At 51.7% G+C, this 112855-nt stretch carries 118 protein-coding genes, 2 tRNA genes and 2 pseudogenes (2 of these 122 only partly in view); 50 read left to right on the forward strand and 72 right to left on the reverse strand.

All coding sequences use genetic code 11. The features are described 5' to 3' along the window. Positions 1–1656, forward strand: partial view of a ferric-rhodotorulic acid/ferric-coprogen receptor FhuE gene (fhuE, locus tag ACLJPQ_RS00910; RefSeq protein ID WP_080184894.1) — the 3' portion only. It extends 519 nt beyond the left edge of the window; 1656 of the gene's 2175 nt are visible here — the last part of the coding sequence; its start codon lies off the left edge, out of view; the stop codon is at positions 1654–1656. An 84-nt stretch (positions 1657–1740) separates the two neighbouring features. Here fhuE and ptsG read toward each other — a convergent pair whose 3' ends face one another. From ptsG to yceD, 14 genes are all read right to left on the reverse strand, one after another. Beyond that, positions 1741–3174: a PTS glucose transporter subunit IIBC gene (gene ptsG / locus ACLJPQ_RS00915; protein WP_000475705.1), complete on the reverse strand. Its 1434-nt coding sequence runs from the start codon at positions 3172–3174 to the stop codon at positions 1741–1743. Between the two features lie 294 nt (positions 3175–3468). Continuing rightward, positions 3469–4266 (reverse strand): metal-dependent hydrolase, encoded by a 798-nt coding sequence (locus tag ACLJPQ_RS00920; RefSeq protein WP_000480268.1) that lies wholly within the window; start codon positions 4264–4266, stop codon positions 3469–3471. Positions 4267–4276: 10 nt separating this feature from the next. Then, positions 4277–5281: a DNA polymerase III subunit delta' gene (gene holB / locus ACLJPQ_RS00925; RefSeq protein ID WP_000872450.1), complete on the reverse strand. Its 1005-nt coding sequence runs from the start codon at positions 5279–5281 to the stop codon at positions 4277–4279. Continuing rightward, positions 5278–5919 (reverse strand): dTMP kinase, encoded by a 642-nt coding sequence (gene tmk / locus ACLJPQ_RS00930; protein WP_000535399.1) that lies wholly within the window; start codon positions 5917–5919, stop codon positions 5278–5280. The genes holB and tmk overlap by 4 nt, the downstream gene beginning before the upstream one ends. Then, positions 5909–6931: a cell division protein YceG gene (gene yceG, locus ACLJPQ_RS00935; RefSeq protein WP_024157353.1), complete on the reverse strand. Its 1023-nt coding sequence runs from the start codon at positions 6929–6931 to the stop codon at positions 5909–5911. Before yceG ends, tmk begins: the two co-directional genes overlap by 11 nt. Before the next feature lie 2 nt (positions 6932–6933). Next, positions 6934–7743, reverse strand: a complete 810-nt coding sequence (gene pabC, locus ACLJPQ_RS00940; RefSeq protein WP_080184893.1) for an aminodeoxychorismate lyase — start codon at positions 7741–7743, stop codon at positions 6934–6936. A gap of 123 nt (positions 7744–7866) precedes the next feature. Further along, positions 7867–9108 (reverse strand): beta-ketoacyl-ACP synthase II, encoded by a 1242-nt coding sequence (fabF, locus tag ACLJPQ_RS00945; protein WP_000044664.1) that lies wholly within the window; start codon positions 9106–9108, stop codon positions 7867–7869. Between the two features lie 85 nt (positions 9109–9193). Beyond that, positions 9194–9430 carry an acyl carrier protein gene (gene acpP, locus ACLJPQ_RS00950; RefSeq protein ID WP_000103754.1) on the reverse strand — a complete coding sequence of 79 codons (237 nt, stop codon included), beginning with the start codon at positions 9428–9430 and terminating at the stop codon, positions 9194–9196. A gap of 155 nt (positions 9431–9585) precedes the next feature. Beyond that, positions 9586–10320 (reverse strand): 3-oxoacyl-ACP reductase FabG, encoded by a 735-nt coding sequence (gene fabG, locus ACLJPQ_RS00955; protein WP_000007236.1) that lies wholly within the window; start codon positions 10318–10320, stop codon positions 9586–9588. Between the two features lie 12 nt (positions 10321–10332). Continuing rightward, positions 10333–11262: an ACP S-malonyltransferase gene (gene fabD, locus ACLJPQ_RS00960; RefSeq protein ID WP_000191343.1), complete on the reverse strand. Its 930-nt coding sequence runs from the start codon at positions 11260–11262 to the stop codon at positions 10333–10335. A 15-nt stretch (positions 11263–11277) separates the two neighbouring features. Then, entirely contained in the window at positions 11278–12231 is a 954-nt protein-coding gene (fabH, locus tag ACLJPQ_RS00965; protein WP_000288148.1) for a beta-ketoacyl-ACP synthase III, read from the reverse strand. A 79-nt stretch (positions 12232–12310) separates the two neighbouring features. After that, positions 12311–13390 (reverse strand): phosphate acyltransferase PlsX, encoded by a 1080-nt coding sequence (gene plsX / locus ACLJPQ_RS00970; RefSeq protein WP_001518286.1) that lies wholly within the window; start codon positions 13388–13390, stop codon positions 12311–12313. A 133-nt stretch (positions 13391–13523) separates the two neighbouring features. Then, positions 13524–13697, reverse strand: a complete 174-nt coding sequence (gene rpmF / locus ACLJPQ_RS00975) for a 50S ribosomal protein L32 (RefSeq protein WP_000290727.1) — start codon at positions 13695–13697, stop codon at positions 13524–13526. A 51-nt stretch (positions 13698–13748) separates the two neighbouring features. Continuing rightward, positions 13749–14270 (reverse strand): 23S rRNA accumulation protein YceD, encoded by a 522-nt coding sequence (gene yceD / locus ACLJPQ_RS00980; RefSeq protein WP_080184892.1) that lies wholly within the window; start codon positions 14268–14270, stop codon positions 13749–13751. A gap of 197 nt (positions 14271–14467) precedes the next feature. On the opposite strand from yceD, the gene ACLJPQ_RS00985 reads away from it, so the two are divergent. Beyond that, a complete protein-coding gene (locus ACLJPQ_RS00985) occupies positions 14468–15052 on the forward strand; it encodes a Maf family protein (RefSeq protein ID WP_001137605.1) in 585 nt (194 codons plus the stop codon). A 70-nt stretch (positions 15053–15122) separates the two neighbouring features. Here ACLJPQ_RS00985 and ACLJPQ_RS00990 read toward each other — a convergent pair whose 3' ends face one another. The 3 genes from ACLJPQ_RS00990 to rluC form a co-directional block, all read right to left on the reverse strand. Next, on the reverse strand, positions 15123–15347 hold the full coding sequence (locus ACLJPQ_RS00990; protein ID WP_000528431.1) for a hypothetical protein: 225 nt from the start codon (positions 15345–15347) through the stop codon (positions 15123–15125). Between the two features lie 203 nt (positions 15348–15550). Continuing rightward, positions 15551–16294: a DUF3053 domain-containing protein gene (locus ACLJPQ_RS00995; RefSeq protein WP_077908724.1), complete on the reverse strand. Its 744-nt coding sequence runs from the start codon at positions 16292–16294 to the stop codon at positions 15551–15553. A gap of 155 nt (positions 16295–16449) precedes the next feature. Next, positions 16450–17409 (reverse strand): 23S rRNA pseudouridine(955/2504/2580) synthase RluC, encoded by a 960-nt coding sequence (gene rluC / locus ACLJPQ_RS01000; protein WP_000846319.1) that lies wholly within the window; start codon positions 17407–17409, stop codon positions 16450–16452. A 573-nt stretch (positions 17410–17982) separates the two neighbouring features. On the opposite strand from rluC, the gene rne reads away from it, so the two are divergent. Next, positions 17983–21189, forward strand: coding sequence for a ribonuclease E (gene rne, locus ACLJPQ_RS01005; protein ID WP_052894948.1), 3207 nt, complete (start codon positions 17983–17985; stop codon positions 21187–21189). A gap of 256 nt (positions 21190–21445) precedes the next feature. Here rne and flgL read toward each other — a convergent pair whose 3' ends face one another. The 11 genes from flgL to flgB form a co-directional block, all read right to left on the reverse strand. Beyond that, a complete protein-coding gene (gene flgL, locus ACLJPQ_RS01010; protein ID WP_001223032.1) occupies positions 21446–22399 on the reverse strand; it encodes a flagellar hook-associated protein FlgL in 954 nt (317 codons plus the stop codon). 14 nt (positions 22400–22413) lie between these two features. Next, positions 22414–24075, reverse strand: coding sequence for a flagellar hook-associated protein FlgK (gene flgK, locus ACLJPQ_RS01015; RefSeq protein WP_000096425.1), 1662 nt, complete (start codon positions 24073–24075; stop codon positions 22414–22416). A 64-nt stretch (positions 24076–24139) separates the two neighbouring features. Beyond that, positions 24140–25090: a flagellar assembly peptidoglycan hydrolase FlgJ gene (flgJ, locus tag ACLJPQ_RS01020; protein WP_000578680.1), complete on the reverse strand. Its 951-nt coding sequence runs from the start codon at positions 25088–25090 to the stop codon at positions 24140–24142. Continuing rightward, positions 25090–26187: a flagellar basal body P-ring protein FlgI gene (locus tag ACLJPQ_RS01025; RefSeq protein ID WP_001518955.1), complete on the reverse strand. Its 1098-nt coding sequence runs from the start codon at positions 26185–26187 to the stop codon at positions 25090–25092. The genes flgJ and ACLJPQ_RS01025 overlap by 1 nt, the downstream gene beginning before the upstream one ends. Positions 26188–26198: 11 nt before the next feature. Next, complete coding sequence (flgH, locus tag ACLJPQ_RS01030) at positions 26199–26897, reverse strand: flagellar basal body L-ring protein FlgH (RefSeq protein WP_001174897.1); 699 nt, start codon at positions 26895–26897, stop codon at positions 26199–26201. A gap of 54 nt (positions 26898–26951) precedes the next feature. After that, complete coding sequence (gene flgG, locus ACLJPQ_RS01035; protein ID WP_000625851.1) at positions 26952–27734, reverse strand: flagellar basal-body rod protein FlgG; 783 nt, start codon at positions 27732–27734, stop codon at positions 26952–26954. A gap of 13 nt (positions 27735–27747) precedes the next feature. Next, positions 27748–28503, reverse strand: a complete 756-nt coding sequence (locus ACLJPQ_RS01040) for a flagellar basal body rod protein FlgF (RefSeq protein ID WP_000349278.1) — start codon at positions 28501–28503, stop codon at positions 27748–27750. A 20-nt stretch (positions 28504–28523) separates the two neighbouring features. Then, entirely contained in the window at positions 28524–29735 is a 1212-nt protein-coding gene (gene flgE / locus ACLJPQ_RS01045; RefSeq protein ID WP_000010567.1) for a flagellar hook protein FlgE, read from the reverse strand. 26 nt (positions 29736–29761) lie between these two features. Next, positions 29762–30460, reverse strand: coding sequence for a flagellar hook assembly protein FlgD (gene flgD / locus ACLJPQ_RS01050; RefSeq protein ID WP_000020450.1), 699 nt, complete (start codon positions 30458–30460; stop codon positions 29762–29764). Positions 30461–30471: 11 nt separating this feature from the next. Continuing rightward, positions 30472–30876 (reverse strand): flagellar basal body rod protein FlgC, encoded by a 405-nt coding sequence (gene flgC, locus ACLJPQ_RS01055; protein WP_001196448.1) that lies wholly within the window; start codon positions 30874–30876, stop codon positions 30472–30474. A 3-nt stretch (positions 30877–30879) separates the two neighbouring features. After that, entirely contained in the window at positions 30880–31296 is a 417-nt protein-coding gene (gene flgB, locus ACLJPQ_RS01060; RefSeq protein WP_000887043.1) for a flagellar basal body rod protein FlgB, read from the reverse strand. Positions 31297–31452: 156 nt separating this feature from the next. On the opposite strand from flgB, the gene flgA reads away from it, so the two are divergent. The 3 genes from flgA (at position 31453) to flgN (ending at position 32924) form a co-directional block, all read left to right on the forward strand. After that, positions 31453–32112, forward strand: a complete 660-nt coding sequence (flgA, locus tag ACLJPQ_RS01065; RefSeq protein WP_001194086.1) for a flagellar basal body P-ring formation chaperone FlgA — start codon at positions 31453–31455, stop codon at positions 32110–32112. A gap of 91 nt (positions 32113–32203) precedes the next feature. Continuing rightward, positions 32204–32497, forward strand: a complete 294-nt coding sequence (gene flgM / locus ACLJPQ_RS01070) for a flagellar biosynthesis anti-sigma factor FlgM (RefSeq protein WP_000020893.1) — start codon at positions 32204–32206, stop codon at positions 32495–32497. A 4-nt stretch (positions 32498–32501) separates the two neighbouring features. Continuing rightward, positions 32502–32924, forward strand: a complete 423-nt coding sequence (gene flgN, locus ACLJPQ_RS01075) for a flagella biosynthesis chaperone FlgN (RefSeq protein WP_000197547.1) — start codon at positions 32502–32504, stop codon at positions 32922–32924. An 81-nt stretch (positions 32925–33005) separates the two neighbouring features. On the opposite strand, the gene murJ is transcribed toward flgN, so the two are convergent. The 4 genes from murJ to rimJ form a co-directional block, all read right to left on the reverse strand. Next, positions 33006–34541 (reverse strand): murein biosynthesis integral membrane protein MurJ, encoded by a 1536-nt coding sequence (murJ, locus tag ACLJPQ_RS01080; protein ID WP_001537775.1) that lies wholly within the window; start codon positions 34539–34541, stop codon positions 33006–33008. 303 nt (positions 34542–34844) lie between these two features. After that, positions 34845–35768, reverse strand: coding sequence for a Gfo/Idh/MocA family protein (locus tag ACLJPQ_RS01085; protein WP_001259728.1), 924 nt, complete (start codon positions 35766–35768; stop codon positions 34845–34847). A gap of 1 nt (position 35769) precedes the next feature. Beyond that, on the reverse strand, positions 35770–36417 hold the full coding sequence (locus ACLJPQ_RS01090; RefSeq protein ID WP_080184891.1) for a YceH family protein: 648 nt from the start codon (positions 36415–36417) through the stop codon (positions 35770–35772). 35 nt (positions 36418–36452) lie between these two features. After that, complete coding sequence (gene rimJ, locus ACLJPQ_RS01095) at positions 36453–37037, reverse strand: ribosomal protein S5-alanine N-acetyltransferase (RefSeq protein WP_000468204.1); 585 nt, start codon at positions 37035–37037, stop codon at positions 36453–36455. Between the two features lie 236 nt (positions 37038–37273). Between rimJ and mdtH the strand changes: the two genes are divergently transcribed. From mdtH to ACLJPQ_RS01145, 10 genes are all read left to right on the forward strand, one after another. Beyond that, on the forward strand, positions 37274–38482 hold the full coding sequence (gene mdtH / locus ACLJPQ_RS01100; RefSeq protein ID WP_000092178.1) for a multidrug efflux MFS transporter MdtH: 1209 nt from the start codon (positions 37274–37276) through the stop codon (positions 38480–38482). 63 nt (positions 38483–38545) lie between these two features. After that, a complete protein-coding gene (gene grxB / locus ACLJPQ_RS01105; protein WP_000780893.1) occupies positions 38546–39193 on the forward strand; it encodes a glutaredoxin 2 in 648 nt (215 codons plus the stop codon). A gap of 124 nt (positions 39194–39317) precedes the next feature. Beyond that, positions 39318–39878: a lipoprotein gene (locus tag ACLJPQ_RS01110; RefSeq protein ID WP_000713054.1), complete on the forward strand. Its 561-nt coding sequence runs from the start codon at positions 39318–39320 to the stop codon at positions 39876–39878. A 103-nt stretch (positions 39879–39981) separates the two neighbouring features. After that, positions 39982–41028 carry a dihydroorotase gene (gene pyrC, locus ACLJPQ_RS01115; protein WP_000126595.1) on the forward strand — a complete coding sequence of 349 codons (1047 nt, stop codon included), beginning with the start codon at positions 39982–39984 and terminating at the stop codon, positions 41026–41028. 73 nt (positions 41029–41101) lie between these two features. Then, on the forward strand, positions 41102–41347 hold the full coding sequence (dinI, locus tag ACLJPQ_RS01120) for a DNA damage-inducible protein I (protein WP_001217763.1): 246 nt from the start codon (positions 41102–41104) through the stop codon (positions 41345–41347). A 289-nt stretch (positions 41348–41636) separates the two neighbouring features. Continuing rightward, entirely contained in the window at positions 41637–41891 is a 255-nt protein-coding gene (gene bssS / locus ACLJPQ_RS01125; RefSeq protein WP_000414441.1) for a biofilm formation regulator BssS, read from the forward strand. A 112-nt stretch (positions 41892–42003) separates the two neighbouring features. Then, positions 42004–43122, forward strand: a complete 1119-nt coding sequence (gene solA, locus ACLJPQ_RS01130; RefSeq protein ID WP_000872776.1) for an N-methyl-L-tryptophan oxidase — start codon at positions 42004–42006, stop codon at positions 43120–43122. Positions 43123–43162: 40 nt separating this feature from the next. Then, a complete protein-coding gene (locus ACLJPQ_RS01135; protein WP_001253282.1) occupies positions 43163–43276 on the forward strand; it encodes a YceO family protein in 114 nt (37 codons plus the stop codon). A 262-nt stretch (positions 43277–43538) separates the two neighbouring features. Next, positions 43539–44111 (forward strand): cytochrome b, encoded by a 573-nt coding sequence (locus ACLJPQ_RS01140; protein WP_001159786.1) that lies wholly within the window; start codon positions 43539–43541, stop codon positions 44109–44111. Further along, the gene (locus ACLJPQ_RS01145) at positions 44108–44683 is read left to right on the forward strand and encodes a YceI family protein (RefSeq protein ID WP_000739886.1); all 576 of its coding nucleotides are present in this window, start codon (positions 44108–44110) and stop codon (positions 44681–44683) included. The genes ACLJPQ_RS01140 and ACLJPQ_RS01145 overlap by 4 nt, the downstream gene beginning before the upstream one ends. A gap of 51 nt (positions 44684–44734) precedes the next feature. Here the strand turns inward: ACLJPQ_RS01145 and ACLJPQ_RS01150 are convergent, their stop codons facing one another. Continuing rightward, a complete protein-coding gene (locus tag ACLJPQ_RS01150; protein ID WP_001144625.1) occupies positions 44735–45787 on the reverse strand; it encodes a rhodanese-related sulfurtransferase in 1053 nt (350 codons plus the stop codon). Between the two features lie 219 nt (positions 45788–46006). On the opposite strand from ACLJPQ_RS01150, the gene ACLJPQ_RS01155 reads away from it, so the two are divergent. The 3 genes from ACLJPQ_RS01155 to ACLJPQ_RS01165 all read left to right on the forward strand — a co-directional run bounded on the left by ACLJPQ_RS01155 (position 46007) and on the right by ACLJPQ_RS01165 (position 48751). Beyond that, entirely contained in the window at positions 46007–46927 is a 921-nt protein-coding gene (locus ACLJPQ_RS01155) for a Kdo(2)-lipid IV(A) acyltransferase (RefSeq protein ID WP_000163972.1), read from the forward strand. Between the two features lie 153 nt (positions 46928–47080). After that, positions 47081–48295 carry a multidrug efflux MFS transporter MdtG gene (gene mdtG / locus ACLJPQ_RS01160; RefSeq protein ID WP_000075054.1) on the forward strand — a complete coding sequence of 405 codons (1215 nt, stop codon included), beginning with the start codon at positions 47081–47083 and terminating at the stop codon, positions 48293–48295. 81 nt (positions 48296–48376) lie between these two features. Beyond that, the gene (locus tag ACLJPQ_RS01165) at positions 48377–48751 is read left to right on the forward strand and encodes a MysB family protein (protein WP_000180050.1); all 375 of its coding nucleotides are present in this window, start codon (positions 48377–48379) and stop codon (positions 48749–48751) included. Here ACLJPQ_RS01165 and ACLJPQ_RS01170 read toward each other — a convergent pair whose 3' ends face one another. The 3 genes from ACLJPQ_RS01170 to mdoG all read right to left on the reverse strand — a co-directional run bounded on the left by ACLJPQ_RS01170 (position 48752) and on the right by mdoG (position 53116). Continuing rightward, positions 48752–48979, reverse strand: a complete 228-nt coding sequence (locus tag ACLJPQ_RS01170) for a YceK/YidQ family lipoprotein (protein WP_001217832.1) — start codon at positions 48977–48979, stop codon at positions 48752–48754. Positions 48980–49044: 65 nt separating this feature from the next. After that, a complete protein-coding gene (mdoH, locus tag ACLJPQ_RS01175) occupies positions 49045–51588 on the reverse strand; it encodes a glucans biosynthesis glucosyltransferase MdoH (protein WP_080185139.1) in 2544 nt (847 codons plus the stop codon). Continuing rightward, positions 51581–53116 carry a glucans biosynthesis protein MdoG gene (mdoG, locus tag ACLJPQ_RS01180; RefSeq protein WP_001562609.1) on the reverse strand — a complete coding sequence of 512 codons (1536 nt, stop codon included), beginning with the start codon at positions 53114–53116 and terminating at the stop codon, positions 51581–51583. Before mdoG ends, mdoH begins: the two co-directional genes overlap by 8 nt. Before the next feature lie 271 nt (positions 53117–53387). Here mdoG and mdoC point away from each other — a divergent pair, with 271 nt between their 5' ends. Next, entirely contained in the window at positions 53388–54542 is a 1155-nt protein-coding gene (gene mdoC, locus ACLJPQ_RS01185; protein ID WP_052934784.1) for a glucans biosynthesis protein MdoC, read from the forward strand. 16 nt (positions 54543–54558) lie between these two features. Here the strand turns inward: mdoC and ACLJPQ_RS01190 are convergent, their stop codons facing one another. The 6 genes from ACLJPQ_RS01190 to csgB form a co-directional block, all read right to left on the reverse strand. Then, positions 54559–56046, reverse strand: a complete 1488-nt coding sequence (locus tag ACLJPQ_RS01190; RefSeq protein WP_000976323.1) for a phospholipase D family protein — start codon at positions 56044–56046, stop codon at positions 54559–54561. Further along, positions 55982–56521, reverse strand: a complete 540-nt coding sequence (gene ymdB / locus ACLJPQ_RS01195) for an O-acetyl-ADP-ribose deacetylase (RefSeq protein WP_000203939.1) — start codon at positions 56519–56521, stop codon at positions 55982–55984. The genes ACLJPQ_RS01190 and ymdB overlap by 65 nt, the downstream gene beginning before the upstream one ends. 87 nt (positions 56522–56608) lie before the next feature. Further along, entirely contained in the window at positions 56609–56929 is a 321-nt protein-coding gene (locus ACLJPQ_RS01200; protein ID WP_000111254.1) for a type 1 fimbrial protein, read from the reverse strand. A gap of 131 nt (positions 56930–57060) precedes the next feature. Continuing rightward, on the reverse strand, positions 57061–57387 hold the full coding sequence (gene csgC, locus ACLJPQ_RS01205; RefSeq protein WP_000557256.1) for a curli assembly chaperone CsgC: 327 nt from the start codon (positions 57385–57387) through the stop codon (positions 57061–57063). A gap of 61 nt (positions 57388–57448) precedes the next feature. Then, complete coding sequence (csgA, locus tag ACLJPQ_RS01210) at positions 57449–57904, reverse strand: curli major subunit CsgA (protein WP_000771416.1); 456 nt, start codon at positions 57902–57904, stop codon at positions 57449–57451. Positions 57905–57945: 41 nt separating this feature from the next. Continuing rightward, the gene (gene csgB / locus ACLJPQ_RS01215) at positions 57946–58401 is read right to left on the reverse strand and encodes a curli minor subunit CsgB (RefSeq protein ID WP_000791655.1); all 456 of its coding nucleotides are present in this window, start codon (positions 58399–58401) and stop codon (positions 57946–57948) included. A gap of 754 nt (positions 58402–59155) precedes the next feature. Between csgB and csgD the strand changes: the two genes are divergently transcribed. From csgD to csgG, 4 genes are read left to right on the forward strand one after another with little or no spacing between them, the layout of a single operon-like run. Then, a complete protein-coding gene (csgD, locus tag ACLJPQ_RS01220; protein ID WP_000481517.1) occupies positions 59156–59806 on the forward strand; it encodes a biofilm master transcriptional regulator CsgD in 651 nt (216 codons plus the stop codon). Positions 59807–59810: 4 nt separating this feature from the next. Then, complete coding sequence (gene csgE / locus ACLJPQ_RS01225; protein WP_000833307.1) at positions 59811–60206, forward strand: curli production assembly/transport protein CsgE; 396 nt, start codon at positions 59811–59813, stop codon at positions 60204–60206. 26 nt (positions 60207–60232) lie between these two features. Continuing rightward, entirely contained in the window at positions 60233–60649 is a 417-nt protein-coding gene (gene csgF / locus ACLJPQ_RS01230; protein ID WP_001264073.1) for a curli production assembly/transport protein CsgF, read from the forward strand. 26 nt (positions 60650–60675) lie between these two features. Beyond that, the gene (gene csgG, locus ACLJPQ_RS01235; RefSeq protein WP_001137620.1) at positions 60676–61509 is read left to right on the forward strand and encodes a curli production assembly/transport protein CsgG; all 834 of its coding nucleotides are present in this window, start codon (positions 60676–60678) and stop codon (positions 61507–61509) included. Between the two features lie 38 nt (positions 61510–61547). On the opposite strand, the gene ACLJPQ_RS01240 is transcribed toward csgG, so the two are convergent. The 4 genes from ACLJPQ_RS01240 to ghrA form a co-directional block, all read right to left on the reverse strand. Then, the gene (locus tag ACLJPQ_RS01240) at positions 61548–62030 is read right to left on the reverse strand and encodes a DUF1097 domain-containing protein (RefSeq protein ID WP_001546652.1); all 483 of its coding nucleotides are present in this window, start codon (positions 62028–62030) and stop codon (positions 61548–61550) included. A 100-nt stretch (positions 62031–62130) separates the two neighbouring features. Further along, the gene (locus ACLJPQ_RS01245) at positions 62131–62685 is read right to left on the reverse strand and encodes a molecular chaperone (RefSeq protein WP_001001883.1); all 555 of its coding nucleotides are present in this window, start codon (positions 62683–62685) and stop codon (positions 62131–62133) included. A gap of 23 nt (positions 62686–62708) precedes the next feature. Beyond that, the gene (locus tag ACLJPQ_RS01250; RefSeq protein ID WP_000283643.1) at positions 62709–63446 is read right to left on the reverse strand and encodes a phosphatase; all 738 of its coding nucleotides are present in this window, start codon (positions 63444–63446) and stop codon (positions 62709–62711) included. Positions 63447–63530: 84 nt separating this feature from the next. After that, positions 63531–64469: a glyoxylate/hydroxypyruvate reductase GhrA gene (gene ghrA, locus ACLJPQ_RS01255; RefSeq protein ID WP_000402552.1), complete on the reverse strand. Its 939-nt coding sequence runs from the start codon at positions 64467–64469 to the stop codon at positions 63531–63533. Between the two features lie 235 nt (positions 64470–64704). Here ghrA and ACLJPQ_RS01260 point away from each other — a divergent pair. The 4 genes from ACLJPQ_RS01260 (at position 64705) to ACLJPQ_RS01275 (ending at position 67733) form a co-directional block, all read left to right on the forward strand. Next, positions 64705–64792 (forward strand) — tRNA-Ser (locus ACLJPQ_RS01260). A 1284-nt stretch (positions 64793–66076) separates the two neighbouring features. Then, positions 66077–66712 carry a GAD-like domain-containing protein gene (locus tag ACLJPQ_RS01265; protein WP_001205572.1) on the forward strand — a complete coding sequence of 212 codons (636 nt, stop codon included), beginning with the start codon at positions 66077–66079 and terminating at the stop codon, positions 66710–66712. Positions 66713–66854: 142 nt separating this feature from the next. After that, a complete protein-coding gene (locus tag ACLJPQ_RS01270) occupies positions 66855–67133 on the forward strand; it encodes a hypothetical protein (RefSeq protein ID WP_125011029.1) in 279 nt (92 codons plus the stop codon). 117 nt (positions 67134–67250) lie between these two features. After that, a complete protein-coding gene (locus ACLJPQ_RS01275; RefSeq protein WP_001027751.1) occupies positions 67251–67733 on the forward strand; it encodes a hypothetical protein in 483 nt (160 codons plus the stop codon). Positions 67734–68653: 920 nt separating this feature from the next. Here ACLJPQ_RS01275 and ACLJPQ_RS01280 read toward each other — a convergent pair. The 3 genes and pseudogenes from ACLJPQ_RS01280 to putP form a co-directional block, all read right to left on the reverse strand. Continuing rightward, a pseudogene (locus ACLJPQ_RS01280) lies at positions 68654–68782 on the reverse strand (integrase); the annotation flags it as partial. A 279-nt stretch (positions 68783–69061) separates the two neighbouring features. Beyond that, complete coding sequence (phoH, locus tag ACLJPQ_RS01285; protein WP_000533525.1) at positions 69062–69850, reverse strand: phosphate starvation-inducible protein PhoH; 789 nt, start codon at positions 69848–69850, stop codon at positions 69062–69064. An 892-nt stretch (positions 69851–70742) separates the two neighbouring features. Continuing rightward, entirely contained in the window at positions 70743–72251 is a 1509-nt protein-coding gene (putP, locus tag ACLJPQ_RS01290) for a sodium/proline symporter PutP (protein ID WP_001018467.1), read from the reverse strand. A 421-nt stretch (positions 72252–72672) separates the two neighbouring features. On the opposite strand from putP, the gene putA reads away from it, so the two are divergent. Further along, complete coding sequence (putA, locus tag ACLJPQ_RS01295) at positions 72673–76635, forward strand: trifunctional transcriptional regulator/proline dehydrogenase/L-glutamate gamma-semialdehyde dehydrogenase (RefSeq protein ID WP_061425031.1); 3963 nt, start codon at positions 72673–72675, stop codon at positions 76633–76635. A gap of 58 nt (positions 76636–76693) precedes the next feature. Further along, the gene (locus ACLJPQ_RS01300) at positions 76694–77089 is read left to right on the forward strand and encodes a lysozyme inhibitor LprI family protein (protein WP_000821064.1); all 396 of its coding nucleotides are present in this window, start codon (positions 76694–76696) and stop codon (positions 77087–77089) included. Here ACLJPQ_RS01300 and rutR read toward each other — a convergent pair. After that, complete coding sequence (gene rutR, locus ACLJPQ_RS01305) at positions 77086–77724, reverse strand: HTH-type transcriptional regulator RutR (RefSeq protein WP_000083128.1); 639 nt, start codon at positions 77722–77724, stop codon at positions 77086–77088. The genes ACLJPQ_RS01300 and rutR overlap by 4 nt on opposite strands. A gap of 136 nt (positions 77725–77860) precedes the next feature. Next, positions 77861–78028 carry a general stress protein gene (locus tag ACLJPQ_RS01310; RefSeq protein WP_001273663.1) on the reverse strand — a complete coding sequence of 56 codons (168 nt, stop codon included), beginning with the start codon at positions 78026–78028 and terminating at the stop codon, positions 77861–77863. Between the two features lie 384 nt (positions 78029–78412). On the opposite strand from ACLJPQ_RS01310, the gene wrbA reads away from it, so the two are divergent. Continuing rightward, a complete protein-coding gene (wrbA, locus tag ACLJPQ_RS01315) occupies positions 78413–79009 on the forward strand; it encodes an NAD(P)H:quinone oxidoreductase (RefSeq protein WP_001062898.1) in 597 nt (198 codons plus the stop codon). A gap of 20 nt (positions 79010–79029) precedes the next feature. Continuing rightward, positions 79030–79257, forward strand: coding sequence for a YccJ family protein (locus ACLJPQ_RS01320; protein ID WP_001143125.1), 228 nt, complete (start codon positions 79030–79032; stop codon positions 79255–79257). A gap of 33 nt (positions 79258–79290) precedes the next feature. On the opposite strand, the gene agp is transcribed toward ACLJPQ_RS01320, so the two are convergent. From agp to ACLJPQ_RS01345, 5 genes are all read right to left on the reverse strand, one after another. Further along, positions 79291–80532, reverse strand: coding sequence for a bifunctional glucose-1-phosphatase/inositol phosphatase (agp, locus tag ACLJPQ_RS01325; protein WP_000749201.1), 1242 nt, complete (start codon positions 80530–80532; stop codon positions 79291–79293). Between the two features lie 132 nt (positions 80533–80664). After that, the gene (locus ACLJPQ_RS01330; protein WP_061425029.1) at positions 80665–81171 is read right to left on the reverse strand and encodes a protein disulfide oxidoreductase; all 507 of its coding nucleotides are present in this window, start codon (positions 81169–81171) and stop codon (positions 80665–80667) included. Beyond that, positions 81161–81784, reverse strand: a complete 624-nt coding sequence (locus ACLJPQ_RS01335) for a DsbA family protein (RefSeq protein WP_017440946.1) — start codon at positions 81782–81784, stop codon at positions 81161–81163. Before ACLJPQ_RS01335 ends, ACLJPQ_RS01330 begins: the two co-directional genes overlap by 11 nt. Next, the gene (locus tag ACLJPQ_RS01340) at positions 81781–83667 is read right to left on the reverse strand and encodes a protein-disulfide reductase DsbD family protein (protein WP_023261105.1); all 1887 of its coding nucleotides are present in this window, start codon (positions 83665–83667) and stop codon (positions 81781–81783) included. Before ACLJPQ_RS01340 ends, ACLJPQ_RS01335 begins: the two co-directional genes overlap by 4 nt. 48 nt (positions 83668–83715) lie before the next feature. Then, positions 83716–84078, reverse strand: coding sequence for a copper resistance protein (locus tag ACLJPQ_RS01345; protein ID WP_001118902.1), 363 nt, complete (start codon positions 84076–84078; stop codon positions 83716–83718). Positions 84079–84313: 235 nt separating this feature from the next. Here ACLJPQ_RS01345 and cbpA point away from each other — a divergent pair, with 235 nt between their 5' ends. The 3 genes from cbpA (at position 84314) to ACLJPQ_RS01360 (ending at position 86555) form a co-directional block, all read left to right on the forward strand. Continuing rightward, complete coding sequence (gene cbpA, locus ACLJPQ_RS01350; RefSeq protein ID WP_000420603.1) at positions 84314–85234, forward strand: curved DNA-binding protein; 921 nt, start codon at positions 84314–84316, stop codon at positions 85232–85234. Beyond that, positions 85234–85539: a chaperone modulator CbpM gene (cbpM, locus tag ACLJPQ_RS01355; RefSeq protein ID WP_001284251.1), complete on the forward strand. Its 306-nt coding sequence runs from the start codon at positions 85234–85236 to the stop codon at positions 85537–85539. The genes cbpA and cbpM overlap by 1 nt, the downstream gene beginning before the upstream one ends. A 653-nt stretch (positions 85540–86192) precedes the next feature. After that, positions 86193–86555: an anti-adapter protein IraM gene (locus ACLJPQ_RS01360; protein ID WP_001537781.1), complete on the forward strand. Its 363-nt coding sequence runs from the start codon at positions 86193–86195 to the stop codon at positions 86553–86555. A gap of 407 nt (positions 86556–86962) precedes the next feature. Here ACLJPQ_RS01360 and ACLJPQ_RS01365 read toward each other — a convergent pair whose 3' ends face one another. The 9 genes from ACLJPQ_RS01365 to hpaG form a co-directional block, all read right to left on the reverse strand. Beyond that, positions 86963–87901, reverse strand: a complete 939-nt coding sequence (locus ACLJPQ_RS01365; protein WP_000976561.1) for an MBL fold metallo-hydrolase — start codon at positions 87899–87901, stop codon at positions 86963–86965. Between the two features lie 13 nt (positions 87902–87914). After that, complete coding sequence (gene hpaA / locus ACLJPQ_RS01370; RefSeq protein ID WP_000336602.1) at positions 87915–88811, reverse strand: 4-hydroxyphenylacetate catabolism regulatory protein HpaA; 897 nt, start codon at positions 88809–88811, stop codon at positions 87915–87917. A 9-nt stretch (positions 88812–88820) separates the two neighbouring features. Beyond that, the gene (gene hpaX / locus ACLJPQ_RS01375) at positions 88821–90197 is read right to left on the reverse strand and encodes a 4-hydroxyphenylacetate permease (protein WP_001285806.1); all 1377 of its coding nucleotides are present in this window, start codon (positions 90195–90197) and stop codon (positions 88821–88823) included. 72 nt (positions 90198–90269) lie between these two features. After that, positions 90270–91061: a 4-hydroxy-2-oxoheptanedioate aldolase gene (gene hpaI, locus ACLJPQ_RS01380; protein WP_000785062.1), complete on the reverse strand. Its 792-nt coding sequence runs from the start codon at positions 91059–91061 to the stop codon at positions 90270–90272. 10 nt (positions 91062–91071) lie between these two features. Next, complete coding sequence (gene hpaH / locus ACLJPQ_RS01385) at positions 91072–91875, reverse strand: 2-oxo-hept-4-ene-1,7-dioate hydratase (protein ID WP_000884795.1); 804 nt, start codon at positions 91873–91875, stop codon at positions 91072–91074. 142 nt (positions 91876–92017) lie between these two features. After that, positions 92018–92398, reverse strand: coding sequence for a 5-carboxymethyl-2-hydroxymuconate Delta-isomerase (locus ACLJPQ_RS01390; protein ID WP_001119849.1), 381 nt, complete (start codon positions 92396–92398; stop codon positions 92018–92020). A 9-nt stretch (positions 92399–92407) separates the two neighbouring features. Continuing rightward, on the reverse strand, positions 92408–93259 hold the full coding sequence (gene hpaD / locus ACLJPQ_RS01395) for a 3,4-dihydroxyphenylacetate 2,3-dioxygenase (RefSeq protein WP_000517001.1): 852 nt from the start codon (positions 93257–93259) through the stop codon (positions 92408–92410). Between the two features lies 1 nt (position 93260). Continuing rightward, complete coding sequence (gene hpaE, locus ACLJPQ_RS01400; protein ID WP_000723524.1) at positions 93261–94727, reverse strand: 5-carboxymethyl-2-hydroxymuconate semialdehyde dehydrogenase; 1467 nt, start codon at positions 94725–94727, stop codon at positions 93261–93263. Then, complete coding sequence (gene hpaG / locus ACLJPQ_RS01405) at positions 94724–96013, reverse strand: 4-hydroxyphenylacetate degradation bifunctional isomerase/decarboxylase (protein WP_000679210.1); 1290 nt, start codon at positions 96011–96013, stop codon at positions 94724–94726. The genes hpaE and hpaG overlap by 4 nt, the downstream gene beginning before the upstream one ends. Before the next feature lie 274 nt (positions 96014–96287). Here hpaG and hpaR point away from each other — a divergent pair, with 274 nt between their 5' ends. The 3 genes from hpaR to ACLJPQ_RS01420 all read left to right on the forward strand — a co-directional run bounded on the left by hpaR (position 96288) and on the right by ACLJPQ_RS01420 (position 99038). Next, the gene (hpaR, locus tag ACLJPQ_RS01410; RefSeq protein ID WP_000543922.1) at positions 96288–96728 is read left to right on the forward strand and encodes a homoprotocatechuate degradation operon regulator HpaR; all 441 of its coding nucleotides are present in this window, start codon (positions 96288–96290) and stop codon (positions 96726–96728) included. A 217-nt stretch (positions 96729–96945) separates the two neighbouring features. Then, complete coding sequence (hpaB, locus tag ACLJPQ_RS01415) at positions 96946–98508, forward strand: 4-hydroxyphenylacetate 3-monooxygenase, oxygenase component (RefSeq protein ID WP_000801496.1); 1563 nt, start codon at positions 96946–96948, stop codon at positions 98506–98508. A gap of 17 nt (positions 98509–98525) precedes the next feature. Then, complete coding sequence (locus tag ACLJPQ_RS01420) at positions 98526–99038, forward strand: 4-hydroxyphenylacetate 3-monooxygenase reductase subunit (protein ID WP_001195556.1); 513 nt, start codon at positions 98526–98528, stop codon at positions 99036–99038. A gap of 332 nt (positions 99039–99370) precedes the next feature. Here ACLJPQ_RS01420 and hiuH read toward each other — a convergent pair whose 3' ends face one another. Beyond that, positions 99371–99781 carry a hydroxyisourate hydrolase gene (hiuH, locus tag ACLJPQ_RS01425; protein ID WP_000833188.1) on the reverse strand — a complete coding sequence of 137 codons (411 nt, stop codon included), beginning with the start codon at positions 99779–99781 and terminating at the stop codon, positions 99371–99373. 135 nt (positions 99782–99916) lie between these two features. Between hiuH and hprR the strand changes: the two genes are divergently transcribed. The 4 genes from hprR (at position 99917) to ACLJPQ_RS01445 (ending at position 103815) form a co-directional block, all read left to right on the forward strand. Beyond that, positions 99917–100597, forward strand: a complete 681-nt coding sequence (gene hprR / locus ACLJPQ_RS01430) for a response regulator transcription factor HprR (RefSeq protein WP_000698207.1) — start codon at positions 99917–99919, stop codon at positions 100595–100597. Beyond that, positions 100590–101954: a heavy metal sensor histidine kinase gene (locus ACLJPQ_RS01435; protein ID WP_080184685.1), complete on the forward strand. Its 1365-nt coding sequence runs from the start codon at positions 100590–100592 to the stop codon at positions 101952–101954. The genes hprR and ACLJPQ_RS01435 overlap by 8 nt, the downstream gene beginning before the upstream one ends. Before the next feature lie 172 nt (positions 101955–102126). Next, positions 102127–103596 (forward strand): C69 family dipeptidase, encoded by a 1470-nt coding sequence (locus tag ACLJPQ_RS01440; protein ID WP_080184686.1) that lies wholly within the window; start codon positions 102127–102129, stop codon positions 103594–103596. 108 nt (positions 103597–103704) lie between these two features. Next, a complete protein-coding gene (locus ACLJPQ_RS01445) occupies positions 103705–103815 on the forward strand; it encodes a hypothetical protein (protein WP_079821324.1) in 111 nt (36 codons plus the stop codon). Here ACLJPQ_RS01445 and ACLJPQ_RS01450 read toward each other — a convergent pair whose 3' ends face one another. Beyond that, positions 103816–103986, reverse strand: a complete 171-nt coding sequence (locus ACLJPQ_RS01450) for a YlcI/YnfO family protein (protein ID WP_001111006.1) — start codon at positions 103984–103986, stop codon at positions 103816–103818. 331 nt (positions 103987–104317) lie between these two features. Between ACLJPQ_RS01450 and sopB the strand changes: the two genes are divergently transcribed. Both sopB and sigE read left to right on the forward strand, forming a co-directional pair. Then, positions 104318–106003 carry an SPI-1 type III secretion system effector inositol phosphate phosphatase SopB gene (gene sopB, locus ACLJPQ_RS01455; protein WP_080184687.1) on the forward strand — a complete coding sequence of 562 codons (1686 nt, stop codon included), beginning with the start codon at positions 104318–104320 and terminating at the stop codon, positions 106001–106003. A 16-nt stretch (positions 106004–106019) separates the two neighbouring features. Further along, positions 106020–106361, forward strand: a complete 342-nt coding sequence (sigE, locus tag ACLJPQ_RS01460; RefSeq protein ID WP_000444723.1) for a type III secretion system chaperone SigE — start codon at positions 106020–106022, stop codon at positions 106359–106361. A gap of 9 nt (positions 106362–106370) precedes the next feature. Here sigE and ACLJPQ_RS01465 read toward each other — a convergent pair. Next, positions 106371–106692: pseudogene (locus ACLJPQ_RS01465) on the reverse strand (hypothetical protein). Positions 106693–106793: 101 nt separating this feature from the next. Here ACLJPQ_RS01465 and ACLJPQ_RS01470 point away from each other — a divergent pair. The 3 genes from ACLJPQ_RS01470 (at position 106794) to pipA (ending at position 109119) form a co-directional block, all read left to right on the forward strand. Next, a complete protein-coding gene (locus tag ACLJPQ_RS01470) occupies positions 106794–106952 on the forward strand; it encodes a hypothetical protein (RefSeq protein ID WP_353511665.1) in 159 nt (52 codons plus the stop codon). A gap of 389 nt (positions 106953–107341) precedes the next feature. Continuing rightward, positions 107342–108217: an SPI-2 type III secretion system effector PipB gene (gene pipB, locus ACLJPQ_RS01475; RefSeq protein WP_080184688.1), complete on the forward strand. Its 876-nt coding sequence runs from the start codon at positions 107342–107344 to the stop codon at positions 108215–108217. A 221-nt stretch (positions 108218–108438) separates the two neighbouring features. Beyond that, positions 108439–109119 carry a type III secretion system effector protease PipA gene (pipA, locus tag ACLJPQ_RS01480; protein WP_000938180.1) on the forward strand — a complete coding sequence of 227 codons (681 nt, stop codon included), beginning with the start codon at positions 108439–108441 and terminating at the stop codon, positions 109117–109119. 135 nt (positions 109120–109254) lie between these two features. Here pipA and ACLJPQ_RS01485 read toward each other — a convergent pair. After that, positions 109255–109342 (reverse strand) — tRNA-Ser (locus tag ACLJPQ_RS01485). Positions 109343–109741: 399 nt separating this feature from the next. Between ACLJPQ_RS01485 and yccA the strand changes: the two genes are divergently transcribed. Together yccA and tusE are read left to right on the forward strand one after the other, a co-directional pair. Beyond that, positions 109742–110401, forward strand: coding sequence for an FtsH protease modulator YccA (gene yccA / locus ACLJPQ_RS01490; protein ID WP_000374046.1), 660 nt, complete (start codon positions 109742–109744; stop codon positions 110399–110401). An 86-nt stretch (positions 110402–110487) separates the two neighbouring features. Continuing rightward, complete coding sequence (gene tusE / locus ACLJPQ_RS01495) at positions 110488–110817, forward strand: sulfurtransferase TusE (protein ID WP_000904449.1); 330 nt, start codon at positions 110488–110490, stop codon at positions 110815–110817. Here the strand turns inward: tusE and yccX are convergent. From yccX to ACLJPQ_RS01510, 3 genes are read right to left on the reverse strand one after another with little or no spacing between them, the layout of a single operon-like run. Beyond that, positions 110814–111095 (reverse strand): acylphosphatase, encoded by a 282-nt coding sequence (yccX, locus tag ACLJPQ_RS01500; RefSeq protein ID WP_000072880.1) that lies wholly within the window; start codon positions 111093–111095, stop codon positions 110814–110816. The two genes, tusE and yccX, sit on opposite strands and share 4 nt — an antisense overlap. A gap of 48 nt (positions 111096–111143) precedes the next feature. Continuing rightward, the gene (locus ACLJPQ_RS01505; RefSeq protein WP_023215819.1) at positions 111144–111923 is read right to left on the reverse strand and encodes an AraC family transcriptional regulator; all 780 of its coding nucleotides are present in this window, start codon (positions 111921–111923) and stop codon (positions 111144–111146) included. A 25-nt stretch (positions 111924–111948) separates the two neighbouring features. After that, positions 111949–112497: a YbhB/YbcL family Raf kinase inhibitor-like protein gene (locus tag ACLJPQ_RS01510; RefSeq protein ID WP_000859417.1), complete on the reverse strand. Its 549-nt coding sequence runs from the start codon at positions 112495–112497 to the stop codon at positions 111949–111951. Positions 112498–112711: 214 nt separating this feature from the next. Between ACLJPQ_RS01510 and rlmI the strand changes: the two genes are divergently transcribed. Continuing rightward, positions 112712–112855 carry the 5' portion of a 23S rRNA (cytosine(1962)-C(5))-methyltransferase RlmI gene (rlmI, locus tag ACLJPQ_RS01515; RefSeq protein WP_000140480.1) on the forward strand. It continues 1068 nt past the right edge of the window, so only the first 144 of its 1212 coding nucleotides appear in the window; it begins with the start codon at positions 112712–112714; its stop codon lies beyond the right edge, outside the window.

Consider the following 112855-nt stretch of genomic DNA (forward strand, 5'->3'; position numbering starts at 1 on the left):
GCCTCAATTAATATGATCCGTAAACACGCCACCAGTCGGGAGTTCAAAGGTAACGTCTCCACAGAATACGGTAGCTGGAATAAGCAGCGTTACGTCATGGATCTGCAAAGTCCGCTCACCGCAGACGGTAATGTCCGTGGGCGCATCGTGGCGGGTTATCAGAATAATGATTCCTGGCTGGACCGCTATAACAGTGAGAAAGCGTTCTTTTCCGGAATTATCGATGCCGATCTGGGTGCAACTACCAGCCTTTCAGCCGGTTATGAATATCAAAAAATTGATGTCAACAGCCCGACCTGGGGCGGTCTGCCGCGCTGGAACACCGATGGCAGCAAAAATAGCTATGACCGCGCACGTAGTACCGCCCCGGACTGGGCTTATAACAACAAAGAGATAAATAAATTCTTCGTCACGCTTAAACAGCGTTTTGCCGAAAGCTGGCAGGCGACCCTGAATGCGACCCATACTGAGGTCAAATTCGACAGTAAAATGATGTATATCGATGCGTTAGTCGATAAAGAGACAGGTACGCTGGTGAGTCCTTATGGCGCAAGCTACCCCGTGGTCGGCGGTACGGGCTGGAACAGCGGCAAGCGCAAAGTAGATGCCATAGATCTCTTTGCCGATGGCGCTTATGAGCTGTTTGGCCGTCAGCACAATATGATGTTTGGCGGCAGTTATAGTAAACAGAATAACCGCTATTTTAGCGCCTGGGCGAACGTCTTTCCGGACGACATTGGCAACTTCAGCGCCTTTAACGGTAATTTCCCCCAAACCCACTGGGCGCCACAAAATCTGGCGCAGGACGATACCACGCATATGAAATCGCTGTATGCCGCTACGCGCATTTCGCTGGCCGACCCGCTGCATCTGATTCTTGGCGCTCGTTATACCAACTGGCGTGTTGATACACTGACCTACAGCATGGAGAAAAACCATACCACGCCGTATGCCGGGCTGATTTATGATATCAACGACAACTGGTCCGCTTATGCCAGTTATACCTCTATCTTTCAGCCGCAGAATAAACGCGACAAAGCGGGTCAATATCTGGCTCCGATTACCGGTAATAACTATGAAGCGGGTCTGAAGTCCGACTGGATGAACAGCCGCCTCACCACCACGTTGTCCGTGTTCCGCATTGAGCAGAATAACGTCGCTCAGGCAACCACTATTCCCATCCCTGGCAGTAATGGGGAGTTTGCCTGGAAGTCTACTGACGGAACGGTGAGCAAAGGCGTCGAATTTGAAGTAAACGGCGCAATTACCGATAACTGGCAGATGACTTTCGGGGCTACCCGGTATGTTGCCGAGGACAATGAAGGTAACGCCGTGAACCCTAATCTCCCGCGCACCAGCGTGAAGTTATTCACCCGCTATCGTCTGCCGGCGATACCGGAGCTGACGGTCGGCGGCGGTGTAAACTGGCAGAATCGGGTTTACAAAGATACCACGACGCCGTACGGCACTTTCCGCGCCGAACAGGGCAGCTATGCGCTGGTCGATCTGTTTACCCGCTATCAGGTGACGAAAAATTTCTCCGTACAGGGAAACATCAACAACCTGTTTGATAAAACCTACGACACCAATATTGATGGTTCCATTGTTTACGGCGCGCCGCGTAACGTCAGCCTCACCGCCAATTATCAGTTCTGACAGACTGTCGGAGAGCGGCATGTAAAGCGCCATTAAAAAAGGCAGCCGAATGGCTGCCTTAATTCTCCCCAACATCATTACTGCTTAGCTGTTACGGATGTACTCATCCATTTCCGTTTTCAGGTTATCGGATTTCGTACCGAAAATAGCCTGAACGCCGGAACCCGCGACGACAACGCCTGCCGCGCCCAGTTTCTTCAGGCCAGCCTGATCCACTTTCGCTACATCGGCTACGCTCACGCGCAGACGCGTGATACAGGCATCCAGGTTAGTGATGTTCTCTTTACCGCCAAACGCCGCAACCAAAGCCGGCGCCATTTCGCTGGTCGCGCCCGCTTTTGCGTCATCAGTAGTGTCTTCACGACCCGGCGTTTTCAGATCCAGCGCTTTGATCAGCACGCGGAACACGGTGTAGTACACAATCGCATAACCGGCGCCAACAATTGGGAACAGCCACAATTTGCTGCTGTTACCGGACAGCACGATAAAGTCGATCAGACCGTGGGAGAACGACGTACCGTCACGCATCCCCAGCAGGATACAGATCGGGAATGCCAGACCTGCCAGAATCGCGTGAATGATGTACAGGATCGGCGCCACGAACATGAAGGAGAACTCGATAGGCTCGGTAATACCCGTCAAAAACGAGGTCAGCGCGGCGGAAATCATGATACCGCCCACTTTTGCGCGGTTTTCCGGTTTAGCAGAGTGCCAGATAGCAATGGCCGCAGCCGGCAGACCGTACATTTTGAACAGGAAGCCGCCAGACAACATACCCGCCGTCGGGTCGCCCGCCATATAGCGCGGAATGTCGCCGTGGAATACCTGACCCGCTGCGTTGGTGTATTCGCCGATCTGCATCTGGAAAGGAACGTTCCAGATATGATGCAGACCAAACGGCACCAGGCAACGCTCGATAAAACCGTAAATACCAAACGCGACAACCGGGTTCTGATAAGCCGCCCACTGCGAGAACGCCTGGATAGCCGTACCGATTGGCGGCCATACGAAAGACAGCACCACACCGGTAAAAATAGCGGCCAGACCCGAAATGATCGGCACGAAGCGTTTGCCCGCAAAGAAGCCCAGATACTCAGGCAGTTTGATACGGTAGAAGCGGTTAAACATATACGCTGCGATCGCACCGGAGATAATCCCCCCGAGAACACCCGTATCAGCAAGGTGTTTAGCGGCGATCTCTTCAGCAGGTAAATGCAGAACCAGCGGCGCAACCACAGCCATGGTTTTCACCATGATGCCATACGCTACTACCGCCGCCAGAGCCGAAACGCCGTCGTTGTTGGTGAAGCCCAACGCCACGCCGATAGCGAAAATCAGCGGCATATTGGCAAAAACAGATCCGCCCGCTTCTGCCATAACGTGCGATACAACGGCTGGCAGCCAGCTGAAGTTAGCGGAACCGACACCCAGCAGGATACCTGCGATAGGGAGTACGGATACCGGCAGCATCAGCGATTTACCGACCTTTTGCAGGTTAGCAAATGCATTCTTAAACATAATTGAGAGTGCTCCTGAGTATTTGTGCTTTTCTACGTTCTCACGCATTGGCGAGGGGGGAGAACCCCGCCGTGGACAGGACATCTAAGTGCCCTTTTATTTATTACACAGAGTAAAATAAATACGTCTGATTTTGTTTGACGGCTATCACGTTTCAGCGCCAGATAGCCTAAAAAGTATCACATTCTGCCAAAATGAGTTTCCGAATGTTTCCATAAGCTCGCTCACCGCCCCTTTTGTGGCGGTGAACTTTACGCGCTTTGTTTATTAATTACGAGCTTTAAAAAAACTCGTTTAACGGATTGATGACAGGCGAGACGCGTCAATATGGAACAGGCGAGCAAAGTTATCGGTGGTGATCTGCGCCAGTTCTTCAACGGCAACCCCTTTCAATACCGCCATATATTCTGCGACGTCGCGTACCATCGCAGGCTGGTTCTCTTTACCGCGATGCGGCACCGGCGCCAGATAAGGAGAATCGGTCTCGACTAATAACCGATCCAGCGGCACATAGCGCGCCGCATCACGCAACTGTTCAGCGTTACGGAACGTTACGATGCCGGAAAAAGAGATATAAAACCCCAGATCCAGCAATTTGCCGGCCGTTTCTCTGTCTTCTGTAAAACAGTGTAGTACGCCGCCGCAATCCGTCACTTTTTCTTCGCGCAGGATAGCCAGCGTATCGGCACGCGCGTCGCGAGTATGGACAATCACCGGTTTATGCAATTCGCGGCCAATCTGGATATGATGAATAAAAGACGCCTGCTGGCGGATTTTGGTCTCAGGCGTGTAAAAGTAATCAAGCCCGGTCTCGCCCATCGCCACCACATCGTCTTCTGCAGCAAGGAGGCGCAGTTCTTCTACGTCATATGCTTCATCCTGATTTAACGGATGCACGCCGCAGGAAAAGACCACATTATCGCGCTTGCCCACCAGCTCGCGCATATGGCGATACCCCGGCAGCGTCGTCGCCACCGCTAAACAGAACTTCACATCGCGCGCGGCGGCTTTTGCCAGCACATCGTCCACGTCCTTATGCAAAGATTGATAATCCAGACCATCAAGATGGCAGTGTGAGTCGACTAAAAACATAATGTCTCTCTCAAAGATGAGGAACAGGCAACAAGGTGCCTGGTTGCAGGTAATGCTCGATGCGGAGAATGAGATCGGTTAATACCAGTTCGCGGTTTAATCCGGTCACATGAAGTAATTGATCACGACAATGACAAACATCGTTCAGGATTGCCTGAATACGCGCCGGGGATAGCGGCCCCGCCAGCGCGGCAACAACCGCGTCCGCATCAACGTTTGTCAGGTACGACGCGCCGTGCTGACGTTTCAGCGCGTCTACCAGCAGCGTCGCCAGCCAATGCAGGCGCGCCGGGGCTTGCTCATGATTGAGCGCCGTTAATAACGCATACCAGTCGCCCGTATGTAAACTGTCCATCAACGCCTGACACAGCGCCTCACGCTGCGCCCAGCGTTCAGACTGCAACAGCGCCAGCGCGGCGCCGGGCGACCCCGCATTCAGACGTAGCGCCGTGAGCAATGCTTCTTGTGACGCCGTCACTTCTCGCGACAGCCATGACATCGCATACGATTCGGACGGCGGCGCCAGATGATGCAGCCGGCAGCGGCTGCGTAATGTCGCCAACAGACGAGCAGGCTCCGGGCTGGCAAGGAAAAACCAGGTTTGCTCCGGCGGCTCTTCCAGCGTTTTGAGCAACGCATTGGCAGCGGCGTCGGTTAATAGCGCCGCATCCGCAATCCACACCACCTTCGCGCCGCCCAGACGGGAGTGCTCGTACAATTTCTCGCTGACCTCGCGTACCGCATCTACGCCGAGGCTGCTTTTGCCTTTATCCGGCGTCAGCGTGTAATAGTCCGGATGCGTGCCAGCCTGCATAAGCTGACAACCACGGCAATGCCCACAGCTTTTGTGGCCCTCAGGCTGCTGGCATAACAGATAACGGCTCAGCGCATAGCACAGCGCCTCGTCGCCCATGCCAGGTAAGGCCTGAATCAGTAGCGCATGGTGCCCACGTCCCGCCTGGTAACTTTCTACCAGTTTTTCATAGGCGGGCCGTAACCATGGATACCATTTCATGCCGCTTGCTCCTGCACCCACTTCGTCACCGTGGCGCGAATGTCGCGCATGACGGCATCCAGCGGCTGGGTCGCGTCAATGGTGCGGATACGCGAGTCTTGCGCCGCCAGTTCCAGATAGCGCGCGCGAGTCCGGTTAAAGAAATCAAAAGATTCCTGCTCAATGCGATCCAAATCGCCGCGCGCTCTGGCGCGTTTTAGCCCGACTTCCGGCGTGACATCCAGATACAGCGTCAGGTCAGGGCGAAAATCGCCCAGCACGGCATCGCGTAGTGTCGCCAGCATGGTTTGATCAATGCCGCGCCCTCCCCCCTGATACGCCTGGGTTGAGAGATCGTGGCGATCGCCGATCACCCATACGCCTTGCGCCAGCGCGGGTTTGATTACCGTTTCGACGAGCTGTACGCGAGCGGCATAAAACATCAGCACTTCCGCTTTATCGGTAATCACTTCGTCGCCTACCGATCGGATATCCAGCACCAGACTTCGTAGTTTTTCGGCAAGTTGCGTACCGCCCGGCTCACGGGTAAAAATCATGTTACGAATACCCAGTTGCTCAAGGGTCTCCACCACCACGTCGCGCGCAGTGGTTTTTCCGGCGCCTTCCAGGCCCTCGATGACGATATAATTACTGCCCATTTTTTTCCTTAAGCACTTTCAGGTACTCCTGCACTGACCGATTATGGCTGGCAAGATTGGTGTTAAATGTGTGACCGCCTTTACCGTCGGCCACAAAATAGAGATACGGCGTTTTCGCCGGATGCGCCGCCGCCTGCAATGACGCTTCGCTGGGCGATGCAATCGGTCCTGGCGGCAGCCCGGTTATGGTATACGTGTTATAAGCCGTCGGCTTTTCCAGATCCGCACGCGACAAGTTACCATTATAACTCGTCCCCATCCCGTAAATCACGGTGGGATCGGTCTGAAGGCGCATACCGATTCTCAGGCGATTAATAAAGACTGAGGCCACCTGATCGCGTTCGCTGGCGACAGCCGTCTCTTTTTCAATAATCGAGGCCATTGTCACCAGTTGGTTCTGATCTTTATAAGGCAGCCCCTCGGCCCGGCCTTTCCAGACAGTATCGACAGCTTTCACCATCTTTTGGTGCGCTCGCTTGAGAATAGCGACATCGCTGGTGTTGGCGGTATACATCCAGGTATCGGGCCAGAACCACCCTTCTACCCATTCCGGGTGCGCAAGCTTTAATGCCTGAGCGACAGTGGCGTAGTCATCATCCGGCAATGTATGGCGAATATACGGCGCCTCTCGTAGCTGTTTCAGGTAATCGCTAAGGCGCATCCCTTCCACAAACCGCAACGGGAATTGCGCTTCTTTGCCGCTCTCCAGCAACTCAAGCATCTCCCGTACGGTCATCCCGGGCGTAAAACGGTAAGTTCCCGCTTTAAAGTGCGATAACTCAGGCTCCACGCGCAGCAGCCACTGAAATACCCGGGGACGATTAATGATTTTTTCATCATAAAGCTGGTCGCCAAGCGCCAGCCGCCCCGTTCCCGCCTTGAGTGTAAAGATAGTCTCGTTTTTAATAAGTAACGTGCTGTTCGCCAGATGGCGAACTTTCCACAACCCCACGCCCGCGGCAATACCCAGCACAACCAACAGCAGAAGGAAAACGCCTGACAATTTTTTCATAACTAATTCGGATGCTCACAAAATGGGGCTAAAAATTGAAACAGTGTTCGCGAAGAATACGACGTCCCGTGATAGGCGCGTATGGGAATAATCGGCATTAGCGCGTTGCAGATGATAATCTCATCCGCCTGCCTGACTGCCTCCTCTCTCGCCTGTACTTCAAGAACCTGGAAAGGAGATTGCGCCAGTTGGCGTAAACAAAATTGTCGCATAATGCCGTTCACCCCGGCCTGATCCAGACGCGGCGTAAAAACAATGTCGCCTGTACGCCAGAACAAATTAGCCGCACAGCATTCCGTAACCCATCCCTCGCTGTCAAGAACCAGCGCCTCATCGGCGTCCGTCTGCTCAAGATAAGAGCGAATCAACACCTGTTCGAGGCGGTTCAGATGTTTTAATCCGGCAAGATAAGGATTGCGCCCAAGCGGTATGGGACTAAGGGTAAGAGTGATGCCTTGCTTACGCCACTGAGAATAATAAGCGGGATAAGCAGAAACGGAGAGGATTCGGGTAGCTGCCTGACAATTCATGGCGCTGTATCCCCGGCCGCCGCTGCCACGGCTAATGATCACTTTCAACACGCCTGAATCATGCCCTGTGGCCAACATTGTCATCTCTTGCCGAAGGGTCGCCCAATGGCTAAAAGCGATCCGTAATTTTTCACAGGCAACCTGCAAGCGCTGAAGATGCGCTTCCAGATGGCAAATGTTGCCATCAACAATACGTGCGGTCGTAAAACTGCCATCGCCGAACTGCGTCGCCCGGTCGCTTACAGCAAGTTGATCCTGCGCATGGCCATTAATTAAAAACATAGTGGCTCCTTATCCGTCGCCTGCTAGTGTGGCAGGATGAATAACGCAGAACAAGAGGTGATATGCCTGATAAAAAAGGCCCGACAAGCGGACCTTTTTATTAATGTCTGTCTCTGGCTTAACTTAGATCTTTTTAAAAATCAAGGAACCGTTAGTTCCGCCAAAGCCAAAGGAGTTACACAGAGCGTACTCCAGATCGCTGACCTGGCGCGCTTCGTGCGGCACGAAGTCCAGATCGCAACCTTCATCCGGGTTATCCAGATTAATGGTTGGCGGAATGGCCTGATCGCGTAGCGCCAGAATAGAGAAAATAGACTCTACTGCGCCTGCGGCGCCCAACAGATGGCCGGTCATCGATTTGGTCGAGCTCACCATCACTCGGCTTGCAGCATCGCCAAAGACTGACTTAACTGCCTGCGTCTCAGCTTTGTCGCCGGCAGGCGTCGACGTGCCGTGCGCGTTGACGTAGCCAATCTGAGCAGGCTCAATCGCGGCATCACGCAACGCGTTAACCATCGCCAGCGCAGCGCCTGCGCCATTTTCCGGCGGCGACGTCATATGGTAAGCATCGCTGCTCATACCAAAGCCGACGATTTCAGCATAGATTTTCGCACCACGCGCTTTTGCATGTTCGTACTCTTCAAGCACCAACATACCGGCACCGTCGCCCAGTACAAAACCATCGCGTTCTTTATCCCACGGACGGCTCGCCGCCTGTGGGTTATCGTTGCGGGTCGACAGCGCGCGCGCTGCGCCAAAACCACCTACGCCCAGCGGCGTACTGGCTTTTTCTGCGCCACCTGCCACCATCGCGTCCGCATCGCCATAGGCGATGATACGCGCGGCATGGCCGATGTTATGCACGCCTGAAGTACAGGCAGTCGCAATAGAGATGCTTGGCCCACGCAGGCCATACATGATAGTCAGATGGCCTGCTACCATGTTAACAATCGTCGACGGGACAAAGAACGGGCTAATCTTACGCGGTCCGCCTTTTACCAGCGAACTGTGGTTTTCTTCGATCAGACCGAGACCACCGATACCGGAGCCGATAGCGGCGCCAATACGGCTTGCGTTCTCTTCCGTCACTTCAAGGCCAGAATCCTGCATGGCCTGTACGCCAGCGACAATTCCATATTGAATGAAGGCATCCATCTTGCGCTGTTCTTTGCGCGAGATAATGTCATCACAGTTAAAATCCTTTACTAAGCCAGCAAATTTCGTTGCATAGGCGCTAGTATCGAAATGGTCGATCAGGCTGATGCCACTCTGACCGGCAAGGAGAGCTTTCCAGGTAGACTCTACGGTATTGCCGACAGGAGACAACATGCCCAGTCCGGTCACAACTACACGACGCTTAGACACGGTTGTCCTCCAGGGAGGGAAAATGATTCTAGTGGGACAAAAAGATAAAACTCAGGCGGTCGAACGACCGCCTGGAGATGTTCACTTACGCCTGGTGGCCGTTGATGTAATCAATGGCAGCCTGAACGGTGGTGATTTTCTCAGCTTCTTCGTCCGGAATCTCAGTATCAAACTCTTCTTCCAGAGCCATTACCAGCTCAACGGTGTCAAGAGAATCTGCGCCCAGGTCTTCAACGAAAGAAGCATTGTTGGTTACTTCTTCCTGCTTAACGCCCAGCTGTTCGCCGATAATTTTCTTAACGCGTTCTTCGATAGTGCTCATACTCTTAAATTTCCTATCAAAACTCGCTTTCGCGATGGTTTTCGTAGTGTATAAAATGTTGAAAAATTTGCAACTAAATCCCGGCAGGTCTTACCACGATTTTACGTTATTTTGCGGCCTTTCGCCCTAATAACGCAAATATTTTTCAATCGTGATTAAACCATGTACATTCCGCCGTTGACGTGCAGAGTCTCACCAGTGATGTAACTCGCTTCGTCAGAGGCTAAAAATGCAACCGCACTGGCGATTTCCTGAGCGCCGCCGAGGCGACCCGCAGGCACCTGCGCCAGGATACCCGCACGCTGATCGTCAGACAGCGCACGCGTCATGTCCGTTTCAATAAAACCCGGAGCCACAACATTGACAGTAATACCACGGGACGCAACTTCACGCGCCAGTGATTTACTGAAACCGATCAGGCCCGCTTTCGCCGCAGCGTAGTTTGCCTGACCTGCATTTCCCATGGTACCAACCACAGAACCAATAGTGATAATGCGACCACAACGCTTTTTCATCATAGCGCGCATTACCGCTTTTGACAGGCGGAAAACGGATGATAAATTGGTTTCGATAATATCGTTCCACTCATCATCTTTCATTCGCATCAACAGATTATCACGAGTGATACCGGCATTATTAACCAGGATATCCACTTCACCAAATTCTGCGCGAATATTTTCCAGAACAGATTCAATAGATGCAGGATCGGTCACATTCAACATCAAACCTTTCCCGTTAGCACCTAAATAATCGCTAATGTTCTTCGCACCATTTTCACTGGTCGCAGTCCCGATAACTTTCGCGCCGCGGGCAACGAGAGTCTCTGCAATTGCGCGGCCTATGCCACGGCTTGCACCAGTCACCAGCGCAATCTTTCCTTCAAAGCTCATGGTTTTCCTCTTTTATTGCGTAAGTGCCGCAGACAGCGCCGCCGGCTCGTTCAGCGCCGACGCTGTCAGGGTGTCGACAATACGTTTCGTCAGACCAGTGAGGACTTTACCTGGACCCACTTCATAAAGATGTTCAACGCCCTGCGCCGCGATAAATTCCACGCTCTTCGTCCACTGTACCGGATTGTACAACTGGCGAACCAGCGCATCGCGGATAGCGGCGGCATCGGTTTCACATTTCACGTCAACGTTGTTTACTACCGGCACCGTTGGCGCGCTAAAGGTAATTTTGGCTAATTCAACCGCCAGCTTATCTGCCGCTGGTTTCATCAGCGCGCAGTGCGACGGTACGCTCACCGGCAGCGGCAGCGCGCGTTTCGCGCCAGCGGCTTTACAGGCTGCGCCCGCGCGTTCTACCGCCTCTTTATGCCCGGCGATAACCACCTGTCCCGGCGAGTTAAAGTTAACCGGCGAAACAACCTGCCCTTCGGCAGATTCTTCACAGGCTTTAGCAATAGAGGCATCATCCAGCCCGATGATCGCAGACATGCCGCCAGTACCTTCCGGAACCGCTTCCTGCATGAATTTACCACGCATTTCCACCAGACGAACGGCATCAGCAAAGTTGATGACGCCAGCGCAAACCAGCGCGGAATATTCGCCCAGGCTGTGACCCGCCATTAACGCAGGCATTTTACCGCCCTGCTGCTGCCAAACGCGCCAAAGCGCGACGGAAGCGGTTAATAACGCCGGCTGCGTCTGCCAGGTTTTATTCAGTTCTTCCGCTGGACCTTGCTGGGTGAGCGCCCACAGATCATATCCCAGAGCCGCAGAAGCTTCAGCAAACGTTTCTTCTACGATAGGGTAATTTGCCGCCATTTCGGCCAACATCCCAACGCTCTGAGAACCCTGACCGGGGAACACAAATGCAAATTGCGTCATGTTTAAATCCTTATACTAGAAACGAATCAGCGCGGAGCCCCAGGTGAATCCACCCCCGAAGGCTTCAAGCAATACCAGCTGACCGGCTTTAATTCGCCCGTCACGCACGGCTTCATCCAGCGCGCACGGCACAGAAGCCGCGGAGGTATTGCCGTGCCTGTCCAGCGTGACGACGACATTGTCCATCGACATGCCGAGTTTTTTCGCTGTCGCGCTAATGATACGCAGGTTAGCCTGATGCGGCACCAGCCAATCGAGTTCTGAGCGATCCAGGTTATTAGCCGCCAGCGTCTCATCGACAATATGCGCCAGTTCAGTGACCGCCACTTTAAAGACTTCATTGCCCGCCATCGTCAGGTAAATCGGGTTATCCGGATTTACACGATCGGCATTCGGCAGGGTCAGTAATTCACCGTAACGGCCATCGGCATGAAGATGAGTGGAGATAATACCCGGTTCTTCAGAAGCGCTCAGTACGGCCGCGCCTGCGCCATCGCCGAAAATAATGATCGTACCGCGATCGCCAGGATCGCAAGTGCGGGCTAATACATCGGAACCGACCACCAGCGCGTGTTTAACCGCGCCGGATTTAACATACTGGTCGGCGATGCTTAACGCGTAGGTGAAACCTGCGCACGCTGCCGCGACATCAAACGCCGGGCAACCTTTAATACCGAGCATACTTTGAATCTGACATGCCGCGCTTGGAAATGCATGCGTTGCTGATGTGGTAGCCACCACAATCAAGCCAATTTGGTCTTTATCGATCCCCGCCATCTCAATCGCGCGATTCGCAGCGGTAAAGCCCATCGTCGCGACAGTTTCATTAGGCGCGGCGATATGGCGTTCACGAATACCTGTACGAGTGACAATCCACTCGTCAGAGGTCTCAACCATTTTTTCCAGATCGGCGTTAGTCCGCACTTGTTCGGGCAGATAGCTGCCAGTACCAATAATCTTCGTATACATGTACGCTCAGTCACTTTTCGGTTATATACCGTTACCTGTAAACGTCTGGCACGCTGGCGGCGCCGGGGAGACAGCGATATTATCTGTGCGCCCGCAGGTTTACGCCTTTGCCATCGTCCAGCGGTTCAAATCCGGCTGGGTATACAGATTCCAGGCGAGCGGCAATTCGCTGAGGAACTTGTCGCTGCACCGCCTGCACTGCCTGTTCAATCGCGACTGCAAATGCTCGCTGATTGGCCGCACCATGACTTTTTATCACCGTGCCGCGCAATCCTAACAGACAGGCGCCATTATACTGGTCGGGGTTGAGGTGACTGAATCGCCTCGTCAGGCTTTTTTGTAACCAACGTTTTAATAACAGCAGCCACCACGACCGTTTTTTCCCCTCGCCCTGTGATTTCAGCAGTGAAAGGAACATTCTGACAACCCCCTCCATCGTTTTAAGTGTGACATTGCCTGTAAAGCCGTCACACACCAGTACATCGGTTTTTCCCGTCAGTAACTCATTCGCCTCAAGGTAGCCGATGTAATTGATGGTTGGGACTGTTTTTAACATTAAAGAGGCTTCGCGAATACTGTCGAGGCCTTTGGTTTCTTCTTCCCCGATATTGAGTAGCGCCACGCGGGGATTTTTGATCCCGACGACCTCTTCCGCCAAAACGGCGCCCATCACGGCAAACTGCACCAGCATGGTACTGTCACAGTCGACGTTGGCCCCCAAATCAAGCACTACCGTTTTGCCCTTTTGCTGGTGCGGTAATACCGTCACCAACGCCGGACGCTCAATCCCCTCAAGAGGCTTGAGTAATAATTTCGCCAGCCCCATCAGCGCCCCGGTATTACCGGCGCTAACGCAAGCTTCGGCTCGGCCTTCTTTCACAAGCTCCAGGGCCACACGCATGGATGTCCCGCGACTGGCGCGGATCGCCTGCGAAGGCCGGGCATCACTGGCAATAACTGACTGTGCAGGGATAATCTGCAGACGCGAACGTTGTTCAAAGTCAGCTTTGGCAAGTAATGGCGTGATAATATCGGGATTCCCGACTAAAAGAAGAGTGAGCTGCGAATTAGCGTTCAGTGCCTGCAATGCTGCAGGCACCGTCACGGAAGGACCAAAATCGCCCCCCATGACATCTAACGCCAGGGTTAGACGTGTCAAGGTATCGTCGCTGCCTGGTTCGGTGTTCTCCGCTTACGCGGAGAAATCCTCACTAAGCTTTATCACGCTTGTACTCTTCGGCTTTTACACCACAGGCACGCCTGTGATGCAAAAGGCATCGAGTATCGCGCGATTACTTAGCGATGACCTTACGGCCGCGGTAGTAACCGTCGGCAGTGATGTGGTGACGCAGGTGTTTTTCACCAGAAGTTTTGTCTACAGACAGGCTGGTGACTGCGGTCAGAGCGTCATGGGAACGACGCATGCCACGTTTGGAACGGGTTGGTTTATTCTGTTGTACGGCCATGGACCTTACTCCTCAATTACGGTTTATCCCTGCGTCCGCGGGGAAGACCTATTACTTACGCTTTAAGCTGGCTAATACGGCAAATGGGTTTGGCTTTTGCGCTTCATCAGGCAGTTCGCCAAAGACCATGTCCGCCTCGGACACTTCACAGTGTTCAGAATCATGCACCGGAACTACCGGCAAGGCGAGGATGATTTCATCTTCAACCGTCGCCAGCAGATCGATTTCGCCGAATTCGTTTACCTCAATCGGCTCATACGCTTCCGGCAGTGCTTCAGCCTGCTCGTCGGAACGGACAGGGCTAAAACAATACATTGTGTGAACCTGATGGGTAAACGGTTTCCCGCAACGCTGGCATTCGAGCGACACCGTAACGACCGCATCGCCGGTCAAAACGGCGAGACGCTGGTTATCGATAGCGAACGACATGGAGCATTCCACATCACTGTCCACACTGACTACAGATTCGGCAACGCGCTCAACCTGATCGGGGGTATAGATACCCTGGTAATCAAGGCGTTTTTGAGCGGTACGAACCGGATCAAGAGTCAGGGGTAATTTTACCTTTTGCATAGGGCGCGCATATTAACTTCGTAACGTCATATAGTCAAAGAAAAAGGCAGCCTGCGGTTGCCTTTTGCCAATAATTCGCACACATTGCGGGTTACAGACTTATTTTCGCTCAAGACGAGTCAGTATGACAGGCTTGAAGACCGAAGAGCATAGTTTAAGATGGCTCTCATCATTACGCTATATCTGAGGGAAAAAATATGCCCCGTCTCATCCTTGCGTCTACCTCTCCCTGGCGTCGCGCGCTGCTGGAAAAGCTGACGATTCCTTTCGAATGCGCCGCGCCGGATGTTGATGAAACCCCCATGCCGGGCGAAGCGCCGCGTCAGTTGGTGCTGCGGCTGGCGCAGGCGAAGGCGCAATCGCTCGCCGCGCGTTTCCCGAATCATTTGATTATTGGCTCCGACCAAATTTGTGTTCTGGACGGCGAAATCACCGGCAAACCGCTGACGGAAGAAAAAGCGCGTCAGCAATTAGCCAAAGCCAGCGGAAATATTGTGACGTTTTATACCGGACTGGCACTGTATAACTCCGCCTCCGGGCACTTACAAACCGAAGTGGAGCCTTTTGACGTTCATTTTCGCCATTTAAGCGAAGCGGAAATAGACGACTATGTCCGTAAAGAGCATCCGCTGCACTGCGCGGGAAGTTTTAAAAGCGAAGGTTTAGGCATTGCATTATTTGAGCGCCTGGAGGGCCGCGATCCGAACACGCTGATCGGCTTGCCGCTTATTGCCCTGTGCCAGATGCTGCGACGGGAGGGCTTCAACCCGCTACAGCAGTAAACGGATATTCTGTAGGCTTTTCAAATACCGCTAAAAGCCGTTTCTGCACGTGTTGGTAGTTATCTCCCGTTTATTGGGGAGCAGTTTCGACCGCTTCCAGTTCTAACCAACTGGAAAGCGCTTGTTGTGAACAATTTAGCGCCTGCCGATCTTCACTCTCTTCGTGCGGGCCCGTTTCCTGGTCAATCCATTCACCGATCAGAAAAAAAGCATTGGCATTACGAACCGATGTACGGTGCGTTTTATCCCATAGGGTTTCAACAGCGGTGTACGTGCGCGTTAATGAATTCCCCATCTCAGTTCAGTTTTGTAAAAACACATGTTCTCAATACTCGCCTGACGCGCTCTACGGCGTCAAAAGCGGCTTACGAACTTCTTCTCGCGAGCAACTCTCAGGACGTTTACTGTCCTGAAACCTTCCCCTTGCGACTCGTTAAATTTCATCTCGCGATGAGTTTACGCCCCCCCTAACATTGCTTCACCTCACGACACATTCCTTTAATTAACGCCGCCAGCATCAGCCGCATCTTGTTGACTATTTATAAATTCAACCATCTGCTGAGTAAGATGGTTTATATCATTCTGCGTAATGAAAAAATTAAATTGTTGATCCTGAAAGTGTTCTTTTGCTGCCAGGTCGGCAAAAACCGCTTTTCCATTCGTTTCAAAGCGGACTTTATTTCCCTGTTTTTGCAGAAACTCGCCCATTGCGACCAGTTGGTCGAGCCGCTTTCCGCGCAGAAAATAATAGCGAGTCATCGTCTCATCCAGCGGTGTTACGGTTTTATTCCACGCAGCGTCAAAGACAGGCTTCACATCAGAGGGGAGCTTTAAAGCAGAATATTTTTTTCTGTTTTCACTACTCACATTTTTCAACCGAAGGATAAATCGATTGTTTACGTCACGAGCCACACGTAGCTCGTTCAGGAAAACCAGATTATCACGCTCAGACTGGATAACACCGGTGATCTTATCCTCCTGGCCGGTCTCATACACCACAGCAAAGATTTGCCCGTAGGCAGCTAATAGTACATCGTAGTCATCGGCGTAATGACCAAAAGCCTGACGTTGGGCTGGCGTCAACTCACAGACGCCCACCACGGGAGACGTAATGACTTGCGTATTCAAATACTCAACGAAAGCCCGTCGTGAACTATCGCCCTTCCCTTCGCAACCGGCCAACATCGCGATAACGAACGGCACGATAACGTATTTTCCCCAACGCTGAGTAAATGAGCGCATCCAGCTAGTATTGGCCATCTGTTCGTCCTTAAACACGCCGAAATCCGGATCGCAAGAATAAACAGTACACAACGGTAAAAATGCGTCGGATACAGCAAAACAAAAATATTATGAGAAAAGTGAGATTCGGGCAGATAACCTGCCCGAGAGAGGAACTATTTTGCGTTACGCAGCACCTGCAGACAGCGCTTCAGGGCGTTATCCATTGGCGCTTCAATGCGCATGACTTCGCCCGTTCCCGGATGCGTGAACTTCAACGCCGCGGCGTGCAGAAAGAGACGTTTAAGACCGGTTCCCGCTTCGGTAAGCTGTTGATCAAACTCACGGTCGCCGTAGCGATCGTCAAACGCAATAGGGTGACCGGCATATTGGGTATGGACGCGAATCTGATGCGTACGGCCCGTGACCGGGCTACAGCGCACCAGCGTGGCGAAGGCATAGCGCTCTTCCACCTTGAAGCGCGTTTCTGACGGTTTACCTTCCTGGCTCACGCGGACAATGCGTTCGCCGCTTTGCAGAATGTTCTTTAATAATGGCGCCTGTACGGTTTTAACGTGCGATTGCCACTGGCCTCGCACCAGCGCCAGATAATCTTTCTGCATTCCCTTTTCGCGCAGTTGCTCATGCAGCGAACGCAGCGCGGAGCGTTTTTTCGCCACCAACAGCACGCCGGAGGTATCGCGGTCAAGACGATGCACCAGTTCCAGGAATCGCGCTTCCGGACGCAACGCCCGCAGCCCTTCGATGACGCCAAAACTTAACCCGCTCCCGCCGTGTACGGCGGTGCCGGAAGGCTTATTCAGCACCAGAATATGGTCGTCTTCATACAAAATGACGTCCGCCAACGCCGCCACTTTTTGCAAATGCGGCGACACGGCCTCTTCTTCGCGTTCAGCAACGCGAACCGGCGGAATGCGGACTTCATCACCCGCTTCCAGTTTGTATTCCGGTTTAATGCGTTTTTTGTTCACCCGCACCTCGCCTTTACGCAAGATGCGATAAATCATACTTTTTGGTACCCCTTTCAGTTGGGTGCGCAAAAAGTTATCAATGCGTTGCCCCGCTTCGTCAGCGGCGATAGCAACAATTTTTACGGATGGCGTTTCTGTTTTCATGGGGGGCGATTCTAAATAGCCTGTGAGATTCGCGCCACACATTTTTCTATGCTTATAGAGACGTCTACGCCAGCGGATGAACATTTTTCACTGCGGTTTTGCTGGTTATTAAAGCGATTGGCTCACGCTGGTGAAAAAACTGTGAGTAAGCGGGTGATAAATGGTAAAAGTCATCTTGCTATAACAAGGTTAGCAGTGGAATAATGATGCGGTTTCCGCACCGAAACTTGTTAAAACAAAAAGTTTAGCGGAATAACCCATTTTGTCTGACCGATCATCAACGCAGCAATGGCGTAAGACGTATTGATTTTTCAGACAGTTAGCGGGCTGCGGGTTGCAGTCCTTACCGGTAGATAGGATCTTCTCTGGAGAGTAATGCCCAGGCTGCTTCCCTGATAATTGCGCTGTGTTTCCGTATGAAATACAGGCAACCGACACTCTGCGCCTCTTTGAGCTGACGATAACCGTGAGGTTGGCGACGCGAAATAGTCACGAGGCCATCGGTTCATGCCCGGTAAGGCGTCACCATGCCCGCAGCTTAGTCGTCAACGTAAGAATAATGAGTAAGTTACGATGAAAAGAATGTTAATCAACGCGACTCAGCAGGAAGAGTTGCGCGTCGCCCTTGTAGATGGGCAGCGTCTGTACGATCTGGATATAGAAAGCCCCGGACACGAGCAGAAAAAAGCGAACATCTATAAAGGCAAAATTACCCGTATTGAACCGAGCCTGGAAGCGGCTTTTGTTGATTACGGTGCAGAACGCCACGGTTTCCTCCCGTTAAAAGAAATTGCCCGCGAATATTTCCCCGCTAACTACAGCGCTCATGGTCGCCCGAACATTAAAGACGTGTTACGCGAAGGCCAGGAAGTCATTGTTCAAATCGATAAAGAAGAGCGCGGCAACAAAGGCGCGGCGTTAACCACCTTTATCAGTCTGGCGGGCAGCTACCTGGTACTGATGCCGAATAACCCGCGCGCGGGTGGTATTTCCCGTCGCATTGAAGGCGACGATCGTACCGAGTTAAAAGAAGCGTTGGCCAGCCTGGAACTTCCTGAAGGAATGGGGCTTATCGTGCGTACCGCAGGCGTGGGTAAATCCGCCGAAGCGTTGCAGTGGGATTTAAGCTTCCGCCTGAAACACTGGGAAGCCATTCAGAAAGCCGCTGAAAGCCGTCCCGCGCCGTTCCTGATCCATCAGGAAAGCAACGTCATCGTACGCGCGTTTCGCGACTATCTGCGTCAGGATATCGGTGAAATCCTGATCGACAATCCAAAAGTGATGGAAATGGCGCGTCAGCATATCGCCGCGTTGGGCCGCCCGGATTTTAGCAGCAAAATTAAGCTGTACACCGGTGAAATCCCGTTGTTCAGCCATTACCAGATCGAATCGCAGATCGAGTCAGCGTTCCAGCGTGAAGTGCGCCTGCCCTCCGGCGGCTCCATCGTCATTGACAGTACCGAAGCGTTAACCGCCATCGATATCAACTCCGCCCGCGCGACTCGCGGCGGCGATATCGAAGAAACGGCGTTTAATACCAACCTGGAAGCGGCCGATGAGATTGCCCGCCAGTTGCGTCTGCGCGACCTGGGCGGCCTGATCGTTATCGACTTTATCGATATGACGCCGGTACGTCACCAGCGCGCGGTAGAAAACCGTCTGCGTGAAGCGGTGCGTCAGGACCGGGCGCGTATTCAGATTAGCCATATTTCCCGCTTCGGCCTGCTCGAAATGTCTCGTCAGCGCCTGAGCCCGTCGCTGGGCGAATCCAGCCATCACGTGTGTCCGCGCTGTAGCGGTACCGGCACCGTGCGCGATAACGAATCTCTGTCGCTGTCCATTCTGCGCCTGATTGAAGAAGAAGCGCTGAAAGAGAATACGCAGGAAGTCCATGCCATTGTTCCGGTGCCGATCGCCTCTTATCTGCTTAACGAAAAACGGACGGCAGTTAACGCTATTGAGACGCGTCAGGATGGCGTCCGCTGTGTCATCGTCCCGAACGATCAGATGGAAACGCCGCACTATTCCGTGCTGCGCGTACGCAAAGGGGAAGAAACGCCGACCCTGAGCTACATGCTGCCGAAGCTGCACGAAGAAGCGATGGCGCTGCCTTCTGAAGAAGAGTACGCCGAGCGTAAACGCCCGGAACAGCCTGCGCTGGCGACATTCGCTATGCCAGATGTGCCTCCGGCGCCGACGCCTGTCGAACCGGCGGTTAGCGTCGCCACGGCGAAAAAGGATAATGTTGCCGCCGCGCAGCCTGCCCAGCCGGGTCTGTTTAGCCGCTTCCTAAACGCGCTGAAACAACTGTTCAGCGGTGAAGAAACGAAAGCCGTCGAAACAGCCGCGCCGAAAGCGGAAGAAAAAGCGGAGCGTCAGCAGGATCGTCGCAAGCCACGGCAGAACAACCGTCGCGATCGTAACGAACGCCGCGACACCCGTGATAACCGTGCCGGACGTGACGGCGGCGAGAGCCGCGACGATAATCGTCGTAACCGTCGCCAGGCGCAGCAGCAAAATGCGGAAACGCGCGATACCCGCCAGCAGGAAACGGCGGAAAAAGTGAAAACCGGCGATGAGCAGCAACAGACGCCGCGTCGCGAACGCAGCCGCCGCCGCAATGATGACAAGCGCCAGGCGCAGCAGGAAGTAAAAGCGCTTAACCGCGAAGAACAACCTGTCCAGGAGACCGAGCAGGAAGAACGCGTTCAGCAGGTTCAGCCGCGCCGCAAGCAACGCCAGCTTAATCAGAAAGTCCGCTTTACCAACAGCGCAGTGGTTGAAACGGTTGACACGCCGGTCGTCGTCGACGAACCACGCCCGGTTGAAAACGTTGAACAGCCCGTTCCAGCGCCGCGTACCGAGTTGGCGAAAGTTGATTTACCTGTCGTCGCCGATATCGCGCCGGAGCAGGATGATAGCGTAGAACCTCGCGATAATACCGGTATGCCGCGTCGCTCCCGCCGTTCTCCGCGCCACCTGCGCGTAAGCGGTCAGCGTCGCCGTCGCTATCGTGACGAGCGCTACCCGACACAATCGCCGATGCCGCTAACCGTCGCCTGCGCGTCGCCGGAAATGGCGTCCGGTAAAGTCTGGATCCGCTACCCGATTGTCCGTCCTCAGGAAACGCAGGTTGTTGAAGAGCAGCGTGAAGCAGATCTGGCGCTGCCACAACCGGTTGTCGCTGAACCGCAGGTTATCGCTGCGACCGTAGCGTTAGAACCACAAGCGTCGGTACAGGCGGTAGAAAACGTTGCCGTTGAGCCGCAGACCGTCGCCGAACCACAGGCGCCGGAAGTCGTCGAGGTCGAGACAACGCATCCGGAAGTCATTGCCGCGCCGGTTGATGAACAGCCGCAACTGATTGCCGAAAGCGATACGCCGGTGGCGCAAGAGGTTATTGCTGACGCCGAACCGGTAGCAGAAACCGCCGACGCGTCCATTACGGTGGCTGAAAACGTGGCTGATGTTGTCGTTGTCGAGCCAGAAGAAGGGACAAAAGCGGAAGCGGCTGTTGTGGAGCACACGGCAGAAGAAACCGTTATCGCACCGGCCCAGGTGGTGGAAAAGCCGCAGGACGTTGTCTGCGTTGACGACGATCATAATCACGCCAGCGCGCCGATGACGCGTGCGCCAGCGCCGGAATATGTGCCGGAAACCCCGCACCATAGCGACTGGCAGCGCCCTTCCTTCCACTTTGAAGGTAAAGGCGCGGCAGGCGGACACAGCGCTACACGTCATGCCAGCGCCCCGGCGACACGCCCACAGCCGGTAGAATGATGTAAATGCTGATACAAAGCCGACCGCCAGGTCGGCTTTTTTATGCCCCTTACAGGGCGATGCCTCACCCCATAGCGTCTTTTAGTCACTCCAGGCGTTTATGAGATCGGGCGGGATAATACGTACGGATGGCGTCGCTACGGGCGCGACAATATGACCACTAACTCAATGACGACTAAAAAAATGCCCGCGCCGGGGTGGATGGCGCGGGCAGACAAAACATATCCAGTTTCGTGATATGTTTCAAAAAGAGGCGTTACCGGTTCAACTGGAAAAGCGACATTCCCTGCATGTCGGTAAACGTTTTATAGGACGCCTGTAATGCCGCCTGTTGCATGACGTAGGAGGAAATGACCGAGTTCCAGTCCACATCTACCAGGTTGCTCATCTGCAGTTTCTGTCCCAGCGCACGATCGCTTCCCAGTGAATCCAGCGTACTGAGTTCGCTCAGTTGCGTTCCCAGTTCCGCACGAACGGTCAGGACGTTATTAAGCGAATTTTTTAAGCCGCGATTGGTTTTATCAATGGCGGCAGCGGCCTTTTCTTTTTCCACGTCATTGCCTTCCACCGGGGTCTTGAGTGCGGCAATTGCCGTATCGAGCATGACAAACAGATTCTTTTCGGAGTCCGAGCCATCCGGTTCCGGCACCGCATTGCTGGTGATGCTATTAAAAATTTGCGCGCCCGTATGGCCAATTACCATCGTGCGTGCGGAATCCACCTGCTGGGTAACACTTTTCTCGCCGCCATGATAACCACCTGTCGCCTGGTCGAATGGCGCCGCTTCCGTTTTATACCCGGCAAAGATATAGCGACCATTGCCGTCAGTGCTGTTTGCCAGGTTCATCAGCTGATCGCGGATCCCCTGTAAATCCGTCGCCAGCGACGCGCGGTCATCGTCGCTTAACGTGCCGTTTCCGGCATAGACGATTTTTTCCTGCGCGGTTTGAATCGCCGTCGTCACCTGACTGAGTACGCTTTCTTCCAGCGACACTTTTTGGGTGGCAAACGTACGCGCCAGGGCATACTGGCTATTCTGCGCCTGCGCCTGAGAGAGTACTACCGCCTGCGACGCGGCGATCGGATCGTCAGATGGGTTGGTAACGCGCTTACCGGTAGACATCTGCTCGCCCAGCTTCATCCATTCGGCCTGAGAATTAGTGATGCCGCTCATATTTTGTTCGTACATCATCTGGGTACTGATACGCATGTCATCCTTCTCCTTTAGCGAATATTCAGTAACGCATCAAACAGCGCATTCGCGGTCTGCAATACTTGCGCATTCGCCAGATAATACTGCTGATAACGCTGCAAATTGCCGTACTCTTCGTCGAGGTTAACGCCGGAAACCGACTGTTGCTGTTTATAAAGCTGTTTAACCACATTCGCCTGCGTGGTGCTGCTGGTTTTCAGCGTTGACGTTTTGTTACCCACATCGCTGACCAACGTGGCGTAAGCATCGTTAAAAGTTTTGTTGCCGCCCACTACATTACTGTTTTGTAAGTCCAGCAATGCCTGACCATTGCGGTTATCGCTGTCGCCGGTATCCACGTCAGGATCGAGTTTTGACTCAGACGCCATCGCAATCTCGGCTTCATTCGTCACTTTAACGTTCATGTCGACGATAGCATTGCTGACCGGCTTGAGAAGAAAACTGTCGTTTTTCTGTGCGCCGGTCCCTACCGTCACTTTCAGACCGTCAATCTCCAGTTTTCCGTCAGCATCTTTTGTCGCCGTGAAGGTGGTGTTATCCGCAGTGCGAGTAACCTGCCAGTCTGTACCGTCAAAAACAATCTTATAATCCGTCGCCTGAACCTTCGTGCTGTCGACCACCTTAGCGGTTAGCGATACCGTTTTATCGGCATTATTACTGTTGCTATATACCACCGGCGAGCCAATGCTAAAGAAGTCTTTCCCTTTATTGCCGTCGGCGTCATAACCTTTGGTATGCTGCGCGTTAAACGCATCGGCAAACGCCAACGCCAACTGGCCCAGCGTATTACGAGTCTGATCCAGATCCTGAGAACGGAACGTCAGTAATCCACCGAGCGAACCGGTGTTCAGCAACTTTTCCGGAATTTCGATGTTACCGGCGGCCTCATCGACATAAGCGACAGTCGTTCGCGTCGGGTCGGCGCTGGAGGGAACCGCCGCCAACTGACGCGCCGTCGACCCCTGCACCAGCGTATAGCCATTGGCCATCGTCAGGTTATAGGTGCCGCCGTCCTGTACACTCACCTCGACGCCAACGATCTTGTTAAGCTCGCTGACCAACTGATCACGCTGATCGAGCAGGTCGTTCGGCGATGCGCCCGCGCCTACGCCCGTCATACGGGAGATTTGATCGTTCAGGTTAGCTATCTGCTTCGCGTAATTGTTGATTTGCGCCACGCTGGAGCCAATCGCGATATTGACCTGTTTATCCTGATCGCGCAGATACTGATCGGTGGTTTTGAACTGGTTTACCAGCCCTTCCGCTTTACCAATCAGCGCCTGACGCGCCGCAGGATCTTCCGCATTACTGACTAACGTTTGCAGGCTGGTAAAAAAACTCTGCAACGAACCAGACAGTGAGCTGGATTTATCGGCCAGCAGGTTGTCGATTTTCGACATTTGTTCATAGCGCGTGGTTAAGCCGCTGCTCTGGTTTTGCGCGCCGCGTAGCTGATTAGTGATAAACGCATCATATTCGCGCTGTACGCCTGAAACGTAAACGCCATTACCTATCCAGCCGCCAGCCCCTAACGTACTGTTTGCCTGCGCCAGAATAGTTGTCTGCCGGGTATAACCCGCAACGTTATAATTGTTGATGTTATTACTGACCGTATTTAACGCGGCCTGCGCGGCGTTAAGTCCGCTCATGGCGTGATTAATCAAGCTGGACATGATGGTTCCTTTTAATCCTTCAATACTCGTTGTTATCGGCAGCGACTACGTGGACTTGAGCAATTTAAAAGAGATTGTCGAGATTCGCGCTGTAGGTTTTGCTGACCTTTTCACTCATCGCTTTCAACTGCTGAATCATGCTGGTCAATTTACGCGCGTAATTCGGGTCAGTGGCGTATCCGGCGTTTTGCAGGGCCACTGCGCCTTGCTCTGCCGTGGCGGCAGTGGTCACGGCAGCGTAGCGTGGGTTACGCGTTAACAGCGCGACATAATCCGATAACGCCTCCAGATACGAGTTATAGACGCGGAATTTTGCTTTCACTTTTTTCGCTTCGCCATTTTCGTATTCAGTGGTGGTGATTTCCGTCACCGGCCCTTTCCAACTGGCGGTCGCTTTCACGCCAAATACGTTATAGCTGGGTTCGCCATTCTCCCGCAGGATTTGCCGTTGCCCCCAGCCGGACTCCAGCGCCGCCTGCGCCAGAATCAGATGATGCGGCACCCCGCTTTGTTCGCTGGCCAGCCTCGCCGGGAGCGAAAGCCGGGCCAGAAAGTCTTTACTGTCGCCGGAGAGCGGCGCATCGCTGCTGTCCGGCGTTTTCGGTATGGCTTTGCGCACCAGTTGGGTCAGCGCCTGATTTTGATAGCTGTTTACCGTCTCCAGGGAGAATTTAAGCGGTACTTGCGGCGCATCATCTGCAGGCATCGTCTGCCCGCCCGTCATCTGTTTAACCATCATATCCGCCAGCCCCAATCCCTTACCGGCGGTCATCTGCTGGGCGATCTGTTGGTCATACATGCTGGTATACAGACGCGTCTGATCGCTGCTGAATAAACCATCTTTGGGTAAAGCCTCGCGCATACTTTTCAGCATCATCTGCACAAACATCCCTTCCACCTGACGGGCCACAGGACGGATATTCGCCGCCGGGTCCTGGCCCGCTTTCGCTTTCAGTTCGTTCAGAGATTGCGCATCCCAGGCCGCGCTGGCCAGCAATTTACCGTCTCCGATCATCAGATGATTTCCAGTTTGGCGCGTAGACAGCCCGCGCTCTGCATGGACTGCAAAATCGACATCAGGTCCATCGGCGTCGCGCCAAGCGCATTCAGCGCACGCACTACGCTGTTCAGATTGGCGCTGGAACGCACGCTCTGTAGCGATCCGCCGCTCTGACGCAAATCTATTTGAGTCTGTGGCGTCACCACGGTCTGCCCGCCGCCAAATGGCGTATTCGGCTGGTTGACGTTGAGCTGGCGATTGACTGTCACTGACAAATTGCCCTGCGCCACAGCGCAGCTATCCAGCGTGACTTCCCGATTCATGACCACCGAACCGGTACGCGAGTTGATCACGACTTTTGCATCCTGCGGCGTCACGTTGACTTCCATATTTTGAATGTCCGCCAGAAAACGCACCTGCGAGCTGTTGCCGCTGGGCACGCGTACCTGTACCGTTCGCGCATCAAGCGCAGTGGCGCTGCCGTAACCGCGGGCGCGGTTGATGGCGTCGGTAATTTGCTGCGCCATCGTAAAATCTTCGTCGTTCAATTGCAGATTAATGGTGTTGCCAGCGCCGAACTGAGTCGGCAACTCGCGTTCGATAATCGCGCCATTAGTGATGCGCCCGCCATTAAGCTGGTTAACCTGCACGCTACTGCCGCCTGCGGAAGCGCCCGCGCCGCCGACCAGAATATTGCCCTGCGCCAGAGCATACACCTGGCTGTCCACCCCTTTTAACGGCGTCATTAATAACGTCCCGCCACGCAGACTTTTAGCGTTCCCCATTGAGGAAACGACGACATCGATCGTTTGTCCCTGTCGCGCAAAAGGCGGATACGACGCCGTCACCATCACCGCCGCCACGTTTTTCAACTGCATGTTGGTGCCGGTGGGGACCGTAATCCCCAGTTGTGACAGCATGTTATTCAGCGTCTGGGTGGTAAATGGCGTCTGGGTCGTCTGGTCGCCCGTACCGTCCAGCCCGACCACCAGCCCGTAGCCGATCAGCGAGTTTTCCCGTACTCCCTGGACACTGGTCAGATCCCGGATACGCTCGGCATGCGCCAGAGTGGCAACCAGTGCCAGAACGATTCCTGCAAGAGCTTTAAACACATACACCTCGCTTACATCGGCGACAAATTAAGGAAGAAACGTTGCAGCCAGCCCATATTTTGCGCTTCGTTAATATAGCCGTTCCCGACATATTCAATCCGCGCATCCGCCACCTGTGTCGAGGGAACGGAGTTGCTGCCGCTGATGGTGCGTGGATTTACCACGCCGGAGAAGCGGATGAATTCCGTTCCCTGATTAATCGCGATCTGTTTTTCCCCCACGACGTGTAAATTGCCATTGGCCAGAACCTGATCGACGGTCACGGTCAGCGTGCCGCTAAAGGTATTGCTGGCATTCGCGCCGCCTTTACCATTAAAAGAGTTGCCGCCGGAGGCCTCCATATCCGCGCGGGAATTACCGAATAATCCCTGCAGATAACGCGGTACCGTATCAAAACCAAAGCTGGTTTTGCCGTCGCGACTGGCATTTGCCGACGAGCTTTTACTGGCGCTGACGTTTTCCTGTAACACAATCGTGAGCGTATCGCCGATATTACGCGGTCGACGATCTTCAAAAAGCGGCTGATAGCCATAATTAATCGGCTGCGCAGACTGAAATATGGAGCCATTCGCCACCGGTACCGGGCCAGGTATCGGCTGCGCCGTGGTCGCCCCCTGCACGAGCGGTTTAGCGGGTATCCAGGCGCATCCTGTCAGCGTCGCGACCATCAGGGCCATAACTGGGTAAGCGTGAAGCGCGTATTTTTGCATTACCTTCATCTTCAAAATCAGGGAGCCGGTGGCGTATCCCCCACCGGCGGCCCCTTAGAGTTGCGTCAGTTTCTGCAGCATCTGATCGGTCGTCGATACTGCTTTACTGTTAATTTCATAGGCGCGTTGAACCTGAATCATGTTCACCAGCTCTTCCGCCACGTTAACGTTCGACGTTTCGACATACCCTTGATACAACAACCCCGCGCCGTTGAGCCCCGGCGTGCTTTCGTTCGGCGCGCCGGACGATTGCGTTTCGATATAGAGGTTCTCGCCGATGCTTTCCAGACCGGTGTCGTTCATAAAGGTGGTCAGGTTAAGCTGCCCGACCTGAACCGGCGCGGCCTGCCCCTGCTGGGTAACGCTGACCACGCCGTCGCGGCCAATCGTGATGCTTAACGCGTTGGCCGGAATGGTGATTGCCGGCTGCACCTGAAAACCGCCCGCCGTCACCAGTTGACCATTCTGATCCACCTGGAAAGAGCCGTCGCGGGTATAGGCAGACGTACCGTCCGGCAGCATGACCTGGAAAAAGCCCTGCCCTTTAATCGCCACATCTTTACTGTTGTTGGTCTGCGACAGGTTCCCCTGACTGTGCAGACGCTCCGTGGCGACCGGACGCACGCCGGTACCGATTTGTAGCCCGGAAGGCAGCGTCGTCTGCTCGGACGACTGCGCGCCCGGCTGGCGGATGGTCTGATACAACAGATCTTCAAATACCGCGCGCTGACGCTTAAAACCATTGGTGCTGACGTTTGCCAGGTTATTGGCAATCACATCCATATTGGTTTGCTGCGCGTCCAGACCGGTTTTGGCGATCCATAATGAACTGATCATAAAATGTCCTGTATTAACTCATCGACAGCAGTTGGTTAGCTCGCCCTTCGTTCTCATCTACGCTGGTGATAACCTTCATCTGCATTTCAAAACGACGTGCGTTGGCGATCATGTCGGTCATCGCTTCAACCGGCTTGACGTTACTGCCCTCCAGCACGCCCGACATAATGCGAATTGACGGGTCGGCGGCCAGTACCGCCCCGCGTTCAGCCTGTGCCTCGGCGGTAAGGCGGAATAAACCGTCATCGCTCCGCTGCACCTCATTGCCTTCCGCTTTGACCAGCTTCAGTCGCCCAACGGGCGCCACCGTGTTTGGCGGGTCGCCGGGATTGAGCGCGGAGATCGTGCCGTCTGCCGCAATGGTGATTTCCGACCCTTCAGGAACGGTAATCGGGCCGCCTTCGCCGATAACCGGATGTCCCTGAATGGTTAACTGCCCGGTCGGGCCCACTTGGATATTCCCGTTACGGGTATATCCTTCAGCGCCATCCGCCGCTTGCACCACCAGCCAGCCGTCCTGCTGTAACGCGACATCCAGCGGACGGGAGGTGTAGTCCAACTGACCCGGGGTCATATCCGCCCCGGGCGTCGACGCCGTAACCAGCGTGCGCGTTGCTAAAGAGAGGCCATCAACAGGCACCGCGCGTAACGCGTTAAGCTGCGCGCGAAAGCCCGGCGTCGAGGCATTAGCCAGGTTGCTGGCCGTTACCGCCTGCTGGTTAAGCGTCTGGCTGGCCGCCCCCATGGCGGTATAAATTGCGTGATCCATTAAGCTATCCCGTCAGGCGCTTAGCGCAGGTTAACCAGCGTATTGAGGATCTGGTCCTGGGTTTTGATGGTCTGCGCATTCGACTGGTAGTTACGCTGCGCGACGATCATATTCACCAGCTCTTTACTCAAATCCACGTTAGAGGCTTCCAGCGCGCCGTTCGTCAGCTTACCGAAGTTGCCGGAACCGGCAGTCCCCAGCAGCGCTACCCCGGAAGCCTGCGTCGCCGCCCAGACGTTATCGCCCTGGGATGCCAGACCTTCGTTATTGGCGAAGTTAGCCAGCACAATCTGCCCCAGCACCTGCTCCTGCTCGTTGGAGTAGTTGCCAACCACGGTGCCATCATTGTTAATCTGGTAGCTCACCAGGTCGCCAGGCTTATAGCCGTTTTGATTGGTGGCGACGATGTTATTAGCCCCGGTGTTCTGCTGCATGGAGTTAAGGAAGCTGAGGGAGAAGGTGGCCGCTGTCGCGCCATTAATCGTACCGGTGGTGATGTTCACCGTACCGCCAGACTCCAGAATCCCGTTTTCATTGAATTTCAGCGTAGTGGACGCCGTTGTTGGCGCAGTGGCTGCAGGATCGCTGCTGTCATGGGTGTACACAGCCCATTCATTATCTTTGGTTTTCACAAAATAGACGTTCATGTCATGGGCATTACCCTGGCTGTCATAAACGGTGACGGTGCCTTTTTTGTTATACGAATCCGCATCACTCACGCTAAAGGGCGTTTTAGACGGTACAGGGTCCGTTGAGTTCAGGTTGATCTGCATTGACGCGGTGGTGGTCGATTTCGCCGCCATCAGCGTGTTCGGAATGGTGATCGGCGCAGGATTCGCCCCCTGCTGAATGGTCGGCGGCGTACCGGTGGCCGGATAGCCGGTCAACTGCATCCCCTGCATATTGACCAGGTTACGGTTCTCGTCCAGTTTGAACTGGCCGTTGCGGCTATAGAACACGGAACCGTTGCTGTCTACCAGGCGGAAAAAACCGTTCTGGCTAATCGCGACATCCAGCCCGCGCCCGGTGTTCGTTGTCGTACCGTCGGTAAAATCCTGGGTAATCCCCGCCACTTTTACGCCCAGCCCCACTTTGGAACCGGCGAACATATCGGCAAATGATGCCGTACCGGACTTAAAGCCATAGGTGGCGGAGTTGGCGATGTTATTACCGATAACATCAAGGTTGGTGGCCGCAGCGTTCAGGCCGCTAACCGCTTGAGAAAAAGACATGACTGACTCCTGATAAGTGTAAGGGCTTAGATTATTTGCCGAACTTCGTCGAGTGTGGTGGTGCCGTAGGTACCCAGATCCAACAGGTTGCCGTTACTGCCCTTCGTCACGCCCTGTACCAGAGCGAATTGCAGCGGCTGCGCCACCAGTTGCGTCCCGCCATTGCTGGCGGTAATCGCAATGTTGTAAGAACCATTCGGTACCGTTGTTCCGTCCGTTTGCTTACCATCCCAGGTAAAGGTGTGTACCCCGGCTCGCAACTCACCGATCTCCAGCGTCCGTACCACCCGGCCATCTTTATCGGTAATGGTTGCCGTCACTTTGTCCGCAGGCTGTTGCAATTCCACGCCAAACGGCGTCGTGGACGTCACGGCCCCTTCTTCCGCGCCTTTACCCGCCAGAATTGTGGTGCCAGGCACCATAACGCCATGTCCAATCAGCGTGGTCGCCTGTAGGGACTGACTATTATCGATTTGCCCGGAAATAGCCCCCAGCGTCGTATTCAGTTTTTCAATGCCGCTCACGGTACTGATTTGCGCCAACTGTGTCGTTAACTCATTATTTTGTAATGGGTTAGTCGGGTCTTGGTTCTTCAATTGCGCGACCAGTAAGGTCAGGAAACTGCTTTGCAGATCGGCAGCGTTGCTTCCGGTCATCGACCCGCTGCCGGTCGTCGTTTTGACGCCCGTGTTGGTCGGGTCATTCATATTTACGGCAATAGACATACGCGCCTCCTTTACTGGCCTAATGTCAGCGTTTTAAGCATCATGCTTTTTACGGTATTCAGGACTTCGATATTTGCCTGATAGCTGCGCGAGGCTGACATCGTGTTGACCATTTCGCCGACCACATCGACGTTGGGCATTTTGACGTAACCATTAGCGTCCGCCAGCGGATTGCCTGGCTCATAAACCAGCTTTTCCGGTGCCTGACTTTCAATCACGCTGGCGACCTTTACCCCGCCAGTGGCTTGACCCGGCGCGGCGTCCACCTGAAAAACCACCTGTTTGGCGCGATAAGGCTGTCCGTCCGGGCCGGTGACGCTATCCGCATTCGCCAGGTTACTGGCCGCAACGTTCAACCGCTTGGACTGCGCGGCAAGCGCCGATCCGGCAATATCAAAAATGTTTAACAGCGCCACGAATTAGTTTCCTCCCTGTAGCACATTCATCATGCCTTTGAGTTGGCTACCCAGAACGGTAAGCCCCATCTGATATTTGAGACTGTTATCCGCAAACTGCGTACGTTCCCTGTCCATATCTACGGTGTTACCATCCAAAGAAGGCTGATCGGGTACGCGGTAAAGCAGATCCACTGCGGGAGAAGAGACCGCCTGGGCGGGAATATGGTGAGAGGAAGTCAACGTTAACGCGACGCCGCCGGTTTCTTCCCGTCCACGCACCATCACCTTTTTTAACTCACTGGCAAAATCAATATCGCGCGCCTGATACCCCGGCGTATCGGCATTGGCGATATTCGCCGCTAATATTTCCTGACGTTGCGCGCGCAGATTTAGCGCTTCCTGCTGAAATCGTAAGGCGGCATCGAGCCTGTCGAGCATATCTCCTCCGCAAATGGCAAAATTCAGCCGACAGCTTAAATGCCTTCACGCGCGCGTTATCGCCGGAATAAACGCAAAATGCGTCGCTATTTATTGCGTTGATGCCTGCTTCACACGGGTAGAATCCTGTCATGACATCAACCAGGGGGAAGTACCATGCAAACGTTAAAACGAGGATTCGCCGTGGCGGCTTTGCTGTTCAGCCCCCTGACAATGGCGCAGGACATCAACGCCCAGCTGACCACGTGGTTTTCCCAGCGTCTGGCTGGCTTCAGCGACGAGGTGGTTGTCACGCTCCGTTCATCGCCCAATCTGCTACCGAGCTGCGAACAGCCAGCCTTCAGCATGACGGGCAGCGCGAAGCTGTGGGGCAACGTCAATGTGGTGGCGCGCTGCGCCAATGAAAAACGTTATTTGCAGGTGAATGTGCAAGCGACCGGCAATTATGTCGCCGTTGCCGCGCCCGTCGCGCGCGGCGGAAAATTGACGCCGGCCAACGTCACGCTAAAACGTGGCAGGCTGGATCAGTTACCGCCGCGGACGGTACTGGATATCCGTCAGATTCAGGATGCCGTCAGTTTGCGCGATCTCGCACCCGGGCAGCCGGTACAGCTTACGATGATACGTCAGGCCTGGCGCGTCAAAGCGGGGCAACGAGTACAGGTCATCGCCAATGGCGAGGGGTTCAGCGTCAATGCGGAAGGTCAGGCGATGAATAATGCCGCCGTCGCGCAAAATGCGCGCGTGCGCATGACATCGGGTCAAATCGTGAGTGGAACCGTCGATTCTGATGGGAATATTCTTATTAACCTATAATTGTGTAAAGATTTTGTCGCGGCTGCCGATGAGATATTCAACCATGATGGTAGCTGGCCGCTACAACGTAACCCTCGATGAGGATAAATAAATGAGCATTGACCGTACCTCACCTTTGAAACCCGTTAGCACTGTCCAGACGCGCGAAACCAGCGACACGCCGGTACAAAAAACGCGTCAGGAAAAAACGTCCGCCGCGACGAGCGCCAGCGTAACGTTAAGCGACGCGCAAGCGAAGCTCATGCAGCCAGGCGTCAGCGACATTAATATGGAACGCGTCGAAGCATTAAAAACGGCTATCCGTAACGGTGAGTTAAAAATGGATACGGGAAAAATAGCAGACTCGCTCATTCGCGAGGCGCAGAGCTACTTACAGAGTAAATAAGCGTATGACTCGTTTGTCAGAAATACTTGACCAGATGACCACCGTCCTGAATGACCTGAAGACGGTGATGGACGCCGAGCAACAACAGCTTTCCGTAGGCCAGATTAACGGCAGCCAGCTACAGCGTATTACAGAAGAAAAAAGCTCGTTGCTGGCGACGCTGGATTATCTGGAACAACAGCGCCGTCTGGAGCAGAACGCGCAGCGTAGCGCAAACGATGACATTGCAGAGCGCTGGCAGGCGATTACCGAAAAAACGCAGCATCTTCGCGACCTCAACCAGCACAACGGCTGGCTGCTGGAAGGGCAAATCGAGCGTAATCAACAGGCGCTGGAGGTGCTGAAACCTCACCAGGAGCCGACCTTGTACGGGGCTGACGGTCAGACTTCCGTCTCTCACCGCGGCGGTAAAAAAATTTCTATCTAATCATTGCCGGATGGCGACGTTGCGCCTTTCCGGCCTGAATGCCTTGTAGGCCTGATAGCACAGCGCTATCAGGCACTGAATTTACGCCGTCCGGCGAACAAACTCTTTCACTTTAAAGCCCAGCACGGCAAGCGCGGCGAAATAGGCCGCAATACCCGCGATCACTACCGCCATCAAACGTAGCAAACGCCATAACATCGACCCTTGCGACCACTCCGGCATAATATGCAACACGCCGAACAATACGGCGGCCATCACCAGTACGGAAATGATCAGACGCATCAGGAACCACATCCAGCCCGGTTGTGGCGTAAAGATATTCTGTTTGCGCAGTTGCCAGTACAGCAGCGACGCATTGAGACATGCCGCCAGACCAATAGAGAGCGACAGCCCGGCGTGTTTCAGCGGTCCAATAAACGCCAGGTTCATTAACTGCGTCATGATTAACGTCACGATGGCGATTTTCACCGGCGTTTTAATATCCTGGCGAGAATAGAAGCCCGGAGCCAGCACTTTTACGACGATCAAGCCAATCAGCCCCACCGAATAGGCGATTAACGCCCGCTGCGTCATTGCCGCATCAAAGGCGGTGAATTTACCGTACTGAAACAGCGAGACCGTCAGCGGCTTCGCCAGAATGCCTAACGCTACCGCGCTCGGCAACGCCAGTAAAAAGCACAAACGCAGCCCCCAGTCCATCAGGCGGCAGTACTCATCATGATTGCCGCTGGCAAAGCTTTTCGACAATGACGGCAACAGGATGGTCCCCAACGCCACGCCCAGCACGCCGGACGGGAACTCCATCAACCGATCGGCATAGTACATCCATGAGACCGAGCCGGAGGCCAGAAACGAGGCGAAAATGGTATTGATGATAAGGGAGATCTGACTGACGGAAACGCCCAAAATCGCCGGCCCCATCTGTTTGACCACCCGCATCGCCCCGGTGTCGCGAAAGTTAATGCGCGGCAGCACCAGCATACCGATCTTTTTCAAATACGGAAGTTGATACACCAGTTGCAGCACGCCGCCGACGGTGACTGCCCAGGCTAACGCCAGCACCGGCGGATTAAAGTATGGCGCGGCGAATAATGCAAAACCGATCATGCTGATATTAAGAAATGTCGGCGCAAAAGCGGGAATAGAGAAGCGATTCCAGGTGTTGAGAATGGCGCCAACCAGTGAAGCCAGCGAGATCAGCAGAATATAGGGAAACGTAATCCGCAGCAGTTGCGTCGTCAGCGCGAATTTATCCGCAGTATCGGCAAAACCCGGCGCGGTTACCATAATCACCCACGGGGCGGCCAGCATACCGGCCACCGTCACGACGGCCAATGCCAGCGTCAACAGGCCGGAAACGTAAGCGACAAAGATCCGCGTCGCTTCTTCACCCTGCTTGCTCTTATATTCCGCCAGGATAGGCACAAAGGCCTGAGAAAAAGCGCCTTCGGCAAAGATCCGGCGTAGTAGGTTGGGGAGTTTAAACGCCACAAAAAAGGCGTCGGTCGCCATCCCTGCGCCAAAAATTCTGGCGACAATCGCATCACGGGCAAAGCCCAACACGCGTGAAAACATAGTCATCGAGCTGACGGCAGCCAGCGATTTCAATAAATTCATTTCTTTTGTATTCCAGACCCTGGCGTAAAACTCCTGCATGGCTGATCCATCGACCGGATAACGCAACTTCTGCCGTATCCGGCTGTATCACCGCGCCTGACGGCGACGTTAAAACGTCTTATCAGGCCTTACAGACTCCCCACGGTTTGCCATTATTCACTGTGAAAAGAGGTATTATGTAGAGTGGGCATATATACCCGCCATACTTCGAGCTGCATGTGCGTTAGCTTTTCTGCAACTCGAATTATTGAGGGTATAGTACCTGGATTACGATGAATTACTACCGCCAGATGTTACAGAGGGTTATTCGCTGATGGCGTCCCGCCACAGCGCCTCCACGACGCGCTGGGCCAAAATCGCCTGCTCCCCCGCCGTTTCCGGAACCGTCTGATTTTGTACGCAGTCAATGAAATGCCGCGCGCATCCGACAAAACCACGCTGTTCAAGCGTCGTTTGCCAACCCGGAATGGGTTTGATGAGAATACCCTGCCCGCGCTCTTCGCGCCATTCACGCATATCCGTCACGTCATACAGCCCGCCGTCGGTGACGGCCTGGACCGATTCACGCTGACTTCCGGCGCGCCGGTGCATACTGGTGGTAATTTGTAGTTTGTCGGCGGAAAAATGATGTTCCGCATAGCACATTTCGCCGGACTCGCTGGTGAGCAACGTGCCGCTGGCAAGGCGCGCCTCGCCGCCCGCCAGCCACAGAGCGGTATCCACGACATGCAGATAGTCATCGAGCAAAGTAAAACGTAAGTCGTGCGGCCCGACGCTATCGGTACGATGTTTATCCATACGCAGTGACGCCGCAGTACCGAGGCGCGTCTTCAGTTCGCGGTACAGCGGCGCGAAACGGCGATTAAAGCCAACCATCAGCGTCAATTTTTTTTGCGCCGCCAGCGCCACCAGCCGTTCGGCATCACGTAGATTTTCCGCCAGCGGTTTATCCACGCAAACATGGACGCCGGCATTGAGAAGTTCGCTGACCACGGCATAATGGCTTGCGGTACTGGAGTGGACGAAGACCGCATCGCAGCCGGACGCTAAATTCGCCAGCGAATCCACATACGGTATGCGCCAGCTTTCGCAGATACGTAAGGCTTTATCCCGCGAAGGAGACCAGGCGCCCTGTAATGTCCATCCGGCGGTGTTGGTTAATACCGGCAGCCAGGCCTTCTGCGCAATACCGCCTAATCCGACAATGCCAATCCGTAATGTTCTCACATTACTCTCCCAGGTGAGCTAACAAAGAATCCAGCCGCTGCTTTAACTCCGCCACTTCGCTTTCCAGCGCTTCGACGCGCGACTGAAGATCGCCCGACGCACTTTCCGGCGCAGACGTCTGGAGAGACAGTTCATCGACGTCGCCGCAAAAAAGATGCATATAACGGCTTTCGCGCTTACCCGGTTCACGCGCCAGACGGACGACATACGGGCCGTCCTCACGACTGGCAAGCCGTTCCAGCGTGGATTCAACTTCCGCCATATTGCTGAATTCATGCATCCGCGACGCCCGACTACGCAACTCGCCGGGCGTTTGCGCGCCGCGCAGCAGCAGCGTAGTGACGAGCGCCACTTCCGCCGCGCTAAGTTTCAGATCGCCAAATTCGGAATTACAGAAACGCTGTTCATATTTGGTGACGCGATTGCCAAACCCGCTGACCGTACGCAAAAAGTGGCGTTTCACCAGGTTATCGAGCTGTTCTTGTACCTCTTGTTCCGTCAGGTTCATCACCGGTTCACGGTTGGTTTTCTGATTACAGGCTGTCACCACCCCGTTGACGGAAAGCGGATACTGTTCCGGCGTTGTCACCTGCTTTTCCAACAGACAGCCAATCACTCGCGCTTCAGTGGCAGTTAATTCATATTTCATCGTTTTCTCCCTTTGCCTCTCATTCCGTAAGCCGCTCAACGCCCCGGCGTCCATAACGGCGTGGTTAACGCCGTCAGGACATGGTCGCGCCATTGTCCATCAATCAACAGGTAATCTTTCGCATAGCCTTCTTTTTCAAAGCCAAGCCGCGCCAGCAACGCGCCGCTACGTTTGTTGTGCGGCATATAGTTCGCCATGATACGGTGGATATGCTGAGTGCGCTGCATATAGCGAATCGCAGCGGTTAAGGCTTCAAACATCAGCCCTTGCCCCTGCCACTTTTGCGCAATGGAATAGCCCAGATAACAGGCATGAAAAGAACCGCGCACCACATTGGAAAAATTCGCCACGCCGATAATTTCTTTTTCTTCCGGATCAAGTAGCGCGAAATAGAAGGCGGAGCCCTGTTTGTGAAATTCACCGATCATTCCCAGACGCGCCTGCCATCCTGAAGGATAACAATGACTTTCATCACGGACCGGTTCCCAGGGTTTTAAAAAATGACGATTTTCCGCGTAATAATCGGCCAGACGCCAGGCATCACGCTCATGCACTAAACGTACCACCAGACGATCGGTGGTTAAGCGCACTTTTGGCACGTTACTACGATAGCCAAACATTCTATACCTACTCCTTCCTGTAACGTCTTCAGCACGCCAGTAACATTACTATACCTGCGCAACCAGGCTCTGTGAAAAGCGCAAATCGTCATTTTTTGAATTGCTGCCACATTTTGATGAAAACTCTCGATTAAAAAGGACTTTTGATAAAAAAATATTGTCCCGCTAACGGTAGGAAAAAACGAAACGCCGCCGCAGAATAGAAGACGCTCATCTTTTATTTCCCGGGAGGGGAAATGTCGCGCGTCTCGCAGGCGAGGAACCTGGGTAAATATTTTCTTCTCATCGATAACATGTTAGTGGTGCTGGGTTTTTTCGTCGTCTTCCCGCTCATCTCTATTCGCTTTGTCGATCAAATGGGGTGGGCTGCCGTAATGGTAGGGATCGCGCTCGGCCTGCGCCAGTTTATTCAACAAGGTCTGGGCATTTTTGGCGGCGCCATCGCCGATCGCTTTGGCGCGAAACCGATGATTGTCACCGGTATGCTGATGCGCGCCGCAGGCTTTGCCACCATGGGTATCGCGCATGAGCCCTGGCTCTTGTGGTTTTCCTGCTTTCTTTCCGGTCTCGGCGGTACGCTTTTCGACCCGCCGCGTTCAGCGCTGGTGGTCAAATTAATTCGTCCGGAGCAACGGGGCCGCTTCTTCTCTCTGTTGATGATGCAGGACAGCGCGGGCGCGGTGATTGGCGCGCTGCTGGGAAGCTGGTTGCTACAATACGATTTTCGCCTGGTCTGCGCGACGGGCGCTATTTTGTTCATATTATGCGCCCTTTTCAATGCATGGCTGCTTCCGGCCTGGAAGCTATCAACGGTCAGAACGCCGGTGCGTGAAGGAATGCGCCGCGTCATGAGCGATAAAAGGTTTGTCACCTACGTGCTGACGCTGGCGGGCTACTATATGCTGGCGGTACAGGTCATGTTAATGCTGCCGATTATGGTAAACGATATCGCCGGTTCGCCTGCTGCCGTGAAATGGATGTACGCTATTGAGGCGTGTCTCTCGCTGACGTTGCTCTACCCGATTGCCCGCTGGAGCGAAAAGCGTTTTCGGCTGGAGCATCGGCTGATGGCCGGTTTGCTCGTCATGTCGCTGAGCATGCTCCCCATCGGGATGGTGGGCAATTTACAGCAGCTTTTTACGCTTATTTGCGCTTTCTACATCGGCTCGGTTATCGCCGAACCGGCGCGCGAAACGCTCAGCGCGTCGCTCGCGGACGCGAGGGCGCGGGGAAGCTATATGGGCTTTAGCCGTCTGGGATTAGCCATTGGCGGCGCGATTGGTTATATCGGCGGCGGCTGGTTGTTTGATATGGGTAAAGCGCTTGCGCAGCCTGAACTACCGTGGATGATGCTCGGTATTATCGGCTTTATCACCTTTTTGGCTTTAGGCTGGCAATTTAGTCATAAACGCACGCCGCGCCGGATGCTGGAACCCGGCGCCTGATTTGATACCTGTCGCTATCTCCTCCATACTGGTCAGATACCGACAGTCAAATGGAGGAGAAACGTGAAGCTTTATATTTACGATCATTGCCCTTTCTGCGTTAAAGCCCGCATGATTTTCGGCCTGAAGAACATCCCCGTTGAACTTAACGTGTTACAAAATGACGACGAGGCGACGCCCACCCGGATGATTGGTCAAAAGATGGTGCCCATCCTGCAAAAAGATGATAGTCGCTACCTTCCTGAAAGTATGGATATTGTACATTATGTCGACAACCTCGACGGCAAACCACTGTTAACCGGGAAACGCAATCCAGCCATTGAAGAGTGGTTGCGCAAAGTTAACGGTTACGTTAATCAGCTACTGCTGCCGCGATTTGCAAAATCCGCTTTCGATGAATTTTCTACCCCTGCGGCGCGCCAGTATTTTATCCGCAAAAAAGAAGCCTCATCTGGCAGTTTTGACAACCATCTTGCGCACTCTGCCGGACTGATTAAAAAGATCGGCGATGATTTACGTTTGCTGGATAAACTCATCGTACAGCCTAACGCCGTTAACGGCGAATTATCGGAAGATGATATTCATCTGTTTCCGCTTCTGCGTAATCTGACGCTGGTCGCCGGTATCCACTGGCCGACAAAAGTCGCGGACTATCGCGATAATATGGCAAAGCAGACGCAAATTAATTTACTCTCCTCAATGGCTATCTAACGCCCGCCAGGCGGCAACCCTTTCTTGCCGCCTTTTTCAGCTTTTTCTAGTGGCGCCATGTCCGCTGGCGCGACATGCTGCTTTGTGTCAAGATTAGGGCACAGGCAACATGCTAAGGAACGCCATGAAAAAGTTTTTTTTTGCCGCTGCGCTGGTAGTTAGCGGCCTGTTAGTGGGTTGTAATCAACTTACGCAATACACCATTAGCGAACAAGAAATCAATCAAGCGCTTGAAAAACGGAATAATTTCTCAAAAGATATTGGTCTGCCCGGCATTGCCGACGCGCATATCGTATTGACTAACCTTGCCAGCCAGATTGGTCGGGAAGAGCCTAATAAAGTCACCCTTACTGGCGATGCCAGGCTGGATATGAATTCCCTGTTTGGCAGTCAAAAAGCGACGATGAAACTCAAGCTAAAAGCCCTGCCGGTCTTTGATAAAGAAAAAGGCGCCATCTATCTTCAGGAGATGGAAGTAGTAGACGCCACCGTGACGCCGGAGAAAATGCAATCGGTGTTACAAACGCTCCTGCCCTATTTAAATCAGTCTTTACGTAGCTACTTTAACCAGCGGCCCGCTTACGTGTTGCGTGAGGACAGCAGTAAAGGCGAAGCGTTAGCGAAGAAACTCGCGAAAGGCATTGAAGTTAAACCTGGTGAAATCGTTATTCCTTTCACCAATTGATTTCGGAGGGCGCGCTCGCGCCCTTTTTTTACGTGCAAACGAAAACGTTTCCGCTTATCCTTGGTTTCCGGCAAAAAGACTATTCCTCAGCCGGAGCTTATTAATGACTGCACCATCCCAGGTTTTAAAGATCCGCCGCCCGGACGACTGGCACGTTCACCTTCGCGATGGCGACATGTTAAAAACGGTCGTACCCTATACCAGCGAAATTTATGGTCGCGCTATCGTGATGCCGAACCTGGCGTCCCCCATCACGACCGTTGATGCAGCGATCGCCTACCGCCAGCGTATTCTCGATGCGGTGCCCGCCGGGCATGATTTCACGCCGTTAATGACCTGCTATTTAACGGATTCGCTCGATGCCGATGAACTGGAGCGTGGTTTCCATGAAGGCGTGTTTACTGCGGCTAAGCTTTACCCGGCCAATGCCACCACTAACTCCAGTCATGGCGTAACGTCAGTCGACGCTATCATGCCGGTACTGGAGCGGATGGAAAAACTCGGAATGCCATTACTGGTCCACGGTGAGGTGACCCATGCGGATGTTGATATCTTCGATCGCGAAGCGCGTTTTATCGACACCGTAATGGAACCGCTACGCCAGCGTCTGACCACGCTTAAAGTGGTCTTTGAGCACATCACGACCAAAGATGCCGCGCAGTATGTCCGTGACGGCAACGACTACCTGGCGGCTACCATTACGCCTCAACATTTAATGTTTAACCGTAATGATATGCTGGTCGGCGGCATTCGTCCTCACCTGTACTGTCTGCCGATTCTGAAACGCAATATTCACCAGCAGGCGTTACGCGAACTGGTCGCCAGTGGTTTTACGCGCGCCTTCCTGGGGACGGATTCAGCGCCGCATTCACGTCATCGTAAAGAGACCAGTTGCGGCTGCGCCGGTTGTTTCAACGCTCCCTCCGCCCTTGGCAGTTATGCCGCCGTGTTTGAGGAAATGAACGCGCTGGCGCACTTTGAAGCGTTCTGTTCACTGAATGGCCCGCAATTCTATGGCCTGCCGGTGAATACGGGGTGGGTGGAACTGGTTCGCGATGAACAACATGTACCGGAAAATATCGCGCTGGCTGATGATTCGCTGGTGCCTTTTTTAGCGGGTGAAACAGTACGCTGGTCAGTAAAAAAATAAAAAATGCGCTTACCTGTTGCTATATATTGGATTTAACTGTATATATATCCAGTATATTCAACAGGGGGCCATTATGCGTATTGAAGTCACTATAGCCAAAACGTCACCTCTGCCTGCCGGCGCGATTGATGCGCTGGCGGGCGAACTCTCCCGCCGTATTAGCCATCATTTTCCTGAGAATTTGGGTAACGTCACCGTGCGTTACGCTACCGCCAACAACTTGTCCGTCATTGGCGCATCAAAAGAGGACAAAGAACGCATTAGCGAGATTCTCCAGGAGACCTGGGAGAGCGCTGATGACTGGTTCATCAATGAATAAAAAATGATATGCAGTGATGTATGTTTGCCGGGTCGCCCCGGCTTTTTTATTTGCGCAACTGATGAATATTTCGCCTGACCGTCAAAATAATTGCACAACATCCTAAAAAAATATGAATAAACTGCCGCTTTATTGTTCATATAATTCTTAAAAAGAGAAATTTATCCTCCGGTCTCTTTAAAAACGCAGTGAATAGCCTTATTAATTGGTATACTGAAGTTGCTTCAGAAGAAAAACACGCATTGAACCTCGAGAACCGTTGTCTTATAACACGTACCAGGGGGGCATGATGGAAAAGAATAATGAAGTCATTCAGACCCATCCGCTTGTAGGATGGGACATCAGCACCGTCGATAGCTATGATGCGCTGATGCTGCGTTTACACTACCAGACCCCAAATCGTCCGGAACCGGAAGGGACTGAAGTTGGTCAAACGCTCTGGTTAACAACAGATGTAGCCAGGCAATTTATTTCAATATTAGAAGCCGGCATCGCCAAAATAGAATCAGGCGATTACCAGGAAAACGAGTATCGTCGCCATTAGCGTGACGCGCTCCCCCTCTCTCAGGCACCGTAAGGTGCCTCACTTATTTCTGGCTTGTATATCTCAGCGCAGTTATTTACCCTGAAATCATCGCGATAGCAGAGAGAAGCTGATGAAATACGACCTTATTATTATCGGCAGCGGTTCGGTTGGCGCCGCCGCTGGTTATTACGCCACCCGCGCCGGGCTAAAGGTCCTGATGACCGATGCGCATATGCCGCCTCATCAACAGGGCAGCCACCACGGCGATACCCGTCTTATCCGCCACGCTTATGGTGAAGGCGAAAAATATGTCCCGCTGGTGCTTCGCGCCCAGACGCTTTGGGATGAACTCTCCACACACAATGAAGAGCCTATTTTTGTCCGCTCCGGCGTCGTCAACCTCGGCCCGGCCGATTCCGCTTTCTTAGCCAACGTCGCACGAAGCGCGCAACAGTGGCAATTGAACGTCGAGCGCCTGGACGCGACGGCCCTCATGACGCGCTGGCCGGAAATTCGCGTGCCCGATAATTATATCGGGCTGTTTGAAGCTGACTCCGGTTTCCTGCGCAGCGAATTAGCCATTACCACATGGCTTCGTCTGGCCCGAGAGGCAGGCTGCGCACAGCTATTTAACAGCCCGGTAAGCCATATTCATCATGATGATAACGGTGTGACGATAGAGACGAGTGAAGGCAGCTACCACGCCAGCAAGGCGCTGATTAGCGCGGGCACCTGGGTCAAAGCGCTGGTACCGGAGCTGCCCGTTCAGCCCGTACGTAAAGTTTTTGCCTGGTTTAAGGCGGATGGACGTTACAGCACTAAAAACCGCTTTCCGGCCTTTACCGGCGAAATGCCCAACGGCGATCAATATTACGGTTTCCCGGCGGAGAACGACGAGTTAAAAATCGGCAAACACAATGGCGGACAGCGAATACAGGCTCAGGAAGAGCGCAAGCCCTTTGCCGCCGTTGCCAGCGATGGCGCGGAAGCATTTCCTTTCCTGCGTAACGTACTGCCGGGTATCGGCGGTTGTTTACATGGGGCGGCATGTACCTATGATAATTCGCCGGACGAGGATTTTATTATCGATACGCTGCCTGGTCATGAGAATACGCTTGTCATCACTGGACTCAGCGGACATGGTTTTAAATTCGCCCCCGTGTTAGGAGAAATCGCTGCAGATTTTGCGTTGGGAAAAACGCCCTCCTTTGATCTGACGCCGTTCCGGCTGTCCCGTTTTAGCCAATAATTTGTCGGCCCCGTAAAGGGGCTGTTTATTAAGGTAAGCTATGCGTCGTCTCTTTCATTTTCTGATGAATAATATTCGCGAACATTTCATGCTTTACGTTATTCTTTGGTCGCTGCTGGCGGTGATGGATATTGTTTATCTCCTTTTCTTCTGATTGCTTTTCATTGACGTTAACCGACACTTCCTGAAAGTTCCTCACTTTTTATTTCATAACGTTGAAGCACGGCAATAATGCCAGTTCCTGCCGTTGCGCGGTTATCAGGGGGAAATATCTCGAAACTTCTGAAGCTGAACCGCAAACAACATCAAAATTATTGAAATAAAAATAAATATCATTCAAATTCTTATTTATAAGTTGCATTCGGCGCTTTTCCACGCCATTTTCATTCTCTCGTGAAATATTCATTGGTGTGTTTATGCAATTTAAAAATACTCCACAACGTTATGGCGTGGTTTCCGCCGCGCTCCACTGGCTGACCGCCCTGGTGGTCTATGGCATGTTTGCGTTGGGTTTATGGATGGTCACGCTCAGTTATTACGACGGCTGGTATCACCAGGCGCCGGAAATACATAAAAGTATTGGCATATTACTGATGATGGCGCTGATCGTGCGTATTATCTGGCGGCTTTATTCTCCGCCGCCCGTTGCGTTGACCAGCTATTCCCGTTTAACGCGCATTGGCGCCGCCGCAGGTCATCTCCTCCTGTATCTCCTGCTCTTTGCGATAATCATTAGCGGCTACCTGATTTCCACCGCCGATGGTAAACCGATTAGCGTCTTTGGCTGGTTTGAGATTCCGGCCACGCTTACGGACGCGGGCGCGCAGGCTGACATCGCCGGAACACTGCATCTGTGGTTTGCCTGGTCGCTGGTCATTATCTCGCTCTCGCATGGGGTTATGGCGCTAAAACACCATTTCATCGATAAAGACGACACACTGAAACGTATGACAGGAATGTCGTCATCTGACTATGGAGCTCAAAAATGAAAAAAAACCTGCTGGGATTCACCCTCGCATCCTTGTTATTCACGACCGGTTCCGCCGTGGCGGCGGAGTATAAAATTGATAAAGAAGGCCAACATGCGTTCGTCAATTTCCGCATCCAGCATCTGGGCTACAGCTGGCTATACGGCACCTTTAAAGATTTCGACGGCACGTTCACTTTTGACGAAAAAAATCCGTCGGCCGACAAAGTGAACGTGACCATTAACACCAATAGCGTCGACACTAACCATGCCGAACGTGACAAACACCTGCGTAGCGCGGAATTTCTTAATGTTGCGAAATTCCCGCAGGCAACCTTCACCTCTACCAGCGTGAAAAAAGAGGGCGATGAACTGGATATTACCGGCAATCTGACGCTCAATGGCGTGACTAAACCGGTGACGCTGGAAGCGAAGCTGATGGGCCAGGGCGACGATCCGTGGGGCGGTAAGCGCGCGGGCTTTGAGGCCGAAGGAAAAATTAAGCTGAAGGATTTCAATATAACTACCGATCTCGGCCCGGCCTCACAAGAGGTTGAGCTTATCATCTCAGTAGAAGGCGTTCAGCAGAAGTAACGCCTGGCGAAATGCCGGATAGCGGCCTTTACGCTGCTATCCGGCAAGATATTACTCAGCCGGATCGGGAATGCTCAGTTTGCTATTAAGCCGACCACGCGATTTATTAAAAATTTTGTTGCCGTTCTCGCGACCCGCACGACGTCGGCGCTGTTCTTCCTCCGGCAAGGCCAACTCTTCACAGCATTGTTCACTACAGCAGCCGTTAAATTTACTGGCGCACTGCGGACACTGGATAAACAGCAGATGGCAACCGTCGTTTTTGCAGTTGGTATGGCTATCGCAGGGCGCGCCGCACTGATGGCAATGCGCGATAACCTCATCCGAGATTCGTTCGCCCATTCGTTCATCAAATACAAAGTTTTTGCCGATAAAGCGAACGGGAAGCCCCTGCTCGCGCGCGCGACGGGCGTATTCAATGATGCCACCCTCAATATGCCAGACTTTATTGAAACCGTTGTGTTTCATCCAGGCGCTGGCTTTCTCACAACGAATACCGCCGGTACAGTACATCACTATCTTTTTATCTGCATGTTCCCGCAGCATTTCAACCGCTTTTGGCAACTGTTCACGAAACGTATCCGCCGGGATTTCCAGAGCATTTTCGAAATGGCCAACTTCATACTCATAATGGTTGCGCATATCAATAAAGACCGCGTCAGGATCGTCCAGCATCACATTCACATCTGCCGCCTTCAGATAATCGCCGACATTACTGGCATCAAAACTCGGATCATCAATACCGTCAGCAACGATACGGTCGCGAACTTTCATACGCAGCACCCAAAATGACTTTCCGTCATCCTCCAGCGCAATATTTAAACGCAGCCCGTCCAGCGCGGGATCGAACGTATAAAGCTGTTGACGAAACGTCTCGAGCTTGCTTTGCGGCACGCTGATTTGCGCATTGATGCCTTCATGCGCCAGGTAAACGCGACCAAAAACGTCCAACGCCGTAAACACCTGATACAACGCGTCCCGCGTCTGTTGCGGCGAGGCGATAGTGAAATATTTATAAAAAGAAATTGTCGTACGCGGCTCGCTCTCCGCCAGCATTTTGGCTTTCAGCTCGTCATTAGAGATGCGGTTGTGTAACACTGGCATGGTGTACGTATCCTGCAATCAGCAAAAAATAAAGTGGGCAGGCATGATAAGGCAAGTCTCGCCAATTTACATCCACACATTTTGCGCTACATTTCCTGCTTTACACTAAATAATTAACAACAATTGTCGATTTAATCGCCACTCTCCTGCTACATATTTTTGCTCAACGCAAAAAGATGCGAGAATACGGGGAATTGTTCGTTGAAAGACAGGATAGAAATGACGAAGTTGCCTAAGTTCTCCGTGGCCTTACTGCACCCGCGCTATTGGTTAACCTGGTTGGGTATAGGCGCGCTTTGGTTGGTCGTGCAACTCCCCTACCCGGTCATCTATAAATTGGGTTGCGCATTGGGCCACCTGGCGCGACGCGTAATGAAACGCCGCGCAAAAATCGCCTATCGCAACCTTGAATTATGCTTTCCGGAAATGAGCGCGCAGGAACGCCACACCATGGTGGTCAAAAACTTTGAATCCGTCGGTATGGGCGTGATGGAAACCGGCATGGCCTGGTTCTGGCCCGATCGGCGAGTGAACCGCTGGATGGAAGCGAGCGGTCTGGAGCATATCCGTGAAGTTAAGGCGCAGGGGCTGGGGTTCATTCTGGTAGGAATACATTTTCTTACCCTTGAGTTTGGCGCCCGCATGTTTGGTATGCATAACCCGGGTATCGGAGTTTATCGCCCGAATGATAATCCGTTGCTCGACTGGTTACAGACCTGGGGACGCTTACGCTCCAATAAATCAATGTTGGATCGCAAAGATCTGAAAGGCATGGTTAAGGCATTGAAAAGCGGCGAATTGATCTGGTATGCGCCGGATCACGATTATGGCCCGCGCGCCAGCGTTTTTGTACCATTATTCGCTGTCGACCAGGCTGCCACGACCTCCGGTACCTGGATGCTCGCGCGCATGTCTAAAGCCTGTATTATCCCCTTCGTGCCTCGCCGTAAACCCGATGGAAAAGGCTACGAACTGATCATTCTTCCTGCGGAATATTCGCCTCCGCTGGAGAACGCAGAAGCGACTGCCGCATGGATGAATAAGATTGTTGAGCAGTGCATTATGATGGCGCCAGAGCAGTATATGTGGTTGCATCGCCGCTTTAAAACTCGCCCTGAAGGCGTACCGTCGCGCTATTGACAGGATTGCAGCCGTCAGGCTGCAATTTTCCCCTCTTTTAGCTTTAAAAGCTCCCCACATTGCGAGGCTGGTAAGGTCGGCGCATAATTATAATTAGTACGCTCATAATTAAATTGATGATAGCGCAAACCGCGCATCATACTGTGGAACGCTATGTCACCCTCTGATGTCCCCATAAACTGGAAACGCAATCTAACCGTTACCTGGCTGGGCTGTTTTTTAACCGGCGCGGCATTCAGCCTGGTCATGCCTTTTCTCCCTCTCTACGTTGAGCAACTCGGCGTAACAGGCCATAGCGCGCTCAACATGTGGTCCGGGCTGGTCTTTAGTATTACGTTCCTCTTTTCAGCTATCGCTTCCCCTTTTTGGGGCGGCCTGGCGGATCGTAAAGGGCGTAAGATCATGCTGTTGCGTTCCGCTCTCGGCATGGCCATTGTGATGCTGTTAATGGGCATGGCGCAAAATATCTGGCAATTTCTGATCCTCCGCGCGTTATTAGGCCTGCTGGGCGGATTTATTCCCAACGCCAATGCGCTCATCGCCACTCAGGTGCCGCGCCACAAAAGCGGCTGGGCGTTAGGGACGCTCTCTACTGGCGGCGTCAGCGGCGCTCTGCTTGGCCCACTTGCGGGCGGTCTGCTCGCCGACCATTACGGCCTTCGCCCGGTCTTTTTTATTACCGCCAGCGTGTTGTTTATCTGTTTTCTGCTCACCTTCTTTTTTATTCGCGAGAATTTCCTGCCGGTGAGCAAAAAAGAGATGCTTCACGTTCGGGAAGTGGTCGCCTCGTTAAAAAATCCCCGCCTGGTGTTAAGCCTGTTTGTCACCACGCTGATTATTCAGGTGGCGACGGGGTCTATTGCGCCCATCCTGACGCTCTATGTGCGCGAACTGGCGGGAAATGTCAGTAATATTGCGTTCATTAGCGGGATGATAGCGTCCGTTCCCGGCGTGGCGGCATTACTTAGCGCCCCCCGGCTCGGCAAGCTTGGCGACAGAATTGGCCCGGAAAAGATTCTTATCGTCGCGCTGATTATTTCCGTACTGCTGCTGATTCCAATGTCTTTTGTGCAAACGCCGTGGCAACTCGCGCTATTGCGGTTTCTGCTTGGCGCGGCGGATGGCGCGCTGCTGCCAGCCGTTCAAACTCTGCTGGTTTACAACTCTACCAACCAGATAGCCGGGCGCATATTCAGTTACAACCAATCTTTCCGCGATATCGGCAACGTCACCGGCCCTCTCATGGGCGCCGCAATTTCCGCGAGCTATGGCTTCCGCGCCGTATTCTGCGTCACGGCAGGCGTGGTGTTGTTCAATGCTATCTATTCATGGAACAGCTTACGACGGCGCAGACTGGCAACAGAATGATTTTTGCGCTTTCATACTTGCAATATCACAGAATCAGCTATTCTTTCCCTAAATACCTCGTCAAATCAAAGGGAGACACTGATGACCATGTATGCCACGCTGGAAGAAGCTATCGATGCAGCCCGGGAAGAATTTCTGGCTGACCATCCTGGCCTCGAACAAGATGAAGCGAATGTGCAGCAGTTCAACGTTCAGAAATATGTACTGCAGGATGGGGACATCATGTGGCAGGTCGAATTTTTCGCCGATGAAGGTGAAGATGGCGAATGTCTGCCGATGCTGAGTGGTGAAGCCGCGCAGAGCGTGTTTGACGGCGATTATGATGAGATAGAGATCCGCCAGGAATGGCAGGAAGAGAATACTTTGCATGAATGGGATGAAGGGGAATTCCAGCTTGAACCCCCGCTTGATACCGAGGAAGGCCGTACTGCGGCAGACGAATGGGATGAGCGTTAATTACTCATAAGGCCCGTGGTGAATATCGAGCGGCAGTAGCAGTGTATCGAAGATCAGTGAGAAGGGCAGATCGAGGATAGTGATATAGCGCCATGCGGAATCACGCATATCCCACTGCACGCCAGGGTAATACTGGTTGCCGTGTCCTTGTCCGGGGATCGTTCTGCTGATAATACTGCCGCAGCCGCTCAGGGTAATCACCATTATGCTCACCGCGAATATACGCACCTGATACCTCATTTCACTATAAAAATACCGGCATCACGCCGGTATTTTTCACCTCACTCCAGACCTTATCCCGCTGACGATGTTCGCCCCTGCAACGCCTGCGGATTCAGGACGAGAGACTGATAATAGTTTACCCAGGAAGAGTATCTCTCTGGCGCATTCCAGACCCGATAGTGTAAACGCGCCATCGTCACCGGATCGCTGAGCAAAACCAGACGCCGATCGCGGTTCAGTTTCTCCGGCGTTTCGTTTAGCGCCTGCTCCACATGACGATCGCGAGCTATTTCCAGCACCTTACTGGCGCGGTGACGCGCGGTGGCCATCGCGGTCGCCAGCGCATTCAGCGACGGGTTAAATACCGCATGCATAAAGCCATCGTCCAGAATACGGCGGCGATTCATCTCCAGATATTTATCGGTATCGACCAACACCTGAGGCGGCGAATACTCTTCCGGGATCAGGAACAGCTTCCAGCGTTTGGTGCGTAATCCTACCGTTGAACGACTGGAGATCACCGAAACAAATGGCGACAGAATCAGCGAAAAGACAATCGGCGCCAGCCAGAACAGAAAGCGTAAATCCAGCCACGCCATACCCACCGCCCAGACCAGCCCCAGCAGCAGTTGAGAGCCGTGACGCATAAAGGCTTCTCCCCACGGCGTAGAATCATCGTCGCGTTGCGGTGAGTTCCAGACCACTTCCCAGCCGAGGAACGCGCTGACCACAAACACGGTATGAAACAGCATACGCACCGGCGCCAGCAACACGGAGAACAGCACTTCCAGCAACAGCGACAGCGTAACGCGCCAGAAACCGCCATACTCTTTGGTGCCTTTACACCAGATCAGCATAATACTGAGCAGCTTCGGCAGGAACAGCAGCACCATCGTTGACGCAAACAGCGCGATTGCCAGTTCCGGACGCCACTGCGGCCAGACCGGAAAAAGCTGGCGCGGCTGAAGGAAATATTGCGGCTCTGTTAACGCATGAACGACCTGCAGCGCGGTAGAAAGCGCGAGGAACATGAACCATAACGGCGCGGACAGATATGACATTACCCCGGTCAGGAACACGGCGCGATGCACCGGGTGCATTCCTTTCACCAGGAACAGACGAAAGTTCATCAGGTTGCCGTGACACCAGCGGCGGTCGCGTTTAAGCTCATCCAGCAGGTTTGGCGGCAGCTCTTCATAGGAGCCGGGGAGATCGTAGGCAATCCAGACGCCCCACCCTGCCCGACGCATTAGCGCCGCCTCCACAAAGTCGTGGGAAAGAATCGATCCGGCGAACGAACCTTCTCCCGGCAGCGGCGCCAGAGCGCAGTGCTCGATAAACGGCTTCACGCGGATAATGGCATTGTGCCCCCAGTAGTGCGACTCCCCCAACTGCCAGAAGTGCAGCCCGGCGGTAAACAGCGGCCCATAAACACGGGTCGCGAACTGTTGGCAGCGGGCATACAGAGTATCCATCCCCGACGCTTTCGGCGAAGACTGGATAATCCCGGCGTTAGGGTTCGCTTCCATCAGGCGCACCAGACCGCTCAGACACTCGCCGCTCATCACTGAGTCCGCGTCCAGCACCACCATATAGCTGTACTGATTGCCCCAGCGGCGGCAAAAATCGTCAATATTGCCGCTTTTGCGTTTCATACGGCGGCGGCGGCGACGGTAAAAAATTTGGCCTTCGCCCTGCACTTCCGCGATAAGCTCCATCCACGCCTTTTGCTCCGCCACGCAGATATCCGGGTTATAACTGTCGCTAAGGATATAGACGTCGAAATGCGCGGCGTTGCCTGTGGCTTTAACGGACTCCCAGGTCGCGCGCAGACCGGCGAAAACGCGGCTAACGTCTTCATTACAGATAGGCATGATCAGCGCCGTCCGGTGTTCCGGATTGAGGGGCTCATCGCCAACCGTAGACGCGGAGATGCTGTACTTATCGCGCCCGATAAGCAGTTGCAGGAAGCCCATCAGCGCCGTCCAGAATCCGGCTGACACCCAGCAGAACAGCACGGCAAACAGAATCAGGATACCGGTTTGCAGCATGTAGGGCAGGAGCTGCATAAAAGAGACCCAAATATCCTGCCCCACCATATCCATAGGATTGATGAGCGCCCATCCCTGATAAGGCAGAATGGTCTTCATATACCAGGTCGCGACGACGGTTTGCGCCAGAGTCAAAATTAACAAAATATAGCGGCGTATAGTGCCGACGGTACGCCATTTTTGCTCGCTCGCCTGCTCTTCTTTTGTCAGACGAGAAACATAGCGCGGCGTTACATCCCGCCCACGCAGACGATCCCAGAAACGGCCAACCGGGTTGGTTCGCCAGGGATCGGGAAACATCGAAGAGCGCGTCGCTTTTGGCATAGCCTGCAACTGATCGCGCCCTTCATCATCTTTAATTAACTGCCCCTTCGCCAATGAATCCGGCCAGGCGTGTTCAAGGCGGGCTTTTACGGAACCCTGCGGTGAATCGTCTTCTCGCGAGTAAGTCCGATGCTCGGCATCCAGCGCCTGATGCACGGCGCGGATGTCAGTTTTCGGCAATGCCGCTTTCTCACGTTCAGAAAGCAGCAGTGCGTCAATATACTCAGTTGTTTTATTCATTGGCAGGTAACTGGTAGCTCCAGGTTTCACTTAGCGTCTGATCGGCATTCACCAATGCGGCACGCATTTCCGTGGTTTTCTTCGCGTCTTTGACTTTCACGCGCAGCATTAAACGCCAGCCTTTAGTGACTGGGTTATAGCGTACATTACTGTCAACGATTTCACCGTTATCGCCAATGCTGGTTTGCGCAGCGACGGGCGTATCCGGCGGCAGTTTTTTCATGTCGGCGCCAACGAAATCCACCACAAAGGCAATAGTGCCGTCGGGCTGGCGAATCAGATTCGACTGTTTAACGTCGCCCGTTGAGCGGCGTGTTTGCAGCACCCAGGCATTATCCGGCGCATGAAGTTTATCTTCATCGCGGCTGAAGGTCAGAGTGTACTTGAAGTTCATCTCTTTACCCGGTTCCGGCAGTTGATCCGGAGTCCAGTAAGCGACGATGTTATCGTTGGTTTCATCATTGGTCGGAATTTCAACCAGTTCAACCTTACCTTTGCCCCAGTCGCCTTTCGGGGTAATCCAGGCGCTTGGACGCAGGTCGTAGCGATCGTCTAAATCTTCAAAGCGCGAGAACTCGCGACCACGCTGCAACAGGCCGAATCCCTGAGGGTTTTCCATCGCATAACTGCTCACAGCGAGGTGTTTTGGATTGTTCAGCGGACGCCAAATCCACTCGCCATTACCTGCATGAATGGATAAGCCGTTCGAGTCATGCAGTTCCGGACGATAGTTGGTCGTCGGCGACGGCTGGTTTGGCCCAAACAGGAACATACTGGTTAATGGCGCAACGCCCAGCTTGCCCACTTTATCGCGCAGATAGACTTTTGACTGCACGTCCACCACGGTATCGCGGCCAGGAATGATCACAAAACGGTAAGCGCCGGTCGCGCGCGGAGAATCCAGTAATGCATAGACGGTCAAACGCTTATCGGTGGGTTTTGGACGCTCAATCCAGAACTCGCGAAAGCGGGGAAACTCTTCACCAGATGGTAAGGCGGTATCAATCGCCAGGCCGCGCGCAGATAAGCCATATACCTGGCCTGCGCCGATAACACGGAAATAGCTGGCGCCAAGCATACTGACGATTTCGTCGTTCTTATCTTTACTGTTAATGGGGTACAGGACTTTGAACCCGGCGAAGCCTAAATCTTTTACCGTGTCTTTATCGTGCTGAACATTGCCAAAATTGAAGTAATCCGGGCTGTATTTGATTCTTTTGACCGTCGTCGCCGTCACTTCGTTAATCTTGACCGGCGTATCGAAGTACATCCCCTGATGGTAAAATTCGAGCTTAAAAGGGGTCTTTAAGTTGTTCCAGTAGGCTTTATCGCTGTTAAACTGGATCTGCTGATAATCCGCATATTTCATGTCGCGGAAAACGGAGGGCAAGTTGCTTTTAGGCGCCTCATAGCCTTTCCCGGCTAAAGATTGAGCTTGTTTTGCCACGTCATCAATACTGAACGCCCAGCTCGATGATGCGTAGAGCGTTAACATAATAGCTGCGCCCAACCAACGCATTTTCATCATTTGTCGTTTATGTTTCATAATAAGTAAGCACTTCCCCCTTTGTGTGCTTATATCGATCCGATCCATTTTAATGGATAATCAGGCATTACGACAACTGAATCCAGGCTTTGTTCAGCGCGCTGGCTCATGGATTAAGCACCTCCCGCGCCTGTTTTCACTTTGCGTGCTTATCCTGGAGACAGGTTGTCGGAGTTGGTGTAGGGTTGCTACCGAATGTAACTATAATTCGCCTTATGGATAAGGTGAAAAATCTGAGAATACGTGACCTTATATGAGATCTGTACCCGCGCCGCGTGAATATTTTCTTGACTCTATCCGCGCATGGTTGATGTTGTTAGGGATTCCCTTTCATATCTCGTTGATCTATTCCACTCACAGTTGGCATGTCAATAGCGCCACGCCATCATGGTGGCTAACCCTGTTTAACGATTTTATCCACGCTTTTCGTATGCAGGTGTTTTTTGTTATTTCTGGTTATTTTTCGTACATGTTGTTTTTGCGTTATCCGTTAAAACGCTGGTGGAAAGTACGGGTAGAACGTGTGGGTATTCCCATGCTTACCGCAATCCCTTTGCTTACCTTGCCGCAATTTATCCTGTTGCAATATGTCAAAGAGAAAACAGAGAACTGGCCTACACTCTCTGCCTATGAAAAATATAATACGTTAGCGTGGGAACTCATTTCACATCTGTGGTTTTTACTGGTGCTGGTGATATTAACCACAGTCAGCATCGGGATTTTTACCTGGTTCCAAAAAAGGCAGGAAACAAGTAAGCCTCGTCCCGCCGCTATTTCACTGGCCAGGCTTTCGCTTATTTTTTTCCTGCTGGGGATGGCTTACGCCGCTATCAGGCGCATTATTTTCATCGTATATCCGGCAATCCTCAGTGACGGCATGTTCAATTTTATTGTGATGCAAACGCTATTTTATGTGCCGTTTTTTATTCTCGGCGCGTTGGCCTTCATTCACCCCGATCTGAAAGCGCGCTTCACCACGCCCTCACGCGGATGCACTTTAGGCGCTGCCGTTGCTTTTATCGCGTATCTGCTGAATCAACGTTATGGGAGCGGCGACGCCTGGATGTACGAAACCGAATCCGTGATTACGATGGTAATGGGGCTGTGGATGGTGAACGTGGTATTCTCACTGGGGCATCGCTTGTTAAACTTCCAGTCCGCGCGTGTCACCTATTTCGTGAATGCTTCGCTGTTTATCTATCTGGTGCATCATCCCTTAACGCTTTTCTTTGGCGCGTATATTACGCCGCATATCTCCTCCAACCTGATCGGGTTCTTGTGCGGGCTGATATTTGTTATGGGTATTGCGTTAATTCTGTATGAAATTCATTTACGCATCCCGCTTCTGAAATTTCTCTTTTCAGGTAAACCGCCGGTAAAACAAGAAAGCCGCGCCGCGATCGGGTAGTTTTCCGCGCGCGGGTTCACAGCAACCATTCCACAGGTAAAATTGCCGCCAACCGTACCAGAACTCGCTGCCAGAAACGCGTAGCGGGTTCTTTCTTTAACACCTTTTCCTCTTCTTGCTGACGATCGATCCAGTTAATTCGTCCCCAGCGATCCAGCCGCAGTTGCCAGGCCGCATCGCGTTGGCTCTGCGTAAAACGCTTATGAATAAGCGTCGCCAGCGTTTCACTTTCAATGACAAAGCCCATTTCGGTATTTAAAAGCGTTGAACGGGGATCAAAATTAAGCGACCCGATAAACACCTTACTACCATCAATACTGAACGTTTTAGCATGTAAGCTGGAACCTGAGTTCCCGGTGAGTCCGCGATCATGTACGGCGGTTTCATGTTCGCGGGTCGGTTTCAGTTCGTAGAGCTCCACGCCATAGCGCAGTAATTTCTTGCGCCAGCGCGCGTACCCTGCGTGAACGACCGCCACATCGTTGGCCGCCAGAGAGTTAGTTAAGATGGCGATCTTCACGCCTTTCCTGACCAGATTAAGCAACTGCGCCACGCCTGCGCGCGTAGGGACAAAGTAAGCGGAAATAATGTCGATACGCTCCGTCGGCGACCCCATCACGTCAAATAATCGCTGCGGAAGAAGCGAATGGCGCTGCGCCTTCCCCTCGCCTTTAGAAGGATCATCGCTAAGCAAGCGTGTTTTTGCCCAAATCAGCGGCAACGTTCCGCGATCGAGATCCGCCATAAACTGGCTGGTTTCCAGCTTATGCAGATAACGGCGGGTGATCTCATCGTTATACCAGGATTCGGGAAGTTCGATACGCTGCGTCAGTTCCTGCTCAGAAAGGGATAATACTTGCTGCAATGTCGACACTGAACTACAGCGCCAGTAACGTTCAAAATCATTGGCGACATCATTGACCACCGGGCCAATGGCCATCACGTCCAGATCGGAAAATAGCGGCTCCTCGCCAGCGCCGAAATAGGCATCGCCGATGTTGCGCCCACCGACCAGCGTCACTACGCCGTCGGCAGTGTAACTTTTATTGTGCATCCGCCGATTCAGCCGCGCAAAATCCGTCAAATATCCCAGCGCGCGTAGCGTACGAAAAGAGAAAGGATTAAACAGACGAACTTCGATATTAGGATGGCTATCCAGCAAGCGCAACGTATCATCCAGACCAGGCGTATTGTTATCATCCAGCAGCAGACGAACATGAACGCCGCGCTTCGCCGCCGACAGCAGAACCGAAAAGAGCAGCCGCCCGGACATATCGTCTTCCCAAATATAATACTGCACGTCCAGCGTCCGCGCCGCCATTTCGGTCAGGCGGTAGCGGGCGGCAAAAGCGTCCAGACTGTTATCCAGCGCGAGAATGCCGCACTCTCCGGGATGGCGCGCGCATAGCGGTTCAACGGCACGCTCCAGGCGTGTTTTATCAGGCAGGGTCGTCGCCTTGCTGAGTAAGTAATCTTGCGTAAAGCCGGGCAGTTTCTTCATCATAACAGACAAAGTATACCTGTTCAGGCAGAGCGTAACGGGTAATAAAATCTGAAACCGTCCTGACGGCGACTTCAGCGGCCTGGGCGCGAGGATAGCCATAAACGCCGGTACTGATTGCCGGAAAAGCGATGGAACGAAAGTGATTCGCCTCGGCAAGCAGCAAACAATTTCGGTATGCCGCTTCGAGTAGCTCAGCTTCCTGGTGTTCGCCGCCTCGCCAGACGGGCCCCACTGTGTGAATAACCGCCTTTGCCGAAAGCTTGCCAGCAGGCGTGATAACCGCATGTCCCGTCTGACATTCGCCCTGTTGCTGACGGATGAGTTTACAGGCGTCCAGCAATGCCGGCCCCGCCGCGCGATGAATCGCGCCGTCTACGCCACCGCCGCCCATTAATGATGCGTTAGCGGCATTCACAATCGCATCGACGCTAAGTTGAGTGATATCACCCTGTATGACCTGAAGACGTGATGTCATAACCCCCCCCTTTTGTCTCACCTTATCTGCAAAGTGTACAGCAGGGCTTTCAACAGAGTCGCTCTTTTTATATCTATGACACCGCCGTTAACGGTACTCAATATTCATCACCGCCAGGCTTTTTTGCGCATCGAGATAATGCAGCCGTACCGTCGCAATGGACTGAATATCCTGCGGTAATCCAGATGCCTGCCGAAGGTCTATCCGGTGCATTTGCTTTTTACCTTCGCGTAGGCAGGTTAAATCAATATTTTCGGCGTGAGTAGAAATATCGCACAGTGGCTCAACAATCGCGCCGCGAAAATGGATAACGCCGCCCTGTACCGTTTGTTGCCCTACCGCAGAATGGATAAAAAAAGCGCAGATACACAGGCCTATGGCAGGGATATTTTTCTTGATTACGGACATGTTAACTCCTCAATGATTAGTCATCCTCGAGGGTTCGGCGTTACCTTTTAGCGACATGCCGAGACGATGAGACGCTTTTATCGCCTCTTTAATACCCAGGTCAGCCAATCCATTTCCGCCACCATCAAAAACTACTGTGCAGAAGGCGGCCATTGTTGTGATAAATGCAGTGATTGTCCGTCCGAAACAGTAACAATAATTTTAACCGAGTCCTCTGAAGATATATTTACACTAAGACGAGACAACTCAATCGGTTGATTAGCAGGTAAAGATAGCGTTTGTTTTTGCTGTGTATGGCTTTGTCCCCCGACGCCGTCGCGCACAGAGAGAATTTGCACCTGACAGACGCAGGGTTCGTTTAATGTGACCTGAGGGATCACCGTGTAAATATCGCCTTGCTGAGTCGTGGTAAACGTAATCTGATTTGAAAGTGCGGCAAGGAGCAATAAAGTATGCATAATTTCCTCCCGAAAAAAAACAGGGCTTACGCCCTGTTTTTTTATTAGCGCAGACGCTAAATTAATACTGGTTAGCCGTGGCGTTGTTGCCAAAACCAACCTGACGCACCATTACGCTGGAATCAGATGCGGTCTGATTAACCAGCGCGGCGTTATTACCGCCGTATTGACCGACAGTAATATCGGAGTTTTTAGCGTTCCACTGGTCGATGGTGGCATTGTTTCTGAAACCATTCTGAGTCAGTTCAATAGTACTGTTATCCGCACCCTGGCCTACATCGGCGCCGTTACCATAACCGCTCTGGGTAATGGTCGTTTCAGATTTACGGGCATCGCTTTGCAGAGCAAGCGCAGCGTTAGCGGAACCGTACTGATAAATGCTCAACGTTGAGTCCGGGCCGGAACTATTGCCGCCGCCGTTATGATTACCGCCGCCGCCCCATTGTGGAACGACGCCAGCCAGAGCACTGCCAGAAACTACGATTGCTGCGAATGCTGCCACTTTTAAAAGTTTCATGGTAAAACCCCCATCGGATTGATTTAAAAGTCGTAACGGTATTAGCGTTGGGTGACGCGAATAGCCATATGCGACTGTTTCTGCACTACAACTGCTGTTTTCTGCGTACCGTACTGGGTAATATTGGCCTTATTTCCAGAACCTTTCTGGATAATAGCCGCACTATTACCGTAAGCGCTTTGCGATATACTGGCATCGTTGGCATTGCCCGTTTGCTCAATATACGCAAAGTTATAATTCCCTGCCTGGTCGACTTTCGCCCGATTATTTCCTCCTTCTTGTGAAATAACGGACAATAGTTTTGATCCTTCCTGGCGTACTCTGGCACTATTATCCGTGCCGACTTGACCAATAATGGCCGCCTGATTAAATGAAGACTTGCTTAATTCATTTACCGCAAAATTATACTCTGAACGAGCCAGATCATAATTTGTCGCGGTTGCAATCCCAGGCGCACCCAGTATTGTCAACATCATAAATAACAATTTGTTTTTCATGCTGTCACCCTGGACCTGGTCGTACATAGCGAAAATTATCTATTACCTTGTTAGCGACATGCGTTTTTTGTTAACGCGTCGTTACGATGAAGAGTATGTCCGTGGAAACATTTTTAATAACTCACCCACGCGTGGTATTTTGTTATTTAAGCTCATACCAAAGTGCTAATAAAACGATAGCCATGTGATTTTTTATAATTGATTTTTGGCCATAGAAGATAGTGTATCGCGAACCCAAAAAATGAAGTGTTGGTGTATGTTATGCCGCCATGGGGATGTTCTTATGCTTCCTATGGGGGGCAATACGCACAAGACGTGACACACTTCGTTTTTTTTGTCTTTGTGCTGTCCAGGTTAATGCCACGTCTCAAATTTTAAGAAAAAATAAAATCAAAACATAACATATAATAATTAAAATGATTAAAAATCAATGAATTATTATAATTTGTATGATTTTTTAAATCTATGCAATAACAGCGAAATGTACAACTTTACTATCAAATCTAAACTTCAAAAAAACCCAAAAAAAACATTTTAATATATATTTTTACATATTGTTACAAGTTTAACACTTGCTTTAAGATTTGTAATGGCTAGATTGAAAACAGTTAAAAGTATTTTCGTAAATATTTTTCTCTTTCTGGATAATGGGCTATTTCAACCCACAGCAGTGCAACATCTGTCAGTACTTCTGGTGCCTTTATTTTATGGGGGCAGCTGTCAGATGTGCGATTAAAAAAAGTGGAGTTTCATCATGTTTAATGAAGTCCATAGTAGTCATGGTCACACACTATTGTTGATCACAAAGCCATCTCTGCAAGCTACGGCATTATTGCAACATTTAAAGCAATCGCTGGCCATAACCGGAAAACTGCATAATATTCAACGTTCTCTGGAAGATATCTCAGCCGGTTGCATTGTTTTAATGGATATGATGGAAGCGGATAAGAAGCTTATCCACTATTGGCAGGATAATTTAAGCCGCAAAAACAATAATATAAAAACATTATTGTTAAATACCCCTGACGATTATCCCTACCGTGAAATTGAAAACTGGCCTCATATTAACGGCGTGTTTTACGCCACTGAAGACCAGGAACACGTGGTCAGCGGATTACAGGGTATTCTGCGGGGCGAATGCTATTTTTCACAAAAATTAGCCAGTTACCTGATTACACACTCAGGAAATTACCGCTACAACAGCACCGAGTCCGCATTACTCACTCATCGCGAAAAAGAGATCCTCAATAAGTTACGTATTGGTGCCTCTAATAATGAAATCGCCAGGTCGCTATTTATCAGCGAGAATACGGTTAAGACACATCTTTATAATCTTTTCAAAAAGATAGCTGTCAAAAATCGCACCCAGGCAGTTTCATGGGCAAACGATAATCTCAGGCGGTAAGGCCATGAAACGCTATCTGACCTGGATTGTAGCAGCAGAGTTACTGTTCGCTACCGGAAACCTGCATGCCAATGAAGTTGAAGTCGAGGTTCCCGGATTGTTAACCGACCATACCGTCTCTTCGATAGGACATGAATTCTATCGTGCATTCAGCGACAAATGGGAAAGCGAATACACCGGCAATCTGACCATTAATGAAAGACCCAGTGCGCGTTGGGGAAGCTGGATCACCATAACGGTAAATCAGGACGTTATTTTCCAGACCTTTTTATTTCCAATGAAAAGAGACTTCGAGAAAACCGTCGTCTTCGCATTAGCGCAAACAGAGGAAGCATTAAATCGCCGACAAATAGATCAAACGCTATTAAGTACGAGTGATTTAGCGCGTGATGAATTCTAAAACATGATTTTTATCCGGAGGCTGTCATGCGTGTTAAACATGCAGTAGTGCTACTCATGCTTTTTTCGCCATTAACCTGGGCTGGAAATATGACGTTCCAGTTCCGTAATCCTAACTTTGGTGGAAACCCCAATAACGGTTCCTTTTTATTGAATAGCGCCCAGGCGCAAAATTCATATAAAGACCCCGCTTATGATAACGATTTTGGTATCGAAACCCCCTCAGCGTTGGATAACTTTACACAGGCTATTCAATCGCAAATTCTGGGCGGCTTGTTGACCAATATTAATACCGGGAAACCAGGACGTATGGTGACCAACGATTTTATTATCGATATCGCTAATCGCGACGGACAGCTCCAGCTCAACGTCACGGACAGAAAAACGGGAAGAACCTCGACCATCGAAGTGTCAGGTTTACAAACTCAGTCAACCGATTTTTAAGCTACAGTCACTAAAGGATATAAATCATGCCGCGCTTACTTATTTTGGTTGCCGTTTTATTGTTGAGCGGATGCTTAACTGCCCCGCCGAAACAAGCTGCGAAACCGACATTAATGCCCCGCGCACAAAGTTACAAAGATTTGACGCACTTACCTGCTCCCACCGGTAAGATCTTTGTTTCGGTATATAACATTCAGGATGAAACGGGCCAATTTAAACCTTACCCGGCAAGTAACTTTTCTACGGCTGTGCCGCAGAGCGCCACCGCTATGTTGGTCACTGCGCTGAAAGATTCGCGCTGGTTTATCCCGCTGGAACGACAAGGCTTACAGAATCTTTTGAATGAACGGAAAATTATTCGCGCAGCCCAGGAAAACGGCACCGTGGCGATGAATAACCGTATCCCGCTTCAGTCGCTGACGGCGGCAAATATTATGGTGGAAGGTTCTATTATTGGTTATGAAAGTAACGTCAAATCCGGCGGGGTCGGCGCAAGATATTTCGGTATTGGCGCCGATACTCAGTATCAGCTGGATCAGATTGCTGTCAACCTGCGCGTGGTTAACGTCAGTACGGGCGAGATCCTTTCTTCGGTGAACACCAGTAAAACGATCCTTTCCTATGAAGTACAGGCAGGCGTGTTCCGTTTTATTGATTACCAGCGCTTACTGGAAGGCGAAATCGGCTATACCTCGAACGAACCGGTGATGCTGTGTCTGATGTCAGCCATTGAAACCGGCGTTATCTTCCTCATTAATGATGGTATCGATCGCGGCCTGTGGGATTTGCAGAATAAAGCGGACAGGCAAAATGATATTCTGGTGAAATACCGTGAGCTGTCAGTACCGCCAGAATCCTGATGAATACGACAAAGCGTGGGGAAGAACCCCACGCTTTTTTATTTTGTGACCGCCGTATTCGCTGAATGTTGCTCGCGGCGTGATGCCAGCCATAGCCCACTATTTTTCATGGCATAGCCAAAGATTAGCCCCAGCGCCAGCGACGGTAATACCAACCGCCAGTCACCCTGCCCTGCAAATGTCGCGCAGGCGCCGATAAATGTTCCCGGAACAAAAGAAAGCAATAGCTGCTTTGCCTGGATACACATCAGGAATGCCACGATCCCCGTCAACACGTAACTGACAATTTCCAGATGCGGCGCCAGCGCGCTACCGTGAATAATGACCAGCGCCCACACCATACCGCTTAACAGCGTACAAGCGGAAATCAACAATCCCTTAAAGCCGCCCTGCGGACAGGCGAAATAAGCCGTACAGCCTAAAAAACCGGCCCAGCTTAGTAACCCCAGGGAGACGGCCACCCATCCCCATATTCCAGAAAGGATGCCCGTAGTGATAGCAATAGAAAGAAGTATGTTCATGGCGCGCATCATAACAGAAAAGCGGCACATTAATGAGATCACGCACACATTTTATGCAATGATGTAAAACACGTTGCAGTTAATGGTGATTTACATCACATTATTCTTCATCTTCTTCCTGAAGTTCATCCCACATGGCCCCTATCGCATCACGCGTTAGCGGCGCCAGAGTGCGCCAGAATGGCGTAACGGCATGGGCTTCAACTTTACCGAGGAAAGTATTGCACCAGGGAAGCAGATAATCGGCAAATAAGGTTTCCAGCGCTTCACTTTCATCTTCGGCAGACTGATCTTCCAGCCAGGAGGCCGCGAGCAATAAAGTGCCAATGTGATCGGCAGGCGTATCGGCCAGCGGCATCCCTCGCGACGTTAAAAAAGCGCGCACCTCAGACTCTTCCGCGCCTTCGACCCACGCACTGCGGTATGGCGCTACCGCGCACTCTTCCCCAACAAATAACGCATTGTAATCAGTGGAAATCTGCGTGATATCGCAGCTTTTCTGTAAACGCGCCAGCATGTCATCCTGCTCCAGCGGCCAGTTTGCCGCCAGTTTACCTTCACGGATTAACGTAAACAGCGGAACCAGTAAAGGATCTTGCGGTTGGCGGTAAAACAACGATCCCAGCACACGGCACAGGATTGAAAACTCATTCATTGATATCTTCCCATAAATAACGATTAAAGTTCGGCAAATTCCGGTACAGGCGCCATACCGCGTGATTCGAGAAAGGCCAGTAAGCGCTGCGGCGAGACGTTCAGGATTCGATCTTCCGGAAAATTCACCGCATCCAGAATTTTCCGGCATTCGGTGAAATCGCCAAGCGTAAAGGCCGTATGGGAATCAGAGCCTAACGCTACCCAGCCTCCCGCATCGCGTACGGCGGCAGCGACCGCGCGGCAATTATCTTCGCTTCCTTTACGCGAATGCAGAAAAGAAGAGTTGTTGATTTCCAGCGCTACATGGTGTTTCGCCGCCGCCTGCGCGATGGCTTTAACCTCCACTGGATACTTTGGATTTCCGGGGTGACTAATTATATGCACCTTGCCGCTGGCGATGGTCGCGATCATCGCCTGGGTATTGGTTTCTTTATCATGTGGCGCAAAAACGGGCTCATGGAAGCCTGCGATAATCAGATCCAGCGAGTCGAACATCTTTCCGGAACAATCAATTTCACCGTTAATGTTCTTGATATTCGCCTCAATGCCACGCAGTATCCCCACGCCGTCAACCAGACGCGGCCAGATGCGCATGTTAATAAAATGCCAGTGATGCGGCGCATCTTCCATGTCCGGACCATGATCGGTAATCGCAAAAAGTTTAATGCCTTTGCGTTTGGCTTCCGCGATATAATCGCTCAGAGTACTGTAGGCATGAGTGCTGGCGACGGTATGCATATGCAGGTCAACGGGATACATTGCTCTCTCCTGTAGTCATTTCCGACAAGGATAGCAGGTATCGCCAGCGTTTTTTAGCGAAACCCGGCCCGCGCCGGGTTGATGTCAATATCCTCTCGCCCGATCCACCTGCCCCGTCACCGGCTCTCCCTTCTCCAGTTGGGTAATGGTGCGGCTAATATAATCGATGGCTTCCGCCGGACGGGTGACTGCCGCAATGTGCGGCGTCATGGCGACTCGCGGATGGCGCCATAATGGACTTTCCTGCGGTAACGGTTCCTGGCTAAAGACATCCAACATCGCGCCTTTTAGCTTACCGCTATCAAGCGCAGCCAGCAGATCCGCCTCCTGAACATGCACGCCGCGCGCGAGATTCAACACGTAAGCGCCATCCGGCAATTGATCCAACAATTCGCTATTAATAATTCCTACCGTTTGGGCCGTATTCGGCAGCAGATTAATCAGCACCCGCGTCTGGTTCAGGAAAGCGCGCAGCTCTTCACGCCCTACATAACTTTCCACGCCAGGCCAGGATTTGCGGCTACGACTCCAGCAACGTAACGGGAACCCCCACGCCTGTAGACTTTCTGCCACTTTTGCGCCCAGTACCCCTGCGCCCATGATACCGACGCTAAACTCTTCGCGGGTATATTCCGGCAACGGTTTCCATAGCGCCTGATTTTTCAGCGCCTGATAATCATCGAAACGACGGAACCAGTGTAATACCTGGCTGACGGCATACTCCTGCATTTGCAGGCCCATTCCGGTATCTTCCAGACGGAATAGAGGAATGGAGGCGTCCAGCATTTCCGGATGCGCATTTAATTTACTCAGAATTGCATCCACCCCAGCGCCCAGCGCAAAGACGGCTTTTAAGCGTCTTCCGGCCAGCATTTCAACCGGGGGCTGCCATACAAGCGCATAGTCTGCGGGGTTGTTATCACCGACCTTCCATTCACGAACGCGCGCATGTGGGAGAGCCTTCTCCAGCGCATTTACCCACCAGGCGGCGTTAAATGTCGGGTGATAAAAAATTATCTCCATGTTATCTCCTGAGCAGTATGGTGCGGAATGTGATTGCGCCTGTTATCAGCGTTTTCAACGGGATGTGCAGCATAGCAAATTTCCCGGCGCGGGCAAAAAAAGCAGTTTTCGCTTATTAAAGCCACAGATTGGTGGAAGTTTGTATAAACGCGCTTTTTTTTAAAAAAGTTGATTGACGTAGAATGGATATTTCCCTACATTAGCGCCCGTTCCAGTAATGCTGGAGCGACAATATGGTGAGGTGTCCGAGTGGCTGAAGGAGCACGCCTGGAAAGTGTGTATACGGCAACGTATCGGGGGTTCGAATCCCCCCCTCACCGCCATATTTAAGTTGAGAGCCTGTACAGAAGTACGGGCTTTTTGCTTATATGTATCCCCCAAACCAAGGGGGGATGAGAACCACCGACCGGGGTTCGACAACTGGCGCAGCCAGTTGGACAGACCGGGCGCACAGCGAACGGGCTGCCCCGAAGGGGCGAGCAAAGCGAGTCAATCCCCCCCTCACCGCCATATTTAATACAAAATCAATAACTTACAACGTAATTTTGGTTTTACCCTGCATAAAATGCTGCATAAAGAAGCTCGTGTAATGGATCGGCACCAAAAAAGTGTGCCATCTGAGCCATCGATAACCTGCTTTCACATACCCTACCCTGCCCATGATCACCTCGGAAGCAATGCCCCTTTTTCGCTGGACACGACTGATTTTAGCTCTCCTTCTCACTCATTCCATGTACTCACCGTCTTTTATTACCATCCGCTGATAATGATTTTCCCGTTTCTTCAGGTACTACCATCATTCAACATCTATGGGTATCTATGAGTTACATTTTTTAGCGCCCAACATTCCAGATTGAAGTCAGCAAAATCTGTTTGAGTCGTCGGTTCTCGTCTTCCAGGCCTGTGGTTTTTTAGTATCAGCCGCTTCCATCCCGCGAAATGTAGCGTTCCTGGTCTTCGGAAATATTGTTTTCACCAATAAGACTGAGAATGGCAGTGTCCAGCGTCGACACCAGCCTCCATAGCGTCATAGCGGTATGGCTTTCTACATCCGTCTCAAAGGCTATATCCGGGAAGACCCAAGCTTGAGCGTTATTGACTACGTATTCGGTAAGCGTGTGTAAATCACCTCCAATCCGTTAACTCCACAGCATTCCGCCTTAATGGCAGGATGCTGTTTTTGTCCGGAAACGGAGACAAAAAACCCGTTCCAGCAATGAGTTACGTCTGTTACGTTTCATATATGGGAGATGGCGGATGCCGGAAACTTCGGCGGTAGTGTGTCTGAAACGCCTGTCCTCCTCACTGCCACGAACGGGCCGTGGTTCCTTTTTCGCCAATGAATCCAGGATAAGGTTATGTCACAAAATGGCCTGCGTTTTACGCTGGATGTGGACGGATTAACGCCGACGGCAACCGCTGTCGTCGGCTTCCCCCTCTGGTGGTATCAACAGTTCAACAGGTGCGAGTAGGAATCAGAATGAAAGACTAAAAACACCAGATGAAGCACCTAATGATAGCATTAAATCAGGTCATGTTTGAGAAAAGATGAATGTTAAACTGGTATTATGCCGGGGCAAAGGGCTTAGAATCCAGGGGGAAATATTATGCGAGATCAAGACTTTAGTTACTTCATTGAGAAATTTGGAGAAGCTACATCTTATAGCGCTGTTCCAGAGAAAAGTATGACAAAATGGAAAGGAATTCTTCCGGATAAACTTCTTTCTTACTGGAAAACAGAGGGATGGGGAACGTATAAAAATGGATTGTTTAGTCTTGTCAATCCTGATGAGTATGAAGATGTACTGGATATATGGCTAGAAGATACTCCATTTAAAGAAATGGACGCATACCATGTCATAGCCAGGAGTGCCTTTGGCGAATTATATGTTTTTGGTGAGTCTACCGGAAGAAATATTACGATTCAGCCTTTATTTAATCAAATAATTTTTTTCGAAAATGGTTTTATGGTAAAAACAACAGATGAATTAAATAGTGAAATTGAATCTTTTCTTGCATTTTCAAGTGTTGAAGAGTTTGATTTATTTGATTGTAATGATAATTACATTTTTGACCGGGCAGTTAAACAACTAGGCGTATTAGCTGATAATGAAATGTTTAGTTTGGAACCTGCATACATTTTTGGCGGAGAAATAAAAATTGAAAATTTGAGTAAAGTGGACTGTCAAATACATTTGATGATTCTGAGAGAGTTATCTTCCCCTAATATTATAGGCTTCTAAAGGAGGGATTTATCAATTCTGGAAATGGCTTGAAATAGATGAATATTGACCTGAGGCTGGCTATGTAAAGATAACAGACTTAGACAGGAATGATATAATACATGATAAATAACCCAACTATTTTCTTGAGAATCTTTTAGATTTGTTGGATATAGTTCCCTGCATCGGAAAAAGCGCAGAAGAAGCAACTCCACCAGTAAAACAGGAAACACCGGCAGAAAAAAATGAAGGTGATGGCTGGTTAGATGGATTACAGACGGAACTTGATGTGGCTGGCCTTGTTCCAGGGCCTGGCATTTTTCCTGACCTGCTGAATGCAGGAATAAGCTTGTGCCGAGGGAGTTATGTTGAGGCTGGTTTTTCTCTTTTTGCTGCAATACCAATAGCTGGAGATGCTGCCGGGGCTGGTAAACTGGCCTAGAATGTAGTGAGACGTATAAAAAATCCGTAGCGTAATTATCTAAGGTTGATTGGTATAAATATATTAATGAGCAACTTAACCAAAATAAGCATATCATAAAATATTTAAGGAAATAATATGAATATTACTGAATGCATTAGCTTTCTAAGGTTTACAACTATTCATCCACAATTTGATTTATATTTGATAACTAATGGAATAAGAAATCGTCCTCAAGATAAAGGTGGAATAGAATATTTTGATATTCCAGATGGTAGTGTTTCTCTTGGTTTTAGAATCAGATCCACTTATGAGTCTGAGAGTTTGCTTCCCATCAAGTCTGATGGGGAGTTTGTTTTTTCTGAACTTGTGGTCTATCAAAAAAACAAGGATGACTTACCATATAAATTAAATTTCAATGACCATCTACAATTCTTAAGAGAAAAGCTGGGAAAAGAGTTAAAAGATAATCAAAACGGGTTGCCAGAAAGAAGAGTTTTAACGTTTTTTCATGATTTTTTAGTTATCGTTATTTTCATGGATTCAAGTGAAAATATCAATCTTATTAAATTTATTTCCCCTAGTGTTTTTCATCGAAAAAATTTAGGAATTAACATATAATATTTCTTTAAAACGAATCATTTCTTATAATATTAAATTTATCTAATTGACCTGGAGGAAAATATACAAACAGGCCCCTTTACTGCCCCCCCTGGCCAGTACAACCAGAGTTGGCAGGTTCAACATCGGGGGCTATATTTACCGGGAAAGCAAATATTAACATTGGTGGATAATGGTATCTTATGAAACTGTCAGGCAAGATTATCAAGGTGTATCATAATAATTTTTTTAGATTTTTTTTTGGCATCGTAATGTCCTCGCTAATTTGTTTTTTATTGATCAGGAATATAAATAATATACATAGCATTATATTTATTAAATTTCTTGTAGCACTATCAGGATATATATTCTTTTATTATAGTGCATTTTCATTAGTAGACATTGGGATTGAGGGAATACACCACTTCCACATTAAATACAATAATAAAAACATTAATAAACAGCCAATACTCTCATTTATGAAACATAAACATACGATAAGTTTCTCTCTAAAGATTTTTATTACTATATTTTATTTCTACATGGCCATTAAATTTATAATATTCGAATATTAGAAAAAGTTTTAATATAAAATGTTTAAGTTTTCTAGTTGTGATGTATTTTATGTTAAAAAATAAAATGTAGATAATCCAGAGAAATTTATTATAATGAAAGAAATCAATAATAAACCATCCTTCCTGTGGGCAGTGACATGTAATTTTGAATACCAGAAAGAACATTTTTAGCGATGCCGTTATACATCCTCAGAAGTAACAAAATTATATTACAAGATATTACTCCCATCAGATGTAAAACCGGGCAGTATTAAACCTGAGCTAATCGCAGGAACTAATAATCTCTATGCTACTGGTTGCTATAAGACCATTTCAGAAGCAAAATCCCCCTTTACAGAACTTGATGTAGTCTATGAGCATATAAATAAGGCCCCATGCGCGTGAGCGTCTGGCGATCCGCAGATACAATCCGTCAACACCACTTACAGCATAGCGACCTTCCGCTTTAAGCCTGGAAACGGCTAAGGCGGACAGTTCTCTGGCTTTCTTTGGCATAATCCCCACTATTCTGCCATGCATCCTGTACTGCATAAAATGACGATTTTACGAAAAGATAGCAATACGCCAGCGAACAAAGAATAATGGCAACGCATTGTATATAAAGAAATAATTATGATTAATGCGAATGATAATGAACGTAAATATGGCAGCCCTCTCACCGCCATCTTCAAGAAGGAGCTCGTACGAAAGTACGGGCTTTTTTTCGTATTAAGTCACCTGACCGGGGATAGACAACAAAGCCCGGTCTCCCGGGCTCTGAAAGTCAATGCTATATTAGCTGTATGCGTGAAGCGTTCGCTGACAAAGCGCCGAGCGCACGCAGTCGTCTTTGTTGAAATGCACAATCCCTACCATGTCATCTTCTTCAAAGCGTTCCAACGCATCGCTCAACCCGGAACGCACGCCGCGCGGCAGGTCGCATTGCGTAATATCGCCATTGACAATGACCGTGACATTTTCGCCTAGTCGCGTCAAAAACATTTTCATTTGCGCCGCAGTCACATTTTGCGCCTCGTCGAGGATCACGACCGCATTTTCAAAAGTACGCCCACGCATATAGGCGAACGGGGCAATTTCTACCTTACCGATTTCCGGGCGCAAACAATATTGCATAAAGGACGCGCCCAACCGTTTAAGCAGGACATCGTAGACGGGACGAAAATAAGGCGCGAATTTTTCAGCGATATCACCGGGCAAAAAACCAAGATCTTCATCAGCCTGCAATACCGGACGCGTCACAATGATCCTCTCGACGTCCTTATGAATCAATGCTTCTGCCGCCTTTGCCGCACTGATCCATGTTTTTCCGCAGCCGGCTTCGCCGGTCGCAAAAATAAGCTGTTTACTGTCGATAGCGTTCAGATAATGCGCCTGTGCTTCATTTCGCGCCTTAACAGGAGAGGTATCGCGACTATCGCGCGCCATGCCAATGGCTTCTACTCCGCCCATCTGTACCAGTGACGTGACCGATTCTTCTTCACGTTGCTTATGACTACGCGAATCTCGTCTCAACACACGCTTTGCTTCACGACGAGCTTTGATCACTGCTTTTTGTCTTCCCATGGATAGCACCTTGAGTTGTAGGTATACATCACCCGCGTTCTCTTGAACGCGATTATGCGCACACACATCTGAGGGTTGGCTTCCTTGTAAGCCTTAGCTTGCTTTTTGAAACGACGCCACACACGGCTACGCGCACCACATATGACGTCATGGGTATGGACAGTAAGAGAAATGATGAGAGCTTTTAAGGTGACAAGACCACCACCGGAGAGAGAATGTCCGTACAGGGTGTTGTAACTACTGTAAACAATGTGTCCTGGTGCGGACATTACCATTCGCGATCTCCATAGTGAGTGACCATCACTGCCGGGGAACTACCGCTATTACTACTAAGTACAACACAAAACATCAATAATGCAACAATATATTCACCAAGTATTAACCAAACATTATTGCGTCATTGTCAGTCTCTTACAGAAAGATTACACGATTATTTCATCGGCAGGAGACTAAAAAAGATAATCATTAGCTACTGCGGGTATTAATGGTAAAACCACCCATAACCCATTGAATATTCAACATATAAAAAGTTAAAATGGAGTAATTAACGTGTCCTCTCTCCCATCGCTAAAACGGCATTATTTATGCAAAATTTTGTGCGGCATACTTACGCCAGTAACGCTGACTCGTTTTAATTTTTGTCATTACCCTATTGCGTCAAGGCTATTGGTACCATTAACAGGCGATTTCATATATGGCCAGTTAGTGATTACTCGAGACGTATTACGGCCGCGTTAACGGCGCTCAAGGGCTAAAAATAGTTTGAGAGAGCGTCCTCATTTACCTGAACATCTTCAGTCAATCGGTCCGGGACTTATCAGAGGACCAGGCAGGCGTATAACGCCGCCTGGTAAAATATGTCCGATGGCAATAATGCTATCGGACATGTCGGTTATTCCGCCTGTAGCTTCGACGGCGGCGCGGAATGATAATGCGCGTCCGCTTTTGCAAAGCGTTCCTGCATCGCTGCTGTCGGCGCTTTGCCAAGCAGGCTAAAGATTACGATCCCCAGGCTGCCGAAAATGAAGCCAGGGATGATCTCATACAGATCCAGCCAGCCATATTGTTTCCAGACGATAACCGTCACCGCGCCAATAATCATTCCCGCCAGCGCGCCGTTACGTGTCATACGCGACCACATCACAGAAAACAGGACAACAGGTCCAAATGCCGCGCCGAATCCAGCCCAGGCGTAGCTCACCAGCCCCAGCACACGGTTATCAGGATTCGCCGCCAGCGCAATGGCGATCAGCGCTACCACCAGCACCATCACTCGCCCTACCCATACCAGCTCTTGCTGGCTGGCGCTTTTACGCAGAAAAGCCTTATATAAATCTTCTGTAATCGCGCTGGAGCATACCAGCAACTGACAGCTCAACGTCGACATCACCGCCGCCAGGATAGCAGACAGCAGAACACCGGCAATCCACGGGTTAAACAGGATCTGCGCCAGTTCAATAAATACGCGTTCTGAGTTTTGGTTCACCGCCCCGGCCAGCGCGGGGTTATTGTTAAAGTACGCAATGCCAAAGAAGCCCACCGCCACCGCGCCCGCCAGACACAGAATCATCCAGGTCATACTGATACGACGCGCATGAACAATACTGTGATGGGAATCCGCCGCCATAAAGCGCGCCAGGATATGCGGCTGACCGAAGTAACCCAGTCCCCAGCCCATCAGAGAAATAATAGCGACAAAATTCAGCCCCTTGAGCATGTCGACATTCTCGATGCTCTTTTGCTTGATCACCTCCAGCGACTCGCTAAAACCGCCTACGCCGACAATAACCATCACCGGCGTCAGGATTAACGCAAAAATCATCAGGCTGGCCTGAACGGTATCCGTCCAGCTAACGGCAAGAAACCCGCCTATAAACGTATAAATAATGGTTGCCGCGGCCCCCGCCCACAGTGCGGTTTCATAGCTCATACCGAAGGTGCTTTCGAACAGTCGTGCCCCAGCGACAATACCTGATGCGCAATAGATAGTGAAAAACAGCAGAATGACCAGCGCGGAAATAATACGCAGGACTCGGCTCTTATCTTCAAACCGACCGGTAAAATAGTCCGGTAGCGTGAGCGCGTTATTGTTAAATTCGGTATGCACGCGCAGGCGCCCGGCCACCAGCTTCCAGTTAATCCATGCGCCTAACGTCAGGCCAATGGCGATCCAGCTTTCAGAGATCCCCGACAGAAAGATAGCGCCAGGCAGCCCCATTAACAGCCAGCCGCTCATATCCGACGCGCCGGCTGATAAAGCCGTAACAAACGGCCCCAGACTGCGACCGCCAAGAATATAGTCATCAAAGTTTTTGGTTGAGCGCCAGGCGATAAACCCAATCAATATCATGCCAAAAATATAGACACAGAATGTCACCAACATCGGTGTGCTAATAGCCATCAAGGTTCTCCAAATTTATTTATTGGCACTACCGTAGCGTGCCGTTTTGTACCCTGCCGGAACGTGGCAAGGGTGTTATGTTTACCAGGGCGACCGTATCCTGCCGGAAGCGGTGGTTATTCACAATCGATTTAACACACCATTTACATCAAATTTGATTGCAGAGGGATACTATTTTTCTCCAGGTTGCACTCTCTCACATTTTTTGCGGTTGCACCTTTTAAAAGTGTTAACTACCGCAGAGAAAATAAATCCAGATGGTTTTCCCCGTCAGACTCCCTCTTTCTTTTTTTAACAATTTATTCATTTTTAAGCTTGCAACGCAGGTCACATTTAACGCGGTTGCACAAAGTTGCAACATAGTGGATATTTTCCGCTAACTATTGGTTAGCAGACAGAGCGAATAACAGGAGTAGAGGGTATGGGAACCACCACGATGGGGGTTAAGCTGGACGACGCCACGCGCGAACGGATCAAAATGGCCGCGTCGCGTATCGATCGCACGCCGCACTGGTTAATAAAACAGGCAATCTTTAGCTATCTGGACAAGCTGGAAAATAGCGATACGCTACCGGAGCTACCTGCGCTGTTTGCCGGCGCGGCAAATGAAAGCGAGGAGCCGGTCGCGCCGCAGGATGAGCCGCATCAGCCCTTTCTGGAGTTTGCCGAACAGATTCTTCCCCAATCCGTCTCTCGCGCCGCCATCACCGCCGCCTGGCGCCGCCCGGAAACCGATGCGGTGTCAATGCTAATGGAACAGGCGCGCCTGTCGCCGCCTGTCGCTGAGCAGGCGCATAAACTGGCGTATCAACTGGCGGAGAAATTGCGCAATCAAAAATCCGCCAGCGGTCGCGCGGGTATGGTACAAGGCCTGTTGCAGGAGTTTTCCCTCTCTTCGCAAGAAGGCGTAGCGCTGATGTGTCTGGCGGAAGCGCTGCTGCGTATTCCCGACAAAGCTACGCGCGATGCGTTAATTCGCGACAAAATCAGTAATGGCAACTGGCAGTCGCATATTGGCCGTAGCCCGTCGCTGTTTGTAAACGCCGCCACCTGGGGGCTGCTCTTTACCGGCCGACTGGTCTCAACGCATAACGAAGCCAATCTTTCGCGCTCGCTGAACCGCATTATCGGCAAGAGCGGCGAGCCGTTAATCCGCAAAGGCGTCGACATGGCGATGCGTTTAATGGGCGAGCAGTTCGTGACTGGCGAAACCATTGCTCAGGCGCTGGCGAATGCCCGAAAACTGGAAGAGAAAGGGTTCCGCTATTCTTACGATATGCTGGGCGAAGCCGCGTTAACCGCCGCCGATGCGCAGGCCTATATGGTCTCTTACCAGCAAGCGATTCATGCCATCGGCAAAGCGTCTAACGGTCGCGGTATTTACGAAGGGCCAGGCATCTCGATTAAGCTGTCCGCCCTGCATCCACGCTATAGTCGCGCACAATACGATCGGGTAATGGAGGAGCTTTATCCGCGCCTGAAATCCCTGACGCTGCTGGCGCGCCAGTATGACATCGGTCTCAATATCGACGCCGAAGAGGCGGATCGTCTGGAGATCTCGCTCGATCTGCTGGAAAAACTCTGCTTCGAACCCGAACTGGCGGGCTGGAACGGCATTGGCTTTGTGATCCAGGCTTACCAGAAACGCTGCCCGCTGGTCATTGATTATTTAGTCGATCTGGCCTCCCGTAGCCGCCGTCGGCTGATGATTCGTCTGGTGAAAGGCGCCTACTGGGATAGCGAGATCAAACGCGCGCAAATGGAAGGGCTGGAGGGCTATCCGGTTTATACCCGCAAAGTGTATACCGATGTCTCTTATCTGGCCTGCGCGAAAAAACTGCTCGCCGTCCCTAATCTGATCTACCCGCAGTTCGCGACCCATAACGCTCACACACTGGCGGCGATTTATCATCTGGCCGGGCAAAATTACTATCCGGGTCAGTACGAATTCCAGTGCCTGCACGGCATGGGAGAACCGCTGTATGAACAGGTCACCGGTAAAGTGGCGGACGGAAAACTTAACCGTCCCTGCCGTATTTACGCGCCGGTGGGAACACACGAAACCCTGCTGGCCTATCTGGTACGACGCCTGCTGGAAAACGGCGCCAACACCTCTTTTGTCAACCGTATCGCCGATGCCACCCTACCGCTCGATGAACTGGTGGCGGACCCGGTCGAGGCCGTGGAAAAACTGGCGCAGCAGGAAGGTCAGGCTGGCATACCGCATCCGAAAATTCCGCTGCCGCGCGATCTGTACGGCGAAGGTCGGATAAACTCCACCGGACTTGATTTAGCGAATGAACATCGCCTCGCCTCGCTTTCTTCTGCCCTGTTAAGCAACGCCATGCAGAAATGGCAGGCCAAACCTGTGCTGGAACAACCGGTGGCCGACGGTGAGATGGCGCCGGTTATCAACCCGGCGGAACCGAAAGATATTGTCGGCTGGGGACGCGAAGCGACAGAAAGCGAGGTTGAACAGGCATTGCAAAACGCGGTCAATCAGGCGCCGGTTTGGTTTGCGACGCCGCCGCAAGAACGCGCCGCTATTTTGCAGCGGGCGGCGGTATTGATGGAAGACCAAATGCAGCAGTTGATTGGCCTGTTGGTGCGTGAAGCGGGGAAAACGTTCAGCAACGCCATTGCCGAAGTGCGCGAAGCGGTAGACTTCCTCCATTATTATGCCGGTCAAGTACGTGACGATTTCGATAACGAAACGCATCGCCCGTTAGGGCCGGTGGTCTGTATCAGTCCGTGGAACTTCCCGCTGGCCATTTTCACCGGCCAAATCGCCGCCGCGCTGGCGGCAGGTAACAGCGTTCTGGCGAAACCGGCAGAGCAGACATCGCTGATTGCCGCCCAGGGCATTGCCATTTTGCTGGAAGCGGGCGTACCGCCGGGCGTCGTGCAACTGTTGCCGGGACGGGGAGAAACCGTCGGCGCCCAGCTTACCGCCGATGCGCGTGTACGCGGCGTGATGTTTACCGGTTCCACGGAGGTCGCGACGTTGTTGCAGCGCAACATCGCCACGCGTCTTGACGCCCAGGGCCGCCCTATTCCTTTGATTGCGGAAACCGGCGGTATGAACGCTATGATTGTCGACTCTTCCGCGCTCACCGAGCAGGTGGTCGTGGATGTGCTGGCTTCCGCTTTCGACAGCGCCGGACAACGCTGTTCCGCACTCCGCGTGCTGTGTTTGCAGGACGATATCGCCGAACATACGCTGAAAATGTTACGCGGCGCGATGGCGGAGTGTCGGATGGGGAATCCAGGCCGTCTGACGACCGATATCGGGCCGGTGATTGATAGCGAGGCCAAAGCCAACATTGAACGTCATATCCAGACAATGCGCGCCAAAGGCCGCCCGGTTTTCCAGGCCGCGCGTGAAAACAGCGATGACGCGCAGGAATGGCAGACCGGTACGTTTGTTATGCCCACGCTTATTGAGTTGGAAAACTTCGCAGAACTGGAAAAAGAGGTCTTCGGGCCCGTGCTGCACGTCGTGCGTTATAACCGTAACCAACTGGCGGAGCTTATCGAACAGATTAACGCTTCCGGCTACGGGCTGACGCTGGGCGTACATACCCGTATTGATGAAACCATTGCGCAAGTCACCGGTTCCGCCCATGTCGGCAACCTGTACGTTAACCGTAATATGGTGGGCGCGGTCGTCGGCGTCCAGCCGTTTGGCGGCGAAGGACTGTCCGGTACCGGGCCAAAAGCGGGAGGGCCGCTCTATCTCTACCGCCTGCTGGCACACCGCCCGCCCAATGCGCTCAATACGACGCTGACTCGTCAGGATGCGCGTTACCCGGTGGATGCGCAGCTTAAAACCACGCTACTCGCGCCGTTGACCGCTCTGACGCAATGGGCGGCGGATCGCCCGGCGCTACAGACGCTCTGCCGACAATTCGCCGATCTGGCGCAGGCCGGCACGCAGCGCCTGCTACCGGGGCCGACCGGCGAGCGTAATACCTGGACGCTGTTGCCGCGTGAACGGGTATTATGCCTGGCTGATGACGAACAGGACGCGTTGACGCAGCTTGCCGCCGTTCTCGCCGTCGGCAGTCAGGCGCTATGGTCAGACGACGCCTTCCACCGCGATCTGGCGAAACGTCTCCCTGCCGCCGTTGCGGCGCGTGTCCAGTTTGCGAAAGCGGAAACGCTGATGGCGCAGCCGTTTGACGCGGTGATTTTCCACGGCGACTCCGACAAGCTGCGGACCGTGTGCGAAGCCGTCGCCGCCCGCGAAGGCGCGATAGTGTCGGTACAGGGGTTCGCCCGCGGCGAAAGCAATATACTGCTGGAACGGCTCTATATTGAACGTTCGCTGAGCGTAAACACTGCCGCCGCTGGCGGTAATGCCAGCCTGATGACAATTGGCTAATACTGTGGTTAATTAAGGCTCCGTCAATGGAGCCTTTTTACTCGCGTCAGAGGACCGTATGAAACGAATTTTCCTTACCTGCGCGGCGTTGTTGTTCAGCAGTCAGGCGTTGGCCGATGAGTGTGCCAGCGCCAGTACGCAGCTGGAAATGAATCGCTGCGCCGCCGCGCAATACCAGGCGGCAGATAAAAAGCTGAACGAAACCTATCAAAGCGCGCTTAAGCGTGCGCAACCGCCGCAGCGCGAGCTGTTACAAAAAGCACAGGTGGCATGGATTGCCCTGCGCGACGCCGATTGCGCGTTGATTCGTTCAGGTACGGAGGGCGGCAGCGTGCAACCCATGATCGCCAGCCAGTGCCTGACCGATAAAACGAACGAACGCGAAGCGTTTTTAGCCTCACTGCTGCAATGTGAAGAGGGTGATTTGAGCTGCCCACTGCCGCCAGCCGGTTAACGCACGCGAATCCCTTCAATAATAATGCGCTGAACGCTTTCGACCGTTTGGTTGAAAAAGGCTTCATCGCGAAGCGTCGCGCCGGTTACCGCCTCAACCTGAGGGGCAAAATCGGCGTAATGTTGCGTGGCGGCCCAAATCATGAAGATCAAATGGTGCGGGGAGACGGGCGCCAGTTTCCCGCTGTGCACCCATCCGGCAATCAGCGCGGATTTTTCATCTATCAACGCTTTTAGATCGCCGGTCAGTTCCTCCATTAAGAGCGGCGCGCCCGCCAGCATCTCCATGCAGAAGAGCCGCGACGCCTGCGGATAATCACGCGAAACCTCCAGCTTGAGACGGATATACTCTTTGATGGCCTCCAGAGGGGAAAATTCTGCGCGAAACGCCTTGAGCGGCGCCAGCCAGACATCCAGGATCTGTCGCATTACCGCGACATACAGCGCCTCTTTCGAGGGATAATAATAAAGCAGATTGGTTTTGGAGACGCCTGCCCGCTCGGCGACCTGCTCAAGACGCGCGCCATGGATACCATACTGGGAAAAAACAGCAAGCGCGGCGGTTAAGATAAGCTGCCGTTTTGCACCGGTGGCCTGCGAGCGTTTCCCGATTTTTTTCTCTGTGCGTTGCGACATGCGCCCTCTCCTTTTTGTCAGGACGCAAGCATACCAAATCCGGCTTATAAACAAAAAAACCGCCGGAAATCCGGCGGCGGTGGCGCATGACGCTTTTTAGCGTGAAACGCTCAGCGTCTTGCTGTTGTGACGCAGGCTAGCTATTACGGTTACTGCTTTTGCCCCCTTTTTTGCCTGCTTCGGATGCACGCTGCGGGTCATTCTTAAAATTGCCCCCGCTGTGCTGACCACCTTTACGACCTGCTTCTGATGCTCTTTCGCGGTCTTCCGCAAAATTACCGGAACCGCCACGATGGTTTGCCATTACTGACCTCCGTCATAGATTAGACATCATATTGCATAGGTAATGAGGAGTATCTCCTCGCGCAGCGTATGAACGATATCATCAGTAACGCCGCGTAACATTAAGCATAGTGAAAAACGCCGTGGTAGGCCGCTTACCGAAATATTCTGCAACATCAGAAGCCGAATATGCAGAATAATAACCATAAGAAATAAATAAGTTATTCTTATATTTGGGAAAATCAAAGCGCTTAAAAATGTATCATTTTGCAACAAAGGTCGCCAAATTAATTATTGTTATAAATCAAAGAAATGGCGCTGAAATTTGCACTCTTCACAGGAGAGCATATCTTTAAATAGACGTAGCGAATCGCTACACACCTGATTAATCTGAGGAGTAGTACAAATGGCAAAGATTCTGGTGCTCTATTATTCCATGTACGGACACATTGAAACCATGGCGCACGCGGTGGCGGAAGGGGCAAAGAAAGTCGACGGCGCAGAGGTCATTATAAAGCGTGTGCCAGAAACAATGCCGCCTGAAATCTTCGCAAAAGCTGGCGGTAAAACGCAAAACGCACCGGTTGCCACCCCACAGGAGCTGGCGGATTACGATGCCATTATTTTTGGTACGCCAACCCGGTTTGGCAATATGTCAGGCCAGATGCGTACCTTCCTGGACCAAACCGGCGGACTGTGGGCATCCGGCGCACTATACGGCAAGCTCGGCAGCGTGTTCAGTTCTACCGGAACGGGCGGCGGCCAGGAGCAGACCATCACCTCGACCTGGACTACTCTTGCCCATCATGGGATGGTGATCGTCCCGATAGGCTATGCCGCACAGGAACTCTTTGACGTCTCCCAGGTTCGCGGCGGCACGCCTTACGGCGCAACGACTATCGCCGGAGGCGACGGTTCACGTCAACCAAGCCAGGAGGAACTCTCTATCGCTCGCTATCAGGGGGAATACGTCGCCGGTCTGGCAGTCAAACTCAACGGCTAATCTTCAACAGGAGGATTCGAATGCCAACTCAAGAAGCAAAAGCGCACCGCGTCGGCGAATGGGCAAGCCTGCGTAATACGTCGCCGGAAATTGCCGAAGCCATTTTTGAAGTCGCTCACTATGACGAGAAACTGGCAGAAAAAATATGGGAAGAAGGTAGCGATGAGGTGCTGATCAAAGCCTTTGAGAAAACGGACAAAGACTCGCTCTTCTGGGGCGAACAAATCATCGAACGTAAAAACGTATAACACAAACGCCCCCGCCTGCGCGGGGGCATACGGCTATTTTGCGGCAGTGTTCATGACGTTATCAAACTTATCCAGCGGACAGAAGCCGTTCGCATCCACCGGACATCCTTTCAGTTCCAGGGTTACCCTTTGCGCGGGCGATTTGAGCGTTAACGCTTCCGCATTGCGTAACTGCCGGGCGCTCTGGTAGACATACTCGATTTTCATCAAATCCCGGTTAGCGTTGCCGTCATGCCAGCGTTGGAAGACAAGCTGACCGCCAATCGGCGTTCTCTCATACTGGTCATGGAGCTGATAGGGTTTAAAATCCAGGGCCGTCAGCAGCGACGCGATATTGGAATCATGCCCCACCAGCACGGTAACCTTCGGCGCGCTAACGCGATCGGCAACCAGCACCTTATCGATATATTTCACCAGCGGCGCAGCGACATTGCGCGCCACCGTGGGTGAGGTAAACAGGCTGTCCTGATAGCCGTTTTTCAGTTTTGACAGCACCTTCCACTGCCGATCGGTGTGGATCCCGCCCCAGGCGACCTGATCCATCGGAAACCCTTCGTAATATTGCAGGGTAAACGCATCCACCAGCGAGTTCCCTACTTTCAGCGGCCCCTGCACGCCAGGCTCTTGCTGATAGTTCGCGCTGAAGGTATCTTTCGCGTCGATTAGCGAACACTGATGCTTCTCTTTGCAGGACGGCGAGTCCTGATAATGCGTTATCTGCTCAAGCAGTTTATAACTCTCATCAAGATGTAGCTGACTACGCGCCTTTTCCATCGCCTGTACGGCCTGTTGCCGGAACGCGGCGGAATCATCGGTAATCACCGGATTGAAGGTAGGGTCCATAGTGCCCATTTTTTCCTGATGATGAACAGGAATATCACAGCCGGGGAAAGCGCCGGTAATGAAAAATTGCGCGGTGGCGACGGTGCGCTGCAAACTATTCGCATAGGCATATACCGTGTCGGGCGCCGGACATTCTCCCGACGGTATCAGCCCCTGCGCGACCAGCCATTCACGTGTGTAGTGTCCCATATAGACTTCCAGCACGCCGCCTTTCGTCGTCAGTTGCCCGCCGGGAACGTCCCACGCCGGCCAGGCGTTCGGCGTCGACTGCGCCAGTACGCTGCCATTATTCGCCAGCGGCGCCCGCAGATTATGGCGGCTCATCATCAGCACTTGTTGTAATTGATAACCCTCCGGCGTTGTCTGCGCCTGTACGGCGGATGACAACAAAACAGCCCCTGCCACAGCAACAGCGAGTAATGATTTTTTCATCCCTATGACCTCTTGTTGTTATCAAATCGTTCTGAGTGTGACAGAAATGGATCATTTTTCCGGGAACGATTTCGCAAAACGGGGGTTTTTCTTACAGTAAACGCGTTAGCGCCGGGAAACCCCGGCGCATATTCAGAACGTTTTTGCCCACCACAGCCGAAGCTTCATGCCCCAATAGCTGGTCCAGCCGCTGGTGGTGAACACAACCCGACCTTGTGAAACCACCACCAGCGTTGGCGTCACGCTGATTTCCCAGCCAGCGGATAAGGCGCCGTTAGCATCATTGATGACCGGGAAGTCAACGCCCTTGCGCGCCAGCCAGCGGGCAACCTCAGCGTCATCGCCGGAGCGGAGCGCAACGGTCATGACGTTTTCCCCTTCCGCCGCCAGGCGAGCGACCGCAGGCGTAGTAAAGCGGCATACCCCGCACCAGCTGGCCCAAAAATAGAGCAGTACGGGGCGTTCTTCGCTCAATGTCGCCAGAGTTGTCGACTCTCCCGTCAGCGTACGTAATGGTGTCGCGGCAAACGCCGGAGGTGCCTGCGGCGCGCGCCAGACGTCCATGACCACCATTATCGCGATGAGGAGCGCCAGAAAAACCGCGGCTTCACGCAGCCAACGCCGCAGTTTACCCGGCATTGGCAGCCGCCAGTTTTTCTTTCACCACCGCTTCCAGCGTATCCCAGGGCACTGCGCCCGGAATCAGCTCGTCGCCAATGATCGTCGCTGGCGTTCCTTGCACGCCGACCAGCCTTGCCAACTGCAAATTAGTGCGTATCGTTTCCATGCTTTTTTCATCCAGCGTCACTGGCGTAGCCCCTGCTTTCTGCTGGGCCTGTTTAATACTGTCATCCGTATGGTAACCGCGCTTTTGCATGAGTTTTTCATGTAGCGCGAGGAACTGTTGCGGATGCTCGCGCCAGGTGGTCAGCGCAATACGCGCCGCCAGTATGGAACTCTCTCCTTTGAATGGCAGCGGTTTAATAATGACCGCAACGTCAGGATATTTCTGCACAATCTTTTCCAGCATCGGATCGAGCTGTTTGCAGTACGGGCAGTTGTAATCCGTAAAGTTCACCAGCGTCAGCTTAGGGTGTTTAGCGCCTATCCGCGGGCTGGCAGGATCGTTAAACAACGCCGCATGGATCAGATTTTCAATCTGCTTTTCCTGATCCGGCGTAAAAGGGGCGGTTTCTTGCGCGATGCTCAGCGTTGAAAACAGCGCCAGCAGTAAAACAATCATGTATTTCATTGGGTTATTCCTTTCGCTTTTTTCAACGTTTGTAATACCGCATCGCGGGTCAGCAAAGTGGGCAATGCCTCCCCTTCCGGCAAGCCGGGGCCATATACCTGATTAAACGGCACGGCGACCTGGCCGCGCGTTTTCAGAAAATCTGTAATGGCATCGGACGGCAGCGTCCAGTCTCCCCGCAGCGCCACAACATCCGGCTGTTGCAAGGCGGCCTGCACATCCTCTTTTTGCAGGACGTTGTATTTATTCACTTTACAGGTAATACACCAGTCCGCAGTGACATCGACAAATACCCGCTTATGCTGCGCCAGCGCCGACTGGATTGCCTGTTCACTCAACGGTTGCCACTGAACCGTGTCTTGCGCGCTCTTTGACGCAGTGAAGCCGAAATGCGGCAGGAGTAACGTCGCCAGCCAGATAGCCGACCCCAGCATCATCAGACCGAGGATCCTGCGCAGGACATTCATCCAACGCCCGGGGCGCGGTAAACGTAGCGCAAGCCCTGGTCGTATCGCGACCAGTAGCCACGGCGCGCTCATCCCCAGGCCTAGCGCAAGGAACAGCCCCCACAGCGTCGGCAACGACGCCGTGAGCGCCACGGCGACCGCCGTGCCCAGAAACGGCGCGCTACAAGGCGTCGCCAGCAGCGTGGCGAATGCCCCCTGCCAGAAATGTCCCGACATACCGTTACCGCCGTAAGTGGCCAGTTTCGTGGTCATAGATGAGGGAAGCCTGAACTCAAAAAGCCCGAACAGGCTGGCGCTAAACAACAACATCACCAGCGCCATAAAACCAATAAACCATACATTCTGGAACTGGACTCCCCAGGCCAGCGCATGGTTTGACAGGCGAAGGAGGGTCATAAACGCCGCCAGCGCCATAAATGACGCAATGATACCGGCGACCGAAGCCAAAAATTGTCGCCTGATGTGAGAGCGGCTTTTTTCCTCTACCAATAAAATAGAGCCAAGTTTCATGCCCAGAACCGGCAGTACGCAAGGCATTAAATTAAGAATCAGCCCGCCGATCAGCGCCATCATTACAACTTGCCAGAAAGGTAGCGCCGCATTGTCCGGCGTTTGCGCTGGCGCAGCGCCAATGGTTTGCGTGCTCTCCTGGGCGATAGCGCCATCGGCTAACACGAGGGTCAGCGATTTGTTGCGCAAATCGGGCGCCTTTTCGCCCCAACTGTCCGTCACCGGCACCGTCGCCTGTAACCTGTCGCCCTCTACGCGCAGGCGAGGCTTCGCAAAATCGACGTCATCTATGGTGTCAAGATAGAGCCCGGGCGATGACCAGCCCGCCGCTCGCGTAGCAGTGACCACCAGTTCTCCCGGGCGATAGCCGACGTCAAGCGAGTCCGTCAGTCCACTGCGGAGCGGAACTTTACCCATCGCCCGCGCATAGTCATGGGCAAAATCGGCATTCTGCACAGTGGGCGTCACGGAAAAGGGGTAATCGGTCAACAGACAAACATTGCTGCAGGTTGATAACGTCAACACACCGCTCAAGGTCGCGGGCGGCGTACCGCGCACGATCATCGGAAAGGTCACCTCGTCGTGATATCCCTGGGTGGTGATATTCGCCACATCAAAGCGCGAGGGGGTTGGCCAGAACCAGCTTACCTCAGGCATGTCGCCTTTCCAGGCGATAGAGGGCGCCACGCCCCCTTCCCCCGGCGCGCGCCAGTAGGTTTTCCAGCCGTTTTCCAGTTTGACATCCAGTAACAGCCGGGTCTCGCCGTTAGCGGACGTATCGGCACGTAGCCGTATGCTGGCATGGTCGTTATCGGGCGAACGCAGCCAGCCGCTTTCCGCCGCCCAGGAGACGGGCAGCCAAAGCCATAACAGGCAGAACAGTATCCGCCTGAACAAAATCATCATATTTTTTCTCCGTGAATGAGTAATTAACCGTTAGCAATAACCGGTCTGTCATTCACGGAAGACACAAAATCGTAGATGTACCCGTAATGTGGGCGGCGAAATAGCCCGTGGAGGCGAAAACGGCAGGCGCATGACCCGGACAGGCGCCAGTAAGGAAAGCAGTAGACAAAGCGCAAGGATAGCACCTTCAAAGAGTACCGGAGGCGCCGCCAGCAGCGACTTGGCGCTTAATTCGCAGGGGGTGACCGGCGAGCCGTCATCTGTCGAGGAGGGAGCGCTGACCACCGCAGCAGAGGCCGTCGCCTGCATCTGCAAGGCGTGCAGGCCCGCCATGCGTTGCGCGGTACAAACCATTACCACGACACATGCAAGGCAAAGAAACCACCAGCCCATCCGTTGTTGTTTCGCCATTGCGCCCTCACTGTTTAACGCGAGTTATCTTAGCCACTGGCGCGGTTTTGGCAACCTTTCCCCTGTAAAGTTATGTCGGCGCGCTGCGCAACCTTCTGATAGTCGAACAACGTAATTTATTCTTACTAATGATATAACTGGTGTTTTCATACGCACTTTTCAGGTTTACCCTACACTTAGTGGAGAAACCTTTTTGGGGTCCCTTCTGTATGTATTGATTTAGCGAGATGATGCTATGGAACTTAAGGATTATTACGCCATTATGGGCGTGAAACCGACGGACGATCTCAAGACGATTAAGACCGCCTATCGCCGGCTGGCCCGCAAGTACCATCCAGATGTCAGCAAAGAACCCGATGCCGAAGCCCGTTTCAAAGAGGTTGCTGAAGCATGGGAAGTGCTGAGTGATGAGCAACGGCGCGCCGAGTATGACCAGTTATGGCAACACCGTAACGATCCACAATTTAATCGCCAGTTCCAGCAACACGAAGGCCAGCCGTATAACGCTGAAGATTTTGATGATATTTTCTCGTCTATTTTTGGTCAGCACGGTCGCCATTCGCACCACCGCCACGCCGCACGCGGTCATGATATCGAAATTGAAGTGGCGGTATTCCTGGAAGAAACGCTGGAAGAGCACCAGCGTACGATTAGCTATTCCGTCCCCGTTTATAACGCGTTCGGCCTGGTGGAGCGGGAAATTCCCAAAACATTGAATGTGAAAATCCCGGCTGGCGTCAGCAACGGGCAACGAATCAGACTGAAAGGCCAGGGCACGCCGGGGGAAAACGGCGGACCTAATGGCGATTTATGGCTCGTTATCCATATTGCCCCGCATCCGCTCTTTGATATTGTCAATCAGGATCTGGAAGTCGTCCTTCCGCTTGCCCCATGGGAGGCGGCGCTCGGCGCTAAGGTGTCTGTGCCAACGCTTAAAGAGCGTATTTTGCTGACCATTCCCCCCGGCAGCCAGGCAGGTCAGCGGCTGCGTATCAAAGGAAAAGGATTAGCCAGTAAAAAGCACACTGGCGATCTCTATGCCATCATCAAAATCGTTATGCCGCCGAAACCTGACGAGAAAACAGCTGCCCTGTGGCAACAACTGGCGGACGCGCAGTCGTCCTTTGACCCACGCCAGCAATGGGGGAAAGCATAATGGCTAACATCACTGTCACCTTTACCATCACCGAATTTTGTTTGCACACCGGCGTGACGGAAGAGGAGCTAAACGAAATCGTCGGACTTGGCGTAATTGAGCCTTACGAAGACGATAACGCCGACTGGCAATTCGACGATCGCGCAGCGAGCGTGGTACAACGCGCGCTACGCTTACGCGAGGAGCTGGCGCTCGACTGGCCTGGGATCGCGGTCGCGTTAACGCTGCTGGAAGAGAATTCACGGCTGCGCGAAGAAAACCGGTTACTGCTGCAACGCCTTTCTCGCTTTATCTCGCATCCCTAATCCACGATAAAGGCAATAAACCGAGGGTGGGCTTTCTGCCCACCCCGGATTTACATGCACCCGGTATAATACCAGAATGCCTCTGACATACTTCCCCCAACGGAAGAAATATAGCCTTTCACCGCGCACAACCCGATCAACGAACCGCCAATGTCAGCCATTAATGCGCCATTGCGAAGATCATCGTTTAAATAAAGACCAGCCACACGTTCACATTTTTTAGATACGTCGGTTATTTTTACACGTTAGCGATCATTTATTGCCTGAAGAATATATTCTTTCACTGTTTTGTACTCTCTGGTTGATACGTACCTTCTCCCTGTCAATGCCGGGTAAAATGTACCGCTGCGCTTACAGGTTGCGGTATTTATAAATAAGAAATACAACAGTCACTTACAGTTTAATAATTGAGCGTTATAACATCCACTACCGCCCAATATTTACACCACGCCTAAAATACAAAAATGTAATAGAATGTAAACAAAATAAGAGCATAAAATAAATAACTTATTAAAAAATCAATATAAATAGAGTGGTCAATAAAAAACGATCGTTTTCAACGAGTTATGTTTCTCAGATTTTCATCTATCCTGAATAGGCTTGCGGAAAATGTAATTTACACCATTGACTATTTCACTTAAAAGGTTTCTGTAATGGAATGGAAGGTCGTTGATACAGTTATAAGTCCCTCTACCGGAGTGTCGTTCTCATGCATACATAGCCTAAAAAATCTTAGATTGACCTTATGGTATCAGGCAGATGTTTACATGCCTCCAGGTAGCATTATCATCCCCTTTAATAAGGGGGTCTTAATAAACGATAAACTTTATCCCGTTACTGTTTACAACGTTACCAGGTTTAATCCTGTTCTATGGAAATCGCTTAAAGAAAATAGCCACTGTCCTGGTAACTGCAATCCTAAACCAGAAGCCTGCAGTTATCCTTTCGAGTGTCTGGTATCCGTTTGTCCATTTGGTTTAACCAGAAATATTCAAATAGATAATAAGAAAGTTTAGGAAATAAAGTATGCATTAGCCATACTACTGATTAAGTGTATTCGCGCACGTTTGCAGTATTTTGCAGTTAAATATGTTTGATATAAAAATTGTACAGTTCGGATATTTTTTGATTCGTTTAATCTAACCTTCACTTTGGCAACGAGGAGCCGGTACAGAGGATATTACTGATGGCCGGCAGACAAAGAAACGCATTGCTTTTAACACTGTATAAATTCCATCCGTGACATTCTTATTTAGTAATATTTCACCAGAGCAATCATCTTACCTTTATTGTGCATAAAAATCAGCGAGTAGTGTTTAGAAAAAATAATGTTTTAGACAAAAGCTCTGCGCGTCATGCTGATCGCCAAAAGCATAACGGGCTGACATCATGTCAGCCCGTGGGTTTACCCCTGCCCTGATACTTACGGTACGCTTATCGTCATATTGTCATGACCGACAATGACAGGGCCCGGGTAATTTTTCATGGCTTCCTGTTGCCAGACGTCATCCGCAACCGTCGCAGGCACCAGATGACTTAACACCAGTTTTTTCACGTGGGCCTCGCGAGCAATCTTACCGACATCTTCAATCGTGGTGTGATGCGACGCAATCGCTTCAGCCAGCGTTTTTCCGTTGCCAATGCTATTAGCCAGTTTTGCTACCGAAGGGACATGTACCGCCTCATGTACCAGGATATCCGCCCCCTGGGCAAACGTTGCAAGCGGCGGAAACCAGGACGTATCGCCAGAGAAGACGATTCGCTTACCTTGGGTATCAAAACGGTAAGCAAACGCTTCACCGTCCGGGAAAGGGGAATGAGGCACTTTCAGCGCGCTTATTGTGACCAGTTCATCTTTATAGATGACGCCCTGGCCAATATCGGTCGCCTTAACCAGGTTGCGCGGATCGGGTTTCCCCTCTTCTTCCATGCGTAACGTGATATCCCTGTCAAAGACCTTCCAGCTAGCCTTCGTCATCGCCTGGGTTCCCGGCGGGCCATACACCTGTATGGTATGGTCTTTCAGACCACTTGCCCAGGCATTCATCAGCAAGGAAGGATAATCCAGTATGTGGTCGCTGTGCAGATGGGTGAGCAAAATAGTATTGATGTTGCGCAGTGGAATGCCGTTTTTCACCAGTTGCAGACTGGCACCGTAGCCGGCATCTATCAGCCATATTTTATCGCCGATAGTGAGCGCCGTCGCTTGCGGTAGTCTGGCTGTATTGAGCAAAGAAGGCCCGCCTTTGGTGCCCAGTAAAACAATGTTGATCTCTTGAGGCGCAGGAGTACCGGCAGCAATGGCAAGGTGGCTTTGCGCCAGCATACAAACCGCCAGCATAGCGACGCTTTTTTTCATCATGTTTTTACTCTTCTTAGTTGAGAAAAGAGGGAACTTCACGTTGGCGAAACTGCGAAGGAGAACAGCCAGCAAGGCGATTAAAGAAACGGGCGAAATAAGCCGGATCTTTAAAACCTAATTGCCAGGCGATCTCGTTGACAGCATTGTCGGAAAAAAGCAGCAGTCGTTTCGCCTCGCGTAATTGCCGATCAAAAATCAGGCGTTTAGGCGGGCGATTAGCAAAACGTCGGCAAATATCGGTCAAACGAGATTCGGTAATATGCAGCTCGCAGGCATAATCGGGCACCGTCCAGTGCTGATGGAAGTGGTTGTCAATTAACAGGGTAAAGCGCTGAAAAAGTTTCAGTTCACCGCGCATCCCGGTTGCGGCGTGATCGTCCAGCTTCGCATTACGCAACAGCAAGGTAAATACCGCCTGCGCCAGTAGCACCAGGGTATGTTCGCAGCCAGCCAGTTGTTCCGTGGACTCCCGCTCAATTAGCTGCCAGTAATGTTTGAGCGCCGCCAGCTCGTTGGGTTTATCCGCCAGCGACAGGCAGATTCCCGGCAGGCCAAAGGCCTCTCTGGTGCCGGGATAAAGCACTTCCAGCAGCGGCCAAACCAGCTCTTCGCGTACCGTCAGAACATGGCCATCGCTATCCGATTCGGTAATAAAAGCATGCGGCACCGAGGGCGGCGTAAGCACAAATAGCGGCGCCTGCACCGAATAGCGATGATCGTCGAGCTGTAGCTCAATCTGCCCGGTATCAAGAAAGTGCATTTGAAAAAACTGGTCGTGGCGATGCGCCTGCATATCACGACCAAAGAAATCCGCCATACGAGCAAACGACTGATAATGCACATCGTTACTGCCCATGCTTTCGTCATACTCTTTGCTGATATCAATATTGGCGATCGCACGTTGGCACATAGTTTCTCCTCAAGGGGTGGCGCGCGGACGCGATGCTTTCATGGGAATAAGCCAGATAATGGCGGCGCCGACGACTAACAGAGAAGCGACAAACCAGAGGCCGCTATTGAAGCTACCGGTGATATCTTTTAGCCAGCCAATCATAAACGGGCTAAGCGCGGAGCCAATATTGCCGGTGGCATTGATGACCGCAATGCCTATCGCCCTGGCGCGTAAACTGATCGACTGATCCGGCGTGGTCCAGAAGATCGCCATCGCGCTAAAGGAACCCGTGGATGCCATCACGATCCCCAGGAGCTGGATCAGGTTATGGTCGGTCGCCGACGCCAGCAGCCAGCCCGCGGCGGCAAACAGGAATGGCAACGCCGTGTGATGTTTACGCTCCTGATGTTTGTCCGAATGGCGGCTCCAGTAAATCATGCCCAGAATAGTACAAATCTGCGGGATCGCCGCCAGCAGGCCGATGGTGATATTGCTACTGCCTTCATTAAAACTTTTCAGGATTTGCGGCGTCCAGATACTAATGGCGCTAAGCGTATTGGTAAGGCAAAAATAGGCCAGCGTATACATCAGTACAATTGGCGTGAATACTTCGCGCCACAGACTACGCTGCTGCATGGCGTTATGGCTGATGGCCCCCTCCGGCTGAACCAGCGTCAGGCGGTCATTATCCATCATCTCCTGCAAACATTTTTTATCCTCTGCCGTCAGCCATTTGGCTTTTGCCGGGGTATCATCCAGGTAAAACCAGACCATAATGCCTAACAAAACTGACGGAAATCCTTCCAGCAGGAATAACCACTGCCATCCATGCAGATTGAATATGCCGTCCAGCGATAAAATATAGCCGGAGACAATCGACCCCAACGCGGTAGTGGCCGGCATGGCAATCATAAATAATGCGTTGGCGCGGGCGCGGAAAAATGCCGGGAACCAGTAGGTTAAATAGAGCAATATTCCTGGCAAAAAGCCCGCTTCGGTAATGCCCACCAGCATTCGCAGCACATACAGGCTTTTCGGTCCCACCGCGAACATCGTGGCGGTAGATGCAATGCCCCATAGCACCATAATGGTCGCAATCCAGCGGCGGGCGCCGACGATGCTCAACATCACGTTGCTGGGAATGCCGAAAATGACGTAGGTGGCGTAAAACAGCGTCGTGGCAAGACCAAACATGGTGGCGCTTAACCCCAGATCCTGCCCCATCGTCAACCCGGCAAAACCGATGTTGATACGGTCTAAAAACGAGAAGATAAACAACACGAATAAAAATACGATCAGTCGGCGGAACAGTTTATTTATGACGGTTTGTTGACCCGTGCTGAGCGCGTTGCGCGAACTGACAGACTCGGGGCTTTCCGGAAGTGCAGATGATGTGTCGCTCATTTTTTTTCCTCTAATGGGAATTTTTGTAGGGTACTACGGTTGCCCGGTAGCGCTGCGCTTACCGGGCCAGGCTTAATAGACGCCGGACGCACCGGACAGGTTTTTTTCTGCGCCAAAGCGCGCCGCCAGCGCCTCCGCGCCGCGCGCCAGCAGCGTGGTGTCAACGCCGACGGCGACAAATAGCGCCCCCAATTCCAGATAACGTTTCGCCAGTGCTTCATTGGCCATCAGAATCCCCGGCGCTTTCCCCGCCGCGCGTATCTGCACTATGGCGTTCTCAATCGCCGCCTGCACTTCCGGGTGCTGCGGATTGCCGGCAAAGCCCATATCGGCGCTGAGGTCCGCCGGGCCGATAAACACGCCGTCAATGCCATCCACGTCGAGAATTGACGCCAGATTGCTCATCGCCTCACGCGTTTCAATCTGCACCAGTACGCACATGGCGTCGTTGGCCTGGTGGAGATAGTCCGGAATGCGGTTCCAGCGCGATGCCCGCGCCAGCGCGCTGCCCACGCCGCGAATACCGGCAGGCGGATAACGCGTAGCCGCCACGGCGTTTCGCGCTTCATCGGCATTCTGCACCATCGGTATCAGCAGCGTTTGCGCGCCGACGTCGAGCAGTTGCTTAATCTGTACCGGATCGTTCCATGACGGACGCACCACCGGCTGGCTGGGATAAGGCGCAATCGCCTGCAACTGGGTCAACACCGTCTGCACGTTGTTTGGCGCGTGTTCACCGTCGATCAGTAGCCAGTCGAAGCCGGCGCCCGCTAACAGTTCAGCGCTGTAACTGTTGGCAAGCCCCAGCCACAAACCGATTTGCGGGCGCCCCGCTTTTAACGCGTCTTTGAAAGCATTTTTCATCGTTTCTTCCTTACACAAACCGGCAACTGATCGCGCCCATGTTGCCGTAGTCGACATGGAAAGTGTCGCCCTTGCGCGCCGGCACCGGGCGGGTGAACGAGCCGCCGAGGATGATCTGCCCGGCTTCAAGCTGGACATCGTAGGGGGCAAGCTTGTTTGCCAGCCACGCCACGCCGTTGGCCGGATGATTCAGCACGCCTGCGGCGACGCCGGTTTCTTCGATCACGCCGTTGCGATAGAGCAGCGCGGAGATCCAGCGCAGATCCAGCTCGTCCGGTTTGATGGGACGACCACCGAGGATCACCCCGGCGTTGGCGGCGTTGTCGGAAATGGTGTCGAACACTTTGCGCGGGCGCTGGGTTTCCGGGTCGATGTTGTGGCTGCGGGCGTCAATCAGTTCCAGCGCCGGAATCACATAATCCGTGGCGTTGTAGACGTCGAACAACGTGCAGTGAGGGCCGCGCAGCGGTTTCGCCAGCACAAACGCCAGCTCCACTTCAATACGCGGGACGATAAAACGGTCGGTGGGGATATCGCCGCCGTCATGGAAGAACATATCGTCAAGCAGCGCGCCGTAATCCGGTTCGCTGATTTGCGAGCTGGCCTGCATCGCTTTTGAGGTCAGGCCGATTTTGTGGCCTTTGAGCGTGCGCCCTTCGGCAATTTTGATATTGACCCATTCACGCTGTACGGCATAGGCATCTTCAATAGTGATGTTGGGATAATCCAGCGACACTGCGCGAATCTGTTCACGCTGTTTTTCAGCCTGATTAAGTCGCTGGGCGATCAGGGTATGGGTCTGTTTATCGAGCATAGTGTTTCCTGTTACGTCATTCGGTGCTGCTGTGCCGGGTGGCGACGCGGGTGCGTCTTACCCGGCCTACGGTTCGGTATTGCTTCGTGCATCGTTTTTTTGTAGGCCCGGTCAGCGCAGCGCCACCGGGCGAAAGAGTGTGCTATTTAAATAACGCGTGTACGTTGTTTTGTTTGTAATTGAGCGTTGGATGTAACTCGGCAATCTCAAACGACAGCGCCAGATAGCGGTTCTCCATCAGGTCGGCGAAGTGGGCTTTAATCAGCCCAAACAGCATTTCGCCGACTTCCTGACGGCTCTCCAGGCTGCGCCCGGCGCCGATTTTCAGCGTCATATGCACAAACGCGTAATCATGCTTACCGTCAGCCATCTGCCAGGTATCCAGCCAGTGGGCGCGACTGCGGATACCGCCAATGGGGAAAATCCCGCTGGCGGCAAGCGCCTCGTTTACCTTGCTGAACAAGCCGGGTAAATCAGCCTGCTCGCGAATATTTTCAGTACATTCAGCAATAAAGTGCGGCATAAACACCCCTTACGCAGGCAGCGGGAAAACAGCGTTTACCTGGCCGGTACCGGAGCTGGCGAACAGGTCGGTGATGAACTCCACCTTGCCGTCGTATTTGTCCCAACCCAGCATTCCCAGCAGCATGACCGTGTCGTGCATGTTGCCTTCGCCGTAGCAGTAGTCGGCGTACTCCGGCAACATGGTGCAAAACTCCTTGAATTTGCCTTCGCGCCACAGTTTGACCACTCGCTCGTCCATCTGATGATCGAACTCGCGGGTGTAGCTGTTCATCCCCTCTTCCGCCCGTTGGTCGTCAATAAAACGGTGCGACAGAGAACCACTGGCGAATACCGCTACGGTACCGTCATATTTCTCAATCGCCTTGAGAATGGCTTCGCCCAGTCTGCGGCTGTCGGCAAAGTCATGCACAGTACAGAACGCCGAGATGGAGACCACTTTGAAGTGCTTGTCGCTGTTCATGTAGCGCATCGGCACCAGCGTGCCATACTCCAGCTTCAGGCTCGGGATGTTATGCGCTTTAGCGCGCACGCCCAGTTTGACTGCCTCGTCGGCGATCAGGTGGCCGAGCTCCGGATTACCGTCATAGTCATAGGTCATGTCGCGAATAAAGTGCGGCAATTCGTTGCTGGTATAGACGCCCTGGAAATGGTCGGCACAATTAATGTGGTAAGCGCTATTCACCAGCCAGTGGGTGTCGAATACGATAATGGTGTCAACGCCCATTTCGCGGCAACGCTTGCCTATTTCAATATGCCCATCAATGGCTGCCTGACGACAACCGTAATTTTTTCCCGGCAGTTCAGAAAGATACATCGACGGCACGTGGGTAATTTTTGCTGCTAACGCTAACTTGCCCATATCAAACTCCCCATTTTGGGATAGGATGGTCGCCCATTGAGATGCAGACGTTTTTCATTTCCGCAAACACTTCGAAGCTATATTCGCCGCCTTCGCGCCCGGTACCGGAGGCTTTCACGCCGCCGAACGGCTGGCGCAAGTCGCGGACGTTCTGGGTGTTGACGAAGACCATGCCGGCTTCAATCCCACGCGCCAGGCGCAACACTTTGCTCACGTCCTGGGTCCAGATATAAGAGGCCAGACCGTATTCCACGTCGTTCGCCAGGCGTAACCCTTCCGCTTCGTCTTTGAATGGCAGCAGACAGGCGACTGGCCCAAAGATCTCTTCCTGCGCAACGCGCATACGGTTGTCGACATCGGCCAGCACGGTTGGGCGCAGGAAGTTACCGCCTTTCAGATGCGCAGGCAGGTCAGTGGGTTTTTCCGCACCGCCCGCCAGCAGCGTTGCGCCCTCTTCAATGCCGAGGCGGATATAACCGGAGACTTTTTCCCAGTGCTGTTGGCTAATCAGCGCGCCGACCTGGGTGTTCGGGTCGGTCGGATCGCCGACACGCAGGCGATTCGCGCGTTCGGCAAAGCGCTTCACGAACTCAGGGTAAATGCTCTGCTGGATAAAGATGCGCGACCCGGCGGTGCAGCGTTCGCCGTTGATCGAGAAGATGGTGAACAGCGCGGCGTCCAGCGCGCGCTCAATGTCGGCATCTTCAAAAATCAGCACCGGCGATTTACCGCCCAGCTCCATCGAGTATTTTTTCAGGCCGGCATTTTTCATGATATTGCGACCGGTGGCGGTACCGCCGGTAAACGACACCGCACGCACGTCATGGTGGCGTACCAGCGCATCGCCCGCCGTCGCGCCGTAGCCCTGCACCACGTTCAGCACGCCTGCCGGAATTCCTGCCTCCAGCGCCAGCTCGCCCAGCCTGTCGGCAGTCAGCGGCGACAGCTCGGACATTTTGAGCACCGCGGTGTTACCCAGCGCCAGGCACGGCGCAACTTTCCAGGTCGCGGTCATAAACGGCACGTTCCACGGCGACACCAGCGCGCAGACGCCGACGGGCTGCACCAGCGTATAATTGAGCATTTTATCGTCAACCGGGTAGGTCTTGCCGTTCATCTGCTGGCACACTTCGGCGAAGAATTCGAAGTTATGCGAGGCGCGCGGGATCAGCACGTTTTTAGTCTGGTGAATAGGCAGGCCGGTGTCGGCGGTTTCCATCGCCGCGATTTCCGGCACATGCTGGTCAATCAGGTCGCCAAGGCGGCGCATCAGGCGCGCACGCTCTTTCATCGGCAGGTTGGCCCATTTCGGGAACGCCTCTTTGGCCGCCGCGACAGCCTGGTTCACTTCTGCTTCACCGCCGGAGGCTACTTCCGCCAGCACGTCACCGGTCGCCGGGTTAGTGGTCTGGAAGTAGTCGTTACCTGCAACGTTTTTGCCGTTAATCCAATGATTTATTTTCTTCATTTTGCACTCTCCTCACTGACGATTCGGTTAACCAGGCGACCCACGCCTTCTACTTCCACGACAACTTCATCCCCCGGCACCACATCGGACAGCCCTTTCGGCGTACCGGTGGCAATCATGTCGCCCGGTTGCAACGTCATAAATTCGCTCAGATAAGAAATCAGGAACGGGATGCTGAAGATCAGATCGGCGGTCGTCCCTTCCTGCCGCAGCTCACCGTTAACAAAGGTGCGTAACGTCAGGTTATGCGGATCAGAAACCGCCTCTTTATCCACAATCCACGGGCCTATCGGCGTCAGGCCGTCGCGGCTTTTTACCCGCAGATTCGGACGGTAGTAGTTTTCCAGATAGTCGCGGATCGCGTAGTCGTTGCAGACGGTGTAACCGGCCACATACTCCATAGCTTCGGCTTCGCTCACCTTACGCGCCGTTTTGCCAATCACCACGACCAGCTCGGCTTCGTAGTGCATATATTCGACGTTGTTCGGGCGTACCGACGTTTGGTGATGTTCGGTAAAGGTGTTTGGCGCTTTGATAAATACCAGCGGCTCTTTCGGCGGCGTAAATGCCAGCTCGCTGGCGTGATCGGCGTAGTTCAACCCCAGCGCAAATAACGTTCCCGTCGCTGACAGCGGCCACGTAAACGTCTGGTGGCGGGCGAATTCATCTTCTGCGACAACCGGATTTTCCAGCGCGGGTAAACCTTTCGCCAGAATACGCACCCGATCGCCGGGACGCAGCGCAACGCGATTCTGCGGCGTACCGAGTAAGATCGCATCGCCAGGGTTAAGCGTAGCGAACTCACTTAACGCGCTAAGCAGTTGTGCGGCGCTACGCTGTAAATCGGCAGTATTCCAGTGGTCCGCTTCTCGTCCGTTGATTTCCGTGATAATGGTGAGGTTATCCACATCACTCAGCGGCGCCATTTCACCCAGCGGGCAAAAGCCATCACGACATTTCGCTTTAATCGCCGGGCGATAAAAGCTCTCTTCCGGCAGGCTGACCTCATTAGCCAGCGCATATCCAGCGATATAGTCCGCCGCCGCTTCAGGGCGTATCCGGCTGGCGGTTTTCCCCACAATGAGCGCCACTGTCGCGCCGCTCAGTACCTTTTCTCCCTGCGGATAAGGAATGGGTTCGCCGTGACGAATCACCGTATTACGCGGCTTGATGAACCACACTGCGGTTTTAGGCGGCGCATTATAGGGAGGCTGAGAGAAAGCCTCTTGCCAGGCATCAAGCTGGCTGCGATGGTTTAACGCAACGGCGAAAACAGTACCCTTCATACATAAACTCCTCAGGCCGATTTAACGGGCTGTGATTTCATTAATATATTAATGATTAGATTTATGCTTTCGCTGTACATTTAGCAAGCTGAAGTAAAGTATTTGTGATGTGATTAACAATATTTTCACAAAATAATAATTAAATGCATACATATCAAAGAGTTAAATAAAACCCTTTGTTTCTGTTAAACTTTGGACATAAAACAGATGTCATAGCTCACATCGGTAAACACGATTATTCAGGTATTAATAATTCTGCAAAAGAGAAACGCTTATGCATGATTCATTAACCATCGCCTTGCTTCAGGCGCGCGAAGCGGCAATGACCTATTTCCGCCCCATCGTTAAAAGCCACAATCTGACCGACCAGCAATGGCGCATTGTGCGAATCCTGGCCGATAGCCCCTCTATGGATTTTCACGAGCTGGCCTTTCGTACCTGTATTTTGCGTCCAAGTCTGACCGGAATATTGACGCGCATGGAGCGAGACGGACTGGTGTTGCGACTCAAGCCGGTTAACGATCAGCGTAAGTTATATGTCATGTTGACGGAGCAGGGACAAACGCTGTACGCCCGTGCCCGGAGCCAGGTAGAAGAGGCTTATCGAAAAATTGAGGCCGATTTCACGCCCGAAAAAACACAGCAATTGATGCTGCTGCTGGACGATCTTATTGCTCTGGGACGCCAGCATCCTGATAGCGAAGCGGAAGCATAGTATTCTTACCTTCCCACGCCGCCGACACGGGAATCCCCTCCCGCTTACAACGTTGACGGCGATCGCATTTTACTCTTCTTCTTCGACGTTCATCTGAAAAGTACCCGCCGTTGTCCTGAAAGTCTCTTCACAGTTTACGCTTCTGCCTATTCAATTAAACAACAAATAAGAAACATATTATTAACAAAACATTCCGATTAACGAGGAAGAGGCCGCAATGAAACCTGAAGATTTTCGTACTGATAACAAGCGTCCGTTAACGGGCGAAGAGTATTTAAAAAGCCTGCAGGACGGGCGGGAAATTTATATTTACGGCGAACGCGTTAAAGATGTTACGACACATCCGGCATTCCGCAATGCCGCAGCCTCTGTCGCACAACTGTATGACGCATTACATAAACCGTCGATGCAAGATACCCTGTGCTGGAATACCGATACCGGCAGCGGCGGTTATACGCATAAATTTTTCCGCGTGGCGAAAAGCGCAGACGATCTGCGCCAACAGCGTGATGCTATCGCCGAGTGGTCACGCCTGAGTTACGGCTGGATGGGACGCACACCGGATTACAAAGCCGCCTTTGGTTGCGCTCTGGGCGCTAACCCAGCCTTCTACGGCCAGTTTGAGCAGAACGCCCGCAACTGGTACACCCGTATTCAGGAGACCGGCCTGTACTTTAACCATGCAATCGTCAACCCGCCCATTGACCGCCACAAACCTGCCGACGAAGTGAAAGACGTCTATATCAAGCTGGAGAAAGAGACGGACGCCGGGATTATTGTCAGCGGGGCGAAAGTCGTCGCCACTAACTCCGCCCTGACTCACTACAACATGATTGGTTTCGGCTCAGCCCAGGTGATGGGCGAAAACCCGGATTTCGCTCTGATGTTTGTCGCGCCAATGGATGCCGAAGGCGTAAAACTTATTTCGCGCGCCTCGTATGAAATGGTCGCGGGCGCGACGGGCTCGCCGTTTGATTATCCACTCTCCAGCCGCTTTGATGAAAACGATGCCATTCTGGTGATGGACAAGGTGCTGATCCCGTGGGAAAACGTATTAATTTACCGTGATTTTGATCGTTGCCGTCGCTGGACGATGGAAGGCGGTTTTGCCCGTATGTATCCACTGCAAGCCTGTGTTCGTCTGGCGGTTAAACTTGATTTCATTACCGCGCTGCTGAAAAAATCGCTCGAATGTACGGGTACCGTAGAGTTCCGGGGCGTGCAGGCCGATCTCGGCGAAGTCGTAGCCTGGCGCAATATGTTCTGGGCATTGAGCGATTCTATGTGTTCTGAAGCAACCCCGTGGGTAAACGGCGCCTGGCTACCGGACCACGCCGCGCTGCAAACCTATCGTGTGATGGCCCCAATGGCCTACGCGAAAATTAAAAATATTATTGAACGTAACGTTACCAGCGGCCTGATTTACCTGCCTTCCAGCGCCCGCGATCTGAATAATCCGCAAATCGACCAGTACCTGGCGAAATACGTACGCGGCTCTAACGGAATGGACCATGTTGAACGTATCAAAATTCTTAAATTGATGTGGGATGCCATCGGCAGCGAGTTTGGCGGTCGCCATGAGCTGTACGAGATTAACTACTCGGGCAGCCAGGATGAAATTCGTCTGCAGTGCCTGCGTCAGGCCCAGAGCTCCGGCAATATGGATAAGATGATGGCAATGGTCGATCGCTGCCTCTCCGAATACGATCAGAATGGCTGGACGGTTTCGCATTTGCACAATAACGACGACATCAATCAACTGGATAAGCTGCTGAAATAACGCGGCAGGAGGTTCTCATGCAAGTAGATGAACAACGTCTGCGTTTTCGCGATGCGATGGCAAGTCTGGCGGCAGCGGTCAACATCGTAACCACGGCGGGTCACGCCGGACGCTGCGGTATCACCGCAACAGCGGTCTGTTCCGTCACCGATACGCCGCCCTCCGTGATGGTATGTATTAATGCCAATAGCGCCATGAACCCCGTCTTTCAGGGCAACGGCAGGCTGTGCATTAATGTACTTAACCATGAGCAGGAGCTGATGGCGCGCCACTTTGCCGGTATGACGGGGATGGCGATGGAAGAGCGTTTTCACCAGCCATGTTGGCAAAACGGGCCGCTGGGCCAGCCGGTACTTAACGGCGCGCTGGCCGGTCTTGAAGGCGAGATCAGCGAGGTACAAACCATTGGCACGCATCTGGTGTATCTGGTGGCGATCAAAAATATTATTCTTAGCCAGGATGGGCATGGCCTGATTTATTTCAAACGCCGTTTTCATCCGGTCAGACTTGAGATGGAAGCGCCTGTTTAACCGTCACTCATGCCCACAAGCGGGATAACCACCGCTTGTGGGAGAAGAGTCGATACGCTGAAGATTTTTATTCCCGCCGCGATGTTTGCTCGCCATAAATCGCGGCGATTAATACAATCTAAGAGCCTATCCCACCAGGCGTTATTGGCGCAGCCAGTTTGGACACGGACAGCGCGCAAAAACCGGAGCGTACACGTAGTACGTGAGGTTTGACTCGCTACGCTCGCCCTTCGGGCCGCCGCAAGCGGCGTTCAAAACGCTAACGCGTTTTGGCGAGCACTGCCCAGGACCAAAATGGCAAGTAAAATAACCCTAATGGGATAGGCTCTAAATTAGCTCCCGCGATAGGTTGAATAACCATACTGACTTAATAACAGCGGCACATGATAGTGCTCATTCGTTTTGCTGATATGAAACTCGACGGGAATCTCCGGGAAAAACGTATCCAGTTTTTTACTTTCAAAATACTGGCCGGTTTTAAAAATAACGCGATAATCCCCCGGCGCGGCAGCTTTTTCGGGCCACAGTGCTTTAATACGTCCATCCTGGTCGGTATGCCCGGTGTTTAATTGCGTCCATCCGTTATCCTTTTTCTGCTCCAGTACCACCTCCACGCCGGGCGCCGGTTTGCCTGTTTGCTGATCGAGAATATGTACGCTGAGAATATTGTTGCCAGCGGCCAGCGCCATTGCCGGGGCTGCAACAAGAGATGCTATCACGGTAGCCAGTATATATCGTTTCATGCTTCACTCCTTTACGGTATTGATGCAGGAAAATATATCTGGCGCGTCCAGGATTAACCTTACACGGACATGACAATTATGTCATCTTGTTGGAGATTTACGGATTCGCTAACAAGCCTATGGCATACTGCGTTGATGAAGATTTTATTGATTGAAGATAACCAGAAAACCATTGAGTGGGTACGTCAGGGACTCACGGAAGCAGGCTATGTGGTTGATTATGCCTGTGATGGACGAGACGGATTACACCTGGCCCTTCAGGAACATTATTCATTGATTATTCTTGATATTATGCTGCCGGGGCTTGATGGATGGCAGGTTTTACGCGCGTTACGCACTGCGCATCAGTCCCCTGTTATTTGCCTGACGGCGCGCGACTCGGTTGAGGATCGCGTCAAAGGTCTTGAGGCGGGCGCTAATGATTACCTTGTTAAGCCTTTTTCCTTCGCCGAACTGCTGGCCCGGGTGAGAGCTCAACTCAGACAGCACGTCCCGGTCTTTACCCGACTGACGATCAATGGTCTGGACATGGATGCCACAAAGCAATCGGTGTCACGAAATGGCAAACCGATTTCCCTGACCCGCAAAGAATTCCTGCTCCTCTGGTTACTGGCGTCCCGGGCAGGGGAAATCGTGCCCCGAACCGCGATCGCCAGCGAAGTTTGGGGAATTAACTTTGATAGTGAAACCAACACCGTTGATGTCGCGATTCGTCGGCTGCGCGCCAAAGTAGACGATCCATTTGAAAAGAAGCTCATTATGACCGTCCGGGGGATGGGTTATCGATTACAGGCGGAAACGTCGCAGAATGGTTAAGTTATCAATGACGCTGCGCCTGACAATTTCTTTTATCGCCATCCTTATCCTCGCCTGTACCGGCATTAGCTGGACGCTCTATAACGCGCTGAGCAAAGAATTAACGTATCGGGATGATATGACGCTAATAAATCGGGCGGCGCAAATGCAGCAACTGTTACTGGATGGCGCCAGGCCGGAAAATCTGCCGCTCTATTTCAATCGGATGGTGGATACGAAGCAGGACATCTTATTGATCCATTCAGCAACAGGCCACAATGTTGCGATTAATCATAGCGGCATCCCCGACCAACGCTTTAACGAGATTCCGCTGGCTAAAAACATCACCCGCGAAACCTTATTTCGCCAGGCGGTACAAGGCACAGAACTTACCGCGGTACGAGTAAACGCCAGAAGCGGCGATGACCCGCTGACCCTTACTATTGCCAGGCTGGCGACGGAAAGGCGGCAAATGCTGGCGCAATATCGCCGCAACAGTTTGCTGATTAGCCTTATCGCGATCCTCGTCTGTTCGGCGCTCAGTCCATTAGTCATCAGAAACGGGCTGCGGGCCATTACGTCGCTCAGCCGACTCACCGCGGCGACAGATAGCGGCACACTTCGCCAGCCGTTGGCGGAACAGGCGTTACCCGTCGAGCTCAGGCCGCTTGGACAAGCGCTAAATACTATGCGCCAGAAGCTTTCCGACGATTTTGAACGCCTGAACCAATTTGCCGACGATCTGGCGCATGAGCTGCGCACGCCGGTTAATATTTTACTGGGGAAGAATCAGGTGATGCTGAGTCAGGAACGCAGCGCCGAAGAGTATCAACAAGCCCTTGTCGATAATATTGAAGAGCTGGAGGGACTGTCGCGACTGACAGAAAATATTCTCTTTCTGGCACGCGCGGAGCACCAGAATATAGCGGTAAAAAAACAGCCTGTTTCGCTCAATGCGCTGGTCGAAAATATGCTGGATTATCTTAGCCCCCTTGCCGAGGAGAAGCGCATCTGTTTTATAAATCAATGTCAGGGAACGGTATGGGCTGACGAAATATTATTACAAAGAGTGCTCTCAAACCTGCTGACGAATGCCATCCGTTATTCTGATGAAAACGCCGTGATACGTATTGAAAGCGCTTATGATGATAACGTTGCAGAAATTCGGGTCGCTAATCCGGGCAGCCACCCCGCCGATGCGGATAAGCTTTTCCGGCGTTTTTGGCGAGGAGATAATGCCCGCCACACTGCCGGTTTCGGTCTGGGGCTATCGTTGGTTAATGCGATTGCTCTATTACACGGTGGTTCGGCATCTTACCGCTATGCCGATGAACATAATATCTTTTCGGTTCGTCTGCCTGATAGCGCTGATAGCTAAGGTCAGTACAGGTTCTGTTCCCCTTCCCTGCCACAGGGCTGTGGTTATCAATACAACCTCAATAAAGAGAAAATAAAGGATGCCGGCAAAGAATATTGCTGGCTCGATCACTTTCTCGGTTTCCAATCCAGGGTCAATTCATCCCATAACGCGTTATTCAGTGGGAACCTTTATGAAAAAGTATCTTGCATTCGCCGTTACGCTGCTGGGTATGGGTAAAGTCATCGCCTGTACTACCCTTTTGGTAGGCAATCAGGCTTCGGCTGACGGCTCCTTCATTATTGCGCGCAACGAGGATGGCTCGGCAAATAACGCCAAGCATAAGGTTATTCATCCCGTCGCGTTTCATCAACAAGGCGAGTATAAAGCACATCGGAACAATTTTAGCTGGCCGCTTCCGGAGACAGCGATGCGCTATACGGCGATTCATGACTTTGATACTAACGATAACGCCATGGGTGAAGCTGGTTTCAATTCGGCGGGCGTCGGAATGAGCGCAACGGAAACCATTTACAACGGCAGAGCGGCGCTGGCTGCCGATCCTTACGTGACAAAAACGGGAATCACGGAAGACGCCATTGAGTCCGTGATCCTGCCAGTGGCGCAATCGGCGCGTCAGGGCGCCAAATTACTGGGCGACATTATTGAACAAAAAGGCGCGGGCGAAGGTTTCGGCGTCGCGTTTATTGATAGCAAAGAGATATGGTATCTGGAGACGGGAAGCGGCCATCAGTGGCTGGCAGTACGACTTCCGGCAGATAGCTATTTCGTTTCCGCCAATCAGGGACGTTTACGGCATTACGATCCGAATGATAACGCGAATTATATGGCGTCACCAACGTTAGTAAGCTTTGCGAAAAAGCAGGGATTATATGATCCGGCCCGCGGCGAATTCGACTTTCATCAAGCCTATTCGCAGGATAACAAAAACGATATCACCTATAATTATCCGCGCGTCTGGACGCTACAACATCAGTTTAATCCGCATCTGGATACGGTCGTTAGCGAAGGGGAAACATTTCCTGTTTTTTTAACGCCAATAACGAAAATTAGCGTGGCGGCAGTAAAAAACGCGTTACGCAATCACTATCAGGGAACGTCACACGACCCTTATGCCAGTCATAACCCACAAGAACCATGGCGACCCATATCCGTTTTTCGTACCCAGGAGTCACATATTTTACAGGTCAGACCGAAATTACCGCAGGCTATCGGTAACGTAGAATACATCGCCTATGGAATGCCATCTCTTAGCGTCTATCTCCCCTATTATCAGGGAATGCGTCATTATCAACCCGGAGATGATAAAGGAACCGATCGGGCGAGCAACGACTCTACCTACTGGACATTCCGCACGCTGCAAACGCTGGTTATGCAGGACTACAATACGTTTGCGCCAGATGTGCAACACGCCTGGAAAACATTTGAACAGCAAACAGCTAAGCAGCAGTATAAGATGGAGCAGAGCTATCTGAGATTATATGCGTCGCATCCGAAAGAAGCGCAACGCTTACTGCAAAATTTTGAAGATAAAACGATGCAAAATGCGCAGACGCTCGCCCGTCGCCTGACCAATAATATTATTACGACAATGACTTACCGCACAGATATGAAATATCACTTTTCAAGTACGCAACCATAAATTTAATGACAATCTATTAGCCACTCATACACAATAAGATAAAGCGGCACCAGAATTAGCCAGATATAAAAGACAATAATTATTATGGATTCATAGAGAGGATAGTTTATAACACTCCAGGCAAATATCAGCAGAGAGACAAAAGCGGCAAAAACCCAGGAGGTATATAAGCACGTTGTTCTTTTCAAAATGGCCGCCTCCTCTCACATAAGACGATAACTACAGCTTATGTCCCGTGTTACATAACTTTTCCCGACAGGCCTCTTTTACCCATGCTGAAAAATTCCGCGTCTTCTCAGATTTCAACGCGAATTCTATCTGTTCAAGCATGGAATAGGAAAAACGAATATTCTTCGTCACGGTCTTACTTGTCCGGGGCTTTGCTGGCATACACACACCTGTATAACATTTGATGTAACGCCGTTACTTTACGCAGGAGTAAATCGGTGAATTTGATCTGAGTCAAGAAGGTGGGTTTTCAATAAAAGTTGTGCCCTAAATTGTGAAGTTTGTAGATTTTATGAACATTTGATGTACCGATCTCCCCCATGATCGCCACTACGTATGGACGTCAGGATGCCTCCCCGCCTGATCAGAAGCGTTTCCTCATTAAAAAGGACATTTTTTTAAAGTTCCTGGTGCATAAAAGTCACATCCTTTTAAAGGGTTGTTAACCCTGTTGAATGTTCCCACTCCCCTATTCAGGAATATTAAAAACGCTATGCAAATACAGAGCTTCTATCACTCAGCTTCACTAAAAACCCAGGAGGCTTTTAAAAGCCTACAAAAAACCTTATACAACGGAATGCAGATTCTATCAGGCCAGGGCAAAGCACCGGCTAAAGCGTCCGACGTTCGCCCGGAAATTATTGTCCTGCGAGAACCCGGCGCGACATGGGGGAATTATCTACAGCATCAGAAGGCATCTAACCACTCGCTGCATAACCTCTATAACTTACAGCGCGATCTTCTTACCGTCGCGGCAACCGTTCTGGGTAAACAAGACCCAGTCCTGGCGTCAATGGCAAACCAAATGGAGTTAGCCAAAGTTAAAGCGGACCGGCCAGCAACAAAACAAGAAGAAGCCGCGGCAAAAGCATTGAAGAAAAATCTTATCGAACTTATTGCAGCACGCACTCAGCAGCAGGATGGCTTACCTGCAAAAGAAGCTCATCGCTTTGCGGCAGTAGCGTTTAGAGACGCTCAGGTCAAGCAGCTTAATAACCAGCCCTGGCAAACCATAAAACATACACTCACGCATAACGGGCATCACTATACCAACACGCAGCTCCCTGCCGCAGAGATGAAAATCGGCGCAAAAGATATCTTTCCCAGTGCTTATCAGGGAAAGGGCGTATGCAGTTGGGATACCAAAAATATTCATCACGCCAATAATTTGTGGATGTCCACGGTGAGTGTGCATGAGGACGGTAAAGATAAAACGCTTTTTTGTGGGATACGTCATGGCGTGCTTTCCCCCTATCATGAAAAAGATCCGCTTCTGCGTCAGGTCGGCGCTGAAAACAAAGCCAAAGAAGTATTAACTGCGGCACTTTATAGTAAACCTGAGTTGCTTAACAGAGCCTTAGAGGGCGAAGCGGTAAGCCTTAAACTGGTATCCGTCGGGTTACTCACCGCGTCGAATATTTTCGGCAAAGAGGGAACGATGGTCGAGGATCAAATGCGCGCATGGCAATCGTTGACCCAGCCGGGAAAAATGATTCATTTAAAAATCCGCAATAAAGATGGCGATCTACAGACGGTAAAAATAAAACCGGACGTCGCCGCATTTAATATGGGGGTTAATGAGCTGGCGCTCAAGCTCGGCTTTGGCCTTAAGGCATCGGATAGATATAATGCCGAAGCGCTACATCAGTTATTAGGCAATGATTTACGCCCTGAAGCCAGACCAGGTGGCTGGGTTGGCGAATGGCTGGCGCAATACCCGGATAATTATGAGGTCGTCAATACATTAGCACGCCAGATTAAGGATATCTGGAAAAATAACCAACATCATAAAGATGGCGGCGAACCCTATAAACTCGCACAACGCCTTGCCATGTTAGCCCATGAAATTGACGCGGTGCCCGCCTGGAATTGTAAAAGCGGCAAAGATCGTACAGGGATGATGGATTCAGAAATCAAGCGAGAGATCATTTCTTTCCATCAGACCCATATGTTAAATGCGCCTGGCAGTCTTCCGGATAGCGGTGGACAGAAAATTTTCCAAAAAGTATTACTGAATAGTGGCAACCTGGAGATTCAGAAACAAAATACGGGCGGGGCGGGAAACAAAGTACTGAAAAATTTATCGCCAGAGGTGCTCAATCTTTCCTATCAAAAACGAATTGGGGATGAAAATATTTGGCAGTCAGTAAGAGGCATTTCTTCATTAATCACATCTTGAGTCTTGAGGTAACTATATGGAAAGTCTATTAAATCGTTTATATGCCGCGTTAGGCCTGGATGCGCCAGAAGATGAGCCACTGCTCATCATTGATGATGGGATACAGGTTTATTTTAATGAATCCGATCATACACTGGAAATGTGCTGTCCCTTTATGCCATTGCCTGACGACACTCTGACTTTGCAGCATTTTTTACGTCTTAACTACGCCAGCGCCGTCACTATCGGCGCTGACGCAGACAATACTGCTTTAGTGGCGCTTTATCGCTTGCCGCAAACCAGTACCGAAGAAGAGGCGCTCACTGGTTTTGAATTATTCATTTCTAACGTGAAGCAATTGAAAGAGCGTTATGCATAATTTAATACATCAACATGCTTTCTTAATGAGATAAAGCGCGATACGTATGCCCTTTACAAGAGACAAGACCAGAATCTTTGGTGGAAATGTAAGGGGCAAACGTTCCTCTCTCTCATTTCGCTCTGTTTGCGGGAGCATTTTTAGTGTGTAAGTATTCCTGATCATCAGGTTTTTACGCCATCTACGCGCATTTATTCTGCTATAAGTTGAAATACTGCAAAAAAATATTAGTGCTTATTATTTTTTCTTTAAGTAAATTTTCGCTCAACAAACTTAATTGTTTATTCAATGATGATGAAGCGTGAGTTATGCTGGAAATGAAGGAAGCCAATAGCAAGGATAATCTGATTATTCACGGGTGATATTATGAGACATCGTATATTTTTACCATTGCTTCTGGTGTTGTCGGCTACAGCCTTTTCGGCATCGGCGATGGCTGCCAGTGATTCCCCCCCACCACCAGATAATACAAAACACGCCTCCCGTGGCTGGCCACCAGACCCCGAAGCATTGATTCGCCCACGCTGGTGTGACAACTGGCCACCAGATATAAGTAAACCTGAGGATTGGTGTCAGATATGTGGTTGTTAATTTTTTACAGAAAACTATAACAACCATATCAGCATTGAGAGTATTTCTGATCATTATGTTTCATCAGTTCCTGATGAACTGAATATGACTTCAGGCTGGCGTGTTTTATTAACGTCAGCCTGATTTTTTACAACATCATATTACTGACTTACAGGCGCAGCCAGCGCGTTCTATATCTAAGCTGGTGATTGTAACGACCCCAACAGTACTTCTGCTTCACCGTTATGGCAGATATCATCGCCTCTTGTCAGATGCCAGACACCTACTCATCCCCAACCAAAGCTCTAAATACAAAAATCACCTTATATCTTTTTTTATTATTCCTTGTATAAATGTGACTTGTCTCACACCTATAAGGAATCGACTCACTTCCATAAGAAGGAATCAAAATGCCAATAACTAACGCGTCCCCAGAAAATATATTAAGATATTTGCATGCGGCCGGTATCGGTACGAAAGAAGCAATGAAAAGTGCAACTTCACCACGCGGTGTACTTGAATGGCTTGTCAATTTTTTTACCTGTGGTGGAGTAAGAAGAAGCAATGAAAGATGCTTTCGGGAGGTAATTGGAAAACTGACCACATCATTATTATATGTAAATAAAGATGCTTTCTTCGATGGTAATAAAATATTTCTGGAGGATGTCAACGGGTGTACTATATGTCTGTCATGTGGAGCAGCATCCGAAAATACGGATCCCATGGTCATTATTGAAGTGAACAAAAATGGAAAAACTGTAACGGATAAAGTTGATAGTGAGAGATTTTGGAATGTATGTCGAATGTTAAAACTGATGAGTAAACATAATATACAACAGCCTGATTCACTTATAACCGAGGATGGTTTTCTGAACCTGCGCGGAGTAAACCTGGCTCATAAAGATTTCCAGGGGGAAGATTTGTCAGACATAGATGCTTCTGATGCAGATTTCCGTGAAACAAATCTATCTAATGTAAATTTAGTCGGTGCAAATTTGTGTTGTGCAAATCTACACGCTGTGAATCTAATGGGTTCAAACATGACTAAAGCAAACCTGACTCACGCAGACCTGACTTGCGCTAACATGTCCGGTGTAAACTTAACCGCTGCAATTCTATTCGGCTCAGACTTAACTGACACCAAACTAAATGGTGCAAAATTAGATAAGATAGCTCTAACTTTAGCGAAAGCATTAACAGGAGCCGATCTGACAGGTAGTCAACATACCCCTACTCCACTCCCGGATTACAATGATAGAACTCTTTTCCCCCATCCGATATTTTAGTCGAGATAAAGGGATTTTATAAACAAGAAGTATTCAAACAGAGGCCCCCTTGTTTTATTAAATAAACCCCGCCCCTAAGTTTCATTATAAATAACATTTTCAGCGTATTACTTGTTGGCTTTGTCTGAATCATAGCGTTATCTGTATGTGGCACATTAACTAAAAACACTATTATTGTTTAATTTAAATAATTCATAATTGTAGTCAGGAAATAAGAAGTTATGCTTCCGGTCACCTACAGATTAATACCTCAAAGCGGAGTATCCACATATGGATTAAATACCGCAGATACACCTGTTTTCCCCGATATTCCCGAACATGCACCAAACCCCTCACGGCTACGCCTTGCTCATGACAGCCTTGCCATAAACAGTGAATTCCGTCTGGAGCCAGAGTGTGTGGTGGAGTACCTTATCTCAGGCGCGGGTGGAATAGACCCTGATACAGAAATTGATGACGACACTTATGACGAATGCTACGATGAACTATCCTCCGTACTTCAAAATGCGTATACCCAAAGCGAAACATTCCGCAGACTGATGAATTACGCATATGAAAAAGAACTACATGATGTGGAGCAGCGCTGGCTACTGGGGGCAGGCGAAGCCTTTGAAACTACCGTGGCTCAGGAACACTTCAAACTTTCAGAAGGCAGGAAAGTTATTTGTCTCAATCTGGACGATTCTGATGATTCATATACCGAACATTATGAAAGTAACGAAGGACCACAACTTTTTGACACAAAACGTTCATTTATTCATGAAGTTGTACATGCACTGACCCATCTTCAGGATAAAGAAGAAAATCATCCAAGAGGCCCTGTTGTCGAATATACCAACATTATTCTGAAAGAGATGGGGCATCCTTCACCTCCCAGAATGGTCTACATCTTCAATAAATAGACACATCGGGAAACGAAAAGAAACTAAAAACCCGCGTAGTCCGTTTTTTCGGGAAATGTTCTGGCAGTATTTTCTAACTATATTCTAAGCGCCAAAAAACAAAGGGGTTACCTTTCGGTAACCCCTTGTTTTATCTGGCGGAAGCGCAGAGATTCGAACTCTGGAACCCTTTCGGGTCGCCGGTTTTCAAGACCGGTGCCTTCAACCGCTCGGCCACACTTCCGGAATGAGGCGCACTATAAACATCCCGGTGCGTCATGTAAAGACCGAATGTGTTCGTTTGCGTGAAAAACAGGCAAAATTTCGTTAATTGCCTGAAATAGCGGCACATTGACCATTTCTTCAACACAAAAAAGGGCTTAATACGTGTTGTTCGTCCCCACTGTTTCACCGCTGTGATTAGCGATTTTTTTATCGGTAACGCGTGGTTGGCGCTGCCGCCTGTTTTATGGCGTAGCGCCAGGCATGAGAAGACCGTTTTAACGACGGTAATCACCTGAAATCTCTTAAGGAAACTAAACGTAAACGAATGCGTAAAGATGGGTAAAACCACTGGGTGACAGTGACTGTTTTTATTATTCTCCTTTATTAATTACATCTGTCATAAGAGAGTGACTGACTAATGGATCGTATCATTACATCATCGCGTGATCGTAGCTCGCTACTGAGTACGCACAAAGTACTGCGCAACACCTATTTTCTGTTGAGCCTGACGCTGGCTTTCTCCGCAATTACCGCGACAGCCAGTACGGTACTGATGCTGCCCTCCCCCGGCCTGATTCTGACGCTGGTCGGTATGTATGGGCTGATGTTCCTGACCTATAAAACCGCCAATAAGCCGGTCGGTATCCTGTCTGCTTTTGCGTTTACCGGCTTCCTCGGCTATATCCTGGGCCCGATTCTTAACGCCTATCTGTCAGCAGGCATGGGCGATGTCATTGGCCTGGCGCTGGGTGGTACCGCGTTAGTATTTTTCTGCTGCTCCGCTTACGTTCTGACCACCCGTAAGGATATGTCTTTCCTGGGCGGTATGTTAATGGCCGGGATCGTCGTCGTGCTGATTGGTATGGTGGCGAATATTTTCCTGCAACTGCCTGCATTGCACCTGGCGATTAGCGCGGTGTTTATCCTGATTTCCTCGGGCGCTATCCTGTATGAAACCAGTAACATCATTCACGGCGGTGAAACCAACTATATTCGTGCGACCGTCAGTCTGTACGTTTCGCTGTACAACATCTTTGTCAGCCTGCTCAGCATTCTGGGCTTCGCCAGCCGCGACTAATCGACATTCCCCTCTTCCAGCCCTGCTTATGCAGGGCTTTATTTTTTGCTACACTGCCGTCCGTGTTGATTACGCAGTGAAACGTTATGTTGATCTTTGAAGGTAAAGAAATCAGTACTGATAGCGAAGGCTATCTGAAAGAGACGACGCAGTGGAGTGAAACGCTGGCAGTCGCTATCGCCGCCAATGAAGGCATTGAGCTCTCTGCGGAACACTGGGAAGTCGTGCGCTTCGTGCGCGAATTTTACCTGGAGTTTAATACCTCTCCCGCCATCCGAATGCTGGTCAAAGCGATGGCGAATAAGTTCGGCGAAGAAAAAGGCAACAGCCGTTATCTGTATCGTCTGTTCCCGAAAGGCCCGGCAAAGCAAGCGACCAAAATCGCCGGTCTGCCCAAACCGGTAAAGTGTATTTAATACCGAATACTGAAGCCTGTTAGCGTCTCGCGAGGGCTGTGCGGTTCAGTGAGGATTTTGTCCACACGAGCAGAGCGCAGCCCGCCCTCTTTCAGCCACTTGATGAGTTTTTCCACCTGCGCCGCGTCGCCACAGGCCACCACTTCTACACTTCCGTCATCCATATTCTTCGCATAGCCGGTTAACCCCAGCCGCTGCGCCTCATGCTGCGTGGTATAGCGAAACCCGACTCCCTGAACGCGACCATAAACCCAGGCGATAATGCAGACGTTCGACATGATGGTTCTCCTTTCATAATCAGTGGTGGAGGCTCATACAGGACATACTTAACGTACCTGACTGGGCAGACACCCATAATGTTGGCGGAATCTGGCCGTAAACCGCGACCCCGACAGGTAGCCGCACCGTAGCGCTATTTCGCCGATCGGCAGCGTCGTCGATTGCAGTTGAGAAAGCGCGCAGGACATGCGCACCTCTTCAACAATTTGTCGATAACTCTGCGATTCGCGCTGCAAACGCCGACGCAACGTCGATGTTCCCATAGCAAGACGGCGGGCTATCTCCTGGGCTGTCCATAGCTTAGCAGGCGAGAGCATAATCAGTTGCCGCACCTGCTCCGTGAGGGTGTAACGCCGTTCAATAAGCAGCGGTCCTGCCGCGCCATCATGTAAAAGCGCTAACAGTAACCCCATCGCCTGATGTTCCTGTAGCCCAACGGGTAACCCCTGGCGCACAGCATCCAACACGTTCTCCCACATAAATGTCAGGCTACGGCTCATCGGCGTACACAGCGATGTCAGGTTTGCCGGTGGATAATCCTGAACGTACATCGTTTTAAAGCGAGCAATAATCTCCGGTGAAAGTAACAACAGGTCGGAGCGAAAACCGTTCTGCGCAGGCTGATTAATAATCTCCAGCGGCGTGTTCGCCGGAATAATAATCAACTCGCCCGACCCGGCGACAAGGCGGCTATCATCCTGAATGATGACTTTACTGCCCTGCGTAATATGGCAGATAGCGGCGGAAAAAAGCGTAACACGATGCAAACGGTGCAGATGACTGGAACGCACCTCTGCCGTCGTAAGATCCTGATGTCGAATATGCATCTCCTGCACCGTGCCGTCCTCTGTTTTATCTTCCGTATGTGGCCGTGAATTGTGCTTTCGCAATCACATGCGCGTTAAGCATAAACCCTACCAACGCGCCACTCGACTCACTGTCGAGCGGCAGTGTTGCCGTATTCAGCGCCCACACAGTAAACTGATAGCGATGAGGCTTATCGCCCGGCGGCGGACAGGCGCCGCCAAAGCCAGCATAACCGAAATCATTCCGTCCCTGCACCACTCCAGCGGGTAACGTTTTTTTATCAGCCCCCGTCGGCAGGTCGTGAATCTGCGCAGGAATATTCACCATCGTCCAGTGCCACCAGCCGCTTCCGGTGGGCGCATCAGGATCGAAGACGGTAATAGCGTAGCTTTTGGTTCCGGCAGGCGGATTGCGCCAGCTCAGCTGCGGCGAAATATTTTCTCCGCTACAACCAAATCCTTTAAAGACATGCTGTTGCGTTAAACGAAAATCCGCCGGAATATCCGCGCTACTGAGGCTAAACGCCGACGCGGCAGATACGCCGCCACTCAATGCCATCATTGCGGCTGCGGTCAAAGAGAAGACTGTTTTCATTGTATTTCCTTCTTCATATAAAGAAATAACACTATAAAAAGCGCCCGCTGAAGAAACTGTGCCTTTACGATTCTATTTTGTGCAGAAACGCTCACCGCCATACGCTGGTGATTGCCTCTCTCATCTGTGCTACCCTACGCGCCATTTCGTTTTCACGGTCCCTGGCTGGAGCTATCATCCGGCTCGCGTCACTGTTTGTGAGAGGTTACTCCGCATGACTGAATCTACATTTCCGCAATATCCCCGTTTAGTCCTCAGCAAAGGGCGAGAAAAATCTTTACTCCGCCGCCACCCATGGGTCTTTTCCGGCGCCGTCTCCCGCCTGGAAGGCAAAGCCAACCTCGGTGAAACTATCGAT

Source organism: Salmonella sp. SAL04213 (assembly GCF_046550535.1).
Taxonomy (GTDB): domain Bacteria; phylum Pseudomonadota; class Gammaproteobacteria; order Enterobacterales; family Enterobacteriaceae; genus Salmonella; species Salmonella enterica.

Excerpts from the sequence above, each read along its gene's own strand:
- ptsG (WP_000475705.1), bottom strand. The coding sequence starts at position 3,174 with ATGTTTAAGAATGCATTTGCTAACCTGCAAAAGGTCGGTAAATCGCTG.
- ACLJPQ_RS00920 (WP_000480268.1), bottom strand. The coding sequence starts at position 4,266 with ATGTTTTTAGTCGACTCACACTGCCATCTTGATGGTCTGGATTATCAA.
- holB (WP_000872450.1), bottom strand. The coding sequence starts at position 5,281 with ATGAAATGGTATCCATGGTTACGGCCCGCCTATGAAAAACTGGTAGAA.
- tmk (WP_000535399.1), bottom strand. The coding sequence starts at position 5,919 with ATGGGCAGTAATTATATCGTCATCGAGGGCCTGGAAGGCGCCGGAAAA.
- yceG (WP_024157353.1), bottom strand. The coding sequence starts at position 6,931 with ATGAAAAAATTGTCAGGCGTTTTCCTTCTGCTGTTGGTTGTGCTGGGT.
- pabC (WP_080184893.1), bottom strand. The coding sequence starts at position 7,743 with ATGTTTTTAATTAATGGCCATGCGCAGGATCAACTTGCTGTAAGCGAC.
- acpP (WP_000103754.1), bottom strand. The coding sequence starts at position 9,430 with ATGAGCACTATCGAAGAACGCGTTAAGAAAATTATCGGCGAACAGCTG.
- fabG (WP_000007236.1), bottom strand. The coding sequence starts at position 10,320 with ATGAGCTTTGAAGGAAAGATTGCGCTGGTGACTGGTGCAAGCCGTGGC.
- fabD (WP_000191343.1), bottom strand. The coding sequence starts at position 11,262 with ATGACGCAATTTGCATTTGTGTTCCCCGGTCAGGGTTCTCAGAGCGTT.
- fabH (WP_000288148.1), bottom strand. The coding sequence starts at position 12,231 with ATGTATACGAAGATTATTGGTACTGGCAGCTATCTGCCCGAACAAGTG.
- rpmF (WP_000290727.1), bottom strand. The coding sequence starts at position 13,697 with ATGGCCGTACAACAGAATAAACCAACCCGTTCCAAACGTGGCATGCGT.
- yceD (WP_080184892.1), bottom strand. The coding sequence starts at position 14,270 with ATGCAAAAGGTAAAATTACCCCTGACTCTTGATCCGGTTCGTACCGCT.
- ACLJPQ_RS00985 (WP_001137605.1), top strand. The coding sequence starts at position 14,468 with ATGCCCCGTCTCATCCTTGCGTCTACCTCTCCCTGGCGTCGCGCGCTG.
- ACLJPQ_RS00990 (WP_000528431.1), bottom strand. The coding sequence starts at position 15,347 with ATGGGGAATTCATTAACGCGCACGTACACCGCTGTTGAAACCCTATGG.
- ACLJPQ_RS00995 (WP_077908724.1), bottom strand. The coding sequence starts at position 16,294 with ATGCGCTCATTTACTCAGCGTTGGGGAAAATACGTTATCGTGCCGTTC.
- rluC (WP_000846319.1), bottom strand. The coding sequence starts at position 17,409 with ATGAAAACAGAAACGCCATCCGTAAAAATTGTTGCTATCGCCGCTGAC.
- rne (WP_052894948.1), top strand. The coding sequence starts at position 17,983 with ATGAAAAGAATGTTAATCAACGCGACTCAGCAGGAAGAGTTGCGCGTC.
- flgL (WP_001223032.1), bottom strand. The coding sequence starts at position 22,399 with ATGCGTATCAGTACCCAGATGATGTACGAACAAAATATGAGCGGCATC.
- flgK (WP_000096425.1), bottom strand. The coding sequence starts at position 24,075 with ATGTCCAGCTTGATTAATCACGCCATGAGCGGACTTAACGCCGCGCAG.
- flgJ (WP_000578680.1), bottom strand. The coding sequence starts at position 25,090 with ATGATCGGAGACGGTAAATTGCTGGCCAGCGCGGCCTGGGATGCGCAA.
- flgH (WP_001174897.1), bottom strand. The coding sequence starts at position 26,897 with ATGCAAAAATACGCGCTTCACGCTTACCCAGTTATGGCCCTGATGGTC.
- flgG (WP_000625851.1), bottom strand. The coding sequence starts at position 27,734 with ATGATCAGTTCATTATGGATCGCCAAAACCGGTCTGGACGCGCAGCAA.
- ACLJPQ_RS01040 (WP_000349278.1), bottom strand. The coding sequence starts at position 28,503 with ATGGATCACGCAATTTATACCGCCATGGGGGCGGCCAGCCAGACGCTT.
- flgE (WP_000010567.1), bottom strand. The coding sequence starts at position 29,735 with ATGTCTTTTTCTCAAGCGGTTAGCGGCCTGAACGCTGCGGCCACCAAC.
- flgD (WP_000020450.1), bottom strand. The coding sequence starts at position 30,460 with ATGTCTATTGCCGTAAATATGAATGACCCGACCAACACGGGCGTCAAA.
- flgB (WP_000887043.1), bottom strand. The coding sequence starts at position 31,296 with ATGCTCGACAGGCTCGATGCCGCCTTACGATTTCAGCAGGAAGCGCTA.
- flgA (WP_001194086.1), top strand. The coding sequence starts at position 31,453 with ATGCAAACGTTAAAACGAGGATTCGCCGTGGCGGCTTTGCTGTTCAGC.
- flgM (WP_000020893.1), top strand. The coding sequence starts at position 32,204 with ATGAGCATTGACCGTACCTCACCTTTGAAACCCGTTAGCACTGTCCAG.
- flgN (WP_000197547.1), top strand. The coding sequence starts at position 32,502 with ATGACTCGTTTGTCAGAAATACTTGACCAGATGACCACCGTCCTGAAT.
- murJ (WP_001537775.1), bottom strand. The coding sequence starts at position 34,541 with ATGAATTTATTGAAATCGCTGGCTGCCGTCAGCTCGATGACTATGTTT.
- ACLJPQ_RS01090 (WP_080184891.1), bottom strand. The coding sequence starts at position 36,417 with ATGAAATATGAATTAACTGCCACTGAAGCGCGAGTGATTGGCTGTCTG.
- rimJ (WP_000468204.1), bottom strand. The coding sequence starts at position 37,037 with ATGTTTGGCTATCGTAGTAACGTGCCAAAAGTGCGCTTAACCACCGAT.
- mdtH (WP_000092178.1), top strand. The coding sequence starts at position 37,274 with ATGTCGCGCGTCTCGCAGGCGAGGAACCTGGGTAAATATTTTCTTCTC.
- ACLJPQ_RS01110 (WP_000713054.1), top strand. The coding sequence starts at position 39,318 with ATGAAAAAGTTTTTTTTTGCCGCTGCGCTGGTAGTTAGCGGCCTGTTA.
- pyrC (WP_000126595.1), top strand. The coding sequence starts at position 39,982 with ATGACTGCACCATCCCAGGTTTTAAAGATCCGCCGCCCGGACGACTGG.
- dinI (WP_001217763.1), top strand. The coding sequence starts at position 41,102 with ATGCGTATTGAAGTCACTATAGCCAAAACGTCACCTCTGCCTGCCGGC.
- bssS (WP_000414441.1), top strand. The coding sequence starts at position 41,637 with ATGGAAAAGAATAATGAAGTCATTCAGACCCATCCGCTTGTAGGATGG.
- solA (WP_000872776.1), top strand. The coding sequence starts at position 42,004 with ATGAAATACGACCTTATTATTATCGGCAGCGGTTCGGTTGGCGCCGCC.
- ACLJPQ_RS01135 (WP_001253282.1), top strand. The coding sequence starts at position 43,163 with ATGCGTCGTCTCTTTCATTTTCTGATGAATAATATTCGCGAACATTTC.
- ACLJPQ_RS01140 (WP_001159786.1), top strand. The coding sequence starts at position 43,539 with ATGCAATTTAAAAATACTCCACAACGTTATGGCGTGGTTTCCGCCGCG.
- ACLJPQ_RS01145 (WP_000739886.1), top strand. The coding sequence starts at position 44,108 with ATGAAAAAAAACCTGCTGGGATTCACCCTCGCATCCTTGTTATTCACG.
- ACLJPQ_RS01150 (WP_001144625.1), bottom strand. The coding sequence starts at position 45,787 with ATGCCAGTGTTACACAACCGCATCTCTAATGACGAGCTGAAAGCCAAA.
- ACLJPQ_RS01155 (WP_000163972.1), top strand. The coding sequence starts at position 46,007 with ATGACGAAGTTGCCTAAGTTCTCCGTGGCCTTACTGCACCCGCGCTAT.
- mdtG (WP_000075054.1), top strand. The coding sequence starts at position 47,081 with ATGTCACCCTCTGATGTCCCCATAAACTGGAAACGCAATCTAACCGTT.
- ACLJPQ_RS01165 (WP_000180050.1), top strand. The coding sequence starts at position 48,377 with ATGACCATGTATGCCACGCTGGAAGAAGCTATCGATGCAGCCCGGGAA.
- mdoH (WP_080185139.1), bottom strand. The coding sequence starts at position 51,588 with ATGAATAAAACAACTGAGTATATTGACGCACTGCTGCTTTCTGAACGT.
- mdoG (WP_001562609.1), bottom strand. The coding sequence starts at position 53,116 with ATGATGAAAATGCGTTGGTTGGGCGCAGCTATTATGTTAACGCTCTAC.
- mdoC (WP_052934784.1), top strand. The coding sequence starts at position 53,388 with ATGAGATCTGTACCCGCGCCGCGTGAATATTTTCTTGACTCTATCCGC.
- ACLJPQ_RS01190 (WP_000976323.1), bottom strand. The coding sequence starts at position 56,046 with ATGATGAAGAAACTGCCCGGCTTTACGCAAGATTACTTACTCAGCAAG.
- ymdB (WP_000203939.1), bottom strand. The coding sequence starts at position 56,521 with ATGACATCACGTCTTCAGGTCATACAGGGTGATATCACTCAACTTAGC.
- ACLJPQ_RS01200 (WP_000111254.1), bottom strand. The coding sequence starts at position 56,929 with ATGTCCGTAATCAAGAAAAATATCCCTGCCATAGGCCTGTGTATCTGC.
- csgC (WP_000557256.1), bottom strand. The coding sequence starts at position 57,387 with ATGCATACTTTATTGCTCCTTGCCGCACTTTCAAATCAGATTACGTTT.
- csgA (WP_000771416.1), bottom strand. The coding sequence starts at position 57,904 with ATGAAACTTTTAAAAGTGGCAGCATTCGCAGCAATCGTAGTTTCTGGC.
- csgB (WP_000791655.1), bottom strand. The coding sequence starts at position 58,401 with ATGAAAAACAAATTGTTATTTATGATGTTGACAATACTGGGTGCGCCT.
- csgD (WP_000481517.1), top strand. The coding sequence starts at position 59,156 with ATGTTTAATGAAGTCCATAGTAGTCATGGTCACACACTATTGTTGATC.
- csgE (WP_000833307.1), top strand. The coding sequence starts at position 59,811 with ATGAAACGCTATCTGACCTGGATTGTAGCAGCAGAGTTACTGTTCGCT.
- csgF (WP_001264073.1), top strand. The coding sequence starts at position 60,233 with ATGCGTGTTAAACATGCAGTAGTGCTACTCATGCTTTTTTCGCCATTA.
- csgG (WP_001137620.1), top strand. The coding sequence starts at position 60,676 with ATGCCGCGCTTACTTATTTTGGTTGCCGTTTTATTGTTGAGCGGATGC.
- ACLJPQ_RS01240 (WP_001546652.1), bottom strand. The coding sequence starts at position 62,030 with ATGAACATACTTCTTTCTATTGCTATCACTACGGGCATCCTTTCTGGA.
- ACLJPQ_RS01245 (WP_001001883.1), bottom strand. The coding sequence starts at position 62,685 with ATGAATGAGTTTTCAATCCTGTGCCGTGTGCTGGGATCGTTGTTTTAC.
- ACLJPQ_RS01250 (WP_000283643.1), bottom strand. The coding sequence starts at position 63,446 with ATGTATCCCGTTGACCTGCATATGCATACCGTCGCCAGCACTCATGCC.
- ghrA (WP_000402552.1), bottom strand. The coding sequence starts at position 64,469 with ATGGAGATAATTTTTTATCACCCGACATTTAACGCCGCCTGGTGGGTA.
- ACLJPQ_RS01265 (WP_001205572.1), top strand. The coding sequence starts at position 66,077 with ATGCGAGATCAAGACTTTAGTTACTTCATTGAGAAATTTGGAGAAGCT.
- ACLJPQ_RS01275 (WP_001027751.1), top strand. The coding sequence starts at position 67,251 with ATGAATATTACTGAATGCATTAGCTTTCTAAGGTTTACAACTATTCAT.
- phoH (WP_000533525.1), bottom strand. The coding sequence starts at position 69,850 with ATGGGAAGACAAAAAGCAGTGATCAAAGCTCGTCGTGAAGCAAAGCGT.
- putP (WP_001018467.1), bottom strand. The coding sequence starts at position 72,251 with ATGGCTATTAGCACACCGATGTTGGTGACATTCTGTGTCTATATTTTT.
- putA (WP_061425031.1), top strand. The coding sequence starts at position 72,673 with ATGGGAACCACCACGATGGGGGTTAAGCTGGACGACGCCACGCGCGAA.
- ACLJPQ_RS01300 (WP_000821064.1), top strand. The coding sequence starts at position 76,694 with ATGAAACGAATTTTCCTTACCTGCGCGGCGTTGTTGTTCAGCAGTCAG.
- rutR (WP_000083128.1), bottom strand. The coding sequence starts at position 77,724 with ATGTCGCAACGCACAGAGAAAAAAATCGGGAAACGCTCGCAGGCCACC.
- ACLJPQ_RS01310 (WP_001273663.1), bottom strand. The coding sequence starts at position 78,028 with ATGGCAAACCATCGTGGCGGTTCCGGTAATTTTGCGGAAGACCGCGAA.
- wrbA (WP_001062898.1), top strand. The coding sequence starts at position 78,413 with ATGGCAAAGATTCTGGTGCTCTATTATTCCATGTACGGACACATTGAA.
- ACLJPQ_RS01320 (WP_001143125.1), top strand. The coding sequence starts at position 79,030 with ATGCCAACTCAAGAAGCAAAAGCGCACCGCGTCGGCGAATGGGCAAGC.
- agp (WP_000749201.1), bottom strand. The coding sequence starts at position 80,532 with ATGAAAAAATCATTACTCGCTGTTGCTGTGGCAGGGGCTGTTTTGTTG.
- ACLJPQ_RS01330 (WP_061425029.1), bottom strand. The coding sequence starts at position 81,171 with ATGCCGGGTAAACTGCGGCGTTGGCTGCGTGAAGCCGCGGTTTTTCTG.
- ACLJPQ_RS01335 (WP_017440946.1), bottom strand. The coding sequence starts at position 81,784 with ATGAAATACATGATTGTTTTACTGCTGGCGCTGTTTTCAACGCTGAGC.
- ACLJPQ_RS01340 (WP_023261105.1), bottom strand. The coding sequence starts at position 83,667 with ATGATGATTTTGTTCAGGCGGATACTGTTCTGCCTGTTATGGCTTTGG.
- ACLJPQ_RS01345 (WP_001118902.1), bottom strand. The coding sequence starts at position 84,078 with ATGGCGAAACAACAACGGATGGGCTGGTGGTTTCTTTGCCTTGCATGT.
- cbpA (WP_000420603.1), top strand. The coding sequence starts at position 84,314 with ATGGAACTTAAGGATTATTACGCCATTATGGGCGTGAAACCGACGGAC.
- cbpM (WP_001284251.1), top strand. The coding sequence starts at position 85,234 with ATGGCTAACATCACTGTCACCTTTACCATCACCGAATTTTGTTTGCAC.
- ACLJPQ_RS01360 (WP_001537781.1), top strand. The coding sequence starts at position 86,193 with ATGGAATGGAAGGTCGTTGATACAGTTATAAGTCCCTCTACCGGAGTG.
- ACLJPQ_RS01365 (WP_000976561.1), bottom strand. The coding sequence starts at position 87,901 with ATGATGAAAAAAAGCGTCGCTATGCTGGCGGTTTGTATGCTGGCGCAA.
- hpaA (WP_000336602.1), bottom strand. The coding sequence starts at position 88,811 with ATGTGCCAACGTGCGATCGCCAATATTGATATCAGCAAAGAGTATGAC.
- hpaX (WP_001285806.1), bottom strand. The coding sequence starts at position 90,197 with ATGAGCGACACATCATCTGCACTTCCGGAAAGCCCCGAGTCTGTCAGT.
- hpaI (WP_000785062.1), bottom strand. The coding sequence starts at position 91,061 with ATGAAAAATGCTTTCAAAGACGCGTTAAAAGCGGGGCGCCCGCAAATC.
- hpaH (WP_000884795.1), bottom strand. The coding sequence starts at position 91,875 with ATGCTCGATAAACAGACCCATACCCTGATCGCCCAGCGACTTAATCAG.
- ACLJPQ_RS01390 (WP_001119849.1), bottom strand. The coding sequence starts at position 92,398 with ATGCCGCACTTTATTGCTGAATGTACTGAAAATATTCGCGAGCAGGCT.
- hpaD (WP_000517001.1), bottom strand. The coding sequence starts at position 93,259 with ATGGGCAAGTTAGCGTTAGCAGCAAAAATTACCCACGTGCCGTCGATG.
- hpaE (WP_000723524.1), bottom strand. The coding sequence starts at position 94,727 with ATGAAGAAAATAAATCATTGGATTAACGGCAAAAACGTTGCAGGTAAC.
- hpaG (WP_000679210.1), bottom strand. The coding sequence starts at position 96,013 with ATGAAGGGTACTGTTTTCGCCGTTGCGTTAAACCATCGCAGCCAGCTT.
- hpaR (WP_000543922.1), top strand. The coding sequence starts at position 96,288 with ATGCATGATTCATTAACCATCGCCTTGCTTCAGGCGCGCGAAGCGGCA.
- hpaB (WP_000801496.1), top strand. The coding sequence starts at position 96,946 with ATGAAACCTGAAGATTTTCGTACTGATAACAAGCGTCCGTTAACGGGC.
- ACLJPQ_RS01420 (WP_001195556.1), top strand. The coding sequence starts at position 98,526 with ATGCAAGTAGATGAACAACGTCTGCGTTTTCGCGATGCGATGGCAAGT.
- hiuH (WP_000833188.1), bottom strand. The coding sequence starts at position 99,781 with ATGAAACGATATATACTGGCTACCGTGATAGCATCTCTTGTTGCAGCC.
- hprR (WP_000698207.1), top strand. The coding sequence starts at position 99,917 with ATGAAGATTTTATTGATTGAAGATAACCAGAAAACCATTGAGTGGGTA.
- ACLJPQ_RS01435 (WP_080184685.1), top strand. The coding sequence starts at position 100,590 with ATGGTTAAGTTATCAATGACGCTGCGCCTGACAATTTCTTTTATCGCC.
- ACLJPQ_RS01440 (WP_080184686.1), top strand. The coding sequence starts at position 102,127 with ATGAAAAAGTATCTTGCATTCGCCGTTACGCTGCTGGGTATGGGTAAA.
- ACLJPQ_RS01450 (WP_001111006.1), bottom strand. The coding sequence starts at position 103,986 with ATGCCAGCAAAGCCCCGGACAAGTAAGACCGTGACGAAGAATATTCGT.
- sopB (WP_080184687.1), top strand. The coding sequence starts at position 104,318 with ATGCAAATACAGAGCTTCTATCACTCAGCTTCACTAAAAACCCAGGAG.
- sigE (WP_000444723.1), top strand. The coding sequence starts at position 106,020 with ATGGAAAGTCTATTAAATCGTTTATATGCCGCGTTAGGCCTGGATGCG.
- ACLJPQ_RS01470 (WP_353511665.1), top strand. The coding sequence starts at position 106,794 with ATGGCTGCCAGTGATTCCCCCCCACCACCAGATAATACAAAACACGCC.
- pipB (WP_080184688.1), top strand. The coding sequence starts at position 107,342 with ATGCCAATAACTAACGCGTCCCCAGAAAATATATTAAGATATTTGCAT.
- pipA (WP_000938180.1), top strand. The coding sequence starts at position 108,439 with ATGCTTCCGGTCACCTACAGATTAATACCTCAAAGCGGAGTATCCACA.
- yccA (WP_000374046.1), top strand. The coding sequence starts at position 109,742 with ATGGATCGTATCATTACATCATCGCGTGATCGTAGCTCGCTACTGAGT.
- tusE (WP_000904449.1), top strand. The coding sequence starts at position 110,488 with ATGTTGATCTTTGAAGGTAAAGAAATCAGTACTGATAGCGAAGGCTAT.
- yccX (WP_000072880.1), bottom strand. The coding sequence starts at position 111,095 with ATGTCGAACGTCTGCATTATCGCCTGGGTTTATGGTCGCGTTCAGGGA.
- ACLJPQ_RS01505 (WP_023215819.1), bottom strand. The coding sequence starts at position 111,923 with ATGCATATTCGACATCAGGATCTTACGACGGCAGAGGTGCGTTCCAGT.
- ACLJPQ_RS01510 (WP_000859417.1), bottom strand. The coding sequence starts at position 112,497 with ATGAAAACAGTCTTCTCTTTGACCGCAGCCGCAATGATGGCATTGAGT.